This is a genomic window from Ilumatobacter sp., from assembly GCF_046290335.1.
GTDB lineage: Bacteria > Actinomycetota > Acidimicrobiia > Acidimicrobiales > Ilumatobacteraceae > Ilumatobacter_A.
The window spans coordinates 55,214-141,450 of record NZ_JBKAGH010000010.1; the positions used below are offsets into that span (position 1 = coordinate 55,214).

Here is an 86,237-nt window from a genome sequence, read left to right on the forward strand (position 1 = left end):
GAGATCGCCGACGAGATCCGCACGCCCCCCAAGTACGGCGGTGTCGAGCGCAGCGGAGGAACGTTGCAGCTGGCCCCGCTCGGCCTGTGGGCGATGCAACGGATGGCCTCGACGCTGACGGGCGCGCCGATCGTCGGAGCCCGGCGTGAGATGTCGGCGGCCGAGCTGCTTCGCGCCGTCGGCAATCTTGCCGACGACGTGGCGCGCGGGGAGATTGACGCGTGGGTCGACCACCACGGCGACTCCGCTGCCGACGAGCTGTGCGCAGCGCTACCGGGTGCCGATGAGACCGGGCGCGGGCTCGCCTTCCGGGCACTCCTGCGGATCGGCGCCAGCCGCCGCGGCCGTCGAGACGCTGGGCGAGCACCCCGACCTCGCCGAGTTCGTCACCGTCTTCCGCGTCGACACCCTCACAGCGTCGCCCGACGAGATGAACCGGGCCGGCGACGCTGAGGGATGGATCGGGCTGCTGCACACCGTGCTCGAACTGTGGGGCCCCAACGCCGCGGCGGCAGCGTGGGCGGTCCCGGCGGCCGGCGATCCAGGTATCGACGCGATGCTGAACACGGCGTGGCGCATCCCCGGTCTCGCCACGGGCGAAGTGCTCGCCGCCGTCGGCGGTCACCACCCCGACAAGGGCGTTGCGAAGGCAGCCCGAAGGGCCCTCTTCAAGTACCGCAGCGCGAGCTGACGGCGTCGAGAGCAGCACGAGTAGGTCGAAGCCGAGGTCGACCTACCCGGCGCGCTTGAGGACCGCGAAGCAGCGCCACAATCACCCTCGCCGACGTCGTGGTGGCCACCTGACTCGAAACCCCACGTCGGGCCGATCAAGCCCCGATGCGCGTCCGCTCCTGGTCGGCTGGCGCCAACTCAGCGCGAGCGTCACCGATCACATCCCAGGCGGTGCGCAGGAAGAGCACCGCGATTGCGACGCCGACGATCACGTCGGGCCAGACGCTGTCGAGCCGCCAGACCGCCGCGGCCGCTGCGAGCACTGCCGCGTTCGCGATCAGGTCGTTGCGCGAGCACAACCACGTCGAGGTCATGTTGATGTCGTCGGAGCGGTGCCGCCACAAGAGTGCGAACGCCCATGTGTTGCCGGCGAGCGCGACGAGCCCCATGAGCGCCATCGCGTCGGCGACCGGTGGTGTGCCGTCGACGGCACGCCATACCGCCTGGCTCAATACGACAAGACCGAACACCAACTGCACGACACCTTTGGACAGCGCGGCGCGCGCACGCCACCGAGTCCCGCGTTGCAGCACCCACAAGCTGAACGCATAGACGAATGCGTCGCCGAGCATGTCGAGCGAATCCGCGAGCAGCGCCGTCGAACGCGCCCACCAGCCGACGACGAACTCGACGACGAAGAGCACGGCGTTGATCCCGAGGACCACCCACAGCACCGTCCGTTGGCGGTCGCGCAGCGCGACGAGTGCGTCGTCGTCGGCATCGCAGCACCCAGCACCCATACGCAGCAGTCTGTCAGCCTCGGATTCCCTCGGCTACCCGCAACCTCACGCCGAGATCCGACGTTCGTTGCGAGCGATTCGAGCCGCGTGTCCGAATCGGCTCGAGCCGGCACGCAAAGGCTTGCAGAACGTCCACCGAGCGGGCACGGAGAACTGACGCGGCGGCCGGCAGGGGACGCACTCCGGCACGAGCGATGATCGCGCTCGGCTTCGCACGGCCCGGACCCCGAAACAGCGGTCAAACTTCAACCCATTCTTCGACCGGACGAGTAGAAACCGGGTAGAAGCCGTCAGCACACTACAGCAGTGTTGTTTGCATTTGCCCAGCTCAATGGACAGTTCCTGGACTGGAGTGGACTGTGGATAGCCCCGAGAATCTGAGTTCAAGTCCGCTCTCGCCCGCGACGAAACCGCTGTTCAGCGGGGGTGCCTGGCGCCTCGGCTCCGAGTGCGGGGTGGTTCCCGCCGATGCAGTCGACCGCAAGTTCGCCATCGCCGTCGACGACCTCACGTCGTGCTCGCCGAATGACCGAGGGACCTCAACGGGCGTCGTGGGAGGTGGGACGTACGATGAGGGGATGAGCGAACGCGTGCCGTTGTCGGTGCTCGACCTGGCCCCGGTGCCATCGGGAGTCGGTGCAGGTGAGGCGTTGCGCAACTCGATCGACCTGGCTCGATTCGTCGAGGAACTCGGCTACACCCGCCACTGGGTCGCCGAGCACCACAACTTTCCGGGGATCGCGAGTTCGTCGCCGGCGGTGCTCATCGCGCACCTCGCTTCGGCGACCTCGACGATCCGGGTGGGTGCCGGCGGCGTGATGCTGCCCAACCACGCGTCGTTGACGGTCGCCGAGCAGTTCGGGATGCTCGAGGCGATCCATCCGGGTCGGATCGATCTCGGCCTCGGTCGGGCGCCCGGGACCGATCCCGTGACGGCCGCGGCGCTGCGTCGCGGCCCGTCACAGGCCGACGAGTTCCCCGAGCAGTTGGGCGACCTGCTCGCGTTCTTCGCGGGCACGCACCCGCGCATCACCGCCGTGCCGGCCACGGGCCATCGTCCCGCGCTGTGGCTGCTCGGCTCCAGCGACTACAGCGCCACGGTCGCAGGTCACCTCGGTGTGCCGTTCTCGTTCGCCCACCACTTCGCCTCGGCGAACACCGCTGCGGCGCTGGCCGTGTACCGCGACGCGTTCCGGCCGTCGCAGTGGCTCGAGCAGCCGTACGCCATGATCGGCGTGCCGGTGGTGTGTGCCGACACCGACGAGCGCGCCGAGTTCCTCGCCCGCCCGAGCGCGCTGTCGTTCACCCGTTTGCGGCAGGGTCGCCCGATCCAGCTCGTCACGCCCGAGGAGGCCGCCGAGTACGAATGGACCCCGATGGAGGAGGCGCTGCTCGCGACGTGGCGTCAGCCGCAGGTGATCGGTGATCCGAGTTCGGTACGCCGCCAACTCGACGAACTCGTCGAACGATTCCGGGTCCAGGAACTGATGGTCACCACCATGACCCACTCCCACGCCGATCGTCGCGACAGCTACCGCCTGCTCGCCCACGCCTGGCACCCTGCCCCCGCCGCCAGCCCCAGCTGAGCTGACCAGCACCGATCCACGCACGGTCCCGGACGCGCCGATCCGGCACGTGCCTTCCGGCACCGAACCATTGAGGCCGGGTGACGGGTTGGGTGGGGGTGATCGTGGGTACGGTCGTCGCGATGGACACACTCGAACTGCCGGTCGTCGACACCGCGGAGCTGCCCGCCGTTGCGACGACGGCCTCGCCTCGCCGTCGCCAGGCGCGCCCACCGTTCGTGTTGCGTATGTTCGCGGCACTCGCCGGTGTCGGGGCGAGCCTCGTCACGGTGGCGCTGCTGCTGTCCGACCGTGCGCCCGGCCTCGTCGAGACGGCGTTCGGTGATCGGGCCCGCCGTCTGTGGGAGCGCATCGACGCCAGCGAACGAGCGCAGTTCGTCACCGAGGGCGAACTCCCGCAGACCGACTTCGTCGTGCACGTCCTGATCTGGACCGTGGTGGCGGCGCTGGTCGGTCTGGCCGTCTGGTCGTGGCGAGGACTCGCGGTCTCGGCCGTCCTCGTGGCGACGGCGAGCGGCCTGCTCGAGCTGGCGCAGGGCCGATACGCCACGACCCGCGTCGTCGAAGCCCGTGACATGATCGCCAACCTGCTCGGCGTCGGACTCGGGATCGCGCTCGCCGCGCTCTGTTACCTGGTGTGGTCGATGTTCGCCGCCCTCGGCCGATCGCTGTCCCGGCGCTGACGAGCACGCAGCCGGCACGACCGGCACGCCCGCCGCCCGGCACGCCAGCCGGCGCCGGCCCCACTCGCGGTCACCGGCCCCACCCGCGGTGACCTGGCCCAACTACGGTGTCGTCGGATGAGACTCAACGTGGTTCGACGGGGTGTCGGCCGTCCGATCGTGCTGCTGCACGGGCTCGGGACGTCGGCGGCGACCTGGGCGGCGGTCACCGAGGCGCTCGACGAACGATTCGAGACCCTCTCGGTCGACCTGCTCGGGCACGGCGACTCGCCCGTGCCCGACGACCCCGCCGAGTACACCCGTGACCGAGCCCTCGACGACCTCGACGACGTGCTCGACGATCTCGACGAGCCACCGATCCTCGTCGGTCACTCGCTCGGCGGGTACCTCGCCCTCGCGCACGCAGCCACTCGCCCGGAGGCGTTGCGCGGCATCGTCGTGCTCAACACCGGTCCGGGGTTCCGGGACGCGACGAAGCGCCAGGAGTGGAACGACCGGTCGAAGCGCAACGCACATCGGTTCGGCGTGCCCGAGCAGGTGACCACGCTCAACCTGCAAGAGGACTCGGTGGTGATGGATCGGATCACCACGATCAAGACCCCGACGCTGGTCCTGGCCGGTGGCGACGACCGACCGGAATACCAAGGGTCCGGTCAGTATCTCGAACGCAAGATGCCCGATGCCCGACTGATCGTGCTCGACGGCGGCGGACACTCGATGCACGAGGACACGCACGCGACCGAGGTCGCCGAGATCATCGCAGCGTTCGCTTCGACGCTCCCCTGAGTCGACGCGGCCGGCGCACGCCGAGGATCCCGCTCGGGAACTTGATCGCCGCGACGATCAACATCACGCCGTTGATCGCGAGTTGGACGTCGGACGACCCGGGGCTGAGACGCTCGAGTGTGACCGTCAGCAGTCCGCCGGCGCCGAGCACCCCGGCGAGGAGCGCGGCGAGCGGGGCGGCCGCGCCCGCGAGGTACGTGATGGCGACCGCGACGATCGAATCGAGCACGCCGAACGAACTCGACGTCACCAGCTCTCGGCGATAGGCGAGCATCGTGCCGGCCAAGCCGGCGATGAGCCCGGCGATCGCGAACGCGCCGAGCTTCGTGAGCGCGACGTTGATGCCGGCTGCCTCGGCCGCGCGATCGTTGGCGCGAACGGCGAGCCACCGACGCCCCGTGCCGCTCAGCCGCAGGTTGATGACACCGAGCAGGCAGAACAGCAACACGATCACGACCAGGATGCCGAACTGCCAGCGTGGGAAGAGGTCGCCCGCTGCCGAGATGCGCAAGTCGACACCGAACGCCTTCGGTGGGGTCACGGTGGCGCCGGTCAGGCCGCCGGTCAACCATCCCCAGCGGAAGAGCAGTTCCTCGACGGCGACCGCCGCGGCCAGGGTCGCGATCGCCAGCGTCATCCCGCGGGTACGCAGCGCGGCGAGGCCCGACACCACACTGACGACGACCGCCACGGCCGCGCCGAGCAACGGGGGCAGAGGGAACGGCAACGACAGGTCGTCGCTGACTCGGACCATCGAGAACGCGGCGACGCCGGCGACCGCGAAGGTGGCCAGCGAGATCTGACCGACGAGACCGGTCAGCACCACGACCGAGAGTGCGAACGTCGCCGCGATCGACGACACGATGATGCCGGTGCGCCACTGACTGTCGAGCGTGAGCAAGCCGATCACGCTGGCGACGGCGACCGCTACGGCGATCAGCCGAGCGTGGCGGTGCACGGTCGGGCGGGGCAGGCGCACCCCGGTGAGCGACGAACGGCCCGGCAGCGGATCGCCACGGACGAACAGGGTGACGAGCACGAGCGCGAACGGGAGGCCCTGCTGCAGACCGATGTCGGGCAGCCACGCCCAGTCCGCCTGCAGGTTGAGGATCTCCGACTGTGCCATCCCGATCGCCAGACCGGTCGCCGCGGTGACGGGGAGCGACCGGAAACGTCCGGGCAGCGCGGCGGCGAGCGCAGGCACGATCAGCAGGCTCGAGGTGCCGGGATCGAGTCGGATGATCGGTGCGGCCATGATCATCGCCAAGGCCGCGAGCACGGCAGCGAGACTCCAGTTGACGATGCCGATGGGATGCGGCGAGATCCCGATCATCGTCGCGGCCGTGCGATTCTCCGACACGGCACGGGTGCGCAGTCCGAACATGGTCGTGCGGTACACCCACCACAACACCGCCGTCGTGAGGACGACACCGCCGGCGAGCAGGTAGCGATCGAGCGGAGCGACGACGCCGGCGATCGTGACCAGACGGTCGGGGAGGGGTCCGTCGATGATGAACGCCGCCGCACCCTGCTGGTCGAAGCGCAGGCCGGCGACGGAGATCAGATACAGCAGCAGCCCGAGCGAGGCGACGAGCCCGGCCAGCGGTGGCGCGGTGTCGAGGTGGCGGAAGATCAGCCAGTAGAGCGCGGCACCCAACGCCATCGCGTACACGACGATGATGACGAGCGCCGTGACGACGGTCGGCCGGTCGACGAGATGGAACCGGTCGGGAAGGCCGACGATCGGCAGCACCAGGTCACCGGTCGCGCGGAGTTCGTAGTAGCTGAACGCGAGGAACATCCCGACCGCGGCGTGGGCGAAGTTGATGATCCCCGACGCGCGGTGCGTGACGACGACCCCGATGCCGAGCGCCGCGATGACGGCGCCGACACCGAGTCCGAGGAGCAGGAAGGTGAAGTGGCTGCTCACTCGATCACGGAGAACAGCGCCGGCGTGTCGATCCAATCGGTGGCGCCGGCGACCTCCTCACCGACCGCGGGGACCTCGAACAGCACCTGCTGCGGAGCGCACAGCGCAGGGAGTCCGGGGACCTGTGCGCCGTCGCAGGTGTAGGGGTGTCCCCAGAACGACGGCCGGTCGACGGCGCTGCGGGCGAGCTCGATCAGCGACTCCGACGACACGGCGTCCGGGCCGAGTTCGACCATCAACGCGTACAGGTTCATGAACCCGCGGAACCCGACGGTGCCGGCGCCTCCCGCCGGCTCGGTGGCGTACGTGTCGGTGACCAGTTCGAACACCTCCGCTTCGGGGTCGCCCGTCTGGACGGGTCCTTCGGAGTTGAACAGCGGTCCGACCGCTGCCTCGCCCGCGGCCTCGATGATGGCGTCGGCCGCGCACGCACCGGTGAGGTACAGCTGGCCGTCGTAGCCGAGATCGACCGCGGTCTCCATCACCGGCAGGCAGGCACTGTCGGCGGCGAGCACGATGAGTGCGTCGGCGTCGATCTCCTGTGCCTTGGTGAGGACCGGCAAGAAGTCGGTGGCGACGATCGAGAACGGCACGAGTTCCACCTCGAGCCCGAGCGACTCGCCGACGACGGCGCCGTAGTCGCGCGCCGCGACCTCGAACGACTCGAATTCGCCGTAGGCCAGCGCGACCCGCTGCGCACCGTTGTCCGCGGCATGGCTCATGTACGCCGCGGCCGCACCGGTGCCGCCGCCGGAGAAGAAGAACGCGTTCGCGCTGCGCTGTTCGACGAGGTTGGCCGGGATGCCACCGACGACGGCGAGGCCGTTCTGCTCGATGACGGGATACGACCCGTTGCTGGTCACGTCGACCCCGCCGACGAGCGCGATGACGTCGTCTTGCACCATCTGCAACGCGCACGACTGGGACTGTTCGACGTCGAAGCTCGTGACACAGGTGACGAGCTCGACGGGTCGACCGCCCACTCCGCCGAGTTCGGCGTTGACCCACGCAACGGCGGCCTCGGCAGCGGCGCGCACTTCGGGGAACGACCCGAGCGGGGTGTTCTCCTGGTTGATCATCCCGATGCGGACGGGTTCGAGCGAGTCGTCGGCCGGCGTGGCCGAGGTCGGGAGCGTCCCGAGGAACCACTCGGCGCCGCCCAGCTGCCAGACCACCGATCCGTCGTCGGGCACGTCGGTGTCGGTGTCGTTTCCGGTGTCGGTGCCGGTGTCGGTCGTGTCCGGCTCGGTGTCGGTCGGCTCGGGCTCGGCCGGCTCGGTGTCACCGGTCTCTGGCTCGGTGTCGGCCGGCTCGGTGTCGCCGCTCTCGGGCTCGGCCGGCTCGGTGACCGCGGGCTCGGAATCGGCGGTGGCCGCCGTGTCCGGCTCGGGCTCGGAACAACTCGCGGTGATGAGCGCGACGACCGTCGCAACGGCCGCGATCGCACGTGAACGTTTCCCCATGTTCAGCTCCCCTCAGGCTGCGTGCTGAACAGTGTTCAGCTGATGCGCTACCGTAGCAGTCGCACAGCAGGTCGGCCGACCGCTGGACACCGCTGGAGGATGAGGCGACATGACCACCACCGACGAACCCATCACCGAGATCACCGAGGCAGAACTGCCCTGGCATCTCCGAGAGAACCGAGCACCGATTCCTGACGAGGTGACGATCACCGACCTGCAGGTCGTGGGCGCATTGCCGCCCGAACTCAACGGTCGATACCTGCGCAACGGTGCCAACCCGGTCACCGGCCACTCCGAGCACTGGTTCCTCGGCGACGGCATGATCCACGGGATCGAGCTGTCGAACGGCTCGGCCAACTGGTACCGGAATCGCTACGTCCGCACGCCGCTGTTCGAGAACCCCGGCGTCGACCGGATGGAACTCGGCTACCTCAACCCCGAGACGATCTCGTTCGACTACGAGATCAGCACGGCCAACACTCACGTCATCGCGCACAACGGCAAGATCCTCGCCCTCGAGGAGGGCGCGTTCCCGTACGAGATCACGCCCCAGCTCGACACCGTCGGGCCCTGCACGTTCAACGGCAAGCTGGCGACGGCGATGACCGCCCACCCGAAGATCTGCCCGGAGACCGGCGAGCTGTTGTTCTTCGGCTACAGCTCCCTGCCGCCCTACCTCGTCTACCACCGCGTTTCCGCGACGGGCGAAGTGCTGCAGTCGACCGAGATCTCCGTCACCGGGCCGACGATGATGCACGACTTCGTCGTGTCGAGGAACTACTCGGTCTTCATGGATCTCCCGGCGATCTTCGACATGGAACTCGCGATGAGCGGGGGCATGCCGATCCGTTGGAGCGACGAGTACCCGGCACGGTTCGGGATCATGCCGCGCACGGGCAGCGACGCCGACGTCCGCTGGTTCGACGTCGACCCGTGCTACGTCTTCCACACGCTCAACGCGCACGAAGAAGGCGACGAGGTCGTCGTGCGTGGCTGTCGGATCCGCGAGCTGTGGCGCACCAGCGCCGACATCGGCGACCCCGATCAGACCAACGCCGACGACGCCCCGCGCATGTGGGAGTGGCGCTTCAACCTGTCGACCGGTGCCGTGTCGGAACGCCAGCTCGACGACCGTTCGTCGGAGTTCCCGCGGGTGCCCGACGCCCTCGTCGGCCTCCCCAACCGCTACGGCTACAGCATGTCGACCAACGCTGCGCAGACCGCCGGCGAGATCTTCAAGTACGACCTCGCCAACGGCGGGTCACGGACCTCGCACGTCTTCCCGGAAGGGCAAATGCCGGGCGAGCCGGTGTTCGTCCCAGCCGACGGTGCGACCAGCGAAGACGACGGCTACCTGTTGACCTTCGTGCACGACGAGACGACCGACACGTCGCACCTCACCGTGCTCGACGCGTCGTCGATCGAGTCCGACCCGGTGGCGCAGGTGCATCTGCCGCGACGGATCCCGGCCGGATTTCACGGCAGTTGGGTTGCCGATTGACGCGAGGTCGCGCATCCTGACGACATGGCGATGTTGACTCGCGAACGGATCATCGCCGCCGCCCGGAACACCGTCGAGCGAGACGGGCACGAGCAGGTGTCGGTGCGCAAGCTCGCGAGCGAACTCGGTGTCACCGCGCCGGCGCTCTACGACCACGTCGCTTCGAAGGACGAGGTGCTACGCGCCGTCGCGGAACAGGGCTACGTCGCGCTCGGTGAGGTGTCGTCGGTCGCCGACGAACTCGACCGTCCGATCGATCGCGTGCGCGCCCGTGCGCTCGCCTACGTCGAGTTCGCCCGGACGCATCCCGAGTTGTTCCGGGTGATGTTCATGTTCCGCCCGGCGGCGGTGGCCATCGAGGCCGACAACGAACTCGGTGCGGCGAGCGAGGTGTTCGAAGCGGGGCAGGCCGATCTCGCCCGAGCCATCGCGGCCGGCGACCTCGGCGGACACGATCCGGTGCATCTCGGCCTGACGATGTGGGCGGCGGTGCACGGTGTCGCGACGGTGTCGATCATCGCGCCGCCGGTGGGTGCGTCGGTCGCCGAGACCGTCGTCGACGCGATGCTCGCCGGCCTCCGCCCGAGTTGAGGGGTCGGCTACGACTCGGTCTGCTCGGTCTGCGCGCGTGCGACCGCTGCCCGGGCGCGTCGGATCGAACCGAGCAGCTGCCACACGAGGACGCCGATGACGATCACGCCCGCCGCGCCGATCGCCCACACCACCCACGACACGCCCTCGTCTTCCTCCACGAACACCAGCGACGGTTCCGGCGCGGACGGATCGAACGTGAAGCGGAAATCGTCGTCGACCACGTCATCGTCGATCGACAGCACCGTGTGGGCGACGCGGTACTCCCCGGGCGCGGTCAGTGGCTCGGCGAACACGATGCGAGCTTCGATCTCGGTGAGCATCTCGAAGGCGGCGTCGACCACCGCACCGTCGGGGCCGGTCACCTCACCGTCGAACGTCACGATGAAGTCGCCGTAGAACAGCTGGATCTCGGTGATGTCGCCGCCGACGACGGCGTCGGGGCCCGGGCTGGCCGCGGCGAGCCCCGAGTGTGCCGACGCCACACCGGGCGCGACGAGCGCGAGCACGATCGTGAGCACCGACGCGAGCGCGGCCGTGAGCGCAGCTGCTCGCACGGTCGGCGGCACGGTCGCTGGCACGGTTGGCGGCACGGTTGGCGGCACGGTCGCGGTCGGCTCGGCGGTGGGCCGGCGGAGGGTGAGCGGCAACGACACGACGTCAGTGTGGCAGGTGGACTCCGCGTCGCGCCTGCATCGACCGAGCACGGCTCGCGCGAAGCCGTTACCTTGCGATCGTGACCTCGCCTGCGACGTTCGAACTGGTCGACGTGGTCGCCGGCCCGGCCGACGCACCCATTCTGCGCGGCATCAGCCTGACCGTGCCGTGTGAGGGGATCCTCGCCGTCGCCGGCCCGTCGGGCTCGGGGAAGTCGACGCTGTTGCGCTTGCTGAACCGGCTCGACAGCCCGGTGTCGGGCACGATCCGGTGGCAGGGTCGCGACCTCACGGAGTGGGATCCGACCCAGCTGCGGCGCAGCGTGGCGATGGTCTTCCAGAAGGCGCCGATCTTCCCCGGCACGGTGTTCGACAACTTCGTGGTCGCGCGAGCCGACCTCACCCGTGAGCGCGCCGAGCATGTCGTCGACCACGTCGGACTTCCGGTCGAACTGCTCGATCGTCCGGCCGCGACGCTCAGTGGCGGCGAGGCGCAGCGGATGTCGATGGCGCGCGCCCTGCTGACCGATCCGATCGTGCTGCTCGCCGACGAGCCGACCGCCGCCCTCGATCGTGCGTCGCGGGTGACCATCGAGGACCTCGGCCGCGAGATCGCCGACTCGGGCGTCCCGATCGTGTGGATCACGCACGACACCGAACAGCTCCGGCGACTCGCCGACCACGTGGTCGTGCTGCGTGGCGGGCAGATCGCCGCGTTCGGTCACCTCAGCGAACTCGAACAGCACGACGACGCGTTCGTACGCGATGCGGTGGGGGCACGATGAACAGGGCCGACATCGGCCTGCTCGGGCTGGCGGCGTCGAGCATCCTGATCGCCGTCGCCCTGGCGATCTCGATGTGGCGTCGACTCGGGCTCGAGCGGAGTCTGCTGTGGTCGGCGCTGCGCGCGCTCGTGCAACTCCTGATCGTCGGTGCGGCATTGCAGTTGGTGGTCGACGACGACGACCCCTTGATCTTCTCGGCGATCTGGCTCGTCGTGATGCACGTGTTCGCGGCGTACACGACGTGGCGTCGAGCGCGAGACGTGCCGTCGGTGTTCCCGCTGTCGCTCGCCGCGTACTCGGCGTCGGCGGCCGTGACGCTCGGTGTGCTCTTCGGGTTCGGTGTCTACGAATTGGAAGGCCGCACGATCGTTCCGCTCGCGGGCATCGTGGTCGGCAACTCGCTGTCGGCGACCGTGCTCGTGTCGCGTCGACTCTTCGATGCGGCCACCGAGCGGCGCGAGGAGATCGAAGGGCGCCTGGCGCTCGGGTTGTCGGCGCGTGATGCGTTCCAGCCGATCCTGCGCGAGTCGCTGCGTACGGCGTTGATCCCCCAGATCGAGTCGACCAAGGCGGTCGGGATCATCGCGCTGCCGGGGGCGATGGTCGGGCTGATTCTCGCTGGTGTCGACCCCGCCGATGCGGTCCGCGTGCAGGTGTCGGTGATGTATCTGGTGCTGGGCAGCGTGGCCACGACCACCGCGGTGATGAGTGTCGGGATCTCCCGCCAACTGTTCACGCCGGCTCAGCAACTCATCCGCCGAAGCTGAGCCGACCGGACCGTGGTGCCGGAACCGGCACGGCCGTCGGCGACTGCCTAGGGTGCCGGCATGCGATTCGTCACGGCCGAGATCGATCCCGTCGATGCGTACAAGCTGTTGAGTGGGCTCGTCGTGCCGCGCCCGATCGGTTGGATCGGATCGCGCAGCACCGACGGGGTCAACAACCTCGCCCCGTACTCGTTCTTCAACGGTGTCGCTGCCTCGCCGCCGACCGTGATCTTCGCGCCGACCGGACAGCCGGTGGCTCGCAAGGACACGTTGCGCAACGTGCGCGAGACCGGTGTGTTCACCGTCAACATCGTGAACTTCGCGCTCGGTCCCGCGATGAACGTGACGTCGGGGACCTATCCCGACGACGTCGACGAGTTCGAGGTGGCCGGGCTGACGGTGCGCGAGGCCGACCTCATCGACGCTCCGATCGTCGCCGAGGCGCCGGCCAGTTTCCAGTGCGCGGTGACCCAGATCGTCGAGGTCGGCCACGCGCCGATGGGAAGCCAGGTCGTCTTCGGGGAGGTGCTCGCGTTCGACGTCGACGACGACCTGCTCGACGGCACCCGCGTCGATCAGGTCGCGCTCGATCCGATCGGACGCCACGTCGGCAACCTCTACTCCCATCGCGGCACGCTCTACGACATGCCCCGACCCGACTGACGTCGTCGCGGTGTCGGCTCGCCAGCAACCCCACCGGCCGGAAGTAGCGTCGCCGCTTGGATGATGGACGCAGCGCAGCGAGCTGACGGCGAACGACGCCGACCCGGGCCGATCGTGGCGGGCGCGGTCGCTGCGGCGGTGATGTTCGGCTTGGGTCTGGTGAAGATCGGCCGGTCCTTCGGCTACGACGAGGGTTTCACGTACGCGTACTTCATCAACGGCGGATCGGTGCGCCGAGCGTTGACCACCCAGATCGTGTTCAACAACCATCCGATGTTCGCGGCGACGCAGAGCGTGGCATGGAAGCTCGGCCTCACCGGCGAGACGGCGCAGCGATTGGGGCCGCTGCTGTGCGGCGCGGTCGCGGTCGGCGTGGTCGTCTGGTACACGGCGCGGCGGGCCGGGATCATCGGCGGGGCGGCCGCTGGGGTGGTCGTGGCGCTCAACCCGTTCTTCTTCGACAACGCCCGCCAGCTGCGCGGCTATGCGCTCGCCACGATGTGCGTCGTGCTGGCGGCGGTCGCGTTGCAGCGGTCGTGGACCGATCATCGACGGCGTTGGCTCGTCGCGCAGGGCGTCTGCATGGTCGTGGCCGTGACGACACACAGCTACAGCGCGGTCACGATCCTGATGCTCGCCGCGTCGTCGCTCGCGCTGGGTCACGTGCGACGCGCGCACCTCGTCACCTGGGTGACCTCGGCGGTCGCCGCGCTCGCCATCATGTCGCCGTTGATCGACGACATCCGGGCGAACGCCGCCGCTCGGGGCTCCCGCTTCGACGAGTCCTTCCCGACCGATCTGCTTCGCGCGCTCGGCGGATGGGAGCGGCCGGCGGTGGCGATCACGTTCGCCGCGGCCGGCATCGGCGTGTTCGAGATCGGCCGCCGCTCGCGACGGCACGCGCTGGCGCTCGGCGCAGCGGGCTCGGTGCTCGGTGCCGTCGTGCTCCTGCTGTGGCTCGTCATCCAGCCGTTCGACCTGTACGCCCGGTTCTTCATCAGCGCGCTGCCGCTGCTCGCCGTGTTGGCCGGCGTCGGCGTCGGCCGCGTCGTCGACGGGATCGGTCGCCTCGCCGGGAGCGGATCGACTCGACTGATCGGTCAAGCCGCAGGAGCGGGCGTGGTCGTCGCGTTGGTCCTGGTGCTCGCCGGACCCGTGCGCGATCTGTTGCAGACCGAGTCGCCGATCCGTGATGCGGCAGGCATGGTCGATCGGGCACGGGCCGCCGGGCTCGAGGTGTGCGGCCGCAACACCGAACCGATGCTGGTGTACACCGCTCCGATGCCGCTGCTCAGTGGCCTCGACGGCTTCGGCGAGTGCGAGGTGTTCGTCAGCGTGTTGTCGATGTCGTCCGACGTTCGAGCCGCCGTCACCGCACGCTTCGATGGTGAAGCGCGACTCGGCGGCACCGTCGCCGTCTTCGCCGACGCGTCGGTGATCGACGCGATCGTCGCCGGCTCCTGACGCCGACGCCCCGGTCGCGCCGGCCGCGGCTGGCCAGCGTCCGGTCAGCGCTGCCGTGATCGACGAGCGAACAGTGGGGAGTACCGCACGATGCAGATCACGGCCTGTACGCCGTCACGCCAGCCGATCTTCTTGCCGTCGTCGTAGGTGCGGCCGGTGTAGGAGATGCCGACTTCGTAGACCCGCACCTTCATCGCGGCGACCTTCGCGGTCACCTCCGGCTCGAATCCGAACCGATCCTCGCGCAGGTCGATCTGCTGGATGATCTCGCGTCGGAACGCCTTGAAGCACGTCTCCATGTCGGTCAGGTTCAGGTCGGTGAACGCATTCGACAGCAGCGTGAGGAGGCGGTTGCCGACCGAATGCCAGAAATAGAGCACGCGGTGGGGCCGACCCGACACGAATCGCGACCCGTACACGACGTCGGCCACGCCGCGCTCGAGCGCTTCGAGCAGCAGTGGGTACTCGGCCGGGTCGTATTCGAGGTCGGCGTCCTGGACGATCACGTACTCGGCCGTGGCGAGCGCGAAGCCGGTCCGCAGCGCGGCACCCTTTCCCCGGTTGACGCCGTGCTCGACGATGCGGACGCGCTCGTCGACCACGCCACGAGCGGCGTCGATCGTCCCGTCGGTCGACCCGTCGTCGACGACGATCACCTCGGCGACCCACGGCGAGGCGAGGACGCGCTGGAGCAACGTCGCGACCGTGGCGGCCTCGTTGAAGCACGGCACGACGACACACAGACATCGGCGGGGCGTCAGCGGTTGATCGTGGACCACGCCCCGAAGCATTCCATGCTCGCCACCGTGGGCCAACCCCACCGCTCCGAGAGGGCGCGGGTCAGGTGGGACGACTGCGGAGCACGGTGCCGGGACGCGCCCCGGTCGGGGCGCCGTGGTCGAAGGTGACCTCGCCGGACTTGATCGTGTACAGGTAGCCGTCGACGTCTTGCAGCAAGCGCCGCCCACCGGCCGGGAGGTCGTGGACCATTCGGGGAGGATGCAGATGCAGCCCGGCGTGGTCGATCACGTTGACGTCGGCGATCTTGCCGGGGGCGAGTCGGCCACGGTCGGTCATCCCATACGCGTCGGCGGTCGCCGCCGTCTGCAGTTGCACGGCCCGCTCGATCGGGATCCTCGGACCGCGGCTGCGGTCTCGTGTCCAATGGGTCAGCATGTAGGTCGGGAAGCTCGCGTCGCAGATCAACCCGCAGTGCGCCCCGCCGTCGCCGGCGCCCGGGATCGTGTTGGGGTGTTCGAGCATCTCGCGGATCGCCTCGTGATCGTGTCCGTGGTAGTTGCCGAGCGGGGAGAACATGAAGCTCGTCCCGTCGTTCTCGAGCATCCACTCGATGACGACGTCCTCGGCGCGGCGCCCCTCGCGTTCCGCGACGCCCGCCGCGCTCGACTCGGCAGTCGGCTCGTAGTCGACCGGATCGCCCAGCCGGTAGATCTGATGCCACGCGGTGGCCATGTAGGTGACGAACGGGTCCTTCGTCAGCGGCTGCTCCGCGAGCAGGCGCTCGACGAACGCCGGGTCGCGCAGCAGGGCGACCTTCTCGGCCAGCGAGTCGCCCCAGTGCTCGCGGAAGCTCGGATGGGCGATGAAGGGGTGGAACGAACTCTGCAGCCCGAACAGCATGCCGGTCGGCCGCACGGCGACCTGGGGGATCAGCGGTGCGTTGGCTGCGGTGACCTCCGCGGCGTCGCCGAGGGCACGTCGGAACGCGTCGGGCACCCGGGGGGTCTGCGCGAGCGTGTACGTGGTCGGGCAGCCCATCTCCTTGAGCGTGTCGAGCCAGTCCTCATCGCCGCCTGTGCCGAGGTCGTCCGACACGTACTGGAACAACCCGTGGCCTGAATCGCGGACGGCTTCGGCGATGGCGATGACCTCGTCGGGCGTCGAGTGGGTCCCCGGGACGTGACCGTGCTTGGAGGTGTGCAGGAACGTGCGTGACGTGGAGAAGCCGAACGCGCCGGCGTCGAGCGCGTCGCGCGTGATCTGGGCCATCTGGGCGATCTCGTCGGGGGTGACGTCGTACTCGTGGGCTCGATCGCCCAGCACGTAGGCGCGCACGGCAGCGTGGGGTAACTGGCCGCCGACGTCGATCGTGCGCGGCATCTCCTCGAGCGCGTCGAGGTATTCGCCGTAGGTCTCCCAACGCCAGTCGATGCCTTCGTGGAGCGCGGTGCCGGGTATGTCTTCGACGCCTTCCATCAACTCGATCAGAAAGCCCTCGTCTCCGGGCCGTACGGGCGCGAACCCGACGCCGCAGTTCCCCATGATCACGGTCGTCACGCCGTGATGGCTCGACGGCGCGAGTTCCGGATCCCACGACACCTGGCCGTCGTAGTGCGTGTGCACGTCGACCCATCCCGGTGTGACGAGCGCTCCGTCGGCGTCGATCTCGCGTGCACCCGTACCGTCGACCTCGCCGACCGCAGTGATGATGCCGCCGGCGATGGCGATGTCGGCTCGTCGGGCGGGCGCACCGGTTCCGTCGACGACGTTGCCGTTGCGGATCACCAGATCATGCGAAGCGGTCATCGACACAGTCTCTCGCGTCACGCCGGCCCGCTTCGACTCCGGCGACAGAGTGGGTCAGACCCACTCTGTCGTTTTCTCGCGAAGTTCGCGGCGGCGGGAACCGGAGGGCGGTGACGAACGTCTCATCTGCATGAACCGGACCAGCACGCGGAACCTGAAGCACACCGTTGCGCCCACCATCGTCGCCGTCGGACTCGTCGCCGCATCCTGCACCGGGGGTAGCGGGACCACCGCCGGCCCGGACGGATCCCCGGCGCCGGACTCCCGAGTGCCGGGCACGGCTGACACGGGTGGCCCGTCTGGTCCGATCGGATTCGCTCCGGCGGCGTTGCGCCAGTTCGACGGCTGTTCGGCCTTCCTCGACTACGTGCACGCGGAGGGCGCCGAACGCGTCGGGCCGTACGGCTTCGGCGACCACGGCTGGTTCGGTCCGGACGTCGGGTTCGCCGTCGACGAGATGGATGGCGCCGCCGCCGTCGACGAGCCAGCCGAGGAATCGGCATCGTTCGACATGGCGGACGTGGCCGCGGCGCCGAACGCTGCGAGCGACGACTCGGCGGTGTCCGGTGGATCCGACGGAACGTTCTCGACCACCAACGTCCAGGTGCAGGGCGTCGACGAACCCGACATCGTGAAGACCGACGGCACCCGCATCGTCGCGATCACCGGCGACGTGCTGCACTACGTCGACATCGCCGACGACGGTACGACCGGCACCCAGCGGGGGTCGATCCGGCTCTCCGGCGAGGGAACGGGCGCCGACACCCCTACGTACAACCACGAGATCTTCCTGGCCGGCGATCGCGCCGTCGTCATCGCACAAGGAGAGGGCGGTTACTGGGGCGGTCCGGTACCGATGCCGGAACCGATGTCGGTCGATGCCGATGTCAGCATGCCGTTCCCCGGGCCCGGCTTCACCGGACTGACCACCGTCGTCATCGAGATCGACCTCAGCGATCCCGACGAGTTGCGCGTCGCCAACACGATGCAGATCGACGGCCGCTACATCAGTGCGCGTTCCGTCGGCGACGTCGGTCGCATCGTGGTGACCTCCCCGCCGCGCGATCTCGGCTTCGTGTACCCGTCGAACCCGAACGCGACCGAGTCGGCCGAAGCCGTGAACCGTGAGCTCATCACCAATTCCACGCTCGAGGACTGGATGCCGACCTACACGCTGACGGCTGCGGATGGCTCGTCGTCGACCGGTGACCTCGTGTCGTGCGAGCACCTCCACGCCCCGTCGGAATTCTCGGGATTCGACATGCTGTCGATCGTCACGCTCGATCTCTCGGCACCGCTGACCGCACCAACGGGTGGTGCCGCGGTGATGGCGACCGGCGACACGGTCTACGCCTCCGCCGACCGGATGTACGTGTCGACCAACGTGTGGTTGCCGCCCACGATCGATGATCAGCAGCGCGGCGTCTGGGAGGAGAACTACGAGACCGCGATCCACCGCTTCTCGATCGCCGGCGACGGCCCGGCCACCTACGAAGCGTCCGGCTCGGTCGAGGGGCATCTCCTCAATCAGTTCTCGATGAACGACCGCGACGGGACGTTCTTCGTCGCGACGACGACGGGGAGTCCGTGGGGGGGCGACCGACACCGACAACCGGATCATCGCGATGGAGGTCGTCGGCGACGAACTCGTCGAGGTCGGTCGTGTCGCCGATCTCGGGCTCGAAGGCGAGACGATCTTCTCGGTGCGCTACGTCGACGACGTGGCGTATCTGGTGACGTTCCGCCAGACCGACCCGTTCTACGTCGTCGACCTGTCCGACCCGACGAACATGACCGTGCTGGGCGAGCTGAAGATCCCCGGCTACTCGTCGTACCTGCATCCGATCAGCGACACGCTCGTGCTCGGCGTCGGACAGGACGCCAGCGACGACGGGTTCACGACCGGCACGAAGGTCTCGCTGTTCGACGTGAGCGACCACGCCAACCCACGCGAGCTCGACGTGTGGACGATGCCGAACGCCGGCAGCGATGCCGAGTTCGACCATCGGGCGTTCCTGTACTGGGCGCCGACCGGTACCGCGGTGCTCCCGCTGACGAGTTGGTCGGAGCAGTACTCGGGCGCGGTCGTGCTGAACGTCAGCGCCGACGGGCTCGTCGAGCAGGGCCGAGTGACCCACGTCGACGACGACGTGCAGTCTGGCCAGACCGACTGCGACGTGGTGTCGTTCGATGGGTTGACCGAGCAGGACGGCGACCTGTTCTGGATCACGCAGGATCCGGGGACGCAGGTGCAGACGTGCGGGCCGAACGACGCCGGCGGAGCGACCGGTCACTACTGCGACGTCATCGCCGTCGACCAGATCGACGACTGGTTCTACACCGGTGACCGCGAGCCCTCGTTCAGCGACTGGGTCGACCTCGACGGGGTCGACCGGATCGAATGGTGCTGGGTCGACGGACTCGACTGGGAGCGTCAGATCCGTCGCACGCTGGTGATCGACGGCCAACTCTGGACGCTCTCCAACGAACGCCTGCAAGCCAACGACCTGTCCACCCTCACCACCACCTCGGCGGTCGAGCTGAGCTGAGTCAGCCCGCCGTGCCCGTCCGTGCCCAGACCGCGTAGAGCGGGTCGCCGGGTGCGGACGGATTCCGGAGTTGCACGACGGGTTCGCCGAAGCCGTCGGTGAGGTCGAAGTACGTGGCGACAATCGAGCAGCGGCCATGGTCGTCGGTGGCGAGCCAGCCGCGGATGGCTTTCGTCGGGAAACAACGGTTCGAGAACGTGCACACGAACACCCCGCCTGGTCGCAGCACGCGAGCGACCTCCGCGAACACCTCGAGCGGCTGCGTCAGGTAGTCGACCGAGACGCAGCACGTGACGGCATCGAACGACGTGTCGTCGTAGGGGAGCGTCGGATCGACGTTGAGGTCACGCACCGTCCAGGCGTCGGCCATCTCGTTCGCTGCGAGTTCGGCGGCATTCATGCCGGTGATGTCGAGACGCCGAGGAGCCGTTCGGAAGTGCGAGATCCACGACGAGCAGATGTCGAGGACGTCGCCGGTCAGTTCGAGTTCGTCGTACAGGTCGGCGACCGCGGCGATGGCACCGTCGTCGATGTGCGTGACGAGTCGATCGAACGCGTAGAACTCGGCGTCGCTCGACTCGTCGGCCCGGTCGAAGAACCACGGCGGGAACCGCTCGCGGGCCGAGCGAGAGCTCATGCGTTGCCCGAGAAGGCCTCGTCGAGTTGGTCGACGGCGTCGTCGGACATCGAGGTGTAGAGGAGTTCGGCGCCGCGGAACCGGCGGGCTTCGTCGGCGAGCGCTCGAACGTGGACGTGCTCGGCCAGGATCACGACCGCCGACGTGCCCGGCCGTACCGCTTCCTTGAACCAGGCGACCCACTCGTCGGGGATGCCGAGATCGACGACTTTCGCAGCGACCGCCCCGGCACCGGCGCCGATCCCGAGGCCAGCGATCCATCCGACCGGACCGCCGACGACGAGACCGAGGAGCCCCGACCACATCGCGCCCGAGAAGGCTGCACGTCCCGGCGTGGGGTCGATGGTCTCGGTGACCATCACCTTGCCTTCCGGGGTCTTCGTGACGGTGACCGCGTCCTTCAGGTCGAACGCACCCTGTTGGCGCAGTCGACCCATCGCGAGGAGGTACTCCTTCGCGAGGAGCTGGTCGTCGAAGGCGACGCCGATGATCACCGGGGCGTCAGGGTCGGACACGATCCGTTCGTGCTCGGACAGCCCGAGGCGCAGCGTCGGGTCCGGCGGATCGAACGCTGCGGCTGCCGGGGGATTGCGGTCGTCGGTCATGCTCTTGTTGTACCTCATCGGCCGCTCCCCGACACTTCGCTGCCCGGATCGCGACCCGGGATCGCCGAGGGATCGCGGTCGGATCGCGGTCGGGTCGCGGTCGGGTCGCGGCCAGATCGAAGCTGGGTCGCGGTGCCGTCCCTACGATGTGGCGATGGTGACGTATCGCTCCCGGCAGTTCGGCTGGATCCTCATCGGATTGGCCGACGTGCTCGTGGTCGTGGCGTTCGTCTTGGGTGTCTTCGTCGGCGGCGCGCTGGCGCTCACCGGGCTCGTGTTGTTCATCGCGTCACTGCTGCTGACGTTCACGGCGATCCTCACGGTGACCGTCGACGACGAGCACCTGACCGCTGCGTTCACGCTCGGCTGGCCGGTGTATCGAGTGCCGATTGCCGAGATCACCGACACCGAAGCCGTGCGCAACGCGGCGTGGTGGGGTCTCGGTATCCGACGCGTCCCCGGCGGGGTGTGGATGTACAACGTCGGTGGACTCGACGCGGTCGAAATCACTCGCGGCGACGGTCAACGCTTTCGGATCGGGACCAACGATCCGCGCGGTCTGCTCGCAGCGATCGACACCGCCCGCCGCGCCTGAGCGACCGTGGGGGTCAGGCCCACACGGTCGCTGGCGCTTCGGTCAGCTGGTCTGCGTGCCGACCTTGAGGTCCTTGAACGGAACGCCCTTGTCGACCGCGGGTTCGCGGGGGAGGCCGAGCACTCGGTCGCCGATGATGTTGCGCTGGATCTCGTCGGTGCCACCGGCGATTGACGACTGGAAGCTGTTCAGCACGATGCGCTGACGATCGGCGCCGCCTTCGTCGTCCGGATCCCACGCGATCGACGACGGCCCCGCGAGCTCGAGCGCGAATTCACGCATCTTCCAGGCGATGTTGGAGCCGAACAGCTTGCCGAGTGAGCCACCGGGCCCGGGCGTCTTGCCCGCCTTCTGCTCGGCGCGGTTGCGCATCGCCACCATGGCCTTGGTGGTCTCCATGCAATAGATCTCCATCAGCTGCTGACGAACGACGGGATCCTGGAGCTTGCCGGTTTCCTCGGCGGCCGACTTCAGCAACTTGTAGGTCGGCTGGTTGATCTTGCCGGCGCCGGCGGAGCCGATCGCGACACGCTCGTACATGAGCATCGCGGTGGCCAGCTTCCAACCGGCGTTGTACTCGCCGAGGAGATGATCCTTCGGGATGCGGACGTCGGTGAAGAACACCTCGTTGAAGTGCGAGCCGCCGTCGATCTGGTGGATCGGGCGGATCTCCACACCGGGGGCGCGCATGTCGAGGATGAACATCGACAGACCGGCGTGCTTGACCTGCTCGGGATCGGTGCGGGCGACGACGATGCCGTAGTCGGACTTGTGTGCCAGCGTGGTCCAGACCTTCTGGCCGTTGAGGATCCACTCGTCGCCGTCGAGTTCGGCCTTCGACTGCAAGCTGGCGACGTCGGAGCCGGCGCCCGGCTCGGAGAACATCTGACACCACATCGTCTTGCCGGAGATGCTGTCGGCCATGTACGCGGCCTTCTGCTCGGGCGTGCCGTACTCGTGCAGCATCGGCAGGCACATCCCGTGGCTGATGATGAACTCACCGTCCATCATCCGGTAGTTGCCCTTGACCTCTCGCCAGATCTTCTCGTGAGCGAGGCTCAGCCCGCTGCCGCCGAACTCCTCCGGATAGGGGATGCCGGCGAGGCCGGCACCAGCGGCTGCAGCCAGGAACGCCTTCTGGTCGTCGATGTTCGGAATCGCGTTACCCGACTTGATGGCATGCGCCTCCATGAAGTCGACGCACTTCTGGCGGAACTCGGCGGTTGCTTCGGGGGTGAGGGTGTCGCTCATGTCGGCTACTCCTGATGGGTCAGTCGACCGCATCCGGGCGATCCGGGCGGTCGAGGTCGATCGGCTTGGAACATACTGTATGGCGTCGTACAGTATGTGTCCAGACGGGTGGTCGATTCCGAGTCGCACCGGCCGACAACTCCGACGTCGACCCACATCGCATCATGAGCAGCCTGACCAACAACGAACTCGACGCACCGCCGTGGTTGCGGGTCGAGTCGACGCTGATGGCGACGGCGCGCCTCGTGCGCGAAGCGTTCGACTGCCGCCTTGAACCGCTCGCCTTGAACCTGACCCAGGCGAGCTTGATCGGCTACGTCGCCGAATTCGGCGCCACCACCCAGACCCAGCTTGCCGACCAACTCGGTATCGGACGCGCGGCCATCGGTTCGGTGGTCGATCGGCTCGAACGTCGAGGCCTCGTCGAGCGACATCCCGATCCGGCCGATCGTCGGGTCTGGCGTGTCGACATCACGGCGGCCGGCCGGATGATCGCCCAACAGATCAGCGACATCGACGAGGTCTTGCGCGCCGAGTTGCGTCGCGGGATCGGTCGCGAGGAGCGTCAAGCGTTGAGCTGGGTGCTGACCCGTCTGCAGCAGAACCTCCAATCCGCGATCGCCGTCACGTCAGCACCGGCGACATCGAGACCGCCATCGCCATCGACATCGACATCGACACCGCCGTCGACACCGCCTACCAAGATCCCATCAGTAACAGGAGAACACTCATGACCGAAGCAGTCATCATCGACGCCGTCCGCACCCCGGGTGGCAAGCGCAATGGGCAGCTCAAGGATCAGCATCCCGCTGCCCTCGCCGCACACGTGCTCAAGTCGCTCGCCGAGCGCAACAACCTCGACCCGGCGATGGTCGACGACGTCATCATGGGCTGCGTCATGCAGGTCGGTGAGCAGTCGCTCAACATCGGCCGCAACGCAGTGCTGGCCGCCGGCTGGCCCGAAGAAGTCCCCTCGACCACGGTCGACCGCCAGTGCGGCTCGAGCCAGCAGTCGATGCACTTCGCTGCGCAGGGCGTCATCGCCGGCGCCTACGACGTCGTGATCGCAGCGGGCGTCGAGGTCATGACCCGGACCCCGATGGGTGCCTCCATCGTGCAGGGCATGGGTTTCCCGTTCCCGCAGGAGCAGCTCGATCGCTACGCCGAGACCGGCCTTCCTCCGCAGGGCATCGGTGCCGACATGATCGCCGACGAATACGGCCTCACGCGTGAAGACCTCGACGCCTTCGGTGCCGAGAGCCAGCAGCGCGCCGCGGTCGCCCGCGACGAAGGTCGCTTCGAGAACGAGATCGTTCCGGTCGAAGTCGAACTCGACGGCGAGACCGTGGTGGTCAAGAACGACGAGGGCATCCGTGAAGGCACGACGGCAGAGTCGCTCGCCAAGCTCAAGCCGGCGTTCAAGGAAGACGGCAAGATCACCGCTGGCAACTCCTCGCAGATCTCCGACGGCGCGTCGGCCGTGCTCATCATGAGCGCCGAGAAGGCCGCGGAACTCGGCATGAAGCCGCGGGCCAAGTTCCACAGCTTCGCCCTCGCCGGCACCGACCCGGTCACCATGCTCAAGGGCCCGATCCCGGCCACGAAGAAGATCCTCGAGAAGACCGGCCTGACCATCGACGACATCGACCTCTTCGAAGTCAACGAAGCCTTCGCGTCCGTCGTGCTCGCCTGGCAGAAAGAGACCGGCGCCGACATGAGCAAGGTCAACGTCAACGGCGGAGCGATCGCGCTCGGTCACCCGCTCGGCGCATCGGGCACCAAGTTGATGGCGACGCTGCTCAACGAACTCGAGCGCACCGGCGGCCGTTACGGTCTGCAGGTGATGTGCGAAGGCGGCGGCATGGCCAACGCCACCATCATCGAACGCCTCGACTGATCCGCAACGCAGCACCGAGCGCGCCGTCGATCGGCGCGCTCGGGAGCCGTCGGCGAGTTGGGCGTCGGCGAGTCGGGCGTAGGTTGGGATACATGACGATCACCGACGAGAAGTACGTGTCGCTCACCACCTACAAGCGAGACGGGTCGACCAAGTCGCTGCCGGTCTGGATCGCCGACTTCGGTGACGGGACGATCGGCTTCACGACGTCGTCCTCGAGTTACAAGGTCAAACGGATCATCAACGATCCGAGGGTGATCCTGCAGCCGAGCAACTCCAAGGGTGACGTACGCGACGGCACCGAGCCGGTCACCGGCACCGCCGTGGTGGCCACGGGCGACGGGTTCGCCCGCTACGAACCATTCCTTCGGGCCAAGTACGGGTTGCAGTACCGCGGCATCAAGCTCTTCGGTGCCGTGATGAAGCTGATCAAGCGTGGCTCGGGCACCGACGCCGCGGTCGTGATCACGCTCGACTGACCGCCAGATCGAGGCGTATCGGTTTGTGTCAGACACAAACCGATACGCCTCGCAGCCGTTCTGCGGTCGTTCAGTTTTCGTCAACGTGTCAAGTCGGGCGGTGTCGCTGCCGATCTGTTCGACGTGACGGATCGCACGCGCCTGGAGCAACTCATCGCCGATCCTTCGTCGCGCGTCATGGCGTTCGACCCGCTCGGTGGCGTGACGGTCCCGATTCCCGAGTCGATCCAGGTGAACGAAGTGCAGCTGCTCGACACGCCGGGCCCGCTCGACATCCTCGAGGCCGAGACGCAAGGAGCAGCCGTCGTCGCCTACGAGAGCGCGCGCCGCTCCGGACACGGCACGGCACACGTTCGAATGCTCGCGGACGACCAACGTTGGTGGCTCGAGATCTTCGATCTCACCGAGCGCGACGGTTGCTTCGTCGCGGTCGCGACCCCTGATCTCACCGCCGGGACCTCCCAACGGCTCGCGACGTCGATCGCACCGCGGCGATGCGAGTATCGACTGAGCATCACGGGCATGATCGAATCGATCAACCCCGAGTTCACCGCCATGCTCGGCTGGACTGCGGAGGAGGTCGTCGGCGACTCGTCGATGACGCTCATCCACCCGGACGATCACGAAGCCGGCATCGTCGCCTGGATCGAGATGCTCGAGTCTCCGGGAACCAAGACACGTCTGCGGCAGCGGTTCCGAACCAAGCGCGGCTCGTGGCTGTGGTGCGAGAGCACCGACCACAACGCGCTCGACGATCCGGAGACCCCGCACGTGCTCGGCGAGATCCTCGACGTGTCCCGTGAGGTCGCCGCCGAGTCGGCGTTGCAGCAGCGAGAGACGGTGCTCGATCGTCTGTACCGAGCGCTCCCGACCGGGGTGCTGGTCCTGAATCAGGACGGTTCGATCGCTGCGGAGAACGATCGGTGGCGCATGCTCACCGGTGCCGAGTCCGCGACCGGGCTCGACGGGTTGCTGGACCGCGTGGCCGACCGAGCGGTCGTCAGCCGCATCGTCGACGAAGCGATTCGCGACGGGGCCGATCGTGACCTCGCGGTGGATCTCGACGGATGCGGCGAGTGTCGTCATGGCGTCCTGCACCTTCGACCACTGCACGAGGCCGGGCACCGCGTCGGGCTGCTCGTCACGCTCGACGACACCACGGCGAAGCACGAGCAGGCGCTCGCGCTCGCCGACCAGATGCGGCGCGATCCGCTGACGGGAGCGCTCAACCGGCGTGGCTTGGACGAGGCGCTGGCGGCAGCGCTCGGCACCGATCGCCACCTCGACGTCTTGTACCTCGATCTCGACTCGTTCAAATCCGTGAACGACACCTACGGACACGCCGGTGGCGATCGCGTGCTGTGCGCGGTGACCGAGTGCATCGAGCGCTCCGTTCCTCCCGGCAGCATCACCGCCCGCATCGGCGGTGACGAGTTCCTGATCGTGCTCGTCGACTCGCACTCGCAGAGCTCCGCCATCGGTGAACTGCTGCGCTCTGGCGTCGAAGAGCTACGTCGTGAGCTCGCCGCCGACACGCTGCTGAGCGTTTCGATCGGACGATCCGAGCGACGACCGGGCGACGACTTCGACTCGCTCATCGCCCGCGCGGATGCGGAGATGTACCGGGTGAAGCCGCAGAACCGTCGGCTGACGGACGCGCCGTCGATGTCGACGGCCGCGACCTGATCGCACCGCCCCGGCCGAGCCGGCGAACGTCAGGCGGGTTTCGCGGCACCCAGCGAGTACATCATCGGGCAGCGGTCGATCTGGTGATCCGGAAGGTAGAAGCGCTCGTCTCGCTCGATCTGGTTCGACAGGAGCCGCCAGTCGAGGAAGCGGTGCTCCTCCAGGAGATCGACCTGCAGACCGGCCGCGGTGAGTGCCGTGAAGACCTCCCCGAGCCCGTGGTTCCACTCGTAGGTGCCGGTGTTGGTGATCTGATCGCCTGCCGTCTCGACCGAGGCGAACAGGTCGCGCTGCGCCCAGGGATCCGCCGGACTGGTCGAGTCCGGTGACCTGGGCGCCCAGGCGAGCGAGCGAGAGCGTGTCGGTGCCGATGTGGCACTGGAGGTGGAGCACCCGGCGTCCGGTGAGGTCGCCGAGGTGGCGGCGATCGAAGTCGACGACGTCGCCGAGCAGCGTCGGGTCGCGACGAAAGCGGTCGAGTCGGTAGCCCATCTCGTCGCGTGCGTGCAGCTTCGCGCGGTCGTCCCAGTTGCGCCGGTTGGCGTCGAAGTAGTGCGTCTGCGGCTGCGACATGCGCCGATGCTCGCAGAGTCGTAGCGCCGTTCGGCATCGATGCAGGCGTAACGGTTTGTGTCAGACACAAACCGTTACGCCTGGTGCGGTCAGGTGGGCCGGTCGCCGAAGTCGATGCCGCCGGTTCGGGTCTTCTTGAGCTCGAAGAAGCCGTCGACGTCCATCATCGCGGTGAGGGCATCCCACATCTTGAGCGCCGCCTCACGGGTCGGGACCTTGTTGATGACCGGTCCGAAGTAGCCGACGCGAACGCCGGACGAGTTCGTCATCGCGATGATCGGCGTGCCCACGTCGTTGCCGACGAGGCTGAGACCGTCGTCCATCGCGGTGCGGATCGCGTCGTCCCACTGTTCGTCGTGCTCGGCATCAGCGAACGCAGGATCGAGCCCGACCGAGACCAGAACATCGGCGATCTCGAGGTCGCGATCCTTGTCGTGATGGATGCGAGCTCCCAGTTCCCAATACAGAGCGAAGACGTCACGGTTCGCCTGCTCGGATGTGGCGGCGGACGCCCGGATCGCTTCCATCACGCGGAGATGACCGTGCGTCTGCTTGACGGGCCCGTAGTAGTCGGACCCCTCCTCGGGTTCGTTCTTGAACAGCAAGCTGATGGACCGCCAGCCGATCACGAGGTTGCGATGCGGTGCCACTTCGTCGACGACCCAACGGGCCGTCACCCAGCAGAAGGGTCAAATCGGGTCGATCCAGAACTCGATCTCAGTCACGTCCTTGGTTGCAGCAGTGTTCACGTCGGTCGTCATGTCGTGCAGCCTCTCACAGCGCGGCGTGTCGTGACACGCCGATCCCGCTCGGTGCATTCCGGCCGAATCGTTCGATTTCGGAGGCCAGATCGAGTGGCGCGGTGATCGCACCGTTGCGGTCGTCGTCGGTCAGCAACCGAGCCGGAATCAGCCAGACCACCTCGAACTCCAGCCCGTCGGGATCTCGTGCATACAGGCTCTTGGTCGTGCCGTGGTTGCTCGCACCGACGAGGGCGCCGTGCTCGCTGAGCTTGGCGGCGAGATCGGCGAGGTCACCGAGCGTCTCGACCTCCCATGCCAGGTGATAGAGACCCACCGTCCGTCGGCTGGCTCCGGAGGCCGCAGCGTCCTCACCGATCGAGAACAGACCGAGGTCGTGGTCGTTGGTGGAGCCTGGCGCACGGAGGAACGCAGCGCCGGGAAACGACTGCACGACCGAGAAGCCGAGCACGTCGCCGTAGAACGCCGTGGAGCGCTCGGCGTCGCGGACGTAGAGCACCGCATGGTTGAGTTGATGGATCGCCATAGCGTCATCAACATACTTGTGATCACAAGTATTCCGACACGTCCCGGACCGCCGCGGATCGATCGGGCCGGACGTCGTCGAGAAACGTTCTCGTGCGGCGGCGACTCGCTGGTGAAGAATCGGCACATGTCGAACGACGGCGGAGCTCGCTGGCGCGCACTCGCCGCACTCCTGCGGCCAGACGCAGGCCGCTGGGTGATCCTCGGCGTCCTCGTGTCGCTGGGCGCAGCCTTGGCGCTCGCCGGACCGCTCATCGTCCGACGCATCGTCGATTCGGCAGCGGCCGGTACGACCGCGTCGGCCGTCGTTCGCCTGGCACTCGCGTACCTCGTCGTCGCGCTGTTGACGCAGGCGGTCGCCGTCGTGGTGGTCTGGCACGCCACGATCGCCGCCTGGCGTACCACCAACGAACTTCGCGTGACCATGGCGGCACACGTCCTCGGACTCGACCATGAGTTCCATCGCCGCAACACACCCGGTGAGCTGATCCAGCGCGTCGACGGCGACGTCACGTCGGTATCCGACTTCTTGGGTCTGGTCGTTCCGAAGGCGCTCGGCGCGCTGGTGCTGCTGCTCGGCATGGTCGGCGTGCTGGCAGTGCTCGACTGGCGTCTGGCGATCGGCATGCTGGTCTACATCTGCGCCGCGCTGGCCGTGGTGGTCCGATCTCGTCATCGCGCCGTGGCCGAGTCGGCTGACGAGATGGGTGCGAGCGCTCGCCTCTACGGCGGCATCGAAGAACGCCTGACCGCTGCGGAAGATCTCCGCGCTCTGGGCGCTGCGACACACGTCGCGTGGCGCTTCGTCGAAGACAGCACGGCGGCGATGACGAGTTCGATCCGTCGCGAACGTGCATTCCTGGCGATGTGGTGGATGGTGCAGATGGCCGTTGCAGCGGGCTCGGTGATCGCGCTCATCGTGAGCGGCGCGCTCGTGGCCGCCGAGGTCATCTCGATCGGCACTGCCTTCTTGCTCTTCCAGTACATCCTGCTCATCACGCGTCCACTCGAAGATGTCGTCCATCAACTCGAGACGGTGCAGAAGGCGAACGGCGCGATGGTCCGCGTCCTCGATCTCCTCGCGTTGCAACCCACGGTGATCGATGTCGGATCGGGTGGTGGCGCGACCTCGCCGTCGCCCGGTCCGCTGTCGGTCGAGTTCGCTGGCGTGTCGTTCGACTATGGCGACGACGCACCCGTGCTGCGCGATGTCGACCTGACCTTGGAAGCCGGTCGGACGCTCGGCGTCGTCGGTCGGACCGGCAGCGGGAAAACCACCGCATCGAGGCTCGTGCTGCGGCTGGTCGAGGCGACCCAGGGAGTGGTGTCCCTCGGTGGCGTCCCGATCGACGAGATACCGCTCGACGAGCTTCGTCGACGTGTCGCCCTCGTCCCGCAGGAGGTCGAACTCTTCGCCGGATCGATCCGTGACAACGTGACGCTGTTCGACGATGAGCCGTCCGAGGTCGCCGTCGTCGACGCGCTGCGGCGCGTCGGGCTCGACGACCTGGCGATCAGTGGCATCGATCGGCCCCTCGGTGCCGGTGGGGCCGGCCTGTCGGCGGGCCAAGCACAGCTGCTGGCGATGGCCCGCGTCTGGTTGCGGTCGCCGGACGTGATCGTCTTCGACGAGGCGACCGCCCGCATCGACCCGGAGACCGAGTCACGCCTCGACGCCGCCGTCACCGAACTGTTGCGCGGGCGCACCGCCATCGTGATCGCGCACCGCCTGACGACGTTGCGCGCCGCCGACGACATCGTGGTGTTCTCGGACGGACGCATCATCGAGCACGGTCGGCGGGCAGATCTCCTCGCCGATGACGACAGTCGTTTCGCCGCGCTCCTCGCCCTGTCGATCGACCAGTTCGGATCGCAGGCGCGATGACGGTCGATGCCGTGCCGACCAACCGCGCTCCCGAGCTCGGCGTCTGGAGGCTCGCCTGGCGCGTCGCTCATCAGCGACCGATCGATTTCTGGGTCGGGTCGCTGCTGTTCGTCGTGTACTTCTCGATGCCGGCGGCGACCGGGTACGCACTCGGCCGCGGGTATGACGCGATGGCGAGCGCAGCGACGTCGTCGGTGTATCGGTGGGCGCTGGTCGTCGCCGCCAGCGAGATCGTCCGCATGACGGCGGTCCACTTCGGCGCGTTGATCTGGACGCGCGTGTGGATGCACATGCAGACCCTGCTGCGGGCGAACCTGCTCGCAGCACAGATGGCGAGCGGCGGCCCCGAGGCCGGCCAGCCCGTCGGCTCGGCAGGTGGTGCCGTGACCTACTTCCGTGACGACACCGAGGACATCGCGCAGTTCGTCGACATCCACGTCGACGTGGCTGGCGGGCTGGTGTTCACGGCGATCGCCGGGTTCGTGTTGGGCAACGCCGACGTCCGCGCGGCAGCGATCCTGGTCTTCCCGCTCCTGGCGGTCGGCGTGGCGACCCGCCTTCTCGACACGCGCATCAAGGAGTACCGCTCAGCTGACCGAGCGGCGACCGCAGTGGTGACCGGCTTCGTCGGCGACCTGATGGCGTCGGCGACCACCGTGAAGGTCAACGGTGCGGCGCCGTCGGCGATCGTGCGGCTTCGTCGCCTCGTCGACGAGCGTCGCCGCACAGCGGTGCGCGACCGGATCCTGGACGAAGGCGTGCAAGCGTTCAGCCAGGGCGCCGCTGATGTCGGGCTCGGCTGCGTGTTGTTGGTCAGCGCCGGCGGGCTCGCGACGGGGGCCTTCGACGTCGGTGAACTCGCGTTGTTCGCCGCGTACCTCGGGTGGCTGAGCTTCCTGCCGCGCATGATCGGTCGTCTGCTCGCTCGGCGTAAGCACGCGGCGGTGGCCTTCGAGCGGATCAGGCAACTGGTGGCCGACGCTGACGTGGAGCACACGGTCCGACGGCGCGACCTGCCGATCGCGCCGCGCGATGCGCGTGTTCGTCCGGTGGTCGAGCGTCCGCAGCGTGTACCACTCGAGCGTCTCGAGGTCGTCGGATTCTCGGCCGTCCACGACAGCGGCTACGGCGTGCACGACGCGTCGTTCGTGGTCGAACGCGGCGATTTCGTGGTCATCACCGGTCCGATCGGATCGGGCAAGAGCACGCTCTTGCGTTCGCTGCTCGGGCTCGCCTGGCATGCCGAGACCTCGGGCATCGTGCGATGGAACGGTCGAGAGGTCGATGACCTCGCAGCGTTCATGGTGCCTCCGAACGCCGCCTATCTGTCGCAGGTTCCGCAACTGATCTCCGACTCCGTGGCCGACAACGTGGGGCTCGGCGTACTCGATGCTCACGCGCTCTCGGCCGCATTGAACCGAGCCGCGGTCGCCGATGACATCGCGACGATGCCCGACGGGGTCGACACGGTGATCGGCCCGCGCGGCCTGCGCCTCTCGGGTGGTCAACGTCAACGTCTGGCGACCGCACGGGCGATCGTCCACGAACCGGAACTCGTCGTGCTCGACGATCTGTCGAGCGCGGTCGACGTCGAGACAGAACTGGCGCTGTGGCGCAATCTCGCCGAGGCGCGGATGACCGTGATCGCGGTGTCACACCGCGCTGTCGCGTTCGAACGAGCGACTCGGGTCCTGCGACTCGAACGCGGGCGACTCGTGTAGCCGGCGCAGACGGGTCCAGCGTCAGGTGTCTCGACGTCGCGCTCGGTGGTCGGCGGTGTGGGTGCGGCTGGCGCAGCGCGGATCGGAGCAGAACCGCTTCGATCGATTGCGGGTGGCGTCGTAGAACAGTCGGTCGCAGTCGTCGGCGCCGCATCGCCCGAACCGGATCGTGCCGTTGTCGCAGATCTCCTGCGCCAATGCCATCAAGATGTCGGCCATCACCTGATCGTCGAACCTGGCGGTCGGCGGGGTCCAGTGGATGTGAGGTCCGACGCCGCCGTGATCGACGATCGACGGCGTGATCGGAATCTCGGTCAGCTCGGCATTGAGCTTCGCTGCGGCACTGTCGATGTCGAGGTCGGGGAGTTCGCGCAGAAATGGGAGCATCGACTCGATGCGCTGTGCGAGCCGCTGCACCGACGCCGCCGATGCCTCGGTGGCGCGACTGAATCCGGCGGACTCGAGTACCGACCGAGGATCATCGCCCGTCGCATCGCCGTGATCGCCCTGCTGCCCGTGTTCGAGGTTGGCGAGATCGAACATCGTCTCGAGGGTGGCGCGCACCTCGGACTCCGTGACCGATGCGACATACATGCCGCAACTCTACCTCGGCCGATCATGTTGCGTAACGGGCTAGTTGATGTTAGAACCTTACCTCGATGTAATGCCCTAGTACGAAAACGATCATTACATACGCGGTCGACACCCATCCATCCTCAACTCACCCCCGTTTCTCCGGAGCAACCAGTCATGACCATCTTCATCATCACCCTTGTCGTCATCGGCAACATCTTGGGCTCGGCGATGGCCTACCCGCAGGCCGCACGCCTGCTGCGCACCGGCAACCCCGAGGGCGTCTCGGCGATCTGGGCCGGCGTGAGCTTCTCGATGAACCTGTGGTGGCTGGTGTACGGGCTGGCGAACGGGCTGTGGGGGCTCGTCCCCACGTCGGCGATCGCCGCCGCTCTCTACGCCGTCATCGTGGTCGCCTTCGTGCGTTCGGTCGGCCGCGCAGCGTTCGGTGGTCTCGCTCTCGGGTCGCTGGTGTTCGGCCTCGTTCCGCTGCCCGTGCTCCTCGTCGCTGGCTGGCAGTCGGCCGGGGTCACGATCGGGCTCTGTTACGGAATGCAACTCGCACCCGCCGTCGTCGCCTCGTGGCGAACCCGTGATCTGTCGGGCGTCGCTCCGGGCACCTGGCTGATGGCCTGGGTCGAAGGTCTGATCTGGGGGATCTACGGCCTGTTCGTGCTCGACGGAGCGCTGCTCGTCGGCGGGATCAGTGGCATTCTGATGTCGACGCTCCTGCTCACGCGGTTGGCGATCACCGGCCATGCGCCATTCCGCATCGCGAGTCTGCGCACCGTTCTCGCCTGAGCCGATCCCCGGTCCGCGATGACCATTCGCGGTCGCGGCACGGATTCCGCGACCTGCCACTAGGCTCTGATCAGTACACGTGAGTCGATTTCCAGGCTCTTCGAACACAAGGAGCCGGAATGGCTACAGGCATCGTGAAGTTCTTCAATGACGAGAAGGGCTTCGGATTCATCACCCCGGATGAAGGCGGCAATGACGTCTTCGTCCATTACTCCAACATCGTCGGCAGCGGCCGTCGTTCGCTCAACAATGACGCGAAGGTCGAATTCGAAGTCGCCCCCGGGCGCAAAGGACCGGAAGCCGTCGACGTCAAAGAGATCTGAAAAGGAGGCGGTTCTGCATGGCATCAAGCCCGCAGAGTTACCAGAAGCGGCAGCGCGAACTTCGCAAGAAGGAACGCAAGGCTGAGAAGCAAGCAATCCGACACGGCCGCAGTTCGGCCGAGAAGGATGGCGGCGACGACGGCCCTGACGAGGACGCGCTGCTCGAGGAATTCCGCATCCTCAACGAAAGTTTCGCCGCTGGCGAGGTTCCCGAAGACGACTTCGAGTACCGCAAGGCGGAGATCTTCCATCAGATGGGTCTGGGCGAAGCCCCAGAACCACGAGAGTCGGACACCACAGTGACCGAGGAGGCGGGGGCCTAGCCCACGCCGATTCCGGTCGCCACGGCGATCAATCGAACGAAGGCCCCCGGCTCAGTCGGGGGCCTTCGTCGTGTCTGCCGGGATCGCTCGCTGCGATCACGGGATCGCTCGCTGGGGCATCTACCGTCGGCGCGATGAGTGATGCAACAGATCGCGGCGCGTCGACCGGTCGCTTCAGCGCGTCGTCGACGACCGACGAGGTCCTGGACGGCGTCGACCTGCGTGGACGAGTGGCTGCCGTGACCGGAGCGTCGGGTGGACTCGGGCTCGAGACCGCCCGCGCGCTCGCCGCCAACGGAGCGCATGTGGTGCTCGTGGCCCGCCGGGCGGACCAGCTCGCCGGGGCGGTTACCGCGATCACGGCGGCGCACCCGGACGCGTCGCTCGACACACTCGTCCTCGATCTCGCCGACGTGACGAGTTGCCGTAGCGGCGCGCTCGATCTGCTCACCCGGATCGATCGCCTCGACATCGTCGTCAACAACGCTGGCGTCATGTGTACGCCGCACGGCGCGACCAAGGACGGCTTCGAGACCCAGTTCGGCACGAATCATCTCGGACACATGGCGTGGACCGTTCCGTTGCTCGACCTGCTCACACGCTCGGCTCCCTCGCGGATCGTCAACCTGTCATCGGCGGGGCACCGCTTCGGCGACATCGACCTCGACGATCCGAACTTCCATGCCCGTCCGTACGACCCGTGGGCCGCGTACGGTGCATCGAAGACCGCGAACGTGTTGTTCTCGGTCGAACTGGAGCGACGCTTCGGCGCGGCGGGCGTTCGCTCCGCGGCGGTGCACCCGGGCGGTATCCACACCGATCTGGGTCGCCACATGACCGCCGAACTACGTGCTGACATGCGCGACAAGATCGCACAGAGCAACCCGACGGGGTTGCAGTGGAAGTCGGTTCCCCAAGGCGCGGCGACGTCGGTGTGGGCGGCCACCGTCGGCGACGATGCGCGGCCGGTGTCGGTCACCCCGAGTGGCGCCGCCACTGGTGTGTACTGCCAGGACTGCTCGGTGGCACCGGTCGACGACGGCTCCCCCGAGGCGCTCGGAGGCGTCCTGCCGTATGCGGTCGACGTCGAACGCGCTGGCGCCCTGTGGGACCTGTCGCTGCGACTCCTTGCCTCGGTGTGACCTGCCGACCTCCGCGTCAAACGGGATCCGCGTCAGCCAGGGATCGTCGTCAGCCAGGGATCGTCGTCAGCCAGGGATCGTCGTCGGCGGCACCGTCGTGGTCGTGGTGGTGGTCGTGGTGGTCGTGATGTCGAGCTGCTGGGTGAACAGCACGACCACGGAATCGTCGGGCTCGATCAGTGCCTCGATCTCGGTCACGAGCGGTGTGGCGTCGGGGAGATCGGCGCCAGCGACCTCGACGATCGCGCGTGATCCGTCGAAGCGCGTCGCGACGATGACGACGTCGTTCGACTCGGCCCAGGTTCGTGCCAGCTGTTCGATCCGGCTGGCGATCTGTTCGTCGGGCGTCGGCTCGATCTCGTCTCGAACGGTCTCTCGGGCGACCCATGTCAGACGCACTTCGAACGCGCGACCGAGTTCGCTGTCGAGGCGGACATTCAGATCCGACAACGGAGGTGGATCGCCGACGCCGCTCGCATCGAGACGGATGACGTCTCCGTCGATGCGCAGTGACTCGCGTCGCCGGCCGTTCTCCCCGTCGTCGGTGTCGAGCCAGTCGTCGACCACCGCTTCGACATCACTGTAGAGCCGCTCTTCGTCGGAGACGACCGTCGTGGTCGGTGCCAGTGTCGTGGTCGTCTCGGCGCGCAAGACGACGTCCCACTCGACCGAGACGGTGGCATCGTCGCCGAACTCGCGTCGCAAGGCCTCGATGACGGGTCCGTCGTCGATCGGCAGCTCGAAACTGCGGACCGTGATCAAGATGCCATTGCGGTCGTCCTCGAAGTCGATCGCCTGGGCGCGCGTGTCGATCCCGCTCAGCCAGTCGCTCACGATTCGCTCGGCTTGGAGTTCGCGTTCGGATTGTTCGACGGCCGATGTCGACGCCCGGTACAGCGGGATCGCGATGGCGATCACGATCACGCCGATCATGGCCGCGACGAGCGAGCTGCGGCGGATCGTCATCGCCAGGCGGCGGCGCGGGACGAAGCCGGTCACGACGAAGACGACGGCGCCAGCGAACACGATCGCCGCGAGGTTGGTGATGTAGAGCAACAAGGCGCCTTCGGCGAGTGTGGTTCGCCCGGCCTCGAGTGAGATGCCGACGGCGCCGAGCGGCGGCACGAGCGCGACGGCGACGGCGACGCCGGGCAGTGACGACGACGCGTCCTTTCGTACCGTGGCGTACGCCCCGGCCGTGCCCGCACCGAGGGCGACGACGAGGTCGCGGATGTCGGGTGCGGTTCGACTGGTCACCTCACGCGGCAACTCGCCGCGTACGAACAGCACGGACAGGACGTAGGCGAGCGCGATCGAGCCGACGGTCGCCAGCGTGATGATCCACAGTTGCCGAAGCGACTTGCGGAACAGCGCCATCGAGATGCACGCCGCCATCGCCAACACCGGTTGCATCAGTGGTGCCAGCAACATGGCGCCGATGACGACCGCCGCGGAGTCGGCCGACAGTCCCATCACCGCGACGATCATCGAGAGCGCGAGCATCGTCGAGAACCGGAAGGCCCAGTGCTGCTGTTTCTTGATGGCCAGCTCGGACATGATCCGCTGGCGTTCCTCGGAGTCGAGATGGCGGTGCCACCAGGCGCTTCTGCGTTTGCGGAGCACCCCGAGGCTCGGATCCTCGGCCCCGGACCCCGAACCGGAACTCGAGCTCGATCCGGAGTCCTCGCTGGTGTTGGCGGCGGCCTCGGCCTTGGCCACATCGATCTTGGCGTCGCGCTCGGCCTCGGCCGCTTTGCGTGTGTCATCGTCGAGCGCGCTGGTGCCGCCGGCACCGGTCGAGGGAGTCGCCGCGTCACTCGTCACGCGCAGGAGCTTAGGAGTGGTTGGACCCCTGTCACAGCGCATCAAGCGAGAGGGCGGATCCCCCCACGTTCTCGATGCCGCCGCAGAACGTGTGGTCAGGGACGCGAGACCGCGGCGAACGCGATCGCCGCTGCGTGTCCGACGTTGAGTGAGTCGACGTCCGGCGAGATGGGAATGCGCACGCGTCGCGTCGCCGTCGCCAACGATGCCGTGGTCAGGCCGGGTCCTTCGGCGCCGAGCAGGATCCCGACCCGTTCGGGCGTGTCGGGGCCCGACACGCTCCACAGGTCGACCGCGTCATCGGCCGGCGTCATCGCCCACGTGGCGAACCCGACCTGGTGCAGCAGGCCGAGATCATCGGGCCAGTTCCTTGCGCGAGCGACCGGCAGGTGGAGCACCTCACCCATCGACACGCGAACGGTACGACGCGAGTACGGGTCGGTGCACGCCGGGTCGAGCAGCAGCGCGTCGATACCGAAGGCGCGAGCGGCTCGGGCGATCACGCCGACGTTCTCGGCATCGTTGAGCCCTTCGAGGACAGCCACGCGTCGAGCGGGGGACGCGGCCAGATCGGCGGCGGTGAGCACTGGGCGCCGTGTCGCCGACGCCACCACGCCGCGGTGCAGATCGAAGCCGACCGCACGAGCGAGCAGGTCACGGGTCAACACGTACAGCGGAGTTGGGCCGTCCGCCAGTTCGGGCACGCGACCGACGATGCGATCCACTCGCGACGGCGTCACCAGTACCGAACGCAGTTCGTGGCCGGAGTCGACGACACGGTCGATCGACACGTAGCCCTCCGCGATGAAGAACTCCTCGCCCTCGCGCTGTCGACGGGCGGCTTGGTCGTTGAGGAGGCAGTACTCGTCGAGTCGAGGATCGGCGGGGTCGTCGAGCTCGACGATCACGTGATGCTGGAGATCGCCGACCGCAGTGCGGCGATCCCCGTGTCGAGTTCGTCGGCGGAGACGTCGAGCATCGGGGCCAGACGGATGACGTTGCCGTACAACCCGCCCTTGCCGACGAGTAGCCGCTGGTCTTTGCACGCCTCGAGGACGGCGACCGTGCGCGCCGGGTCGGGTTCGATCGTGCCCGGGTGGCAGATCTCGAACGCCCACATCAGGCCGCGGCCGCGGAGTTCCGCGATCCAGTCGGTGTCGTCGGCGACCGGCGCCATCGTGGCGTGGAAGCGCTCGCCCATCCGCTTCGCGTTGCCCTGCAGGTCGTTGTCGATCACGTAGTCGAGGGTGGCGGACCCGGCGGCGGCCGACAGTGGATTGCCGCCGAAGGTCGAGAAGTTGAGCACGTCGATCGTGTCCATGATCTCGGCGCGGGCCACGCAGCCGGCGAGCGTGATGCCGTTGCCGACGCCCTTGGCGAACGTGAGGATGTCGGGCACGATGCCGTGCGCTTCGTATCCCCAGAAGTGCTCGCCCGTGCGGCCCCACCCGGTCTGGACCTCATCGGCGATGAACAGGATCCCGCGGTTGTCGAGCTCTTTCTTCATCGCGCCGAAGAAGCCGTCGGGCGGCACGGTGAAGCCGCCGACGCCTTGGATCGGCTCGGCGATCAACGCAGCGACGTCGCCAGCGCTCGTCATGTCGAGCAGTTGCACCAGATCGTTGACGCACGCTTTGGTGAACGTGTCGTCGTCGAGGTCGGCGAAGGGCGACCGCAGCTTGTAGGCGCCCTGCACGAAGTTGACCTGCAACCCCGAGATCGACGTCGACGACCACGACGCATGGGACGTGACCGCCTGGGTCGTGAACGAGCGACCGTGGTAGCTGTTGCGCATCGCCAGAACCTGGTTGGACGACCGGAAGCTCGTGGCGAGCAACAGCGCGGTGTCGTTGGCCTCGCTCCCGGAGGTCGTGAAGAACACGCGAGCGTCGGGGATGCCCGATCGCTCGGTGATCTGCTCGGCCAGCCGGAGCATCGGCGGCGACAGATACAGCGTCGAGGTGTGCAGCGTCTTGGCCGCCTGTTCCTGGATCGCCGCGGTGACCTTCGGGTTGTTGTGGCCCACCATCGTCGTCAGCACGCCGCCGAAGAAGTCGAGATAGCGGTGGCCTTCGACGTCCCAGACCCAGCTACCTTGGCCACGCTCGATCGAGATCGGCTCGGCGAAGTAGGGGGAGACGAACGACGGCAGCACCCGTCGGTACGTCGCGAGGAGTTCGGCGTTCGTCGTCATCTCCGAAACGCTACGTCAGATTCGAAGTGCGCGTGCACGTCTGCATACGCGCTCCACGGTGGGCTGCCGGCTGGATTGATGATGCTGGATCGATGATGCTGGCTGCGATGCCGGGACGGTTCAACCGCCGAGCGCGGACACCGTTGCTCGGATGATGCGGTCGAAACGCTGCGCAGCGTCGCCATCGGGCAGATGGTGATTGACCTCGAGCGACACGAGGCCGTGCATCGTGGCCCAGGCGCCGAGGACGGCGTCGACGTCGGACTCGGCGGACGCTGACACGGCGCGCGGGTCGGCGGTGGTGCCTTGCAGCGCGGCGGCTGCCTTGACGAGCGGGTCAAGCACCGCCATCTCGGCGTCGTAGGTCGGCCCGGCGGGTGGGGCGGCGTACCCGGGAATCTGATCGGTGAAGATCAGGTTGAACTCCGCCGGGTGATCGACGGCCCACTGGCGAAACGCGTGCGCGCACGCCATCAGCCGCTCCACTCGCTCGTCGTGGGTGGTCGGCTCGCTCGCCTGAAACGCCCCGTCGACAGCGGCGGCGAGGCGCTGGTAGCTCTCGAGGATGAGCCCGGTGAACAGGTCGTCGAGGCTGTCGAAGTAGGTGTAGAGCGAAGCCGGGTTCATCCCGAGCTCGCGAGCGATCGCACGCCAGGTCACCGCCCCGTGCCCGGCTTCGGCGAGTTGACGGCGCGCGATCCGCAAGATGTCGGCCGTCAACTCGCGCCGCAGCCGCTCGCGCCGCGTTTCGGGCCGCGTCTCCGGCTGGGACGCTGGCCGGGTCGCGGGGTCTGTCTTCGGATGGGTCTCGCGGTGCGCGCTCGTCCCCGCGGACTCGGTCATGTGACGAAGGGTACAGCAACTGTCGCTTGCTTTTCAAACACTGTTGGGTATTGACTGGGAAAGGCCAAACAGTGTTTGGTCTTCAACGATTGATCGAGCACAGGGAGGTCTGTGAGATGCACCACCAGTTGGAACGGCCCGTCGTCGTCGGCGCCGGGCCCGTCGGACGAGCCGTGGTTGCACGACTCGTCGCGTCGGGTGCCGTGCCGACGGTCGTGTCGAGATCGGGTACCGCCGTCGCGGGCGCCGTCTCGGTCGCCGCGAACATCGCGCAGCCGGAGGTGGCGACCGAGGTCCTGCGTGAGGCGACGACGGTGTTCTTCGTTGCGCAGCCGGCATATCACCGCTGGACCACCGAGTATCGGCCGCTGCAGGACTCGGTGCTTCGAGGGTGCGAGCGCTCGGGTGCGGTGCTGATCGCGACCGAGAACCTCTACGGGTACGGCGCCGGTACCGGAGGGCTCGACTCGCCCATCTCGGAGACGACGCCGCTCGCCCCCTCGACCCGCAAGGGCGCGGTGCGAGCCGAGGGGTGGCACGACCTGGCTGCTGCGCACGAGGCGGGTCGGGTTCGCTGCGCCGCTGTGCGCGCCTCCGACTTCTTCGGCCCCGGGGTGCGCGAGTCGATGCTCGGGGAGCGGTTCTTCGGGGCCCTCGCGGCGGGCAAGCCGGCGAGCGTGTTCGGACCGGTCGATCGACATCACTCGGCGACCTACGTGCCGGATCTCGCCGCGGCGATGATCCGTGTCGCCGAACGCCCGGACGCGCTGGGTCGCGCCTGGCTCGCCCCGACCGCTCCAGCGGTCACGGTCGCCGAGATGATCGAACTGGCGGCAGCGGCGGCAGGCAGCCCTTCGCGCCATCGGCGTCTGTCGCGTCCGATGCTGCGCCTGGCGGGTGTGTTCGTCCCCGGTGCTCGCGAGTCGATCGAGATGCTCTACCAGTGGGAAGCAGACTTCACGATCGACACCGCCGCCTCGCAGGCAGCGCTCGATCTGTCGCCCACGCCACTGGTGCAGTCCATCTCCGACACCGTCGGCTGGTATGCAGCGGCCCATGGCGAGGCGAAGCGATGAGCGGCCTGACGCACCGCGACGCCGCGATGCTGTCTGCCGCGCCGGCGACCTTCGCGGCCCTGTTCGCGCTGCGTGCTCTGCGACCGGTGGTCGACACGACGCTCGTCGGAATCCTGGTCGCCATCGTCGTGTGCGTCGTCGGCCTCTTCCTCGGCCGCCGGTGGGCCGCGGTGACCTTCCTGGTGTTCCCGGTTGCGCTGATCGTGTCCCCGGCGGCGCGCGACCTGTCGTTCAGCCTGGTGTCACCCGACTCGACGGCGTGGCGTCTGCACGCGATCGCGAGCCTGGTGACGGCGGGCTTGTCGGTCGCGTCGTGCGCCACGATGCTGCTCGTCACGACGCTGGTGCGTCCGGCCGGGTCGGGGGGTCGGGGGTCGCCGGTCGGGGGCCGGGTGGTCGCCGTGGGCACGCTGGGCGGGTCGATGCTCGGGGTGGGGATGATCGGACTGGTCCAGCTCGTGAGCCCGGTGCAGGTGTTCGGCGCCGGACTCGACGCCGCCGAGCGTGACGCACTCCCCAAGGTGGCGCTGGTCAATTTCGCGTACGCGCCGCTCGACCTCGAGGTCGACCGCGACGGCGTGACGCGGTTTCTCCTCGTCAATCCGAGCGACCTGCCGCACACGCTGACGATCGACACGGGCGGGCCGGTCGACGTCGACGTGTACGTCCCCGCCCGCCGCGAGGTAGTGGTCGAGATCGAGGGCTCCTCGGTGCCCGGTTCGGAGGTCGCGTTCTTCTGCGGGATCGGCGACCACGCCGAACAGGGCATGGTCGGACGGGTGGTCGTGCTCGACGGCTGAGCCGCCGATTCGCACCCGGCTCGCACCCGTGCCGGCATCGCCGCCGTCAGTCGACGAAGGGTCCCTTCGTCGAGCCGGGTGGCGGAGCGGAGCGCTCCGAGGTGCGCGCAGTCGGCATCGGGTCGGCACCGTCCATCTCGTCGATCTCCGCGATCTCGTCGATCTCCGCGATGTCGCCGGCGGCGCCATCGATGTCGCCGGGAGCTCGCGATGAGGCCCGTGATGCCGTCGAGGTGCTCGATGACGCGGCGCCTCGCCGACGCAGTCGGAGGCGGATGGAGGCGATCTGGACGAGCACGAGGACGACGAGACCGTTGAGCGCCGACACGGCGACGAACGGCAGGAACGACCCGTGGTCGGTCGTGTCGCCCCGCGGCCCCATGCAGTACAGGGTGAAGTCGACGACCGTTTCGCCCGGCTGCGGGTTGTAGCGGTCGGCGACGACGAACGCATCGGGCTGCGCGTCGGAGCAGAACAGGAACGAGACCAACTTGATCTGGCCGGGCCAGATGGCGAGCGCGACCACGCACGAGATCATGAACCCCGCGAACGCAGCACCGAGGAGTGCCACGATCGTGCGCCGGACGATCCGGCGGGCCCGGGTCATCGCTCCACCTCGATCAGCTCGCCGGCGGCGTCGAAGACGACCCCGCCGGTGTCGCGCTCCGACGAGATGCGCAACGTGATCGTCGGAGTCTGTGCCCGTACCGCGATCGAGATGCGCTCGACGTAGGCGCCGTCGGCGTCGAACGCCGCGAGCGCCCGGTCGGCCAGGTCTTCGATGCGGTCGAGGGGCAGCTCGCCGAGTCGCACCGTGACGTCGTCGAGCACGAGTTCGTCGACATCCGGAACCGGCGTCGTCGACGTGACCTCGCGGTCGCGGATCGACACCGTGTCGACGTCGTCGGGTCGATCGTTTCGCTGTGCGAGCGCGGTCATCGAACGCGTCCCCGGGTTGGCGTTGAGCGACATGACCCTCACGTCGCGGGCGTCGTCGGCGCCGACCTCGTCGGCGAGCGCGTCGAGTGACTCGGCCAGCCACTCGTTCGTCACGCCGCCGCCGCGGCGCTGAATCTCACGGTCGAAGTCGCCGCGCTCTGTGGCGCCGACGCACCCGGTCGCGCCGATCATTGCGACCACGATCGCAAGAGTCCGGAAGCATGCGGGCATGACGGGAACGTAGTTCGATGCTCGGACCTGCTTCTCCGATTTGCGAACGAGCCGTCGACTCGTCGAGTGGATACTGTCGCGGTCATGGAGTACGTCCGACTCGGTTCGACTGGTCTTCGAGTGTCGGAGCTGTGCTTCGGTTGCATGAGCTTCGGGGCCCCGGACTGGCGGCCGTGGGTGCTGACGAGAGAGGACTCCGAGCCGTTCTACCGGCGCGCCATCGAGGCGGGCATCAACTTCTTCGACACGGCCAACATCTATTCGAACGGGGTGAGCGAAGAGGTCACCGGCGAGTTCCTCCGCAAGTACGGCCGACGCGACGAACTCGTCATCGCCACCAAGGTCCACTTCCCGATGGGGTCGGGCCCCAACATGGGCGGGCTGTCGCGTAAGCACATCGAGCAATCGTGCGACGACAGCCTGCGGCGCCTCGGCGTCGACACCATCGACCTGTACCAGATTCATCGTCTCGACCCGCTCACACCGCCGGAGGAGATGCTCGCCGCGCTCGACTCGCTGGTGCAGAAGGGCAAGGTTCGCTACCTCGGTGCGAGCTCGATGTATGCCTGGGAGTTCGCCACGCTGTTGTCGATCAGCGAACGAAACGGCTGGGCGCGGATGGTCTCGATGCAAGACCACTACAACCTGCTCGCGCGAGAGGAAGAACGCGAGATGCATCCGCTGTGCGAGTACCAGGGGGTCGGTGTCATCCCGTGGTCGCCGCTGGCGCGTGGGCATCTCGCGGGTACTCGCAAAGCGGTTGGCGACGAATCGAACGAGACCACCCGCGGGCAGACCGATGGCCTCGACCAACACCTCTACACCGCGGCGAGTGATGCGGCGATCATCGACGCGGTGCGCGCGGTGGCCGAGCGTCACGGTCGCCCGATGGCGCAGATCGCGCTCGCGTGGGTGAGTTCGAAGCCGGTGGTGACCGCGCCGATCATCGGCGTGACGAAGATGGCGCAACTCGACGACGCGATCGCGTCGCTCGACATCGACTTGTCGGCCGACGACATCGCCGAACTCGAAGCGCCGTACGTGCCGCGGAGATCGAGCGAACTCGGCCGCGCCAGCCTGCGACGATGAGACGTCGCAAGGACCGGTGACCGGCCGGCGTGTTCAACCGGACTCACTCGGACGGCGCGACCGAGGCGGCCGCAGCCGCGAGGGCAGCGCGGGTCTCGGGTCCGACGACGCCGTCGACGAGCAGGCCGTATTGACCCTGGAAGGCGAGCACGGCGCTGTTCGTCGCTCGATCGAAGACACCGGTCGCTCCACCGGCGGCGAGATACTCGAGGGCGATCAGGCGTTCTTGGATCGCCGTGACCTCGGGGCCTTCGTCGCCGGCACGCAGGTACAGGATCGGAGCCGTCGCGACGACCGGTGACGTGCTCGCGACGACCGTCGGGTTCGCCGTGCTCGCGACGACCGTCGGGTTCGCCGTGCTCGCGACGACCGTCGTGCTGGGAGTCGTGCTGAGGTCGCTAGTGGGCGTGCTCGTCGGGTTCGCCGTGCTCGGGCTCGCCGTGCTCGGGTTCGCCGTGCTCGTCTCGACGGGGGCGCCGGGCACGGCGACGCGGTCGTCGGCGGCAGCGCAGCCAGCCAGCGTCGACGCGGCGAGTACCGCAGCTCCGCAACGTGAGCGCAGTGTCGGCAGCATCACCCTCGATCGTGGCACATTCCGGCGCGCCCTCTGGTCGTTCGGTCGATCGCCGAAGGCTTGACTCGATGGCCGGAGTTCGCGAGGATCGAACATATGTTCCGCCAAGCGTCCCTCTTCGGCTCGTCCGATCCTGTGTTCGACGATACCTTCGCTGACACGGCACGGAGCACGCTGGGCGGCACCTCGTGGATCGAGTACACGCCAGGGTGGCTGCTCGGATCCGACTCGCTGTTCGACGATCTGATGGATCGACTCGACTTCCGTCAACGAACCGATGTGCCGATGTACGACCGACTGGTCGACGAACCTCGGCTGACCGCCTGGTGGAACGAAGCCGACGGGCGCGCCGAGCCGTTGGCGATCCTCGGCGACATCCGAGCGGCGTTGTCTGCCGAGCACGACCGGCACTTCGATTCGATCGGCTTCAACCTGTATCGCGACCAGAACGATTCGGTCGCGTGGCACGCCGACCGGCATCGCCATCACGTCACCGATCCGGTCGTCGCGATCCTGAGCGTCGGGCAGAGCCGGCCGTTCCAGATGCGCCAGAACGGAGGCGGCGCGTCGCTCACCTGGGGGCTCGGCGACGGTGACCTGTTCGTGATGGGCGGCGGATGTCAGCACGAGTGGCAGCACTGCGTCCCGAAGCGACGTCGACACTGCGGACCGCGCCTGTCGATCACTTTCCGCCACGACGCTCGCTGATCACCGCCTACCTGGCGAAGACCTGCGCGTCGTCGGCGAACGCCTTGAACTCGAGTGCGTTGCCGGACGGGTCGAGGAGGAACATCGTCGACTGTTCGCCCACCTGACCGACGAAGCGGGTGTGCGGTTCGATCACGAACTCGGTGTCGGCGGCCGTGAGCCGGTCGGCGAGTTCACGCCAGGCCGCCGGCGACAACAGCACACCGAAGTGCGGGACCGGAACGTCGTGCCCATCGACCGGGTTCGACACCGCCGTGCGACCGGGGTGGCCGGGATCGAGATGCGCCACGAACTGGTGCCCGTAGAGGTCGAAGTCAACCCAGTGCTCGGCGCTGCGACCTTCCGGGCACCCGAGAAGTTCTCCGTAGAAGGAGCGAGTGGCGGCGAGGTCGTGGACCGGGATGGCCAGGTGGAAGCGGTGCAGTTCGGGCATGGGACTCCTCTCCGAAATGTTGCGGCGAATGTTGCGACCGGCTCGTCAGCTTGGTGTGTGGGGCAGCATGTAGGTGCCCTGACCGATCGCGGTCGGCTTGTCGGGGTCGGTCGTCCAGACCGACACGGTGCCGACCACGCTGCGTCGGCCGGCCATGTCGAGCGTCGCTTTCGCCCAGAGCACCCCGCCGATCGCCGGGCGCAGGTAGCGGATCGACAGCTCCGAGGTCATCGCCATGGGTTCGATCCGCCCGATCCCGACGAAGGTGACGTACCAGAGCGCGGCGTCGGCGAGGCCGAACTGCGTGGGCCCCGACACGAAACCACCCGGACGAATCTCGGACGCGAGCACGTCGCGACGCGCGATCGCGTACCCGTCGCCGACCTCGGTGCATCGGTTTCCGGCACCCGGAAAACTCTCGGCGGCCATCGCCGTGATCGCCTCCGCCGTGACGGCATTCGTCTGCATCGATGCGACGGTACTCGCCGTGTCGATGTGTTCGCGGGTCGCAGTCCGTCGCCGGCTTGTACCGCGTGCCATCGTGGGGACATGACTGCGGAACTGGAACGGGTCGTCGTCGTGGGGGCCTCGTTGGCCGGACTTCGCGCGGCCGAAACTCTGCGCAACGAAGGCTTCGACGGCGAGGTCGTGGTGATCGGCGCCGAGCCGCACCGGCCCTACGATCGACCGCCGTTGTCGAAGAAGCTGCTGGCCGGCGAGTGGGAGCCCGACCGCATCCAGCTGCGCCAAGCCGGCGCCTTCGACGAACTCGACGTGTCGTGGCGGCTCGGCGTCGCGGCCGCTGGCCTCGATCTCGACGAGCGGCGACTGCACCTGACCGACGGCGAGACCGTCGACTTCGACGGATGCATCATCGCCACGGGCGCGCTCTGTCGGCGCCTCCCCGAGCAGAGCCGGTATGGCCACGTGCACGAACTCCGGACCCTCGACGACTCGATGCGGCTGCGGACGGCGATCGCCGACGGCGGTCATCACGTGGTCGTGATCGGAGCCGGCTTCATCGGACTCGAGGTCGCAGCGACGGCCCGCCAGCTCGGCAACGAGGTCACCGTCCTCGAAGGTGCATCCGCGCCGCTGATACGCGGTCTCGGCGCGGAGATGGGCGCGGCGATCGGCGCGATGCACGAAGCTCGCGGCGTCGCTGTGCGCTGCGACGTGCGGGTCGATCGGCTGCACGACGACGGCGTACTGCTCGAAGGGGGCGAGCTCGTCGAGTCGGATGTCGTCGTGGTCGGCATCGGTGTGACTCCGGCGACGCAGTGGCTGGGCGACAGCGGGTTGGAGTTGCGCGATGGGGTGGTCTGCGACGAGACCCTGCGCGCTCGACGCGACGACGGCGCCGCCGTGCCGGGTGTGTACGCGGCTGGCGACGTGCTTCGCTGGATGAATCCGTTGTTCGGCGAGGAGATGCGGATCGAACACTGGACCAACGCCGCCGAGCAGGGAGCGGTGGCCGCCCGTAACGTGCTGGCCGCCGCCGCTGGTGCCGACGCAGAGGAGTACGGGGCGGTGCCGTTCTTCTGGAGCGATCAGTTCGACATCCGGATCCAGTTCCTCGGCCGGGCCGATGCCGACGACGAGGTGGCCGTCGTCGCGGGGTCGATCGACTCCGGCAAGTTCCTCGCGATGTACGGCCGCGACGGCCGCCTCCACGGGGCGCTCGGCGTGAACGCACCGCGCTGGATCATGCCGATTCGCAAGCTGCTCCTCGCGCAGGCCTCGTGGGACGACGCGCTCTCCCACGCCGCCACCCTCTGACCGCCCAAAACACCTGGGGTCTGACCCTACGTGTTGAACGCCTGGGGTCTGACCCTACGTGTTGAACGCCTGGGGTCTGACCCTACGTGTTGAACGCGATGCGAGACACCGATCGTCGAGTCGACAGCTCCTAGGCTCACGGGATGACTTCTGCCGGTTCGCATCTGTCCGGGGTTTGGTCGCAGGTGACCGAACTGCAGATCGTTCGGGGACATGGCTGTCGCGTCGTCGACGTGAACGGTCACGAGTACCTCGACTTCACTTCCGGCATCGCCGCCGCGTCGACGGGGCACGCACACCCGAAGGTGGTCGAGGCGATCCGCGAGCAGGCCGCTCGGATCGTGCACGCGCAGATCAACGTGTACCGCCACGACCTCCTCGACCCGCTCGCCGATCGTCTCGCCGAGATCACGCCCGAGGGCATCGACACGTTCTTCTTCGACAGCTCGAGCGACACCGTGATCGAAGCGGCGGTCAAGCTGGCCAAGCACGCGACCGGTCGGCGCAATGTCGTGGTCTTCGACGGAGCGTTCCACGGTCGCACCCACTATGCGCTGGCCATGTCGACCAGCCGATCGATCGACCGGGAGGGTTATGGTCCGCTGCCCGCCGGGGTGCTCGTCGCACCGTTTCCCGATCCGCATGCATCCGACCAGGAGGCCGAAGTGTCACGCGCGCTGCGCGCGCTCGACCGCATCTTCTCGACACAGGTCGCGCCGGGCGAAGTGGCCGCCATCGTCATCGAACCGGTGATCGGCGAACGCGGCTACATCCCCACCCCGCAAGCGTTCATCTCCGGGCTCGCCGCACGGTGTGCCGAGTACGGGATCCTCTTCATCGCCGACGAGACCCAGAGCGGGTTCGGCCGCACTGGTCGGATGTTCGCGTGCGAAGCGTTCGACGTCGCTCCCGACATCATCTGCATGGCGAAGGGCATCGCATCGGGATTTCCGTTCGCGGCACTCGGAACCCGTCGCGAGCTCGACGATCGATGGCGCACGGGCAGCCACAGTGGGTCGTCGAACGGCAATCCGCTCGGCTGCGCGGCGGCGCTCGCCACGATCAGCGTGCTCACCGACCCCGGGTTTCTCGACAACGTCCGGGCGCGCGGCGACCAGCTGATCGACGCCCTGCGTGACTTCCAGCAGCTCGATCAGGCGCTGTTGCACGTACGTGGTCGCGGCTTGATGGTCGCCACCGAGTTCGACACTCCCGAGCGGGCCCAGGCGATCGTCGAGCACTGCCTGCGTGAGCATCGAGTGATCTTGATGACGGCGGGCACGCGCAATCGCACCGTGCGCTGGATCCCACCGCTCGTGGTCACTTCCGACGAGATCAACGAAGCGCTGCACGCGTTCTCGGCCGCGATCCGCGCGACGGGTTGAGCTCGTGGCGCGCCTCGACTCGCGCCGTCTCGACTCGTGGCGGCAGCTGCAATCGCTCACCGCACAGATCGAACGCGCCGTCGACGAAGCGCTCCGCACGGAGTGGGCCGTGCCACTCGGTTGGTACGACGTGCTCTGGTCGCTCCAGCGCGCCGGTGGCATGTCGCGTCCGCTGGCGGTGGCCGACGATCTGCGCCTCCCACCATCGAGCCTGACCCGGCGAATGGACCGATTGGAAGAGGAGGGCTGGATCGTCCGCACCCGTGCCGACGACGATGACCGCCGCGCGATCCAGATCGAACTCACCCGGACCGGGCGACGGCTCTGGCGCGAGATGACCGTGACGTACCGACGAGCGGTGCAAGCGACGTTCGCCGTACACCTCGACGACGCGGCGATCGACGCCGTGCACCAACTGGTCGCCACGTTGGCGCCGCTTCACGACGCCGAACGAACCGACTGAGCTGTGTCAGCCGGCGTCGCCGTGTCCGTCGGCGTACATCGCCTCGATCTCGTCGGCGTAGCGAGCGTTGACCCCGCGCCGCTTGAGCTTCGAGGTCGGCGTCAGCATGTCGCTGTCGGGCATCCACTCTTCGCCGATGAGCGTGAACCGCTTGATCTGCTCGACGCGAGCGAAACGCTCGTTGGCACGATCGACGCCCGCCTGCACCTCGGCGATCACCTCGGGATCCTTGGCGAGATCGTTGAGCGACATGCCCTCCTTGCCGTTGGCGCGGGCCCAGCCAGGGGCCACCTCGGGATCGAGGACGAGGATCGCAGACACGAACTTGCGTTGATCGCCGATGGCCGCCGCTTGACCGATCAGTGGGATCGTCTTCAGTTCGGCTTCGAGGTTGGCGGGGCTGATGTTCTTGCCGCCAGCGGTGATGATGAGTTCTTTCTTGCGGTCGACGATCTTGATGTAGCCCTCGTCGTCGATTTCGCCGATGTCGCCCGAGTGGAGCCAGCCGTCGATGATCGTCTCGGCAGTCTGCTCCGGTTGCTTGAGGTAGCCACCGAAGATGTTGCCGCCACGGCAGAGCACCTCGCCGTCGTCGGCGATCTTGACCTCCATACCATGGCAGGCACGGCCGACCGATCCGACCTTGTTGCGCTCGGGCGACCAGGTCATCGGGCCGGTGGTCTCCGACATGCCGTAGATCTCGGTGAGGTTGACCCCGATCGCGTGGAACCACTCGAGCACGACGTCGGGAATCGGGGCCGCACCGGTGACGCCGATGACGAGCTCGTCGAGGCCGACCAGTCCACGCACCGTCGAGAACGCGACGGCGTCGAGGAATGCCATGGTCTCCGCTTCTTCCGTGGTCTGCTCGCGACCGAAGCTGGCCCGGTTGATCGCCGTCGCCGCAGCCACCGCCTCGTCGAACTTCTCCTTCTTCTCCGGGTCGGCCCCGAGCGCCGCCTGCACGCCGCTGTACACCTTTTCCCACACGCGCGGCACACCGAAGAGGATCTGCGGGTGCACCTCCTTGAGGTACATCGTCAGCTGGCTCGGGTCGGGACACGAGTAGACGTCGTAACCCAGCACCATCGGTGAGTAGTGGCTCATCGCTCGCTCGGCGATGTGGGCCATCGGCAGGTACGACACCGTGCGGAAGCCGGTGAAGTCGCCGATCTGATCGATCAGCGAACGGCGCAGGATCTCGATCGCGAACACGACGTTGTACTGGCTGATCATGACGCCCTTGGGCGGGCCGGTGGTGCCGGAGGTGTAGATCAGCGTGGCGAGGTCGTCCGGCTGCGTGGCCTCGGCGAGTTCGTCGAGATCGAGCGAACCGGCGTCGAGGAGATCGCTGGCCGGGAACACACCCTCGGGCAGGTCGCCGTCCGGCGGGTTCAGGACGTAGATCCTGTCGAGCATCGGTAGCTGGTCACGGACCTCGAGCATCTTGTCGAGAAAGCCGCTGTCTTCGAGGATCGCGATCTCGGCCTCGGCGTGCCCGGCGAGGTACTGGATCTCCTCGGCGGACGACGAGTTGTAGATGCTCACCGGTGTCGCCCGAAGGAACTGCGCAGCGCTGTCGAACCAGTGGAAGTCGGGAATGTTGCGCATCATGAGCAACATGCGATGACCGGGTTCGACACCGGCAGCACGAAGCCCTGCGGCTGCTCGGGCGACCATGTCGCCGTATTCGCGATACGACACGTCGTGCCACGCTCCGTCTCCCACCATGGCGTGGAGTGCTGGGGCGTCGCCGTGGTTGGCGAGCAACTCGACGAATCGTCGAGGTGCGGTCGTGCCGGCCACGGCGGCGGCAACGTCGTCGATGGATGAGATGTCGGTCAGCCCGGTCATGGGGACATTCTCGCATGCCATCCGTCACACCGAAAGTCGTCACCGGCGAACCCGTCGCGCAGACGGCGGTTCCGTCCAGGCGTGCCGCCACGTGCTGCACGCTCCGCGAGGCCGCGACTTGGGCGCGCGTCGCCTGGCGCGCCAAGATGTCCGCGGTGGCTCCGTGGGGGCGGGGCTGACGCTGACGAACACTGCAGAAGGGTTTCGGGGGGACCGATGTCGACAACTCCACGCATGCTTCGCGAGGCAGTGATCATCGACGCGGTCCGAACGCCGTTCGGTGCCCGAAACGGCTCGCTCTCGCATTGGCATCCCGTCGACCTCGCGGCCGGCACGCTGAGAGCGCTCGTCGATCGAACGGGCATCGATCCCGCACAGATCGACGACGTCATCATGGGTTGTGTGATGCAGGTCGGCGAACAGAGCGTCAACGTCGCTCGTAACGCTGTGCTCGCAGCGGGCTGGCCGGAGTCGATTCCCGGCACGACGGTCGACCGCCAATGCGGCTCGAGCCAGCAGGCGATGCACTTTGCTGCGCAGGGCGTGATGGCGGGAGCCTACGACGCCGTGATCGCCTCCGGCGTCGAGGTGATGACCCGCATCCCGATGGGTGCAGCGACCGCTGACGGGCGCTACGGGTTCCCGTTCGGACCGTCGGTTTCGGCTCGCTATGCGTCGCGCGGTGGGCTCGTGTCGCAGGGCATGGCGGCGGAGTTGATCGCCGACGAGTGGGGCTTCACCCGCGACGAACTGGACCGCTACGGCCTGCGCAGTCAACAGTTGGCGCGGCAAGCGGCCGACGAAGGCCGGTTCGACAACGAGATCATCCCGGTGTCGGCAGCCGACGGCTCGCCGGTGACGCGTGACGGTGGGTTGCGCTCGACATCGATGGACGAACTGGCGCGTCTTCGGCCAGCGTTCCGGACACCGGCCGAAGGCGGGCGCCTGACGGCGGGCAACTCGTCGCAGATCACCGATGGTGCGGCTGCGGTGCTCGTGATGTCGGTCGAGGCCGCGACCGATGCGGGCCTCACCCCGCGGGCTCGCGTCGTCGAGTTCGCCGTCGTCGGTGACGATCCGCGTCTGATGCTGACAGCGAACATCCCTGCGACCCGTCTGGTGTTGGAGCGCGCCGGGTTGCAGCTCAGCGACATCGATCTGTTCGAGGTGAACGAAGCGTTCGCGTCGGCGGTGCTCGCCTGGATCGTCGAGATCGGCGTCGACGACCCCGATCTGCTCGAGCGGGTCAACGTCAACGGCGGCGCGATCGCGCTCGGTCATCCGTTGGGGGCCTCGGGAACGCGGCTCACGGCGACGTTGCTGAACGAACTCGAGCGGACGGGCGGCCGTTACGGATTGCAGGTGATGTGCGAAGGTGGCGGAATGGCCAACGCGATGATCATCGAGCGTTGCTGACGGGTTCGAGACGACCCGTCCGAGGCACCCGGAACCGCCTGGACTCAGCCCGGTCCGGCCCGGGCCGCGCCCATCGGTAGCGGACGATACGATGACCTCGTGCCCGCTGCGTCGACGCTCATCTGGGTGGGACTCGGACTCTTTTTCGGGTACGTCCTGTGGAAAAGTGGGATCGCCATGTTGCGGAGCATGACCCAGCTCCCGCCGGAGCCACCGCCGAGCGGTGAGCTTCGCAAGGTCAAGCGCAACTACCGCTGCGACGTGTGTGGGACCGAGATGCGGATGACGATGGCGCCTGATGAGGATCCGCCGCCCCCGAAGCACTGTCTCGAGGAGATGACCGAGGTCGCGCCGCTCTACGACTGAGTTGTCCCCAGCCTGTGGGCAACATGGGCGTAACGACATCGATGTGATTCGATGTCGGTGACACTGACAACGTCGGCGACACTGACAACGTCGCAAGACCGGCGGCTCGGCGAGGCCGGCGGCTCAGGCGGAGCGAGCTATTCCCACTTCGTGGCGGCCCACAGGCCACCGAGAATCGCGGCGAGTCCGATGAGCGTCGGGATGTTCGAACCCGTCCAGATCAGGTAGCGGGCCATGATCATGAGTCCGCCGCCGACGAGGAGGCCGACCATGATGATCGGAATCCAGTTGGGTGGGATCAACTGGCGGCGCGCTTGCTTGGGCGTGTACCTCGACGACGCAGCGACCTCGTGGTGCTCCTCGTTCTTGGGGGCGGTCACGCGGCTGGTTCCGGGTTGCGTACCCTTCGGGGTGACGCGTCCGCCTCCGGACTTTCGCTTCGGGGGTGCCATCGCCGAAGAGCGTACTCCAATCCAGCGCGTTCGCTTGACCGTCGTCGTGCAGCCCAGCTCGGCTCGAGCGCTGGCGGACGGCTCGCAGGTGCGGGAATCGACGGTGGGGACCCCGCGGCGAGGGGCCAGACTGAGCGCCATGCGGGTTCTCGTCATCGACAGCTACGACAGTTTCGTCTACAACCTCGTGCAGTATCTCGGTGAGCTCGGTGCCGAACCGGTGGTCGTTCGCAACGACGAGCTCACGGTCGACGAGGCTCTCGCGTTGCAACCCGATGGTGTCTTGCTGTCGCCGGGGCCGGGGCGTCCGGAGACGAGCGGGATCATCTGCGACGCCATCGGAGCGTTCGCTGCGGCGTCGACGCCGGTGTTCGGAGTGTGCCTCGGGCATCAGGCGATCGGCCACGTCTACGGTGCCGACGTCGTCGGTGCACCGCAGCTGATGCACGGCAAGACGTCGCCGGTCGAACACGAGGGCCTCGGTGTGTTCGCCGGCCTGCCGTCGCCGTTGACTGCGACGCGCTACCACTCGCTGACGTTGGCGCCCGAGTCGATCCCGGACGTGTTGCAGGTGACGGCACGCAGCACCGACGGTGTCGTGATGGGGGTGCGGCACCGAGAACTCGACGTCGAAGGCGTGCAGTTCCATCCCGAGAGCATCCTCACCGCATCAGGCCACGATCTGCTGCGAACCTGGCTCGATCGCGTCGGCGCCGCTCCCCCGATCCGCTGAGCGTCAGACGAGCCGAAATCGCTCCGCCCGACCCGTCGCGGGTCAGGGAATGGTGGTGTCGGGCGGCGGCGCCGTGGTCGGCGCTGCGGTGGTGGGCGCTGCCGTGGTCGGTGCAGCGGTGGTGGCCGGTGCCGTCGTGGCCGGTGCCGTGGTCACCGGTGCCGTGGTCACCGGTGCCGTCGTCGGGGGCGGTTCGGTGGTCGGTGGCGCCGTCGGAGGCACCGTGGTCGCTGCGACGAGGGAGCGTCCGACGATCAGCGTGATGGTGGTACCGCGCGGGACCTGGGTGCTCGCATCGGGCGTCTGATCGATGACCCGTCCGTCGTCGGGGTTCCCCGGCGCGACTTCACGGAACTCGACGACGACCTCGAGGCCCGCTCCGCGCAACTGATTGGTCGCCTGGCCCGCGGTGAGTCCCTCGACCGGCGGAACGATGACCGGCGCGGGGCCGCTCGACACGGTGATCGTCACGGCCCCACCCTTCGGGACGAGTTCGCCGCCCGCCGGGTTGACCGAGATGACCTGTCCCGCTGGGATCACCTCGCTGTTGATGTTCTCGACGGTCACCACGAAGTTGTAGGGCTCGTTCTCGAGCAACTCGAGTGCTTGCGCCTGGGTGCGGTTCACGACGATGCCCGGCACCTGCAGGCTGTCGGGCGGTGCTGCGACGACGAGGTCGATCTCGGTGCCGGCCCGCGCCTGCACGCCGGCCTCCGGCGTCGAGCCGAGCACGGTGTTCTCGGCGCGGGTGTCGGTCGTCTCGGTGGTGACGACGCCGACGGAGAACCCATCGGACTCGATACGCAGGCGCGCTTCACTCAACGGCATGCCGACGACCTGAGGGATCGGGCTGAGCTGCTCATCGGGATTGAAGAACACGAGGATCTCTTGCGTCGCCAGCACCACTTCGCCAGCCGCCGGCTCGGTTCGGTGGACGAAGTCGACCTGCACATTGGGGTTCGGTTCGGCAATCGTCCGGAACAAGAGGTCGAGCTCGGTGAGTTCGGCGACGACGTCGGCCCGCGAGCGGTTGGAGTAGTCGGCGAGCACGAACTGCGACGGCTCGGACTGCTCTTCGGGACCACTCAGCGCCTGATACAGGAGGAACGCGCCGACGACCAGTGCGATGAGCGCGACGAACGCGGCGAGCGCGTACCAGCCGGTTCTCGAGCCTCCGGTGTCGTAGTACGCGGCCTCGGCTGACGAGCCGGTGGGATAGCCCGCCTCGTACATGCCAGTCGACGGCACCCGCGCAGCTTGCGGCTGGATCGGATTGACGCCGGTCGGTGCCGTCGCTCCGGTGACCGCCCGATTCATCGCCGTCGCGGCGGCAGCCGTCGGAATCGCGCCGGTGGCCGCCACGCCTCCGGCCCCGACCCCACTGGGCCGAGCCTGAGCGGTCACGGCCGCGACCAGCGCCTGCACCGGCTCGTCATTGCGGAAGCGACGCAGGTCGTCGCGGAGCGCGCCGGCGCTCGGATATCGGAGCTTGGGATCCTTCGCCAACAACTTCGCGACCATCGCCTCGTACGGCTTGGGCACGTCGGCCACGATCTGCACCAGCGGCTGCGGCGCGTCGTGCACCTGCTTGTAGGCGATGCTGACCGGGTTGTCGCCGGTGAACGGGGCCCGCCCGGCGACCATCTCGTACATCACGATGCCGAGCGAATACAGGTCGCTGCGCGGGTCGGGCTGGGCCCCTTGCGCCTGCTCGGGCGAGAAGTACGTGGCGGTGCCCATGACGGAGCCGACCTGAGTCAGGTTGGCTTCGGTCGGTGCGTTCATCGCTCGAGCGATGCCGAAGTCGGCGACTTTCACCTGACCGTTCGACCCGATGAGGATGTTGGCCGGCTTGATGTCGCGATGGGCGACACCCTTCTCGTGGGCGAAGCCGAGCGCTGCGGCGACCTCACTGGCGATCTCGGCGGCCTGCTTCGACGTGAGCTGGCGGTTCGACTTGAGGACGTCGGCCAGGGTGCGGCCCTGCACCTCTTCCATCGCGATGAAGTAGGTGCCTTCGTACTTGCCCCAGTCGTACACGTTGACGATGTTGGGGTGCGAGAGGTTGGCGGCCGACTGGGCTTCTCGCCGGAATCGTTCGACGAAGTTCTCGTCGGTCGCGAACTCGGGGAACAACACCTTGATGGCGACCTGGCGATCGAGCAGGAGGTCGCGCGCGGAGAACACGTCGGCCATGCCGCCGCGCCCGATCCGCTTGTGTACCTCGTATCGGTCGTTGATGACCGTTGCGTCGCCTGAGTTCGTCACTGTCTCTTCGTTCCCACCGGTCGTGCGTTGGTCGCACCCGGCCGGCTCGACGCGGTCGTTCCGGAGCCGACGAAGGGTTCGCCCGCGCCGATCCTGCCGATCGAGCCGTCTGCCGAGGTTATCGGCCGATTCCGACGGCGGCCGTTCACCCGTCCGTTCACCCGGCTGTTCACCCGTCGGCCAGCTCTGCGTTGGCGCCGTCGCCGGTGAGGAGGTAGTCGAGCATGCCCTTGACGACGGGCCCGGCTTCACGCCCGCCGGTCGCGGCGTCGGCGAGCGTCGATTGGAGGTCGGTCAGCACGACGGCGATCGCATACTTCGGCGCCTCCAGCGGTGCGAACGCGATCATCCACGCGTGGACGAGATCGGGGTTGTCGACGATGCCGAGTTGGGCCGTGCCCGTCTTGGCAGCGAAGCGCACGCCGCCGTCGAGGCGCACGCTGCCTGCAGTGCCGCGATCGCCTTCGGTCACACCGGTCATCAGTTCGGTCAGGATCGCTGCGTTGCCGGGCGAGATCGGTGTCTTCCACACCGACGGCTCGGTTCGGTCGAGAACTCGACCGTCGTGGTCGTAGGTGGCCTCGACGACGTAGGGCGACATCATCCGCCCGCCGTTCGCGACCGTGCCGGCCACCATCGCCATGTGGAGCGGGACCATCTGGTCTTCGTTCTGGCCGAAGCCGCGGATCGCGAGCAGCGGCAGTTGCTGGTCGAGGTCGTCGGTGTTGCCGAACGTGCTCGCTGCCGGACGTGGGAGGTCGATCGGCAGTGGCTCGCCGAGTCCCCACGCTTCGGTGCCGGCCACCATCTGCTCGGGGCCGAGGAACACCGCGGTCTGCGCGAACGGGATGTTGCAGCTGCGGCGGAACACTTCGGCGAGGTCCCCACCGCACTGCGAGCCGCGATAGTTCTGGATCGGGTCGTCGGTCTGGGGTGGGACCCACTCGGTTTCGCGGGCGAACTCGGAGTCGAGGGAGAGCACTCCGGATTCGAGGCCGATGCCGGTCGTGATCACCTTGAACGTCGAGCCCGGCATGAAGCGCTGCTGGTAGGCGCCGGACAGCAGCGGTTCGCCGTCGGCGTTCTGTAGTTCGATGATGGCTTCCTGCGCCTCCTCGAACGGCTGGTCGACGAAGACGCCCGGGTCGTAGGTGGGGTTGGAGTAGAGCGCCCGGACGGCGCCGGTGTCGACTTCGATGACGGCGATCGACCCGGTACGACCGGCGAGGAGGAACTTCGCGACCTGCTGGAGATCGTGGCGCACGGCGAGTTGCACCGTGCCGGAGTTGTCGACCTCGCTCGACAGGAGATCGCCGAGGCTACGAATCTGCTGTTCGGTCGTCGAGCCGGTGAGCACGTCGCCGTATTCGCGCTCGATCTGCGTCGAGCCGAAGTTGAGCGTGAAGTAGCCGGTGAGGTGCGACAGCAGATCGCCGGTCGGGTACTCGCGGCGGCGCTGGATGTCGCCGTCGGGATCGTCGGTCGCGGTCGACTGCGCGGCGATGATTCCGTCGGCGGTGATGATCGGCCCGCGCGCCTTGTTGAACTCGCGCCGCACCGCTCGGGTGTTCTCGACGTTGGCGTTGAGCTCTTCTTCTTGGCCGACCTGCCAGTAATTGAGCGCGACGAACAACACGAGGTAGCACGTCATGAGCGCCAACGCGAGCTGGCGGATCTGGCGGTTCACGCCGCCCCGCCATCACCGCTCGGACGGCGACAGAGTGGGTCAGACCCACTCTGTCGCCGTCGGTGCCGGCTCGTCATCCCGACACCACCTCGCCCGGAATCGTCCTGCCGCTGCGAACGCGGCGACGCAGCCTCCACGCTGCCCACCGTTCGCTGGTGGTCGGTTCGTCGGGCATCTCGCCGAGGCGTCGCGACGCCGAGTCCGACACGCGGATGAGCAGAGCCAGGAGGATGTAGTTGGTGACCAGCGACGACCCGCCGTAGCTCACGAAGGGCAAAGTGATCCCGGTGAGCGGCACGACCTTGATGACGCCGCCGATGATGATGAACGCCTGCACGCCGATGATCGTCGTGAGGCCGACCGCGAGCAGCTTCTCGAAGGTGCGTTCGGTGCGCAGCGCGGTGCGCAATCCGGCACCGACGATCAGGAGGTACGCCATGAGTATCGCGGTCGCTCCGATGAGCCCGAGTTCCTCGCCGATCGACGCGAAGATGAAGTCGTTCTGCGCCTCTGGGACCTGATTCGGGTTGCCGCGTCCGAGACCGGTGCCGGTGAGCCCGCCGTCGGCGAGCCCGAACAGCGCCTGCACGATCTGGTACCCCTTGTCGAGCGAGTCCGACCATGGGTCCTGCCAGATCTCGACTCGCGTCTGCACGTGGGTGAAGCGACGCCACGCGAAGTACGCGGCTCCGGCGAAGAGCACGAGGCCGATCCAGACGTACGCGATGCGTTCGGTGGCGACCCACATCATCACGACGAAGAGCGTGAAGAACAGCAGCGACGAACCGAGGTCGCGTTGGGCCACCATCACGACGACGGCGAAGCCCCACGCGACGCCGATCGGCAGGATGAAGCGTGGCTCGGGGAGGTGAATCGGGCCGACCTTCCAGGTTCGGGCGGCGATGACCTCGCGGTTGTCGGCGAGGTACGCAGCGAAGAAGATCGCGAGCGCGAGCTTGGCGAACTCGCCGGGCTGGAAGTTGATCGGACCGAGGCTGACCCAGATGCGTGCGCCGTTGATGTTGCTGCCGAGACCGGGAACGAGTGGGAGCAAGAGTGCGCCGGCGCCACCGAAGAACAGCATCCACCGGTAGCGGGCCAGGTCGCCCGGCCGTTGGATCAGGACCAGCGTGGCGACGAACACGCCTATCGCGATCATGCTCCACGTCGCTTGCAGCCCGGCGAGTTCGTCGTCGAGTCGTGTGATCATCACGAACCCGATGCCGTGGAGCAGCGCGGCGAGCGGCAACAGTGTCGGATCGGCGCCGCGTGCCACGAGGCGCACGACGATGTGAGCGAGCAGCAGCAGCCCCAGCAAGAACGCGACGAACACGACGATGCCGGGTGGGATCTCGGCGTTGGTGCCGAGCGCCGCGAGTGTGTACGCGGCGCCGGTGATGCACACCGCCATGACGATGAGCGTGAGTTCCGCGTTGCGGCGGCGGCGGGGGAGCGGTGAGTCGTCGTGTCGTCGACGCCGGGCTTGGCGACGGGTTTCGACGACGGCGACGTCGGCGTGATCCGTCAACGTCTCGGACATCGCATCACCCCTCGGTCGTCGGCGGCGAAGAGGACGCTGGTGTCGTCGGTTCGGGCTCCGGTTCCGGTTCTGGTTCCGGCTCGGGCTCGGGCTCGGGCTCGGCGAGTTCGAGGCTGCGGACGAACGCTTCGGCGTCGTTTCGCGCAGAGAACGTGCGCCGCTCCTCCACCAACTCGACGCTGTCGTCGGCGAGTTCGTCGCGGTTGGGTCCGCTGCTCACGACGGTCGGCTCGATCCAGAGCACCCCGCCGCGCCGACCTTGATAGATGGTGATGTCGTCGTCGCGATCGAATTCGACGTAGTAGCCCCGCCGAGCCCACGCCCCGACGGCGACCGAGCTGGCGATCAGCGCGGCGAGCACGACGAAGACGGCGATTGCACGGCCGGGCTTCGCGCGGCGCCGCGAGCGATCGGTCGCCGCGACGGCGTCGCCAGGCTGCCCGTGATCGCTGTCGTCTCTGGTGCTCGCGTCCGTTGCGCCGGTGTTGTCGCTCATGCCGGTGGCGGCGTCGCCCGAGCGGGCGGCCTGACGGCGACGGCGTCGCTCGCGGCGGCTGAGTGGCCCGTCGTCGGGGTCGGCTGACGAGTCCGAGCGATCGTTGGCGGGAGCGTCGGAGATGTCGACGGCGAGCGGCGCGAGTACGGCAGGTTCGCCGGTCATCGTCGGCGCAGGGTGAGGCATGGTGTCGTCGGCCCACGAGGGGACCAGATCGAGTTCCTGCGTCGGATCCGGTGGGTCGTCGCCGTCGAGCACGTCGACCACGACGACCGTCACGTTGTCGCGTCCGCCAGCGTCGTTGGCCATCGCGATCAGGCGGTCGGCTGCAGCTTGTGGGTCGTCGAACTCGAGGAGTGTGGCGGTGATCTCCGCATCGGTCACCTCGTCGACGAGCCCGTCGCTGCACAGCAGGTACCGGTCGCCGCGAATCAACGGCAGTGTCCACCAGTCGACCTGGACGTCGGGTTCGATGCCGAGCGCACGGGTGATGATGTTGCGTCGAGGGTGGTAGCGGGCTTCGTCTTCGGTGATGTGGCCCGTGGTCACCAATTCCTGCACATAGCTGTGGTCGACGGTGACGCGTCGGAGCCGGTTGTGGCGGAACAGGTAGGTGCGCGAGTCACCGACATTGGCGAGGATCAGTGCTTCAGGCTTGACGAGGGGCACGACCGGTGTGGTGCGCAGGTTGCCGTTCGGGTCGGTGTCGACGGGGTCGTTGTCGTCGATGTTGGGTTCGCCACGCCCGGCCATCGGGTCTTGGATGACGGCGATCACTGTGACCGTGGTGCCCATCCCGGCCTGGCCCGGATTGGCGATCGCCGCGCGGAAGATGTCGCCGTTCGCGGAGACGATCGCTTCGACGACCTGCTCGGCGGTGAGCCCGCTGTCGTTGTCGAGTTCGCCGCGGAGTCGTTCGACCGCGATGTGGCTGGCGACTTCGCCCGCTTCGTGGCCGCCCATCCCGTCGGCGACGACGAAGATGCCGTCGGCGGCATGCAGGTTGTCTTCGTTCTGGGTTCGAATCTGGCCGGTGTGCGTGCCGGCGCCCCATCGCAGCTCAGCCATGCTCGCCTCCCGACGTCGACCGTGCACAGGCTGCTGGCCTGCTGGTCGTCGGCGTGCTGGTCTCGTCGCCAGTGGTTCGAGGGGTGTGATGACGAGCCGGTGTGAGTGTCTGCGTCATTGGGCCTCGATCACCGTCGTGCCGACCTGGATGCGATCGCCGGGCTGGAGCAGTTTGGAACCGCGCAGCCGATTGCCGTTGTGGAAGGTGCCATTGGTCGATCCGAGATCTTCGACCATCGGTTGGCCGTCGTAGTCGTACACACGCAGGTGGAGTTGAGAAACGTAGCTGTCGTCCTGGATCGAGATCGTGCACTTCTCGTCGCGGCCGAGGGTGATCTCGCCGGTCAGTGCGATCGCCATGCCGCGACGATGGCGTGGTTCGAGTATGACGAGTCGGGCTGCACGCCCGCGACGACCCTTCGCTGGGCGCTGCTGCTTACCGCGTGCAGGAGCCGCAGCGGCACCGCGAGGCATCGGTGCGGTCGCCGCCGAAGTCTGTCGCGCTCCCGCGTTCGCAGTGGGTCGAGTCGGGGTCATTGGCCGGGCCTTGGGGGTGCGGACCTCGCTCCACACCGCCCACAGCACGCGAGCGAAGAACAAGTAGATGAGGCCGAGCAGCGTCAACTTGAGGACGTTCAGCACCTGGTCGCTCATCGGGCCGGAGCTCCGGTGCGATCGTTGGCGGCGTCGGTCGTCATCAGGTGGCGTACGTACAGGTGTCGGCGGTGTGGGCGGCGAGGGAGGTGCGGATGGCGAGGGTGTGGGCGGCGAGGGTGCTGGTGTTCGGGTGGTGGCGGTGCAGGCTGTCGAGGCCGGGGCGATGGTTCACGTGGCGGGGGATGATGATGACGGTCGAGATTGCGGCGGTGGTGACGGAGGTGCTGTCCCTGTCGGTCAGCTCGACTCGAAGCGGACGTGGGTGGACCCGAAGCTGACGATGTCGCCGTCGGCGAGCGGGTGCTCGCCTTGGACTCGCACGCCGTTCACGAGCGTGCCGTTGGTCGAGCCGAGGTCGGTGACGATGTAGGAGCCGCGACCGGGGGAGATGCGTGCGTGCTCGCGACTGACGTTGCCGTCGTCGATGGTGATCGTGCACTCGGGGAGCCGGCCGACGGTGGTGACGTGCTCGCCGAGACTGATGCGTTGGCCGGACGGCATGACGACCGATCCGGCGCCGACGCCGTTTGCTGCTTGCTTGAGCTGCGAGACGATCCCGAAGCGGCCGTTCTTCAACCCGTTGTCGACGGTCAGGGCGACGCGGACCGGCCCGATGAAGTGGTACGCCTCCTCGCGTGCGTACTCGCGAGCCGCCTCGGCGAGCTCGGTGACGAGGGCGGTTTCGATGTCGTTGAAGCTTGCGTGATCGGCTGGCGAGAGCAGCACGGTGAAGTCGTTGGGGACCATGCGCCGACCCTTGACGTCGACGGTTCGGTTGTCGTCCATCTCGCGCACGAGACGCCGACCGAGCTCGATGGGGCGGATGGACCCGCGGGAACGTCTGAACACGCCCTCGACCATACGCTCCAGACGCCGCTCCAATGACTGCAATCCCATAAGTGGCTGCCGATCGTACTTCCGCCAACCCCCCAACCTCCCCGCACCATCCCACCCCGTCCCACCCCGTCCGACCGCGTCCCAACCCGTCCATCCCACCTGCCATCCCACCTGCCATCCCACCTCTCCGGTGAGCATCATCCGCCCGCTACCGGACAAACCTCATCGCGCCCACGACCCCCGCCGCTCCGATGAGCATCGTCCGCTCGCTACCGGACGATGCTCACCGCGACGGCGTCGGCGCCCGGAGGTTCGAGACGGTGGAGTTTCCGGCGCGCGGCCGCTAGCGTTCGGGGTTCCACTTGCGCGAGTGGCGGAATGGCAGACGCGCTGGCTTCAGGTGCCAGTGAGGGCAACCTCGTGGGGGTTCAAGTCCCCCCTCGCGCACGAGAAATCCCTTGCCCTGCAGGGGATTTCTTCGCGTCTGGGGTCTCGATGCATGTCGGTCAGAGTGAGAGGTAGCGGCGGGTCTGCCAGATTTCGAGGGGCTTCCAGCGGTAGCCGCTCCGGTACCGACGGTCGACGACCATCGTGAACGCGGTGCCGTGTGCATCGAGACACAGGGTTTCCAAGGGGCCGGGGAGATCGGGCGGCCCGAAGATCCAGCGGGGCGCCACGGACTCGGATGCGGGCAGCATCCCGAGCAGCCGGAGTCGACCGAACTCGCCGCCGGCAAGGAGGTGCTGCGTCGGGAGCCACCCGGCACAGCGCTCGACGAAGCGCTCCCATGCGAGCACACCGCCCTCGCGGGAGGCGGACTGATCGGGATGAACGGCGACCGCGTCGTGCCCCGACGGCAGCCGGACGATGCATCGGACAGCGGTCTCGTTGATGCCGACATCTCCCACGTCCGCCGCCTCGGCCCCGCGCCGACTCGATGATCCGGGAACCCAGCATTGGCAGAGGAAGTCGGCGGGCGCCCCGACATCGAAATGGCAACGCAGCGGCTCAGCCAACGTCTCGATCGGGTCGCCCCGGATGCGCTCGTGCGCCTCGAACCACTCGAGCATCGCCAGCACGGCGGTGCCGGTGTCGGCAGCGACGGTGCGAACCGGGCCAGCATCGTCGCAGTCTTCGACCGCGACGATGGCGCGACCCATCACGTTCAGCACGTCGGGTCGGCGAAGTGAGAGGCCGACGTCGTCGAGAAACGGAGCGAGGCCGTGACAGGCGAGGAGCAGGTGCTCCCGCGCGATGTGCGGCTGGTCGCCGACACGACGCTCGTGCGACGTCGGCACCGTCGCGACTCGGCGATCGTGGTCGGGCCGCGACGAAACGCGGCGCTCCGGCGGGGATTCGTCGGGTGCACCGCGTGCAATGGCGCGGACGACATCGTCGACGAGGCGACCATGTCGGGCTTCGATCGGTGCGAGCACCGCAGCGATCGGAACCGAAGGCGTGTGCTGGATGCAGTGGCGCACCGTGTCCAGAAAGGCGCGATGAGCGACCGCGACGGCGTCGTCGAACTCGTCGAGTTCGTCGAGGAACTCGTCGGTCAAGAACTCCTCCTCGGCAAGACCGTCCTCGTCGAATCGGCACCCACAACTCAGCGCTTGCGCACCGCACCAACCGCAGCGCTCGAGGTCGCAGCCGGGATGATGGAGCGCACCGACCGGCGTACCGCAGTCGGCGCACGGCACCCGCGCCGGTTCGCCCCACGCGTCTCGATGTGCCAATCGTGCGATCGGAGCACCACGATCGTGAAACGCCTCGACGGTGCATCCGACACCTCGACGCATCTCGTGGAAGCAGTACCTGCAGAGGGCCATGGGGACATGATGACGATGGGGTGTATCAGTCTGATCTCGGACACGACCGACGGAGGACGCGTCGGATTCCGGCCGGGGCGGAGATGACAGGGGCCGACGGCGCATTCGGCGCGACGGCGGGAACCAGACGAGTTCGGCGAACGTCCAAGTCGCCATGAAACCTTCACTCATCGTTCTCGCAGGCCTGGCGATGTTCGCCGCCGCTGCCTGTGGGTCGGCCGACGACGCCGGAACGCCCCTCGACCCGGTGGACCCCGAGCCCACCGATGCTCCCTCGGATTCCACCGGCTCACCGGCCGACACGACAGATACGTCCGACGCGGCCGACCCCTTCGGGGACACCACGTGGCGATTGGCGGCGGGCGATGTCGACGGCGACGCACTCGTGTTGCTCGACGCGAACCCGGTCACCCTGAGCGTCGACCCCGATGGTGGGATCGGCGGCACGGCCGCATGTAACAACTACGGGGGTCCGTTCATGGCGACACTCGACACCAGCAGCGATACCGGCGGCGATACCGGCGACATGTTCTCGCTGACGTTCGGCGCCCTCTTCCGTACCGAGATGGCGTGCTTCCCGGACGAGGTCAACCAGCTGGAGTCCGCCTACCTCGCCGCGCTCGGCCGGGTGACGACCGCGCAGCGGGCCGGCGACGCTTTGACCCTCTCTGGCGACGGCATCCGACTCGACTTCGCCGCCGAAGCGGTCGAGCCAGCCGCCAGCCTCACCGGCACCGTGTGGTTGCTCGACTCCGTGATCAGCGGTGACAGCGCCTCGTCGAGTGTGTCGTCGACCGTGTCGCCGTCGAACACCGAGGCGACGCTGTCCGTCGGCGACGACGGCGAGGTGTCCGGATCGACCGGCTGCAACCGATTTAACGGCACGATCTCGATCATCGACGATCGCTTCGAACCGGCCGCGCTCGCCACGACCCGGATGGCTTGCGACCCGGCGCTCATGGAGCAGGAGCAGGCGGTCATGGCGGTCCTCGGCGGCGGCCCGAGGTGGTCGATCGATGGTCAGACCCTGACATTGCAGCTCGACGACGGAACCGGCCTCGTCTATCGAGCCGCGGTCTGACCTCGGTCGCCGCCTGAACCGAGAACCCCCGGTTGCTGGCTCGTCTACGGTTTGGGGATGGCTCACCCACCGATGTTCGACGCCGACGATCCGGCGTTGCGACGAGTCCGCGAGATCGCGTTCCGGTTCCCAGGAGCGAGCGAGAAGATCTCACACGGACGCCCGGCGTTCTACACGACGAAGGTCTTCGTCTACTTCGGCGGGTCGATCAAGATCGATGGCGAGTGGGTCCAACACGACCAGTCGGTGATGGTCCAACCCGACGAGTCCGATCGTCGCGCGCTCCTCGACGACGAGCGGACGTTCGTGCCGGCCTACCTCGGCCCCTCCGGATGGCTCGGCATCGACCTCCCGCCAGCGTCGAGCGACGACGGCTGGGACGAGATCGCCGAGTTGATCGACGCCTCGTACCGCCTCACCGCCGGCAAACGCCTCATCGCCGAACTCGACGCTCGTTGACGTGCTCCCGGGCTGACCTCTCCGAGTTCGACGTGTTTCCCATCGGATGAGTGGGGCCGCGTCGGCGGTTGCGGCCGGGGCGGCGGCTTCAGTGCGGGGTCGGGGGGCGTTGGAGCAGCGCGATGGTGGTGGCGGCGACGAGCATGATCGCGGTCGAGGCCACGCCGACGGTGGTGACCGCGTGCGGTGCGGTGTCGGTCGAGCCCAGGTTGCCGGCCGCGATGCCGAGCGGGCGATCGCCGATCTCGAGCAGCGAACTCAGCCACATCCACAGCGGCAGGCCGATCCCTCCGGCGACCAACCCGAGGCCGTACGTGCGCACCAGCAGGAAGCCGACGACGCCCGTCACGGCGATCAGCAACAGCTGCGTGAGCCGCCCGGCGAAGAACACGAACGGCAAGTTGTCGGTACCGAAGTTGACGTCGAAGTTCGCACCGCCGACGGTGATCAACGGCCCGACGGCGACCACCAGCGCGCTGACGGCGCCGAGGGCAGCGGTCCACGGGTTGAGCCCACGGCGCCCGCCGGTTCCCGCGGAGGTGAGCGAGAAGGCGAACACGATCAGGCCGATCGCGGCGACCGCGACGATCAGCCAGTAGCCGAGGTCGCGGGTCACCGTGAGCGTGAACGGGCCGGGTGTGGCCGGGTCGAGCGTGATGCGCTCGGCACTGTCGATCGGCACCTCGGCGAGCCCGAGCGTGAACGCGGCCCACCCGACCACGGCCAAGCCGGCCCCGCCCGCCATGCCCGCGCCCCAGCGGATGCCGAAACACTGCAACAGCGCGCCCACGAGCATCATCGCGGCGCCGACGAACCCGGCGACCGACAGGTTGGTGCCGAGGTCGGCGAGCGTCGACAACTGATTCGGGATGCCCGACACCACGCGAGTCGTGCGGATGTCGGTGACGTCGGCGAGGCTCGCCATCAGCGTTGCGATCATGCCGAGGATGGCGAACACGAACGCGGGACGCAGTCGAAACCGATTCGGGTCGTCGACCAGCAACGGGCCGGCTTCGGCATCGAACACGACCGGCTGCTCGTTCGTCGCCCCTGCATCGAAGGGTGGCTGGGTCGGGATCGTCGTGGTGGCAGCCGGCACCGTGGCGCTGGCATCGACGGGCGGGTCGAGCGGTGGAGCGAAGTGCACGTCGCCCGGCTCGGGTAGCGGATCGCCCCACTCCGGCTCGGCCGCCGGTGGCGCAGTCGCCGGATCGAACAACGACGACCCGACCCGCGGCGACCCGACGGCGGGCGCGGCGCCCGCGTCGGGGAGCTCGCTGGCCGGGATGGCCTGCGTGTCGGGCAGGTCGGGGTCGTGTCGGGTCGCGTCGGGCAATTCGGCGGCGGGGATCGGCTGGGTGTCGGGCAGTTCGTCGTCTCGCAGCCCGTCGTCTCGCGGTTCGGATTCGGCGTCGGGTTCGGCGGGGATCGAGTCGGCCGGCAGGGCGGCGAGTTCCTGCGTCGCATCGGTGACGCCGGCCAGCGACTCGCCACACTGATGGCAGAATCGTTGCTCCTCGCCGACCTCGACGTTGCAGACATGGCACCGCATCGAGATGACTGTACGAGATGGCGACCGACCTCGCGGTTCGATTGCCCGCCCGGTCGATCTCCCCGGCTCGTGTCAGCACGCTCGAGCCGGCAAGCTCGCTGGCCGATCGTCAGGATCGCGAGTTGCGCAGGCGTCGTAGTTGGGAGGCGACGTAGGGACGTGCCCGTCGCTGTCCGCCTCGCTCGGCGATGCGTGTCTCCAGCGACTCCAGCACCCGCACGAGGCGGTCCCGGTCGGGATGCCACCCGAGTCCCTCGCATTCGTCGGCCCACTCGGCGGGCGTGCGATGCCCTCGCCGCCCGTTGCAACGTCTGCAGGCAGCGACCTCGTTCTCGAGCCAACTCGGGCCGCCCTTGATCCGTGGGACGACGTGCTCCGTGGTCACCGTGACCAACCCGCGGTCGTCGCCCGGCCCGAGACCGCACCCGCACCACACACAGGTCGCGCCGTCACGCTCCAGGATCACTGCCATGCGACCCGCCCGATCGAGCCCCGAGCCCGAGGACGTCGGACTCGTCGAACGCGCCCGCACACCGCGTCGTCGCCCGGGCGCGGTCGGCCGCTGCTCGGTTCGTCGTTGGCGTCGTCGACCGCTCATGGAGAGATCACGGGAAGAATGGTCACATGAGCGGCCGCTTCGCGCCATCTCCGACCGGAGATCTTCACCTCGGCAACCTGCGCACCGCCGTGATCGCCTGGCTGGCCGCACGTGCGGCTGGCGTCGACTTCATCATCCGGATGGAGGACCTCGACATCGTGCAGGCGTCGCCCGAACACGAACGATCACAATTGGCGGATCTCGCCGCGCTCGAGATCACCTCCGACGTCGAGGTGATTCGTCAGAGCGAGCGATTCGATCGCTACCACGCCGCCATCGACGACCTCACCGCCCGCGGCCTCACCTACGAGTGCTTCTGTTCTCGTCGGGAGGTGCGTGCCGAGATCGAGAACTCGACGAGCGCGCCACACCTCCCGCCGGGCTCGTATCCGGGCACGTGCCGAGACCTCACCGACGCACAGCGAGTGCGACGGGCCAGGGATCGCCCACCAGCACTGCGGCTGCGTGCGCCTGACGGCGAGGTGATGACGGTGGTCGACCAGGTGGCGGGTGAGTTCGCCGGCGGGGTCGACGACACCGTGTTGCGCCGCAATGACGGCGTCCCTTCGTACAACGTCGCGGTGGTTCTCGACGATGCAGCGCAGGGCGTCACCCAGGTCGTGCGCGGCGATGACCTGCTGTCGTCGACGCCGCGCCAGATCCACCTCCAGCGGTTGTTCGACGTTGCGACCCCGACGTACGCCCACGTGCCGCTCGTGATCGGCGGCGACGGCGAACGCCTCTCGAAGCGCCATGGATCGGTCACCCTCGGCGACCTGGCCCACATCGGACTCGGCCCGCTCGACGTGCTCACCTGGATCGGACACACGTTGGGACGCGCGTTCGAGCCTCGACCCGAGTCGATCGAGGACGCACTCGCCGCCATGCTCGATCGATTCGACGTGCGCACGCTCGCGTCGGATCCCGTCGTCGCGCCGCTCTGGAGCTGACCGACGACGACACCTTTCGAAGTCGTGAACTTCTGTCCGAATCGGGCAATCATCCGGTGACGGGATGGCGTGGATCGGTACCATGGAGAGCCGTGGCCCACGCAGATCGACGCCAGGCAACCATCGGTTGCGGCATCATCTTCGGTTTGGCCGCGCTCGTCGGCTGTTCGTCTGCGATCACGTCGGGGAACACCGGCGGCGGTGAAGGGGCCTCCGCCGCACCCCAGCAACTCGTCGCACCGTCGTCCGTGGTGACCACGGTGACCACGGTGCCGGAAACGACCACGACATCCACCACCACCACGACCACCACCACGACGACGACGACGGTTGCTCCGACGACGACGATGCCGGCGCCGATCATCGAGGTTCCGCCGCTCGACGAACCGATCCAGCCGATCGGCACCTCCAGCGGCCAAGAAGCGTCCCGCGTGCAGCTCCGGTTGCTCCAGCTCGGGTTCTGGGTGCAGAGTGCCGATGGCGACTACGGCCTCACGACCCGGCAGGCGGTCATGGCGTTCCAGAAGTACCTGGGCTTCGATGAGCCCGACGGCCGCGTCGACGAGCAGACCGCGCTCGCGCTCTCGACCGAGACCGTGCGCCCTCACGGCCGAGCCAACTCCGGCACGCTCGTCGAAGTCGACAAGGGCAAGCAGTTGCTCTTCTTCATCATCGACGGCAAGACGGAGTGGATTCTCAACACCTCGACCGGCGACGGCGAGGCGTACACCGAACCGGACCAGAACACCCCGGGTGAAGTGATCAACGGTGTCTCGATCACGCCCAGCGGCTTGCACAAGGTGAACCGTGAGCGCCCCGAAGGTTGGTGGGAAGGCGATCTCGGTGAGATCTACCGCCCGAAGTACTTCGTGGGTGGCGTCGCGGTGCATGGCTCGAACAGCATCCCGAACTACCCGGCGTCGCACGGTTGCGTGCGCGTCAGCGTGCCGGCGATGGACTGGATCTGGGACTCCGGCATCATGCCGATGCGGACCCCGGTGTGGGTCCACGACGGCGCGTGATGCGTAATCGGTGATTCGGCGCTGCGACGACGAGTCACCCGCAGATCCGGCGGTGTACGGGTCGCTCGTACCGGCGTGACAGACTCGGCCGATGCTCCCTGGAGTTGCCTCGATCCGACCGTGGACCGACCCGAGCGTCACCTCGATCGGACGTCTCCCGATGGCGCCGCCGTCGCCTGCCTTCGCATCGATCGACGAGGCTCGCGCCGCTGATCCCGTCGATCCGGTGTCGTCGCCGTGGCGCCGCCGCCTCGACGGCCGCTGGGCGTTCCGTCTGTTCGATCACCCCGATGCGGTCCCGACCGCGGCGATCAGCACGAAGAACAACACCGCACCGACCAGTTCGGCGTGGACGCAGGTTCGCGTGCCCGGCAACTGGACCCTCCAGAACGTGGTCGACCAGCGCGGGGCCCGCGACCTTCCGCACTACACCAACGTCCAGATGCCCTTCGATGGGCCGCCGCCGAAGCTGCCCGAGCGCAACCCGACCGGCGTCTACCGTCGTGTGGTCAACGTGCCCAAGACGTGGCTGCGGCGCCAGGTGGTGTTGCACATCGGTGGAGCCGAGAGCGTGCACGTCGTCTACGTCAACGGAGCCTTCGCCGGCTACGGCACCGACAGCCGGCTCGGGAGCGAATTCGACGTCACCGAGCACCTTCGCTCTGGCAAGAACGACCTCGCGATCGCCGTGATCAAGTTCAGCGCACAGAGCTATGTCGAAGACCAGGACCAATGGTGGATGGGCGGCCTGCACCGAGAGGTGTTCCTCGAGGCTCGTGCGACGACGCGACTTGTGTCGCTGGAGTGTGATGCCCGCTACGACGTCGAACGTGGCGGCGCGACGCTGACCGTGCGCTCCACCGTCGGCGGCGCCACACCCCCGACCGAGGGCTGGAGCGTGCGCACCACGGTCGAGACGCTGCGTGGGCGGCGTCTGGCCAAGCCCGACGTCGACGAGGTCCCCCATCGGTTCGCGCAGCCCTACGTGTTCACCGGCCACATCGCCGAGAGCCGCTTCGAGCTCAAGCGGGTCGACCCGTGGTCGGCCGAGTCACCGACCCGTTACCGCGTCGTCGCCGAGTTGCTCGATCCAGCGGGCACGGTCACCGAAGTGCATCGCCAACTCGTCGGGTTCCGCACGATCGAAGTGCGCGATCGCCAATTCCTCGTCAACGGCCAGCCGGTCTGGTTCTTCGGCGTCAACCGCCACGACCATCATCCCGATCGAGGCAAGGCCGTCACGACCGACGACCTGCGCGACGACCTGCTCGCGATGCGCCGACACAACATCACCGCCGTTCGCACGGCGCATTATCCGAACGACCCGCGACTGCTCGACCTGTGCGACGAGATCGGGCTCTACGTGGTCGACGAAGCCAACGTCGAGAGCCACGGCTACAACACCAGCCTGTGTCACGATCCGTCGTATCGAGCGACGTGGATCGAACGCGTCTCGCGGATGGTGCAGCGCGATCGGAACCATCCGTCGGTCGTGATGTGGTCGCTCGGCAACGAGTCGGGCTACGGCGAGCACCACGACGCAGCGGCCGCCTGGATCCGAGCGAGCGACCCGACCCGCCCGCTGCACTACGAAGGAGCAGTGTTCCACGACGGGTGGATCGACGGCGGCCTTCCGGCGACCGACGTGGTCTGCCCGATGTATCCGACGATCGAAGCGATCGCCGACTACGGACGCAGCGAACTCGGGCACCGGCCGTTGATCATGTGTGAGTACTCCCATGCGATGGGCAACTCGAACGGGTCGATCGCCGACTACTGGGACGTGATCACGTCGACGCCCGGCCTGCAGGGCGGCTTCATCTGGGAGTGGAAGGACCACGGAATCCGAACCCGGCTGCCGAACGGCAGACGCGGCGTCGCCTACGGCGGGCAGTTCGGCGAGGATCCGCACGACGGCAACTTCGTCGCCGATGGCATCATGTCGTCCGATCTCGAGCCGCATCCGGCGATCCAGGAGGTCGAGTGGGTGTATCGACCCGTGACGGTGGAGCTGGTCGACGGCCAGCGGCTGCGCATCACCAACCGTCGGAGCTTCGCGGCGCTCGACGACCTCGTCGCGAGATGGGAGCTCATCGTGGCCGGCGACGTGATCGACGGTGGTGTGCTCGACGTCGGCACGGTGCCGCCGCACGCGTCGGTCTCCGGCCCCCTGCCCTTTCCGGCTCCGGCGAATCGGGACGCTCACCTGTCGGTGCGCTGGACGCAGCGGCGAGCGACACCGTGGGCGCCGAAGGGCCACCTCGTGGCATGGGACCAAGTCGAGCTCGCGGCGCCGGCGACCTACTCGGCACCGACGTTCGTGCGATTCGACGCACCGCACGCCGCTCACCCCGACGTGCACGACGAGGCGCGACCCGACGGCGGGCTCGGCTTGGGCATCGAACCAACGCTGGCCGTGTTCCGAGCACCGACCGACAACGACGGGTTCAAGCTGATGCCCGAACTCCACGAGCGGCACGGCATCGGTGGCAAGGCACTCGGGGCCTGGCAGCGTGCCGGCCTCGACGTCGACGCCGCCGATCAGCACCTCGAACACCGCCACGACGTGGAGATCGGCTCCGACGGCAGCGATGTTCGTCAGGTCGTCCATCACCACGAGGTGGTGGTGCCGGACGAGTTCGACGACCTCGGTCGTGTCGGCGTCACCTTCGAGTTGCCCGCCGAGTTCGACCGGGTGCGGTGGTACGGCCGGGGCCCGAAGGAGAACTATCCGGACCGCAACCGCGGGGCGATGCTCGGCGTGTGGGACGCCCGGGTCGACGAGATGCCGTACCTGGTGCCCCAGGAGTTCGGTCTGCGTACCGACTGCCGCTGGTTCGAGTTCGTCCGCTCCGACACGAGCGAGACGCTCCGCCTCGACGTGCTCGATCCCGTCGCGCTCCACATGTCTGCCACCCGGTACCGAGACGACGTGCTCTATCGAGCGGCGCACGCCACCGATCTGCGACCGGGCTCCACGCTCGTCGTCCACGCCGACGTCGCCCACCGTGGGATCGGCACGGCGAGCTGCGGCCCCGACGTGCTCGCCCGCTACCGCATTCCGACGGGCACCCAACGCTTCAGCTATCGGCTCACCCGTCGACACGCTCGCTGATCCCGGACCTGCCGACCATCATCGGGTCCGATCGCGGCCCGTTCCGACCCGCTGGGGGACTTGATAAGGTCTTCGTCCAATGCTCGCCGACGGCAGCATCGACGGGCCCCGCCGCCCGAATGACGAGACTCCGCCCGGTGTCATGGACGTTGCCATGGATGGTCGGAGCGGTCGCTCCCGCCCGGTCGCAACCTCATCTGGCTCAACCTCATCTGGCGCAACCTCATCTGGCGCAACCTCGATCCGCCTGACCGAGGTCACCAAGGTCTTTGCCGGCTCCACCGAGCCCGCTGTCGATCGACTCTCGCTCGACATCGATGCGGGCACGATCACGGCCCTGCTCGGACCCTCGGGGTGCGGCAAGACCACCACGCTGCGCATGATCAACCGACTGGTCGAGCCGACGGCGGGAACGATCGAGATCGACGGCGTCGACATCCTCGGTCGGTCACCGCAAGAGCTGCGCCGCAGCATCGGCTACGTCATCCAGCAGGTCGGTCTGTTCCCGCATCGCACCATCGCCAGCAACGTCGCCACGGTCCCCGATCTGTTGGGATGGGATCGCAAACGAACGGCCGAACGCGTCGAGGAACTGACCACGCTCGTCGGGCTCGATCACGATCTGCTGTCTCGTTATCCCGACGAACTGTCGGGCGGTCAGCAACAGCGGGTGGGCGTGGCCCGAGCGCTCGCTGCCGACCCACCCGTGTTGCTGATGGACGAACCGTTCGGTGCGGTCGACCCGATCGTCCGGAGCCGGCTGCAAGACGAACTCCTCGACCTGCAGAGCAAGGTCCGCAAGACGATCGTCCTCGTCACGCACGATCTCGACGAGGCCCTTCGAATCGCGGACCGGATCGCGCTGCTCAACGTCGGAGGGATCCTCGAGCAAGTAGCGACCCCCGACGACTTGATGAGCGCACCGGCGAACGACTTCGTCGCGAGCTTCATCGGCGACGAGCGAGGCTTGCGTCGCCTCTCGCTCAAGACGGTCAGCGGCCTGAGACATCATCAGGGCCCGGTCGTGGCCGACAGCGCCGATCTGGCCGACGTCGAGGCGGTACTCGCCGCCGAGATGAGCGAGTGGCTCGGCATCACGGTCGACGAGCGTTTCGTGGGGTGGGTCCACGCCGACGACGCCCGCGCCGCATTTCGCGCACACGGCCGGCTCGACACCGACGCACTGCAGGTACCTGCGGCGCAGGTGCAACCCGACAGCACACTGCGAGCAGCCATGGAACTGATCATGAACGCCAACTCGTCCGCAGCGGTCATCGACGACGACGGCCGGTTCGGCGGTGTCGTCACGCTCGAAGACATCCGACGAAGCCTGGGAGCGCAGAGCCCGTGATCGCCCAAGCGACGAACCCGATCATCCGGTGGGAGTGGGTCGTCGAGGAATGGGACCAGATCCGTGAGGCCATCGTCGAACACCTGACCTTGACCGTGCTCGCCCTGGCGGTCGGTGTGGTGATCTCCGCGTTCCTGACCGCGTTGGTGCTCCGCGTGCGTTGGATGGCGACCCCGGTGACGGCGACCACCAGTCTGATCTACACGCTGCCGAGTGTCGCGTTGTTCGCGCTGCTCGCGCCCGTCTTCGGCAACCTCTCGCGCTGGACCGCCGTGCTGCCCCTGGCCGGCTACACGCTGCTGATCCTCGTGACCAACGCGGTCGCGGGGTTTCAGTCGGTACCCGCCGCCGTTCGCGACGCAGCCGATGGCATGGGGATGTCGCCGGCGCGCCGCGTCTGGAGCGTCGAGCTTCCCTTGGCGATTCCGTTCATCATGACGGGCATCCGGATCGCGTCGGTGTCGACGGTCGGCTTGGTGACGGTCGCTGCGATCATCGGACAGGGGGGGCTCGGCGGGTTGATCTTCAGCGGTCTTCGACGCACCTTCTGGACCCCGATGACCGTCGGCGCGTCGCTGTCGATCATCTTGGCGTTGGCGATCGACGCGCTGCTGGTGCTCGCTGGCACGTTGCTGACGCCGTGGCAACGTCGGCGACGCACCCCGAAGCAAGCAACATCTCCGGCCGCGGCGACAGCAGGAACCACCGCGGTGGTGGCGTCGTGATCGTGCGCGCCGTGAGCAACGCAGCGGGGAGTCCTGCGCAGACCGCCGTGCGGCGAGACATCGGGTTCTTCGAGTGGTTCTTCGACCCCGACACGTGGAGCGGGCGCGGTGGCATCCTCGAGTCGCTCGTCGACACCGTGATCCTCTGCGCCGCAGCGACCGTGGCCGCTGCGCTCATCGCGGTGCCGGTCGCAGCGATCCTCGCGCACTATCGGTTGGCGCAGATGACGAGCACCTGGCTCGTCAGCTTGAGTCGGGCGGTTCCCACATTCGCCATCGCTGCACTCCTCGTCCCCTGGTCGTTGCGACGCGGATGGGGCTTCGAGCCGTGGCCGATCTTCATCGCGCTCTTTCTGTTGGCGGTCGTTCCGATCTTCCTCAACACCTACGTCGCGATCCGCCAGGTTCCGCAGGGCTCGGTCGATGCCGCTCGAGCTCTGGGCTACGACGAGCGCTCGATTCTCGCCCGAGTCGAGTTCGCCCTCGGCGCCTCGTTGATCATGGCCGGCGTTCGTGTCGCGGCCATTCAGGTCGTCGCGACCGAACCGATCCGTGCCTTCCTCGGAGGCGACGGTCTCGGACGTTACGTTCGCGACGGATTCGGGCAGAACAACACCACACTCGTCGTCGGGGGCATCGTGCTCATCGGCGGACTTGCCGCCTCGACCGCCGGGGTGTTCGTTCTGGTGGAACGACTCGCCCTTCCCGCTGGCGTACGCCGACTCGCCCGCCACTCCCGACCGTGACACCGAGCCAGCACTTCGCCAACACTTCGCCAGCACTTCGCCAACATTTCGCCAACAAGGAGAAACAGCTATGACCACACCTACACGACACCGGATTCTCGCCAAGGTGCTCGCGCCGTTGGCCGTCTTCGGCCTCGTCGCCGCAGCATGCGGTAGCGACGACGACGGCGACGATGCTGCGGCGACCACCCAGGCGCCGGCCGAGGAGACCACGGCTCCGGCCGACAGCGTTGCGACGTCCGACGGCGAGGCACCGGCTGCCGACGGACCGACCATTCGCGTCCGCGGTCAGGACTTCAGCGAGGCGATCACAATCGCCGAGGTCTACGGCCAATACCTGCAAGCGAAGGGGTATCCCGTCGAGATTCTCACGCCGGCCGGCTTCCGCACCGAAGCGATCGATGGCATCGCCAACGGCGACCTCGAGTTGATCATCGACTACATCGGCGGCTCGCAGGCAGCGTTGGCTCCCGACGCTCCTTCGACGGCAGACGCCGACGAGATCATGGAGATCATCCGTCCGGCGTTCGCCGACATCGGCGGGACGCTGCTCGACTATTCACCTGCGGTCGACGGCGATGCGTTCGTCGTGCGAGGTGACTCCGAAGCGTCGACCATCTCCGATGTCGCCGGCCTCGACTACGTGCTCGGGGCGTCGTCGCAGTGCGTCGAACGCCCGCAGTGTCTGATCGGACTCGAGGACCCCGACGTCTACGGGATCACCTTCGCCGATTACGTGACGCTCGAGTTCGGGCCGATCCTCGGCGAAGCGTTGGCCAGCGGTGATGTCGACGCGGTTATCTGGAACACGACGGCGCCTCAGATCACCGAGCAGGGCTTCAAGGTGCTCGACGACGACCAGGGGCTGTTCCCGGCGCAGAACATCGCGCCGATCGTCGCGACCGACGTGCTCGAAGCGTACGGCGACGGCCTCGCTGCCGACATCGACGCGTTGAGCGCCATGATCACGACGGACGACCTGCTCGCTTGGAACACCGAGACCGATATCGAGTTCCGGGAGTCCGACGCCGTGGCGACCGAGTGGCTGGAAGCCAACGATCTTCTCTGATGATCGTGCGCTGATGATCGTGCGCTGATCGTCGTCCGTTGATCGAAAGAGACAGGATCAGCGGGCGGCGATGGCGTCGGCGGCGACGGCGGGGTGAGCGTGGCGTGTGGCGCGCCCGATCACCTCGACGAGGATCGAATCGGCGCGTTCGTCGTCGCCCGGCTGATCACGGCGTTGCAGCGTCAACGCTCGAGCCACGTCGGTCTGCTCGCTCATCCAGGTCGCACCGAAGCGCTCGGCGATCTCGGCTGCGATGTCGAGAAACCGGAGCGCCTCGTCGTAGCGGCCGAGCGTCCTGCACAGCCGCCCGAGCGACAGGTCGAGTGGTTGGGTCACGTGGACGACGTGACCGGCCAGCCGACCGCTGAGCGGGGCGAGCAACTCGAGGAGCGCCGTCGAGGCCTCGAGGTGTTCGACGCCGGCGGCGGCGTCGGCCCAGAGCTGCAATGACTGGATCGTGTAGTCGTCCGTCGGTCGTGCGATCCCTCGCGAGAACCCCGTGTCGACGATGTAGCGAGCCCGTTCGGGGTCGCCGGTGATGCATGCGACGTTCGCCTCGACGGCCCGATACAGATCGATGCTCGGTCGCTCCTCGGCGGCCTCCTTCGTCGCGTCGATCAACTCGTGGGTGCGTCCGACGAGATGGAGGCCATAGAAGAGGTGGCTCTGGTAGGCGATCATCGACTCCGGATCACCCATGTCGCTCGACACCCGATAGGCGATCTCGGCGAGGCGAAGGTACTCCTCGCCATCGCCGGCGATACCGGCGAGCAGCACGTCGGTGAGCCGAGCCGACCGGTCGCACACGGCGAGGGGCCGACGGTTTGCGAGCTCGCGAAGCGCGGCCGACGCGTCGTGGAGCAGTTCGGGGTCCGCGTTGCGTAGCGCCTGGTTCTGCTCGGTCCGCAAGACGTTGACCGCAAGGTAGGGATCGAAGCTGTCGAGGTGGTCGCGCAGTTCGTGAACTTCGTCGACGAGCCGCCGCAACTCGTCGGGCGACGTGATGGTGTTGCGTGCCCGGCCCGCGCGAGCGAGCACGTTGGCCAGCGTGGAGCGGTCGCCGACCATGCGAGCCATCGCAATCGACTCGGCGCGGCTGACGGCGCTTTCGGCGCGATGTGCATCGTCCCATTGTTCGCTCGCGAGTCCGGCGAGGAGGTTGGCGTGGCGTGCCGATCGTTCGTCTCCGAGCGCGCTCAGCGCGGAGCGGAGTTGCGCGATGCGCTGGTGATCGAGCTCCCAGATGTTCGTCTGCACGCCGCGGGTGTTCGCCAGTGCGGCTCGAACTTCGCTGTCGACGTCACCGATCGCATGTGCCGCCTGGCCGGCGTCGAGGAGCACGTCGCGGTACGCAGGGTCGCCGGCGCTACGAAGATGGACGCCGCGCTCCACCATCATCTCGACCCGCAAGCGATCGGCATGATCGAGGTTCGCGGCGAAGGCGGGATCTTCAGCTACTTCGATCGCGGACGCGAGCAGGTCGGCGGCGTCATCGGGTGCGGAGTGCCCGGCTGCGAGTTCGGCAGCTCGTCGCAAGGTCTCGACCGTCTCCGTTGCGATCGCCGGGTCGCGCGCATCGAGCAGATGCCGAGCGGCTTCGGCGGAGCGGCTCGGTCCGGCGTCGGCCCGGGCGCGGGAAAGGATCGCGAGGCCCGCTCGGGCGTGCAGACGACGGCGTCGACTGAGGCTCAGGTCGTGGTAGAGGGCGTGCTGGACGAGGTCGTGCGAGAAACTGAAGCGATCGGGTCGACCGGGTGCCTCGGAGACGAGGGCGGCGTCGAGTGCCGCTTCGAGGTCGTCGAGCACCCGGTGCTCGTCGTGGCGAACCACGTCGGCCAGGTCCTGGAGGTGGAACTCGCGGCCGAGCACGCTCGCCATCCGCAAGGTGGCGCTCGCCGACTCTCCGAGTCGGCCGACGCGCTGGCGGACCACCTGGCGAACGCTGTCTGGCAGCGCTGGAGCGTCGACGCTCAAGGCGGCGAGGGCGACGTCGGCGGGTTCTCCTGCCGACTCGATCAGGTCGCGTACGATTTCGCCGGCGAAGAACGGGTTGCCATTGGTTTCGCGTCGAATCGCGTCGGCGATGCCGGTGAGCCGCTCGGGCTCGATGTCGGGCAGCAACGCCGCCAGCAGATCGACCACGTCGTGCTGTTCGAGGCCGCCCAGCTGGTGGACGTCGACGTGCGTTTCGACGCGCAGGGAGCCCACGACGTCGACGAGCGGGTGTCGATCGAGGAGACCGGTGTGCCGGAACGACGCGATCAACCAGACGGGATGCACGAGGTTTCGGGCCACGTGGCGGACGAGTTGCAGCGTCGAGGTGTCCGCCCACTGGAGGTCGTCGAGCACGATGACGAGAGGTACTCGTCGACGGGGGTCGTTGAGTAGATCGACGACGGCTCGAAACAGCGTGGCGCGACGCTCCTCCGACAGCGACTCGGTCTCGGTCTCGGTGTCGGTCTCGGTCTCGGTGTCGGTGTCGGTCTCGGTCTCGGTGTCGGCGACGCGCAGCGCGTCACGCACCACGTGAACGAGGTCGTGCACGTGGTCGCCGAGGTCGTGGTCCAACCGACGGGGACTCGCCTCGGCGAGCAGGTCGCTGAGCGCCTCGCTCCAAGCGCCCAACGGCATCGCCGTGTCCTCGGCGGAGCGGCCGTACACGACAACGGCGTGGCGTTGCTGGGCGAGCGCTGCCATCTCGGCCATCAGCCGCGTCTTGCCGATGCCCGGCTCCCCGCTCACGAAAGTCACGTGTGGCAAGCCATTGACCAGTTCGTTCAGCGTGCGCCGAGCTCGTTCGAGTTCCGTGGCTCGGCCAACGATCGGTCCGGTGATCGACCGGAGCAGCGGGCTGGGCATCACGCCGGTCGTTCGGCGAGCGGTAGCGGCACCGAGGTGCGTCGGGGTGGGATCGCTCGACGACTCTCCGTCGACCGTCGATTCCGGCGTGTCGGCGCGGAGTCGGAGCCACGGCGCGTGCATCAAGATGTCGTGGACCAGTTCGGTGATCTCGGGTGACGGGTCGACACCGAGATCGTCGAGCAGCGAGCGGCGCAGGAACCGGGCCGCGTCGAGCGCTTCGGTCTGGCGGCCGCATCGATACAGCGCCACCATCACGAGGAACCAGGCCCGCTCACGGTGGGGGTGCTCGGATGCGAAGCGGCGGAGCTCCGCCATGATGCTGTCGTGGTGGCCGAGCTCGAGTCGGGCAGTGAAGCTCGCTTCGAGCAACTGCGTACGCAACTCGGCGAGCTGCGCGATCGCGCCCGCCCGGAACGACACGTCGCCGATGCCGGCGAGCGGTTGGCCGCGCCATTCGGCCAGTCCACGGCCGAACTCGCCAGCAGCGCCCAGGGCATCGCCGTCGTGCAGCAGATCGAGCCCGGCATGCAGGTGTCGTCGTGATCGCTCGACATCGATCTCGTCGGGTGTCGCGATGAGCCGGTACCCCTCGGTCGTCGTGACGAGCCGAGCTGCTGCGGGTCCGAGCCGACGTCGGATGTCGGCGACGAAGCGCTGGATCGAGTTCCGGGCGGTCATCGGGGGATCGCCCGCCCAGAGGCCTTCGATCAGTTGGTCGACCGAGACGTTGTCGTCAGCATGAAGGACCAGGTACGCGAGGACGGCACGCTGCCGCTGCCCGACGAGCGACCCGCTCACCTCGGCGAGGTCGACCGTGACCTCGCCGAGCACTCGCCAACCGACGCGTTCCTCGACGATCTCGACGGGGCCCGACACTCCCGATGAGATCGGTGTGCCCACGGTCAGCCCGTCCTCGTGCGGCACGTGACGCTACTCAGCGAGCACTCAGCGGCGAGACGTATCGTCGCAGATGTCTGGGAGGGCAATCGGCTGACGGGGTCGGTTGCGGCGTTTCGGCGTCGACGATGTACCTGCGGTGTGCGGTTCGTCGCTCGATGCCGGAACGCCCTCCCGTCGCACATCACCGACTACACCGCATCACCGAGTACACCGCATCACCGACTACACCGCATCACCGACTACACCGCATCACCGACTACACAATGCGTAGCGTCACGACACGGGCGACCACCACCGAAGCAGCGGCGGCGGGGCGCTGCCGGACTGCTCATCGGTGAGGTTGTCGATGCGGTCGCCGATCCACTCGAACACGCTTGCTTGAACCACCACTTGGAACACGAAGTAGGCAACGAGGAGCACGATCGCGATGATGACCGCCCGCTTGACCCATTTTGTCAGGGTGCTGGTGTAGCTCGAGATGAGCGGCGTGAACCCTCGAACCGCCGCGGTAGCTCGGTTGCTGAACTCGTTGGCGGCGCGATCGAGTTCGCTGCGCGCGACGTTGCGCACCTCGGCGATGATCTCTTGCACGTCCTGCCGCCCGAGTGGCCCCGCGGGAACCTGTGCATACCGTTGCTCGCGAGCCTGCACCTCGTTGCGCTCGTAGAACGCCCGATTCTCCTCGGCTGCGATCAGTTCGGCGTCACTTGGCGGTGCCCGGCGGATGTCGGTCCAGTCGAAGCCGTCCCACCATCGCAGGCGCGTCTGCCCGTCGGGATCCGGATACCAACCGGCTGGTGGCGCGTCGACGTACCGCATGACTCAGCGGCTCCGGAACTCGTCCTGATCCGGCTCCGGAAGCTCGACGCGATCGTTGTCGTCCGGAATCGGCAGGCCGTCCTTGGGTCGAACTTGGTCGGTGTCGTCGTCGGGACGGATCGTCTCGGCGAAGGCAGCGACCGTGCCGAGCAGGCCCGAGAACTCCGCAGGGATGACGAGCTTCGTCGCTCGTCCGTCGCCGATTCGTTCGAGCGCGGACAGGTACTCGACGGTGAGCACGTTGTGGTCGGTGTTGGCATCTTTGATGCCGCTGAGGCGCGCCTTCGCGGCGAGGCCTTCACCTTCACCGAGCAGTTGCAGTCGCAGTTTGTTCGCCTGCGCGCGCAGCTGGATCGCCTCGGCCTCACCTTGTGCGTCGAGCACGGCGGCCTCCTTGCGGCCTTGCGCCGACAGCACGGCGGCCTGCTGCTCTCCGTCGGCACGAGCGATGGCGGCTTCCTGGTAGCCCTTCGCCTCGGTGACCGTTGCACGGCGGTCGCGCTCGGCGCGCATCTGGGCGTGCATGGCCGACACGATGTCTGGCGGCGGATCGATCCGCTGGATCTCGACTCGCACGACTCGCACGCCCCACTTGTCGGTGGCGTCGTCGAGCACCTCACGGAGCTGCGTGTTGATCGTGTCGCGCGACGTGAGGGCCCGGTCGAGTTCGAGGTCGCCGATCAGGTTGCGCAGGTTGGTCTGCGCCAGTTTGGTGATGGCGGTGAAGAAGTCGGCGACGTTGTAGACGAGGCGCTGCGGGTCGGTGGCTTCGTAGTAGACGACCGCGTCGACGGAGACCACCACGTTGTCGGCCGTGATGACCTCCTGGGGCGGCACGTCGACGACTTGCTCGCGCATGTCGATGAGCTGCATCGTCTCGATGAACGGGACGATGAGCCGAAGGCCGGGTTCCTCGGTGGTCTTGTACTTGCCGAGTCGTTCGACGAGACCGCGCTGATACGGCCGCACGATCTTGACGGCGGCGACCAGCACGGCGATGCCGATCAGCGCGATGACGCCGACGACGATGGCGATGGCACTCATGAACCCTCCTCAGGGTGTTGGGGAGATGGGGATTGCGGCGACGATGGGGGCGCGGAGCGAGGCGGACCGTTCGGCGGTTGGGATGGTGGCTCGGTCGGTGCAGCGAGATCGAGGTGCTCGACGACCACCCGCGTTCCCTCCATCGCTGTGACCTTGACCTTGGAGCCGGGCGGGAGCACCATGTCATTCGTCGGGAGGGCTCCCCACTCTTCGCCGGCGACCTTGACCCGGCCGCGCCGGTTGATGTCGTTGCGGTCGATGGTGGCAGTGACGATGGCCGTCATGCCGACCAAGCGGTCGGCTCCTACCCCTTCGGGCATCGCGTTGTCGTTGGCGAAGCGCTTTGCGTAGCGCCAGAAGAGCATCCAGAGCCCGGCACCGCCGACGATGAAGATCGCCCACTGCAGCTCGACTGGCGCGTCGTAGAACCCGGCGAGTGACGCGGCGAAGGCGGACACGGCGAAGGGGAGGAGCACGAACGACCCGGCGAGTGCCGTGAGCTCGATCAACGCGAAGATCACCGCGATGCCGATCCAGATCCACGGCCACACGTTCAGGTCGATACCGAGATCCAAGACACCAACCATGACTCCAACCTAGTGCCGTTTCGGAAGGTGCCCTGACTCGTGAACGCCGATCGCGCCGAGATTGCCCGGAGATCGCCCCGCGGTCGCCGCGCGACCGTGACGTTCAGGCCCGGCGAATGCGGATCGGCGGTTCGTTCGCCGACGTCAGACAGGCACCGGTGTCGAGGTCGAACCGCCAACCATGGAGGGTGCAGACGAATTCGCACCCGTCGATCTCCCCGAAGGCCTCGAGGTCGGCGGCGCGGTGCGGGCAACGTCGCTGCACGATGTGGTCACCGATCTGGATGTCGGGTTCGGCGGCGAGTTGGTCGGCGTCGGGTGGCGCCGACTTGCGAACCGCTTCGGCCTCGGCGCGCTTCATCCGCTCCCGTGACAGCGACTTCAAGAAGTTGTACACGTACTCGTTGAAGTCGCCGTCGCGCCACGCCACGAAACGCGCGGACAGCAGCAGTGAGTTGCTCCAGTCGACGGCTCGCTGCGCGACCACGGTTTCGATGAGCCGCCGGTCGATGTCGAACCGGAACGCATACGGCTCACCGTCGTGACGCCGCACCTCGCCGTTCGGGAAGTCGACGACGATGTCGAGCGACCCGCCGGTCGTATCGTCGAGCGCTCGGATGACGACGTTCGCGCCGACGTGGCGCCTGATGGTCGGAGCCATCTCGAGCAGCGGGTTCCACCACGCCGCCAGGCTCGCCACCAGGTCGGTCGACGGCGAGTTCCAGCCGGCCTTCATCTGCTCGAGCCAGGGGAGCCAGTCCGACTGGTATTGCTCGAGGTAGGCCCGCTTGTCGGAGAAGATCGCCGCGACCTCGTCGTCGGGAATCGGGTGGGTCACCGCGATGCCCGTCGAGTCGCCGGTCGAGTCGCCGGTCGTGACGTGATGGTCGGGTTCGACATCGATCCTGGTACCGGGAATGTTCATGATGCCGGTCGCGCCGGCCTCAGCGAGCATCTGCAAGAAGACGGTCTGGTCGGGAAAGATGCTCGCCTCGTGGCCGTCGATCATGTTCAGAACGAACAGGTCGGGATCGAGGAACGCTGGAGGGCCAGCACTCGGAACGATCGCGCGAGCTCCGACGTGTTCGACGTAGCGCATCGCTCGAGCGAACTGCGCCTTGACCTTCGCCCGGCACGCGTCGAGCTTCGCGTCGTCGGCCATCTCGTAGACCATCGGGTACCAGATGGCGCCCGAGAACTGCAGCCAGTGCAGATCGACGGGCCCGTGTGCTCGGAGCTGACCGAGGTCGGTCGTGCGACAGTCGTTCTGGTCGACGACGATTGCGTCGTCGGCCATGACGACCAGCGCCGAGTCGCCGCCGGGTCCGTCGGTGATCGACGACTCGATGTGGATGGCGACGGTGAGCCCGGGTGCGATCTCGGTTTCGACGGTGTCGACGGTGCGGACGAACTCGGTGAAGCCGAGCGCCTTGAGCGTCCGCTGCTGCTCGCGGGTGGGAAATCCGGGCAACAGGATGGGGATGTCGCGGCGCAGGTGTTCGCGCAGCCACGGCTCGTCATGGTGATCGCCGTGCAGGTGAGAGATATAGAGGAAGTCGGCCGACTCGATGCGCTCTCGCAGGTCATCGTCGAGCTGATCGTTGCGCGGAAACGGGAACCACGACCCGAAGAACGCCGGGACGAACCAAGGATCGCAGAGGATGGATCCGGCGGTGGTTTCGACCAACATGCCGGCGTGACCGATCGAGGTGACTCGCACGAGCGCCAGGCTAGGAGGTGGGCCCGCGCGAAGGGTGCCACGTCACGAACGACACACGGCCACCCAGCGCGAGCTGAGGTGGCCGTGCGACATGTTCGCTCGTGGTGTTCGCTGGTCCGGCGCCGCAGTGGGCGCAGGAGCCGAGCGTCGGGTCAGGCGACCGGCGGGTCGGTGTACTGCTGACCAGCGCGGCTGACGTGCTCGGTCCAGGCGGTGCCGTCCCAGTAGCGAAGCTCGAAGCGGCCCGACGGGTCGGCATACCAGCCGGCCGGCACGGTCGATTCCCCTGCCGCAGCGGCACCAGCGGCGGCTTCGGTTGCCTGTTCGGCCGCCCCGGACGCCGCGTCGGCCGCGTGTTCGGCTGCGCCAGCTGCCTGTTCAGCGGCACCAGCGGCGGCTTCGGTCGCCTGCTCGGCGTAGCCGCTCGCGGTGTCGGCCGCACTGGCCCCGAGGCCACCTGCAGCTTCGGACACGTCGCCGACGGTTCCGCTCACGGCGTCGCCAGCCTGGCTGGCGACGCCCGCTGCGCCGACGCCAGCCGCACCTGCGGCTCCGGCAGCGAGGGCGCCGACATCGACACCTGAAGATCCTTCGTCTGCGCCGACTTGAGCAGCGAGATCGGCGATCGACGTGTCGCCGCCCGAGCTGTCGGGAGCTGCACCCCAGCCGGCGGGTTCGTCGGCGGCGGCGACCGCTGCAGCGGCAACCGGGTCGACGGCGGGCTCGGCTGGAGCGGGTTCATCGGCCGTCGACTCGCCCGGCAGGGTCGGCGAGATCGCCGTGGCGTCAGCCGTGACGGCCGTGTCGTCGGCCAGGTCGGCGACGGCCGGCTCGGTGACGGCCGGCTCGGTGACGGCCGGCTCGGTGACGGCCGGC

The 86,237-nt window shown here is 67.8% G+C and carries 82 protein-coding genes, 1 tRNA gene and 2 pseudogenes (1 of these 85 cut by a window edge); 44 read left to right on the forward strand and 41 right to left on the reverse strand.

The features are described from left to right. Both ACE37B_RS23805 and ACE37B_RS23810 read left to right on the forward strand, forming a co-directional pair. Positions 1 to 453 carry the 3' end of a hypothetical protein gene (locus ACE37B_RS23805; protein ID WP_409925851.1) on the forward strand. Its footprint begins 1,158 nt before the window's first position, so the window shows 453 of its 1,611 coding nt (coding positions 1,159-1,611); its start codon lies off the left edge, out of view; its stop codon occupies positions 451 to 453. Further along, positions 431 to 691 carry a hypothetical protein gene (locus ACE37B_RS23810; protein ID WP_409925852.1) on the forward strand — a complete coding sequence of 87 codons (261 nt, stop codon included), beginning with the start codon at positions 431 to 433 and terminating at the stop codon, positions 689 to 691. Before ACE37B_RS23805 ends, ACE37B_RS23810 begins: the two co-directional genes overlap by 23 nt. 136 nt (positions 692 to 827) lie before the next feature. On the opposite strand, the gene ACE37B_RS23815 is transcribed toward ACE37B_RS23810, so the two are convergent. Next, positions 828 to 1,472, reverse strand: coding sequence for a cation diffusion facilitator family transporter (locus ACE37B_RS23815; RefSeq protein WP_409925853.1), 645 nt, complete (start codon positions 1,470 to 1,472; stop codon positions 828 to 830). Positions 1,473 to 2,050: 578 nt separating this feature from the next. On the opposite strand from ACE37B_RS23815, the gene ACE37B_RS23820 reads away from it, so the two are divergent. From ACE37B_RS23820 to ACE37B_RS23830, 3 genes are all read left to right on the forward strand, one after another. Further along, positions 2,051 to 3,058 carry an LLM class flavin-dependent oxidoreductase gene (locus tag ACE37B_RS23820; RefSeq protein ID WP_409925854.1) on the forward strand — a complete coding sequence of 336 codons (1,008 nt, stop codon included), beginning with the start codon at positions 2,051 to 2,053 and terminating at the stop codon, positions 3,056 to 3,058. A 122-nt stretch (positions 3,059 to 3,180) separates the two neighbouring features. Then, on the forward strand, positions 3,181 to 3,741 hold the full coding sequence (locus ACE37B_RS23825) for a hypothetical protein (RefSeq protein ID WP_409925855.1): 561 nt from the start codon (positions 3,181 to 3,183) through the stop codon (positions 3,739 to 3,741). A 117-nt stretch (positions 3,742 to 3,858) separates the two neighbouring features. Then, positions 3,859 to 4,527, forward strand: coding sequence for an alpha/beta fold hydrolase (locus ACE37B_RS23830; RefSeq protein ID WP_409925856.1), 669 nt, complete (start codon positions 3,859 to 3,861; stop codon positions 4,525 to 4,527). On the opposite strand, the gene ACE37B_RS23835 is transcribed toward ACE37B_RS23830, so the two are convergent. Together ACE37B_RS23835 and ACE37B_RS23840 are read right to left on the reverse strand one after the other, a co-directional pair. Beyond that, positions 4,496 to 6,457 (reverse strand): ABC transporter permease subunit, encoded by a 1,962-nt coding sequence (locus ACE37B_RS23835; protein WP_409925857.1) that lies wholly within the window; start codon positions 6,455 to 6,457, stop codon positions 4,496 to 4,498. The genes ACE37B_RS23830 and ACE37B_RS23835 overlap by 32 nt on opposite strands. Then, the gene (locus ACE37B_RS23840) at positions 6,454 to 7,920 is read right to left on the reverse strand and encodes an ABC transporter substrate-binding protein (protein WP_409925858.1); all 1,467 of its coding nucleotides are present in this window, start codon (positions 7,918 to 7,920) and stop codon (positions 6,454 to 6,456) included. The genes ACE37B_RS23835 and ACE37B_RS23840 overlap by 4 nt, the downstream gene beginning before the upstream one ends. Before the next feature lie 109 nt (positions 7,921 to 8,029). Between ACE37B_RS23840 and ACE37B_RS23845 the strand changes: the two genes are divergently transcribed. Both ACE37B_RS23845 and ACE37B_RS23850 read left to right on the forward strand, forming a co-directional pair. Continuing rightward, positions 8,030 to 9,421 carry a carotenoid oxygenase family protein gene (locus ACE37B_RS23845; protein WP_409925859.1) on the forward strand — a complete coding sequence of 464 codons (1,392 nt, stop codon included), beginning with the start codon at positions 8,030 to 8,032 and terminating at the stop codon, positions 9,419 to 9,421. A gap of 24 nt (positions 9,422 to 9,445) precedes the next feature. Continuing rightward, entirely contained in the window at positions 9,446 to 10,012 is a 567-nt protein-coding gene (locus ACE37B_RS23850; RefSeq protein ID WP_409925860.1) for a TetR/AcrR family transcriptional regulator, read from the forward strand. A gap of 8 nt (positions 10,013 to 10,020) precedes the next feature. Here the strand turns inward: ACE37B_RS23850 and ACE37B_RS23855 are convergent, their stop codons facing one another. Continuing rightward, positions 10,021 to 10,668 (reverse strand): copper resistance protein CopC, encoded by a 648-nt coding sequence (locus ACE37B_RS23855; protein ID WP_409925861.1) that lies wholly within the window; start codon positions 10,666 to 10,668, stop codon positions 10,021 to 10,023. Between the two features lie 80 nt (positions 10,669 to 10,748). Between ACE37B_RS23855 and ACE37B_RS23860 the strand changes: the two genes are divergently transcribed. From ACE37B_RS23860 to ACE37B_RS23875, 4 genes are read left to right on the forward strand one after another with little or no spacing between them, the layout of a single operon-like run. Then, entirely contained in the window at positions 10,749 to 11,453 is a 705-nt protein-coding gene (locus ACE37B_RS23860; RefSeq protein WP_409925862.1) for an ATP-binding cassette domain-containing protein, read from the forward strand. Next, positions 11,450 to 12,220: an ABC transporter permease gene (locus ACE37B_RS23865; RefSeq protein WP_409925863.1), complete on the forward strand. Its 771-nt coding sequence runs from the start codon at positions 11,450 to 11,452 to the stop codon at positions 12,218 to 12,220. The genes ACE37B_RS23860 and ACE37B_RS23865 overlap by 4 nt, the downstream gene beginning before the upstream one ends. A 60-nt stretch (positions 12,221 to 12,280) precedes the next feature. Next, on the forward strand, positions 12,281 to 12,883 hold the full coding sequence (locus ACE37B_RS23870) for a flavin reductase family protein (RefSeq protein ID WP_409925864.1): 603 nt from the start codon (positions 12,281 to 12,283) through the stop codon (positions 12,881 to 12,883). A 60-nt stretch (positions 12,884 to 12,943) separates the two neighbouring features. Continuing rightward, the gene (locus ACE37B_RS23875; protein WP_409925865.1) at positions 12,944 to 14,347 is read left to right on the forward strand and encodes a glycosyltransferase family 39 protein; all 1,404 of its coding nucleotides are present in this window, start codon (positions 12,944 to 12,946) and stop codon (positions 14,345 to 14,347) included. A 44-nt stretch (positions 14,348 to 14,391) separates the two neighbouring features. Here ACE37B_RS23875 and ACE37B_RS23880 read toward each other — a convergent pair whose 3' ends face one another. The 3 genes from ACE37B_RS23880 to ACE37B_RS23890 all read right to left on the reverse strand — a co-directional run bounded on the left by ACE37B_RS23880 (position 14,392) and on the right by ACE37B_RS23890 (position 17,548). Then, positions 14,392 to 15,126, reverse strand: a complete 735-nt coding sequence (locus ACE37B_RS23880; protein ID WP_409925866.1) for a glycosyltransferase family 2 protein — start codon at positions 15,124 to 15,126, stop codon at positions 14,392 to 14,394. 61 nt (positions 15,127 to 15,187) lie between these two features. Beyond that, positions 15,188 to 16,894, reverse strand: coding sequence for an N-acyl-D-amino-acid deacylase family protein (locus ACE37B_RS23885; RefSeq protein ID WP_409925867.1), 1,707 nt, complete (start codon positions 16,892 to 16,894; stop codon positions 15,188 to 15,190). 363 nt (positions 16,895 to 17,257) lie between these two features. After that, positions 17,258 to 17,548, reverse strand: a complete 291-nt coding sequence (locus ACE37B_RS23890) for a hypothetical protein (RefSeq protein WP_409925932.1) — start codon at positions 17,546 to 17,548, stop codon at positions 17,258 to 17,260. Between ACE37B_RS23890 and ACE37B_RS23895 the strand changes: the two are divergent. Beyond that, positions 17,526 to 18,425: pseudogene (locus tag ACE37B_RS23895) on the forward strand (beta-propeller domain-containing protein); the annotation flags it as partial. The gene ACE37B_RS23890 and the pseudogene ACE37B_RS23895 overlap by 23 nt on opposite strands. A 79-nt stretch (positions 18,426 to 18,504) precedes the next feature. Next, positions 18,505 to 19,443: pseudogene (locus ACE37B_RS23900) on the forward strand (beta-propeller domain-containing protein); the annotation flags it as partial. 1 nt (position 19,444) lies between these two features. On the opposite strand, the gene ACE37B_RS23905 reads toward ACE37B_RS23900, so the two are convergent. Both ACE37B_RS23905 and ACE37B_RS23910 read right to left on the reverse strand, forming a co-directional pair. Beyond that, positions 19,445 to 20,080: a class I SAM-dependent methyltransferase gene (locus tag ACE37B_RS23905; protein ID WP_409925868.1), complete on the reverse strand. Its 636-nt coding sequence runs from the start codon at positions 20,078 to 20,080 to the stop codon at positions 19,445 to 19,447. After that, the gene (locus tag ACE37B_RS23910; protein WP_409925869.1) at positions 20,077 to 20,685 is read right to left on the reverse strand and encodes a DUF1269 domain-containing protein; all 609 of its coding nucleotides are present in this window, start codon (positions 20,683 to 20,685) and stop codon (positions 20,077 to 20,079) included. Before ACE37B_RS23910 ends, ACE37B_RS23905 begins: the two co-directional genes overlap by 4 nt. A gap of 154 nt (positions 20,686 to 20,839) precedes the next feature. Between ACE37B_RS23910 and ACE37B_RS23915 the strand changes: the two genes are divergently transcribed. After that, positions 20,840 to 21,280 (forward strand): hypothetical protein, encoded by a 441-nt coding sequence (locus tag ACE37B_RS23915; protein ID WP_409925870.1) that lies wholly within the window; start codon positions 20,840 to 20,842, stop codon positions 21,278 to 21,280. 42 nt (positions 21,281 to 21,322) lie between these two features. Here ACE37B_RS23915 and ACE37B_RS23920 read toward each other — a convergent pair whose 3' ends face one another. After that, positions 21,323 to 22,531: an acyl-CoA dehydrogenase family protein gene (locus ACE37B_RS23920; protein WP_409925871.1), complete on the reverse strand. Its 1,209-nt coding sequence runs from the start codon at positions 22,529 to 22,531 to the stop codon at positions 21,323 to 21,325. A gap of 164 nt (positions 22,532 to 22,695) precedes the next feature. Here ACE37B_RS23920 and ACE37B_RS23925 point away from each other — a divergent pair, with 164 nt between their 5' ends. From ACE37B_RS23925 to ACE37B_RS23940, 4 genes are all read left to right on the forward strand, one after another. Next, entirely contained in the window at positions 22,696 to 23,265 is a 570-nt protein-coding gene (locus tag ACE37B_RS23925) for a MarR family winged helix-turn-helix transcriptional regulator (protein WP_409925872.1), read from the forward strand. Continuing rightward, a complete protein-coding gene (locus ACE37B_RS23930) occupies positions 23,262 to 24,428 on the forward strand; it encodes a thiolase family protein (protein ID WP_409925873.1) in 1,167 nt (388 codons plus the stop codon). Before ACE37B_RS23925 ends, ACE37B_RS23930 begins: the two co-directional genes overlap by 4 nt. Positions 24,429 to 24,520: 92 nt before the next feature. Next, complete coding sequence (locus ACE37B_RS23935) at positions 24,521 to 24,907, forward strand: PPOX class F420-dependent oxidoreductase (protein WP_409925874.1); 387 nt, start codon at positions 24,521 to 24,523, stop codon at positions 24,905 to 24,907. Between the two features lie 123 nt (positions 24,908 to 25,030). Then, positions 25,031 to 26,593: a diguanylate cyclase domain-containing protein gene (locus tag ACE37B_RS23940; protein WP_409925875.1), complete on the forward strand. Its 1,563-nt coding sequence runs from the start codon at positions 25,031 to 25,033 to the stop codon at positions 26,591 to 26,593. A gap of 29 nt (positions 26,594 to 26,622) precedes the next feature. On the opposite strand, the gene ACE37B_RS23945 is transcribed toward ACE37B_RS23940, so the two are convergent. The 3 genes from ACE37B_RS23945 to ACE37B_RS23955 form a co-directional block, all read right to left on the reverse strand. Next, on the reverse strand, positions 26,623 to 27,234 hold the full coding sequence (locus ACE37B_RS23945) for a hypothetical protein (protein ID WP_409925876.1): 612 nt from the start codon (positions 27,232 to 27,234) through the stop codon (positions 26,623 to 26,625). A gap of 21 nt (positions 27,235 to 27,255) precedes the next feature. Next, on the reverse strand, positions 27,256 to 27,843 hold the full coding sequence (locus ACE37B_RS23950) for a disulfide bond formation protein DsbA (protein ID WP_409925877.1): 588 nt from the start codon (positions 27,841 to 27,843) through the stop codon (positions 27,256 to 27,258). 97 nt (positions 27,844 to 27,940) lie between these two features. Further along, positions 27,941 to 28,453, reverse strand: a complete 513-nt coding sequence (locus ACE37B_RS23955) for a VOC family protein (protein WP_409925878.1) — start codon at positions 28,451 to 28,453, stop codon at positions 27,941 to 27,943. A gap of 126 nt (positions 28,454 to 28,579) precedes the next feature. Between ACE37B_RS23955 and ACE37B_RS23960 the strand changes: the two genes are divergently transcribed. Both ACE37B_RS23960 and ACE37B_RS23965 read left to right on the forward strand, forming a co-directional pair. Beyond that, complete coding sequence (locus tag ACE37B_RS23960; protein WP_409925879.1) at positions 28,580 to 30,337, forward strand: ABC transporter ATP-binding protein; 1,758 nt, start codon at positions 28,580 to 28,582, stop codon at positions 30,335 to 30,337. Then, positions 30,334 to 32,058 (forward strand): ATP-binding cassette domain-containing protein, encoded by a 1,725-nt coding sequence (locus ACE37B_RS23965; RefSeq protein ID WP_409925880.1) that lies wholly within the window; start codon positions 30,334 to 30,336, stop codon positions 32,056 to 32,058. The genes ACE37B_RS23960 and ACE37B_RS23965 overlap by 4 nt, the downstream gene beginning before the upstream one ends. 21 nt (positions 32,059 to 32,079) lie before the next feature. On the opposite strand, the gene ACE37B_RS23970 is transcribed toward ACE37B_RS23965, so the two are convergent. Continuing rightward, positions 32,080 to 32,652: a CGNR zinc finger domain-containing protein gene (locus ACE37B_RS23970; protein WP_409925881.1), complete on the reverse strand. Its 573-nt coding sequence runs from the start codon at positions 32,650 to 32,652 to the stop codon at positions 32,080 to 32,082. A gap of 156 nt (positions 32,653 to 32,808) precedes the next feature. Here ACE37B_RS23970 and ACE37B_RS23975 point away from each other — a divergent pair, with 156 nt between their 5' ends. The 4 genes from ACE37B_RS23975 (at position 32,809) to ACE37B_RS23990 (ending at position 35,220) form a co-directional block, all read left to right on the forward strand. Continuing rightward, entirely contained in the window at positions 32,809 to 33,432 is a 624-nt protein-coding gene (locus ACE37B_RS23975; RefSeq protein WP_409925882.1) for a hypothetical protein, read from the forward strand. Between the two features lie 119 nt (positions 33,433 to 33,551). Continuing rightward, the gene (locus tag ACE37B_RS23980) at positions 33,552 to 33,755 is read left to right on the forward strand and encodes a cold-shock protein (RefSeq protein WP_015439674.1); all 204 of its coding nucleotides are present in this window, start codon (positions 33,552 to 33,554) and stop codon (positions 33,753 to 33,755) included. A 17-nt stretch (positions 33,756 to 33,772) separates the two neighbouring features. Continuing rightward, positions 33,773 to 34,078: a hypothetical protein gene (locus ACE37B_RS23985; RefSeq protein ID WP_409925883.1), complete on the forward strand. Its 306-nt coding sequence runs from the start codon at positions 33,773 to 33,775 to the stop codon at positions 34,076 to 34,078. Between the two features lie 134 nt (positions 34,079 to 34,212). Then, positions 34,213 to 35,220, forward strand: coding sequence for an SDR family NAD(P)-dependent oxidoreductase (locus tag ACE37B_RS23990; protein WP_409925884.1), 1,008 nt, complete (start codon positions 34,213 to 34,215; stop codon positions 35,218 to 35,220). A 66-nt stretch (positions 35,221 to 35,286) separates the two neighbouring features. On the opposite strand, the gene ACE37B_RS23995 is transcribed toward ACE37B_RS23990, so the two are convergent. The 4 genes from ACE37B_RS23995 to ACE37B_RS24010 form a co-directional block, all read right to left on the reverse strand. Continuing rightward, the gene (locus tag ACE37B_RS23995; protein WP_409925885.1) at positions 35,287 to 37,044 is read right to left on the reverse strand and encodes a DUF389 domain-containing protein; all 1,758 of its coding nucleotides are present in this window, start codon (positions 37,042 to 37,044) and stop codon (positions 35,287 to 35,289) included. A gap of 95 nt (positions 37,045 to 37,139) precedes the next feature. Beyond that, a complete protein-coding gene (locus ACE37B_RS24000; protein ID WP_409925886.1) occupies positions 37,140 to 37,952 on the reverse strand; it encodes a TrmH family RNA methyltransferase in 813 nt (270 codons plus the stop codon). Beyond that, entirely contained in the window at positions 37,949 to 39,238 is a 1,290-nt protein-coding gene (locus ACE37B_RS24005) for an aspartate aminotransferase family protein (protein ID WP_409925887.1), read from the reverse strand. Before ACE37B_RS24005 ends, ACE37B_RS24000 begins: the two co-directional genes overlap by 4 nt. A 120-nt stretch (positions 39,239 to 39,358) precedes the next feature. After that, positions 39,359 to 40,081 carry a TetR/AcrR family transcriptional regulator gene (locus tag ACE37B_RS24010; protein WP_409925888.1) on the reverse strand — a complete coding sequence of 241 codons (723 nt, stop codon included), beginning with the start codon at positions 40,079 to 40,081 and terminating at the stop codon, positions 39,359 to 39,361. Positions 40,082 to 40,197: 116 nt separating this feature from the next. Here ACE37B_RS24010 and ACE37B_RS24015 point away from each other — a divergent pair, with 116 nt between their 5' ends. Together ACE37B_RS24015 and ACE37B_RS24020 are read left to right on the forward strand one after the other, a co-directional pair. Beyond that, positions 40,198 to 41,157 carry an NAD-dependent epimerase/dehydratase family protein gene (locus ACE37B_RS24015; RefSeq protein WP_409925889.1) on the forward strand — a complete coding sequence of 320 codons (960 nt, stop codon included), beginning with the start codon at positions 40,198 to 40,200 and terminating at the stop codon, positions 41,155 to 41,157. Continuing rightward, complete coding sequence (locus ACE37B_RS24020) at positions 41,154 to 41,957, forward strand: hypothetical protein (RefSeq protein ID WP_409925890.1); 804 nt, start codon at positions 41,154 to 41,156, stop codon at positions 41,955 to 41,957. The genes ACE37B_RS24015 and ACE37B_RS24020 overlap by 4 nt, the downstream gene beginning before the upstream one ends. A 46-nt stretch (positions 41,958 to 42,003) precedes the next feature. On the opposite strand, the gene ACE37B_RS24025 is transcribed toward ACE37B_RS24020, so the two are convergent. Continuing rightward, positions 42,004 to 42,564 carry a hypothetical protein gene (locus ACE37B_RS24025; RefSeq protein WP_409925891.1) on the reverse strand — a complete coding sequence of 187 codons (561 nt, stop codon included), beginning with the start codon at positions 42,562 to 42,564 and terminating at the stop codon, positions 42,004 to 42,006. Further along, entirely contained in the window at positions 42,561 to 43,127 is a 567-nt protein-coding gene (locus tag ACE37B_RS24030) for a hypothetical protein (RefSeq protein WP_409925892.1), read from the reverse strand. Before ACE37B_RS24030 ends, ACE37B_RS24025 begins: the two co-directional genes overlap by 4 nt. A gap of 84 nt (positions 43,128 to 43,211) precedes the next feature. On the opposite strand from ACE37B_RS24030, the gene ACE37B_RS24035 reads away from it, so the two are divergent. Continuing rightward, positions 43,212 to 44,216 carry an aldo/keto reductase gene (locus ACE37B_RS24035; RefSeq protein WP_409925893.1) on the forward strand — a complete coding sequence of 335 codons (1,005 nt, stop codon included), beginning with the start codon at positions 43,212 to 43,214 and terminating at the stop codon, positions 44,214 to 44,216. Between the two features lie 43 nt (positions 44,217 to 44,259). Here ACE37B_RS24035 and ACE37B_RS24040 read toward each other — a convergent pair whose 3' ends face one another. Next, on the reverse strand, positions 44,260 to 44,790 hold the full coding sequence (locus ACE37B_RS24040) for a peptidoglycan-binding protein (RefSeq protein WP_409925894.1): 531 nt from the start codon (positions 44,788 to 44,790) through the stop codon (positions 44,260 to 44,262). 96 nt (positions 44,791 to 44,886) lie between these two features. Here ACE37B_RS24040 and ACE37B_RS24045 point away from each other — a divergent pair, with 96 nt between their 5' ends. Then, positions 44,887 to 45,498 (forward strand): alpha-ketoglutarate-dependent dioxygenase AlkB, encoded by a 612-nt coding sequence (locus ACE37B_RS24045; RefSeq protein ID WP_409925895.1) that lies wholly within the window; start codon positions 44,887 to 44,889, stop codon positions 45,496 to 45,498. A 7-nt stretch (positions 45,499 to 45,505) separates the two neighbouring features. Here ACE37B_RS24045 and ACE37B_RS24050 read toward each other — a convergent pair whose 3' ends face one another. Next, positions 45,506 to 45,931: a VOC family protein gene (locus ACE37B_RS24050; RefSeq protein ID WP_409925896.1), complete on the reverse strand. Its 426-nt coding sequence runs from the start codon at positions 45,929 to 45,931 to the stop codon at positions 45,506 to 45,508. A gap of 45 nt (positions 45,932 to 45,976) precedes the next feature. Then, positions 45,977 to 46,399, reverse strand: a complete 423-nt coding sequence (locus ACE37B_RS24055) for a PaaI family thioesterase (protein WP_409925897.1) — start codon at positions 46,397 to 46,399, stop codon at positions 45,977 to 45,979. A gap of 81 nt (positions 46,400 to 46,480) precedes the next feature. On the opposite strand from ACE37B_RS24055, the gene ACE37B_RS24060 reads away from it, so the two are divergent. The 3 genes from ACE37B_RS24060 to ACE37B_RS24070 all read left to right on the forward strand — a co-directional run bounded on the left by ACE37B_RS24060 (position 46,481) and on the right by ACE37B_RS24070 (position 49,558). Continuing rightward, positions 46,481 to 47,710 carry an NAD(P)/FAD-dependent oxidoreductase gene (locus ACE37B_RS24060; RefSeq protein WP_409925898.1) on the forward strand — a complete coding sequence of 410 codons (1,230 nt, stop codon included), beginning with the start codon at positions 46,481 to 46,483 and terminating at the stop codon, positions 47,708 to 47,710. A 143-nt stretch (positions 47,711 to 47,853) separates the two neighbouring features. After that, positions 47,854 to 49,095: an aspartate aminotransferase family protein gene (locus tag ACE37B_RS24065; protein WP_409925899.1), complete on the forward strand. Its 1,242-nt coding sequence runs from the start codon at positions 47,854 to 47,856 to the stop codon at positions 49,093 to 49,095. A 4-nt stretch (positions 49,096 to 49,099) separates the two neighbouring features. Further along, on the forward strand, positions 49,100 to 49,558 hold the full coding sequence (locus ACE37B_RS24070) for a MarR family winged helix-turn-helix transcriptional regulator (RefSeq protein WP_409925900.1): 459 nt from the start codon (positions 49,100 to 49,102) through the stop codon (positions 49,556 to 49,558). Between the two features lie 6 nt (positions 49,559 to 49,564). On the opposite strand, the gene ACE37B_RS24075 is transcribed toward ACE37B_RS24070, so the two are convergent. Then, positions 49,565 to 51,412, reverse strand: coding sequence for an AMP-dependent synthetase/ligase (locus tag ACE37B_RS24075; protein WP_409925901.1), 1,848 nt, complete (start codon positions 51,410 to 51,412; stop codon positions 49,565 to 49,567). A 234-nt stretch (positions 51,413 to 51,646) separates the two neighbouring features. On the opposite strand from ACE37B_RS24075, the gene ACE37B_RS24080 reads away from it, so the two are divergent. Together ACE37B_RS24080 and ACE37B_RS24085 are read left to right on the forward strand one after the other, a co-directional pair. After that, positions 51,647 to 52,828, forward strand: coding sequence for a thiolase family protein (locus tag ACE37B_RS24080; RefSeq protein WP_409925902.1), 1,182 nt, complete (start codon positions 51,647 to 51,649; stop codon positions 52,826 to 52,828). 99 nt (positions 52,829 to 52,927) lie between these two features. Further along, positions 52,928 to 53,194, forward strand: a complete 267-nt coding sequence (locus ACE37B_RS24085; protein WP_409925903.1) for a hypothetical protein — start codon at positions 52,928 to 52,930, stop codon at positions 53,192 to 53,194. A 137-nt stretch (positions 53,195 to 53,331) separates the two neighbouring features. On the opposite strand, the gene ACE37B_RS24090 is transcribed toward ACE37B_RS24085, so the two are convergent. Continuing rightward, complete coding sequence (locus tag ACE37B_RS24090; protein ID WP_409925904.1) at positions 53,332 to 53,646, reverse strand: hypothetical protein; 315 nt, start codon at positions 53,644 to 53,646, stop codon at positions 53,332 to 53,334. 139 nt (positions 53,647 to 53,785) lie between these two features. On the opposite strand from ACE37B_RS24090, the gene ACE37B_RS24095 reads away from it, so the two are divergent. Continuing rightward, complete coding sequence (locus ACE37B_RS24095) at positions 53,786 to 54,379, forward strand: anthranilate synthase component II (protein ID WP_409925905.1); 594 nt, start codon at positions 53,786 to 53,788, stop codon at positions 54,377 to 54,379. Between the two features lie 42 nt (positions 54,380 to 54,421). Here ACE37B_RS24095 and pknB read toward each other — a convergent pair whose 3' ends face one another. The 7 genes from pknB to ACE37B_RS24130 form a co-directional block, all read right to left on the reverse strand. Then, positions 54,422 to 56,647: a Stk1 family PASTA domain-containing Ser/Thr kinase gene (gene pknB / locus ACE37B_RS24100; RefSeq protein WP_409925906.1), complete on the reverse strand. Its 2,226-nt coding sequence runs from the start codon at positions 56,645 to 56,647 to the stop codon at positions 54,422 to 54,424. Positions 56,648 to 56,816: 169 nt separating this feature from the next. After that, complete coding sequence (locus ACE37B_RS24105; RefSeq protein WP_409925907.1) at positions 56,817 to 58,334, reverse strand: peptidoglycan D,D-transpeptidase FtsI family protein; 1,518 nt, start codon at positions 58,332 to 58,334, stop codon at positions 56,817 to 56,819. 73 nt (positions 58,335 to 58,407) lie between these two features. Next, positions 58,408 to 59,874, reverse strand: coding sequence for an FtsW/RodA/SpoVE family cell cycle protein (locus ACE37B_RS24110; protein WP_409925908.1), 1,467 nt, complete (start codon positions 59,872 to 59,874; stop codon positions 58,408 to 58,410). A gap of 4 nt (positions 59,875 to 59,878) precedes the next feature. Beyond that, positions 59,879 to 61,438, reverse strand: coding sequence for a protein phosphatase 2C domain-containing protein (locus ACE37B_RS24115; protein ID WP_409925909.1), 1,560 nt, complete (start codon positions 61,436 to 61,438; stop codon positions 59,879 to 59,881). A 114-nt stretch (positions 61,439 to 61,552) separates the two neighbouring features. After that, positions 61,553 to 62,092 carry an FHA domain-containing protein gene (locus tag ACE37B_RS24120; protein ID WP_409925910.1) on the reverse strand — a complete coding sequence of 180 codons (540 nt, stop codon included), beginning with the start codon at positions 62,090 to 62,092 and terminating at the stop codon, positions 61,553 to 61,555. A 43-nt stretch (positions 62,093 to 62,135) separates the two neighbouring features. Next, complete coding sequence (locus tag ACE37B_RS24125) at positions 62,136 to 62,267, reverse strand: hypothetical protein (protein ID WP_409925911.1); 132 nt, start codon at positions 62,265 to 62,267, stop codon at positions 62,136 to 62,138. A gap of 65 nt (positions 62,268 to 62,332) precedes the next feature. Then, positions 62,333 to 63,133 carry an FhaA domain-containing protein gene (locus ACE37B_RS24130; RefSeq protein WP_409925912.1) on the reverse strand — a complete coding sequence of 267 codons (801 nt, stop codon included), beginning with the start codon at positions 63,131 to 63,133 and terminating at the stop codon, positions 62,333 to 62,335. Between the two features lie 163 nt (positions 63,134 to 63,296). Between ACE37B_RS24130 and ACE37B_RS24135 the strand changes: the two genes are divergently transcribed. Further along, a tRNA-Leu gene (locus ACE37B_RS24135) sits at positions 63,297 to 63,379 on the forward strand. Positions 63,380 to 63,438: 59 nt separating this feature from the next. Here ACE37B_RS24135 and ACE37B_RS24140 read toward each other — a convergent pair. Continuing rightward, positions 63,439 to 64,761 (reverse strand): hypothetical protein, encoded by a 1,323-nt coding sequence (locus ACE37B_RS24140; protein WP_409925913.1) that lies wholly within the window; start codon positions 64,759 to 64,761, stop codon positions 63,439 to 63,441. 154 nt (positions 64,762 to 64,915) lie between these two features. Between ACE37B_RS24140 and ACE37B_RS24145 the strand changes: the two genes are divergently transcribed. After that, a complete protein-coding gene (locus ACE37B_RS24145) occupies positions 64,916 to 65,842 on the forward strand; it encodes an META domain-containing protein (RefSeq protein WP_409925914.1) in 927 nt (308 codons plus the stop codon). Positions 65,843 to 65,899: 57 nt separating this feature from the next. Continuing rightward, a complete protein-coding gene (locus tag ACE37B_RS24150; RefSeq protein WP_409925915.1) occupies positions 65,900 to 66,301 on the forward strand; it encodes an MmcQ/YjbR family DNA-binding protein in 402 nt (133 codons plus the stop codon). A gap of 88 nt (positions 66,302 to 66,389) precedes the next feature. On the opposite strand, the gene ACE37B_RS24155 is transcribed toward ACE37B_RS24150, so the two are convergent. After that, positions 66,390 to 67,853, reverse strand: coding sequence for a hypothetical protein (locus ACE37B_RS24155; protein ID WP_409925916.1), 1,464 nt, complete (start codon positions 67,851 to 67,853; stop codon positions 66,390 to 66,392). Positions 67,854 to 67,962: 109 nt separating this feature from the next. After that, positions 67,963 to 68,325 (reverse strand): HNH endonuclease, encoded by a 363-nt coding sequence (locus ACE37B_RS24160; protein ID WP_409925917.1) that lies wholly within the window; start codon positions 68,323 to 68,325, stop codon positions 67,963 to 67,965. A gap of 152 nt (positions 68,326 to 68,477) precedes the next feature. Between ACE37B_RS24160 and gluQRS the strand changes: the two genes are divergently transcribed. The 7 genes from gluQRS (at position 68,478) to ACE37B_RS24195 (ending at position 77,429) form a co-directional block, all read left to right on the forward strand. Further along, entirely contained in the window at positions 68,478 to 69,401 is a 924-nt protein-coding gene (gluQRS, locus tag ACE37B_RS24165) for a tRNA glutamyl-Q(34) synthetase GluQRS (RefSeq protein WP_409925918.1), read from the forward strand. 92 nt (positions 69,402 to 69,493) lie between these two features. Beyond that, positions 69,494 to 70,423 carry a L,D-transpeptidase family protein gene (locus ACE37B_RS24170; RefSeq protein WP_409925919.1) on the forward strand — a complete coding sequence of 310 codons (930 nt, stop codon included), beginning with the start codon at positions 69,494 to 69,496 and terminating at the stop codon, positions 70,421 to 70,423. Positions 70,424 to 70,514: 91 nt separating this feature from the next. Beyond that, complete coding sequence (locus ACE37B_RS24175; RefSeq protein ID WP_409925920.1) at positions 70,515 to 73,538, forward strand: glycoside hydrolase family 2 TIM barrel-domain containing protein; 3,024 nt, start codon at positions 70,515 to 70,517, stop codon at positions 73,536 to 73,538. Positions 73,539 to 73,692: 154 nt separating this feature from the next. After that, entirely contained in the window at positions 73,693 to 74,889 is a 1,197-nt protein-coding gene (locus ACE37B_RS24180) for a betaine/proline/choline family ABC transporter ATP-binding protein (RefSeq protein WP_409925921.1), read from the forward strand. Further along, positions 74,886 to 75,614 (forward strand): ABC transporter permease, encoded by a 729-nt coding sequence (locus ACE37B_RS24185; RefSeq protein WP_409925922.1) that lies wholly within the window; start codon positions 74,886 to 74,888, stop codon positions 75,612 to 75,614. The genes ACE37B_RS24180 and ACE37B_RS24185 overlap by 4 nt, the downstream gene beginning before the upstream one ends. A gap of 11 nt (positions 75,615 to 75,625) precedes the next feature. Then, entirely contained in the window at positions 75,626 to 76,360 is a 735-nt protein-coding gene (locus ACE37B_RS24190) for an ABC transporter permease (RefSeq protein WP_409925923.1), read from the forward strand. Between the two features lie 70 nt (positions 76,361 to 76,430). Then, entirely contained in the window at positions 76,431 to 77,429 is a 999-nt protein-coding gene (locus ACE37B_RS24195) for a glycine betaine ABC transporter substrate-binding protein (protein ID WP_409925924.1), read from the forward strand. Positions 77,430 to 77,486: 57 nt separating this feature from the next. Here the strand turns inward: ACE37B_RS24195 and ACE37B_RS24200 are convergent, their stop codons facing one another. From ACE37B_RS24200 to ACE37B_RS24225, 6 genes are all read right to left on the reverse strand, one after another. After that, on the reverse strand, positions 77,487 to 81,215 hold the full coding sequence (locus ACE37B_RS24200) for a BREX system ATP-binding domain-containing protein (RefSeq protein ID WP_409925925.1): 3,729 nt from the start codon (positions 81,213 to 81,215) through the stop codon (positions 77,487 to 77,489). A gap of 249 nt (positions 81,216 to 81,464) precedes the next feature. Next, the gene (locus ACE37B_RS24205; RefSeq protein ID WP_409925926.1) at positions 81,465 to 82,010 is read right to left on the reverse strand and encodes a DUF2510 domain-containing protein; all 546 of its coding nucleotides are present in this window, start codon (positions 82,008 to 82,010) and stop codon (positions 81,465 to 81,467) included. A gap of 3 nt (positions 82,011 to 82,013) precedes the next feature. Beyond that, the gene (locus ACE37B_RS24210) at positions 82,014 to 83,054 is read right to left on the reverse strand and encodes an SPFH domain-containing protein (protein WP_409925927.1); all 1,041 of its coding nucleotides are present in this window, start codon (positions 83,052 to 83,054) and stop codon (positions 82,014 to 82,016) included. Beyond that, positions 83,051 to 83,641, reverse strand: a complete 591-nt coding sequence (locus tag ACE37B_RS24215) for an NfeD family protein (protein WP_409925928.1) — start codon at positions 83,639 to 83,641, stop codon at positions 83,051 to 83,053. The genes ACE37B_RS24210 and ACE37B_RS24215 overlap by 4 nt, the downstream gene beginning before the upstream one ends. A gap of 103 nt (positions 83,642 to 83,744) precedes the next feature. Then, the gene (locus ACE37B_RS24220; protein ID WP_409925929.1) at positions 83,745 to 85,361 is read right to left on the reverse strand and encodes a Rieske 2Fe-2S domain-containing protein; all 1,617 of its coding nucleotides are present in this window, start codon (positions 85,359 to 85,361) and stop codon (positions 83,745 to 83,747) included. 152 nt (positions 85,362 to 85,513) lie between these two features. Then, positions 85,514 to 86,237: DUF2510 domain-containing protein (locus ACE37B_RS24225; protein ID WP_409925930.1), on the reverse strand; the 724-nt coding region annotated here is incomplete at its 5' end.

Excerpts from the sequence above, each read along its gene's own strand:
- ACE37B_RS23920 (WP_409925871.1), bottom strand. The coding sequence starts at position 22,531 with ATGAGCGACACCCTCACCCCCGAAGCAACCGCCGAGTTCCGCCAGAAG.
- ACE37B_RS24015 (WP_409925889.1), top strand. The coding sequence starts at position 40,198 with ATGCACCACCAGTTGGAACGGCCCGTCGTCGTCGGCGCCGGGCCCGTC.
- ACE37B_RS23915 (WP_409925870.1), top strand. The coding sequence starts at position 20,840 with ATGGTGACGTATCGCTCCCGGCAGTTCGGCTGGATCCTCATCGGATTG.
- ACE37B_RS24065 (WP_409925899.1), top strand. The coding sequence starts at position 47,854 with ATGACTTCTGCCGGTTCGCATCTGTCCGGGGTTTGGTCGCAGGTGACC.
- ACE37B_RS24005 (WP_409925887.1), bottom strand. The coding sequence starts at position 39,238 with ATGACGACGAACGCCGAACTCCTCGCGACGTACCGACGGGTGCTGCCG.
- ACE37B_RS24075 (WP_409925901.1), bottom strand. The coding sequence starts at position 51,412 with ATGACCGGGCTGACCGACATCTCATCCATCGACGACGTTGCCGCCGCC.
- ACE37B_RS24115 (WP_409925909.1), bottom strand. The coding sequence starts at position 61,438 with ATGGCTGAGCTGCGATGGGGCGCCGGCACGCACACCGGCCAGATTCGA.
- ACE37B_RS24130 (WP_409925912.1), bottom strand. The coding sequence starts at position 63,133 with ATGATGCTCACCGGAGAGGTGGGATGGCAGGTGGGATGGCAGGTGGGA.
- ACE37B_RS24090 (WP_409925904.1), bottom strand. The coding sequence starts at position 53,646 with ATGGCACCCCCGAAGCGAAAGTCCGGAGGCGGACGCGTCACCCCGAAG.
- ACE37B_RS24095 (WP_409925905.1), top strand. The coding sequence starts at position 53,786 with ATGCGGGTTCTCGTCATCGACAGCTACGACAGTTTCGTCTACAACCTC.
- ACE37B_RS23870 (WP_409925864.1), top strand. The coding sequence starts at position 12,281 with ATGCGATTCGTCACGGCCGAGATCGATCCCGTCGATGCGTACAAGCTG.
- ACE37B_RS23875 (WP_409925865.1), top strand. The coding sequence starts at position 12,944 with ATGATGGACGCAGCGCAGCGAGCTGACGGCGAACGACGCCGACCCGGG.
- ACE37B_RS24040 (WP_409925894.1), bottom strand. The coding sequence starts at position 44,790 with ATGCTGCCGACACTGCGCTCACGTTGCGGAGCTGCGGTACTCGCCGCG.
- ACE37B_RS23975 (WP_409925882.1), top strand. The coding sequence starts at position 32,809 with ATGACCATCTTCATCATCACCCTTGTCGTCATCGGCAACATCTTGGGC.
- ACE37B_RS23960 (WP_409925879.1), top strand. The coding sequence starts at position 28,580 with ATGTCGAACGACGGCGGAGCTCGCTGGCGCGCACTCGCCGCACTCCTG.
- ACE37B_RS23970 (WP_409925881.1), bottom strand. The coding sequence starts at position 32,652 with ATGTATGTCGCATCGGTCACGGAGTCCGAGGTGCGCGCCACCCTCGAG.
- ACE37B_RS23845 (WP_409925859.1), top strand. The coding sequence starts at position 8,030 with ATGACCACCACCGACGAACCCATCACCGAGATCACCGAGGCAGAACTG.
- ACE37B_RS23850 (WP_409925860.1), top strand. The coding sequence starts at position 9,446 with ATGGCGATGTTGACTCGCGAACGGATCATCGCCGCCGCCCGGAACACC.
- ACE37B_RS23905 (WP_409925868.1), bottom strand. The coding sequence starts at position 20,080 with ATGAGCTCTCGCTCGGCCCGCGAGCGGTTCCCGCCGTGGTTCTTCGAC.
- ACE37B_RS23990 (WP_409925884.1), top strand. The coding sequence starts at position 34,213 with ATGAGTGATGCAACAGATCGCGGCGCGTCGACCGGTCGCTTCAGCGCG.
- ACE37B_RS23820 (WP_409925854.1), top strand. The coding sequence starts at position 2,051 with ATGAGCGAACGCGTGCCGTTGTCGGTGCTCGACCTGGCCCCGGTGCCA.
- ACE37B_RS23935 (WP_409925874.1), top strand. The coding sequence starts at position 24,521 with ATGACGATCACCGACGAGAAGTACGTGTCGCTCACCACCTACAAGCGA.
- ACE37B_RS24145 (WP_409925914.1), top strand. The coding sequence starts at position 64,916 with ATGAAACCTTCACTCATCGTTCTCGCAGGCCTGGCGATGTTCGCCGCC.
- ACE37B_RS24025 (WP_409925891.1), bottom strand. The coding sequence starts at position 42,564 with ATGACCCGGGCCCGCCGGATCGTCCGGCGCACGATCGTGGCACTCCTC.
- ACE37B_RS24045 (WP_409925895.1), top strand. The coding sequence starts at position 44,887 with ATGTTCCGCCAAGCGTCCCTCTTCGGCTCGTCCGATCCTGTGTTCGAC.
- ACE37B_RS24110 (WP_409925908.1), bottom strand. The coding sequence starts at position 59,874 with ATGTCCGAGACGTTGACGGATCACGCCGACGTCGCCGTCGTCGAAACC.
- ACE37B_RS23865 (WP_409925863.1), top strand. The coding sequence starts at position 11,450 with ATGAACAGGGCCGACATCGGCCTGCTCGGGCTGGCGGCGTCGAGCATC.
- ACE37B_RS23830 (WP_409925856.1), top strand. The coding sequence starts at position 3,859 with ATGAGACTCAACGTGGTTCGACGGGGTGTCGGCCGTCCGATCGTGCTG.
- ACE37B_RS23980 (WP_015439674.1), top strand. The coding sequence starts at position 33,552 with ATGGCTACAGGCATCGTGAAGTTCTTCAATGACGAGAAGGGCTTCGGA.
- ACE37B_RS24155 (WP_409925916.1), bottom strand. The coding sequence starts at position 67,853 with ATGCGGTGCCATGTCTGCAACGTCGAGGTCGGCGAGGAGCAACGATTC.
- ACE37B_RS23890 (WP_409925932.1), bottom strand. The coding sequence starts at position 17,548 with ATGCGGGTGCCGTCGGTCTTCACGATGTCGGGTTCGTCGACGCCCTGC.
- ACE37B_RS24140 (WP_409925913.1), bottom strand. The coding sequence starts at position 64,761 with ATGGCCCTCTGCAGGTACTGCTTCCACGAGATGCGTCGAGGTGTCGGA.
- ACE37B_RS24120 (WP_409925910.1), bottom strand. The coding sequence starts at position 62,092 with ATGAGCGACCAGGTGCTGAACGTCCTCAAGTTGACGCTGCTCGGCCTC.
- ACE37B_RS23840 (WP_409925858.1), bottom strand. The coding sequence starts at position 7,920 with ATGGGGAAACGTTCACGTGCGATCGCGGCCGTTGCGACGGTCGTCGCG.
- ACE37B_RS23985 (WP_409925883.1), top strand. The coding sequence starts at position 33,773 with ATGGCATCAAGCCCGCAGAGTTACCAGAAGCGGCAGCGCGAACTTCGC.
- gluQRS (WP_409925918.1), top strand. The coding sequence starts at position 68,478 with ATGAGCGGCCGCTTCGCGCCATCTCCGACCGGAGATCTTCACCTCGGC.
- ACE37B_RS24160 (WP_409925917.1), bottom strand. The coding sequence starts at position 68,325 with ATGGCAGTGATCCTGGAGCGTGACGGCGCGACCTGTGTGTGGTGCGGG.
- ACE37B_RS24205 (WP_409925926.1), bottom strand. The coding sequence starts at position 82,010 with ATGCGGTACGTCGACGCGCCACCAGCCGGTTGGTATCCGGATCCCGAC.
- ACE37B_RS24010 (WP_409925888.1), bottom strand. The coding sequence starts at position 40,081 with ATGACCGAGTCCGCGGGGACGAGCGCGCACCGCGAGACCCATCCGAAG.
- ACE37B_RS24210 (WP_409925927.1), bottom strand. The coding sequence starts at position 83,054 with ATGAGTGCCATCGCCATCGTCGTCGGCGTCATCGCGCTGATCGGCATC.
- ACE37B_RS24020 (WP_409925890.1), top strand. The coding sequence starts at position 41,154 with ATGAGCGGCCTGACGCACCGCGACGCCGCGATGCTGTCTGCCGCGCCG.
- ACE37B_RS24175 (WP_409925920.1), top strand. The coding sequence starts at position 70,515 with ATGCTCCCTGGAGTTGCCTCGATCCGACCGTGGACCGACCCGAGCGTC.
- ACE37B_RS23910 (WP_409925869.1), bottom strand. The coding sequence starts at position 20,685 with ATGACCGACGACCGCAATCCCCCGGCAGCCGCAGCGTTCGATCCGCCG.
- ACE37B_RS24195 (WP_409925924.1), top strand. The coding sequence starts at position 76,431 with ATGACCACACCTACACGACACCGGATTCTCGCCAAGGTGCTCGCGCCG.
- ACE37B_RS24060 (WP_409925898.1), top strand. The coding sequence starts at position 46,481 with ATGACTGCGGAACTGGAACGGGTCGTCGTCGTGGGGGCCTCGTTGGCC.
- ACE37B_RS24150 (WP_409925915.1), top strand. The coding sequence starts at position 65,900 with ATGGCTCACCCACCGATGTTCGACGCCGACGATCCGGCGTTGCGACGA.
- ACE37B_RS24080 (WP_409925902.1), top strand. The coding sequence starts at position 51,647 with ATGCTTCGCGAGGCAGTGATCATCGACGCGGTCCGAACGCCGTTCGGT.
- ACE37B_RS23825 (WP_409925855.1), top strand. The coding sequence starts at position 3,181 with ATGGACACACTCGAACTGCCGGTCGTCGACACCGCGGAGCTGCCCGCC.
- ACE37B_RS23930 (WP_409925873.1), top strand. The coding sequence starts at position 23,262 with ATGACCGAAGCAGTCATCATCGACGCCGTCCGCACCCCGGGTGGCAAG.
- ACE37B_RS23955 (WP_409925878.1), bottom strand. The coding sequence starts at position 28,453 with ATGGCGATCCATCAACTCAACCATGCGGTGCTCTACGTCCGCGACGCC.
- ACE37B_RS23815 (WP_409925853.1), bottom strand. The coding sequence starts at position 1,472 with ATGGGTGCTGGGTGCTGCGATGCCGACGACGACGCACTCGTCGCGCTG.
- ACE37B_RS23885 (WP_409925867.1), bottom strand. The coding sequence starts at position 16,894 with ATGACCGCTTCGCATGATCTGGTGATCCGCAACGGCAACGTCGTCGAC.
- ACE37B_RS24030 (WP_409925892.1), bottom strand. The coding sequence starts at position 43,127 with ATGCCCGCATGCTTCCGGACTCTTGCGATCGTGGTCGCAATGATCGGC.
- ACE37B_RS24180 (WP_409925921.1), top strand. The coding sequence starts at position 73,693 with ATGGATGGTCGGAGCGGTCGCTCCCGCCCGGTCGCAACCTCATCTGGC.
- ACE37B_RS23965 (WP_409925880.1), top strand. The coding sequence starts at position 30,334 with ATGACGGTCGATGCCGTGCCGACCAACCGCGCTCCCGAGCTCGGCGTC.
- ACE37B_RS23925 (WP_409925872.1), top strand. The coding sequence starts at position 22,696 with ATGAGCAGCCTGACCAACAACGAACTCGACGCACCGCCGTGGTTGCGG.
- ACE37B_RS24055 (WP_409925897.1), bottom strand. The coding sequence starts at position 46,399 with ATGCAGACGAATGCCGTCACGGCGGAGGCGATCACGGCGATGGCCGCC.
- ACE37B_RS24050 (WP_409925896.1), bottom strand. The coding sequence starts at position 45,931 with ATGCCCGAACTGCACCGCTTCCACCTGGCCATCCCGGTCCACGACCTC.
- ACE37B_RS24215 (WP_409925928.1), bottom strand. The coding sequence starts at position 83,641 with ATGGTTGGTGTCTTGGATCTCGGTATCGACCTGAACGTGTGGCCGTGG.
- ACE37B_RS23810 (WP_409925852.1), top strand. The coding sequence starts at position 431 with ATGAACCGGGCCGGCGACGCTGAGGGATGGATCGGGCTGCTGCACACC.
- ACE37B_RS24035 (WP_409925893.1), top strand. The coding sequence starts at position 43,212 with ATGGAGTACGTCCGACTCGGTTCGACTGGTCTTCGAGTGTCGGAGCTG.